Here is a 113,839-nt window from a genome sequence, read left to right on the forward strand (position 1 = left end):
CTGCTGACGGCGGGGACAACGAGCCTGGTAGCGGTTGTGGTCGGCGGCCCAATGCTGCCGGCCGCATTCGCGGCGACCTATCCGTCGTGGGAGGACGTGCAGGCTGCGAAGGCCAACCAGGCGACCAAGGCCGCCGAGGTGCAACGCATCCAGGGCCTCATCCAGAGCCTCACCGGGCAGGTGGCGAGCACCCGAGCCGCCGCAGAGCAGGCGGCCGACGCGTTCTACACCGCCCAGCAGGAGTACTTCGACGCGTCCATCCGCGCGGACGCGTTGCAGGCCCAGGCCGATGAACAAGCAGCGAATGCGACTGACGCGGCGAACGAAGCCGGACGGGTCGCCGCGCAGCTGTACCGCGATGGAGGCGACAAGACCACCCTCGAGCTGTTCTTCGCAGGGTCGGCGGATACAGCGGACGACCTGCTTTCCCGGCTGGGCGTGATGGACAAGCTCCTCGAACGGAACCAGGTGGTCTACGCTGCGGCACTCACTGCTCGCGATGCGGCGCAAAGCCTCACCGATCAAGCCGTGGTGGCCCGTGAGGAGCGCGACCGGCTGAAGCAGACCGCCGAGCAGAAGATGATCGAGTCGCAGCGAGCCGCCGAAGCGGCGCAGGCCGCGCTGGACGCTCAGACACTTCACCTTGACGAATTGCGAGCACAACTGGCTGCCCTCGAGGACACGACGGCGAAGACTATCGCCGATTATCAGGCCGGGGTGGAAGCCGCCCGTATCGCCGAGGAGCGGCGGCGAGCGGCACAGCGCGCCGAAGCGGAACGGCTCGCGGCATCGGGCGGAGGTGGAGGTGTGGTCGCTTCCGGATGGGCGCGGCCGACATCCGGGCGGCGCACGTCCGGGTTCGGGCCGCGCAGCTCGCAGTGCGGCAACGGGTACTGCTCAACCAGCTATCACTACGGCGTCGATCTGAGCGGCGGCTGCAACTCAGGGATCTACGCCGCCGCAGCGGGCACCGTCGTCTACGCCGGCTACAACGGCGGCTATGGAAACTACATCAAGATCGACCATGGTGGCGGAATCGGCACCGGATACGCGCACATTCGTAACGGCGGGTTCCACGTGCGATATGGCCAACGAGTGAACGCGGGCGACCTGATCGGCAGCGAAGGCAATACCGGCAACGCGTTCGGCTGCAACCTGCATTTTGAGGCCTACGTCAACAATGCGCCGGTCAACCCGGTGCACTTCCTCGCCGCCCGCGGCGTCTCCATCTGACCCCGAACCGAAGGAGGAATTAGTGACTGAACCGATTACCCAGCGAGACGGCGCCCAGGCTCCGACGCCCCCCACGCGCCGCAGCCTCCGCCGCGCCCGACACCTGCGACCCACCAGCATGACCACGGACCCCGTGCGCAGGGTGCCGGCGGAGGCGCTCGCCCGCCGCAAGAGCATCGTGCTACGGCCGGTCCGGTCCCTGGCCGCTCTCGCGGCGGTCGCAGGCCTGGTCACGGCCTTCGCGCTCCCCGGATATGCTGCCTGGCAGCCCGCGGACGTCGAGGTCTCGACGCTGCAGCAAGTCGCGTCCGATAACGCCCAATCCTTGGTCGTCGCCTCCGACTCAGTCGAGACACAACTCACACGGGAGAGTTACGCGGCCACGACTCAGGCGGAGATCGACCAGAAGAAGGCGGCAGAAGCAGCCGCAGAGCGTGCGCGGGCCTCTGCAATGGTCGCCTCGGTGCCGTTCGACTACAGCATTGTGCCGCCAGGCAACGGATCAGTGCGGTGGCCGGTGGGCGGCCCGTTCACAGTAACGGACAGGTTCGGTTCTCGAGGCGGCGCGCATATGGGCACCGACATGGTTGCCGCTGGCGGAACCCCCGTCTACGCGTCGCTCGACGGTGTCGTGCGGATCTCGCAGGACAGCTATGGCGGCTACGGAGTCACCGTTGTCCTGGAGTCCGTCCTGAACGGGCAGCGGGTGAGCACGGTCTACCCGCACATGCGGACCGGAAGCCGGCAGGTCGTACCTGGCCAGGTTGTCGCAGCCGGGCAGCTGGTTGGACTCGTCGGCAGCACCGGACGCTCCACCGCGAACCACCTGCACTTCGAGGTGTACATAGACGGCACCGCCGTCGACTCTCTCGCCTGGCTGGAAGCGAACGCGGGCTGACCATGTCGTGGACGAAATCGTCGCGCGATCACGCCGATTCCTTGAGCGCAACGACGAAGTGGATGACTTCCTATGACCGGAACTGACGTGCTCTCCCTCGACGGCATCTCGCTGCTGCTGGTGTGGACGGCGATCGCCACCTACCTGTTCGCATTCATCGCGTACGCCGTCGATCTTTCCCAACGATCGGTCCCTGCCAGCACCCCGCGGCGGGAGCCGGCTCTGGTCGGCGCCGCTGCAACGGCGAGCCCCCAGACCGAGGGCACACGGAGTGGTCAGGTGGATAGCGTTCGCATTCTGCCCGCGCAGCGACCGCGGCTGCTGTGGGCGCGGATCGGGACGTCACTGACGGTCCTCGCGTTCCTGTTCCACCTGGCCGGAACCATCTTGCGCGGCGTCGCAGCTGAGCGCGTGCCCTGGGCGAACATGTACGAGTTCGCCCTCACCGGCACCGTCCTGATCGTCGCCGTCTACCTGCTGGTGCTGCTCCGCTACGACCTCCGCTTCCTGGGCGCATTCCTGATCGGAATGATCGTGCTGCTGCTGGGCGGGGCTACCATCACGTTCTACGTCGACGTGGTCCCGCTGATGGACCCGCTCAAGAGCGTCTGGCTGGTAATCCACGTCTTCGTCGCCTCGCTAGCCACCGCCCTGTTCGCGATCGCCTGCGGCCTCGCGGTCACTCAGCTCATGCAAACCCGCCGGGAACGGCGCGACCACGCAACCTCGGCTCGTGCCCGTGCCCCCCGTTTCCTGGCGACGCTACCGGCCGCGGACACCCTCGAGGCCCTCGCGTACCGGTTCGTGATCGTGGGTTTCGTGTTCTGGACCTTCACCCTGATCGCCGGCGCGATCTGGGCCAACGACTCCTGGGGACGTTACTGGGGCTTCGACACCAAGGAAGTGTGGACCTTCGTCATCTGGGTGCTCTACGCGGGGTACATCCATGCCCGCGCGACCAGAGGCTGGCGCGGCACCCGCTCCGCTTGGCTGTGCATCATCGGCTTCCTCACCGTGCTGTTCAACTTCACCATCGTGAACATGTTCTTCAAGGGATTGCACGCATACTCCGGCCTCAACTGAGTCCTCCTCCCTAGTCCGCCCGACCCCCCGAACGAAAGCGCAAGCATGACCCCGAACGACTCGAATCCGGCCAACCGACCCCAGCAGGGCCAGCTGACCGTCAAGCAACAGCGCGAGCAGAAGCGCCAAGCGAAACTGGCCGAGTACCAGAAGCAGATCGCCAAACGCCGTCGCAGCAAGCTGGTTTGGTGGGTCGTCGGATCCACGTCAGCGGTTGTGATCATCGGCCTCGTTGTCGCCTCCGTTGTGCTCGCCCCGTCGCCGCCAAGACAGTACGAGGCGGGAAGCGAGGGGGCGACGATCGAAGGCGTCGAAACCTTCGAGAACACGGCTGAGCACGTCGAGGGTGTTGTCGAGTACGAGCAGAGCCCTCCGGCGGGCGGTCCACACAATGCTGTCTGGTTGAACTGCGGCATCTATGACCAACCGGTTCCGAACGAGAACGCTGTCCACTCCATGGAGCACAGCGCCGTGTGGGTGACCTACGACCCCGACGAGGTGGCGGGCGAGGAGCTCGCAGCGCTGAAGAGCCATCTGCCCTCCACCTATGTCGTGCTCTCCCCATATGAGGGGCTGGATGCGCCGGTAGTGCTGTCCAACTGGAACCAGCAGCTGAAGGTCGACTCGGCGGACGACGAGCGTATTGGCGCCTTCTTCGAAGAGTACTGGCGCAGCCAGAACGCCCCCGAGCCGAACGCCGCCTGCACCGGGGCGTACGACGCACCGGGAAAGCAATGAACCACATCGAAGACATCGACGCGTCCGCACCCCGGCGGTGGCGGCGGTGGGGAGTCGTCCTTCTCATCCTCATTGCGGTCGGCGCGCTGACCTTCGCTGTGGGACGCTTTTCGACCTTCGGATCGCAAGGCGCGGCCACGCCGGGTACCGACTCTCCCGAGGCGGGCTTCTCACGCGACATGCAGGTGCATCACGCGCAGGCCATAGAAATGGCCATGGAGATCTACCGCAAGACGACCGATGACGAACTGAGGATCCTCGCGTATGACGTCGCCACCGGGCAGGCTGGCCAGCGCGGCGAGATGTACGACTGGCTCGTGCAGTGGGGCCTGCCGCAGTCCGGTGGTCCGATGATGCAATGGATGGATGCCTCTCCAAGCGGCAGCGGCCACACGATGTCCGATGGTGCAGCCATGACGGAGGAACAGGCACGCATCGAAATGGGCATGGCGTCAGCTGACGAGATCGCCGCCCTCAAGGGTGCGACCGGGCCGCAAGCCGACTGTCTATTTCTCGAGCTGCTGATTCGTCACCACGAAGGCGCCATGCCGATGGCAGCGGCACTCTCCGAACTCGGCTCGGATCCGCGTGCCTTGGCTGTCGCAGAGAGCATCGAGAAGGGACAAACAGCCGAGATCAGCGCAATGAAGTCCATCCAGGCGCGAATGGGCTGCGAATAGCACCCGAGTCCACTCGCCTGCGGCTGGTGCAACGATCCGCGTGACCCCGTATGGCCCAGAACGGAAGAACAACCTTGACGACAACGCCGAAAGAGCATCGAAGACTCGTGGGTGGCGGGCAACCCGGTACACGCCGCGCCGACGTGATGCCGCGCAGCAATGAGGTGAATCACCGCACGCTGCGGGTTGCGGGGCCGATGATCCTCGTTGGAGCGGCACTCGTCTCCCTGGTCGGCGCACTAGCACTCGGTGGCGGCGCGGCGCCGCTTCCGCTCGGCGATGCCGGTCCGTTCGTGCGATGGGGGCTTCCGGTCGCGAAGCTGCTGGTGAACCTTGCCGCCGCCGGAATGGTCGGCGTTCTCGTGACGGCGCTGTTCGCACTCCGGTCCGGAGAGCGCGAGTTCGACGTCGCCCTCGATGCCGCTTCGATCTCCGCCGCCGTGTTCACCGTTGCGGCGGGCGCGACCGCGTTCCTCACGTTCCTCAGCGTGTTCAACCCTGCGATCGACGTCGGACCGCAGTTCGGTGCCCAACTCGGACAGTTCCTCGTGGAACTGGAAGTCGGCAGGACGTGGCTGATTACCACTGTCGCGGGCGCTGCACTCACTGTGCTGATCTTCGCGGTGCGGTCCTGGGTCGGAACGCTTCTGGTCGCCCTGCTGGCGGTGGCGTCGCTCGTGCCGATGGGGACGCAGGGGCACTCGGGTGATGACGCTCTTCATCACGAGGCGATGATGGCCCTGATCCTGCACATCATCGCTGCTGCGGTGTGGCTGGGCGGTCTGCTCCTGCTCGTCATCGTCCGTCCGGTCCTCGAGCGTCCCCGCGTTCCCGATGTGATCGCCCGATACTCGAGCATTGCCCTGGCAGCGTTCGTGCTCGTAGCCGTCTCCGGCACAGTACGCGCAGCCATCGGCCTGCAGGAGTGGTCGGACCTGCTGTCTCCCTACGGGGCGATCTTGACGGTCAAGGTCGTCGCGCTCATCGGGCTCGGGCTGTTCGGCGCGTGGTACCGCACGCGTTTAATCGTTGGCATGCGCCGCACTGACGCCGCATCTCGCCCGTTTTGGACTCTGGTCGTGTTCGAGCTCGCGTTGATGGGCGTCGCAAGCGGCGCCGCCGCGGCGCTAGCCCGCACCCCGCCGCCCAACCCGGCCGCGCCTCCCGAGGTCCCCTCGCCAGCCGAACGGCTCACCGGTGCGCCGCTGCCTCCGGAGTTGACGCCTGATCGCTGGCTCACCGCGTGGAACATCGACCTGCTGTGGGCCGTCGCCGCCGGGTTCGGCGTGTTCTTCTACCTCGTCGGCGTGTGGCGCCTGCGCCGCCGCGGCGACCGGTGGCCGATCTACCGCACGATCATGTGGGTCGCCGGCCTTCTGCTGCTCGTGTGGGTCACCGGCGGCGTGATCAACGTGTACCAGGACTACCTCTTCAGCATCCACATGGTCGGTCACATGCTGCTGACGATGGCGATCCCCGTGCTACTCGTGGCGGGCGCGCCCGTCACGCTCGCCGCACGCGCGATCCGCAAACGCGACGACGGCACGCGGGGCGGACGCGAATGGATCCTCTGGGCGGTGCACTCGCCGGTGGCGCGCGTGCTCACCAACCCCTTCGTCGCCGCAGGGCTGTTCATCGGGTCGCTGTGGGTCTTCTACTACACCGATCTCTTCCGCTGGTCGCTCTACGACCACCTGGGGCACGAGTTGATGGTGGCGCACTTCCTGTTCACCGGCTATCTCTTCGCGTTGACGCTGATCGGCGTCGACCCCATGCCCTACCGGCTGCCCTACCCGGGCCGCCTGTTGCTCCTCATCGGCATCATGGCCATGCACGCCTTCTTCGGCATCGCGCTCATGATGCAGTCCGGGCTCATGGTCGCGGAGTGGTTCGGCTCGATGGGGCGCACGTGGGGGCTGTCGCCGCTCGAGGACCAGTACCTCGGGGGTGGTGTCGCGTGGTCGATCGGCGAGATCCCGACCCTGATCCTCGCCATTACCGTCGCCATCCAGTGGAGCCGCACGGACGCGCGCGATCAGAAGCGGCGCGACCGCCACGCCGACCGGACGAACGACGCCGAGCTCGAGGCCTACAACGCCCACCTCGCTGAACTCGCGAATCGGGACGCTCCCGCTCGCGGCTGACCGTCCAAGGAGACCCCCCATGACGACGAAGAAGGAGCTCGACGAGCGCTACGGTCGTTCTCGGCGCCCCGTCCGCCGCCGCGTATTCTGGACCGTTGTCGCGGGCGCGGCGGTATTTTCCGTAATCGCTCTTTCGTGGCTGACCATTTCCAACTCACTCGACGAAGTCGGATTCGACGAGACGGGCTTCGAGGTGGTCGATGCACGGACCCTGACCGTGTCCTTTCAGGCCACCCCACCCGCCGGAGTTGCGTTCGCGTGCGCTGTCCAGGCGTTGGACGAGGACTTCGGCATCGTGGGCTGGCGGGTGGTTGAGTATCCGGCGTCGGAGGCGACCACGCGGGCCTTCGTTGAAACGATCCCGACCGTCGCAGCGGCGACGACCGGGACCGTTCATTCCTGCTGGGTCGTGTCCGCCGAAAGATAGCCGCTCAAGCGTTCGGCCTGTCCTCGTGGTCGATGCCATGGTGCTCCTTGTCCCGCTCGAAGTTGAGCAGGCGAAGTGCGTTGGCCACGACGATCAGGGTGGAGCCCTCGTGGATCAGCACGACGGCGCCGATGTTCAGTCCCAGGAAGGTGGCGAGGATGAGGAAGGCGACGATCGCGAGGCTGGCAATGAGGTTCTGCCGGATGATGCGGCTGGTCGCGCGGCTGAGTCGAAGGGCGAACGGGACGCGGCCGAGGTCGTCACTCATCAGGGCGATGTCGCAGGTTTCCAGTGCGACGGTCGAGCCCGCCGCACCCATCGCGATGCCTACGTCGGCGCGAGCCATGGCGGGGGCGTCGTTGACGCCGTCGCCGACCATCGCAATCGGTCGGTGGGATTCAGCAAGGCGGGTGATCTCGGCGACCTTGTCCTCAGGGAGGAGTTCGCCGATTGCCGTGTCGACGCCGACTTCCCGGCCGACCGCATCCGCGACGCGCTGGTTGTCTCCGGAGATCATCACGAGCTGCCCCACGTTCGCAGCCCGGAGTGCGCTGAGTACCTGAGCGGACTCGGCACGTGAGGCATCCATCACTCCTACGATGCCAAGGAATCGTTCACCTCGGCGGACGATCATCAGCGTCTGCCCGGAGTCCCGCGCCTCCGTGTACGCGTCGGCGAGACCGCCGGTAAGCGTGAGCTGTTGCTCGTCGAACATGCGCAGGTTGCCGACATCGACCCGCTCGCCGTCGATCGTCGCCGTAACGCCCCGGCCGACGACCGCGTTCAGGTCTGTCGCGGTGAGACGCTCGGCCGGGGGGACACGGGGCTCGAGGTCGCGGACGATCGCCTCGGCCAGCGGGTGATCGCTGAGCGCTTCGACGGCGACCAGAGTGCGGATCAGCTCCGTCTCTGGAACGTCGGTGGCAGGCGTGACGGACGTCACCCGGGGGGCACCCCAGGTCAGGGTGCCGGTCTTGTCGAACGCCATCGCCTTGACCCGTCCGAGCGTCTCGAGCGGCGCGCCGCCCTTGACGAGCACGCCGGCACGCGCAGCACGGGCTACACCCGCCAGCACCGCAGCCGGTGTCGCGATCGCGAGAGCGCAGGGGCTGGCGGCGACAAGCACCGTCATGGCGAGGTAGAACGCGTCGGGGAACGGTTGCGCGAACGCGAGCCAGGAGATCAGGAGCGTGACGGCGACCCCGAGGATCACGGCGGGCACGTACCAACGCTGGAACCGGTCGATGAACTGCTGTGTGGGGGAGGCGGCCTGGTCGGCGGAGCGGACGAGCTCGACGACCTTGCTGAGCGTCGAGTCCGCGGAGGTCGCGGTGACCTCGACCTCGAGCACGCCGGACCCGTTCACGGTGCCGGCGAACACGCGGTTGGCGGCGGGCAGGGTGTCGACGGTGCGCATCGCCCGCTCCGGGTCGGCGACCGGCTCCTTTTCCACCGGGATCGACTCCCCGGTGACCGCGGACTGATCCACCGCGGACACCCCGGAGATCACGAACCCGTCGGAGGGGATGCGGGAGTTCGGGCGGATGACGACGATGTCGCCGACGACGATCTCCTCCACCGGCACCTCTACCGGCTCGTCCCCGCCGCGGCGCACCAGGGCGCTGCGGGGGGCGAGCTCGGCGAGCGATTCGATGGACTTGCTGGCACGGCTGAGGGCGTACTCCTCGAGCGCGTGGCCGAGGCTGAACAGGAACAGCAGCACCGCCCCTTCCGCCCACCGGCCGATGAGCGCGGCGCCGATCGCGGCCACCAGCATGAGGAAGTCGACCTCGAACTTCCCTCGCATTGTCGAGGCGATCGCGGTGCGGAACGTGAAGAACCCACCGAAGAAGTAGGTGGCGAGGAAGAACACCAACGGCCACCCAACCATCGGCAGCCCCAACGCAAACTCGGCGATCATTCCGCCGGCGTAGGTCACGCCCGCGGCGATCGCGAACCACAGCTCCCATCGGGCCGAACCGTGGGAATGGTTGTGCGTCTCCGCAGCGGGCGCGGTAGTCGTCGGAGAGGAAGCAGTCATGTCAACAAGATACATCATAAGATCATGATATGTTGTACTTGTGAATGATTATCGTGATCGGAGGGCACAATGGTGAGCATGGCCGGTACTGAGACGCGTCGGGAAGCGAGCTCCTTGTCCGTGGCGGATGCTGAGCGTCTCGCCGAGATCATGCAGGCGCTGGCCTCGCCTGTGCGGCTGCGCATTCTGAGCGCGCTGAGTGTTCAGCCGAGTACCGTGACCGACCTCAGCGAACAGCTGCGCATCGGCCAGACGACCACATCGAACCATCTGCGGCTGCTGCGGCATCTGAGCCTGGTCATTGGCACGCGCGACGGCCGGCACATCCACTACTCGCTCTTCGACGACCACGTCTCCGAATTGCTCGAGGAAGCTATCGGGCACCTCGAGCATCTGCCCGGGGTGTGAAAAGTCCGCTCCCGCCTAGGACTTCCGTTCGCGGAGCGTGTTCGAACACTGCAGCCGTCTACTGCGGCGCATCATCGCGGAGTCGGAGTGCGATCCAGAGGCCGCATCGACGGCATACGAAGCCAGCGCCGCCATTCAGCGCATGCACCTTGCGTCGCGGCAGAACTCTTCCGCAACAGGAGCACTCGACGGTCGTGTCATCGTTCACGGGAGTCGATCGCATCAATGAGCTGTTCAGTTGTGGGCAGTCCCGCCGGGCCTGTTGGTGTGGCGTAGACCCGGCATGCAAGATTGGATGTTCTACCATTGCCAGGAAACAGATCCTCACCGTCTCGAAGGATCGTGGGTGACCCAGCGAACAGCACGCGCTCAGCATCCTCCGGACCATTGACCCGTCGGTAAACAATCTCAGTCTCGTGGAAGCCGCAGGCGCGCAAAGCGTCCTGCAAGCGTCTGCCGGCTTCGACCCAGCTGGGGCAGTCGTCGATGTGAAGGACAACGAGATGCACACTGCCATGATCCTCCGATGTGTGATCCTCCGCACCTCGTGTGGCCCAGTACAGGACTATACATCGGTGGATGTATAGTCATCGGATGCTGACTATTGCGGATCGTCTCGACGTGATGAATCGACTCGGGCGGGCGATGGCCGATCCGACTCGCTCTCGCATTCTCCTGGCGCTCCTGTCGGGACCGAGTTACCCTGCGGTGCTGTCCAGGGAGTTGGGGCTGTCGCGTTCGAATGTGTCCAATCATCTGACGTGTCTGCGTGGCTGCGGGATCGTGGTCGGCGAGCCCGAGGGCCGGCAGACCCGCTACGAGGTGGCTGACCCGCACTTGGCGCGCGCGTTGACGGCGCTGGTGGACGTGACTCTCGCTGTCGACGACAGTGTGCCGTGTCTGGATCCCGACTGCGGCGTCGAGGGATGCGTGGCAGGGGCGGCACGAGCATGAGCGCTGTCACGGGTTCACAGGTCGAGAACTCCGACCTTGATGACGACGATGATGACGATGACCGGCCGTGGTACCGGAGCCCGGGCGTTCTGATCCCGATCGCGTCCGGCGTCGCGTTCGCAGCTGGCCTGGTCTGCGAGTGGACCGGCGCGGAGACCGCGGGGCTGGTGCTGTTCTGGATCGGTCTGCTGCTGGGGGCGTACACCTTCGTACCCGGAGCGCTGCGCAAGCTCTTCACCAAGGGCAAGCTCGGCATCGGCCTTCTGATGACGATCAGCGCGACCGGGGCGGTGATCCTCGGCTTCGTCGAGGAGGCGGCCGCGTTGGCGTTCCTGTACTCCATCGCGGAGGCGCTAGAAGACAGGGCCATGGACCGCGCCCGTGCAGGGCTGCGGGCGCTGCTGAAGCTCGTGCCCGATACCGCACTCGTCAAGAGGGGTGACGTCACGACGGAGGTCGAGGCGAAGGAACTGCGCGTCGGCGACGTCCTCGTGGTCCGGCCGGGTGAACGGATCGCCACCGACGGAACCGTCCGCGTCGGACGGAGCAGCCTGGACACGTCCGCGATCACCGGCGAGTCCATCCCGGTCGAGGTCGACCCCGGCACCGACGTGTCGGCCGGGTCGATCAACACGACGGGCGTCCTCGAGGTCGAGGCCACCGCCGCCGGCACCGACAACTCGCTCACCACGATCGTCGAACTCGTCGAGAAGGCGCAGGCGGAAAAGGGCGACCGCGCCCGTTTGGCCGACCGGATTGCCCGTCCCCTCGTTCCCGGCGTGATGATCCTCGCCGTGCTGGTGGGCGTGCTCGGGTCGCTGCTGAGTGGCGACCCCGAACTCTGGATCACCCGCGCCCTAGTCGTGCTCGTCGCCGCCTCGCCGTGCGCTCTGGCAATCGCCGTGCCCGTCACGGTCGTGTCCGCAATCGGCGCGGCGTCGAAGTTCGGCGTGGTCGTGAAGTCCGGGGCCGCGTTCGAGAGGTTCGGCGGCATCCGTCACCTCGCCGTCGATAAGACGGGCACCCTCACCCGCAACGAGCCCACCGTCGCCCGCGTGGTCACCACCGGTGCGAGCGAGACCGAAATTCTCACGTGGGCGGCGAGCCTGGAAGCTCACAGCACCCATCCCCTCGCCGCAGCGATCACCAACGCGGTGCCCGCCGCCACCGTTGCGCAGAACGTCACCGAGTCGGCCGGGCACGGCATCACGGGCACACTGGACGGCGTTCGGGTCGCGGTCGGCAGCCCGCGCTGGCTGGACGCCGGGACGTTGGCCGAGCAGGTGCACGCGATGGAATCCGAAGGGATGACGGTGGTGATCGTCCACCGCGAAAACGCCCCGGCCGGCGCAATCGGGGTGCGGGATGAGCTACGTCCCGAGGTTCCCGAGTTCATCGCGACACTGACGCGCCGCGGAGTCGGGGTGACGATGCTCACGGGTGACAACGCGCGCACCGCTGCCGCGCTGGCTGCACAGGCCGGCATCAGTGACGTGCGCGCCGAGCTGCGCCCGGAGGACAAGGCCTCGGCCGTCGCCGAGCTCTCCAAGACGCAGCCCACCGCCATGATCGGCGACGGCATCAACGACGCCCCCGCTCTCGCGGCCGCCGACCTCGGGATCGCGATGGGCGTCAAGGGCGCGGATGCCGCGATCGAATCCGCAGACGTCGCGTTCACCGGCCACGATCTTCGCCTGATCCCGCAGGCCCTCGCTCACGCACGCCGCGGCCGCAGCATCATCAACCAGAACGTCGTGCTTTCGATCGCGATCATCGTGGTGCTGCTGCCGCTGGCGATCACCGGAATCCTCGGTCTTGCCGCCGTCGTCCTCGTGCACGAGGTCGCGGAGGTCATCGTCATCCTCAACGGGCTCCGCGCGGCGCGGCGCACGAACGTATGACCGCTCCGGCAAACGGCCCCGCTCTGACCCCGGGAAACGAAAACGCCGTCAAAATGAGGTCCCCCGGCCCAGCGGCCCAGCGCGGTCGGGCCCGGCTGCTCCTTCTCGCGTGTGCTGTCGCAGTTGCAGCAGTGCTGATCGACCAAGGCTCCAAAGCACTTGCACTCGCGCAGCTCACCGAACGAGAGCGCATCCCACTCCTGGGAGACTGGCTCGGCTTGCAGCTCGCGTTCAACCCCGGCACCGTGATGTCGCTCGGTTCCGGTTCGACCTGGCTGCTCACCGTCATCGCGACGGTCGCATCTGTGGTACTGCTCATCGCCGCGACGCGCGCGCGCACCGCACGATGGGCGGTCGTGATCGGGCTGCTCTGGGGCGGCGCGGTCGGCAACCTCCTGGACCGGCTGTTCGCCCCACCTGGATTCGGCCGCGGCCACGTCACCGACTTCCTCGCCTACGGCAACCTGTTCATCGGCAACATCGCCGACGTCATCCTCGGCGTCGGCGTAGCCCTCGGCCTCCTGCTCTACCTCCGAGGCTCCCAGCACACCGGCGACGGGGGATGATGGGTCTCGAGCACCAAGTTCGCACGAATGTCGCCGACGCATGGTGGTCTGACATGAGGTCCGCGGGATGCGGTTGCCCGGGGGTGGGCGCATGATTCTCTCGTCGATCCTTCAGGCAATCGGTCTGTTCATGGCGACGAACATCGATGACATCATCGTGCTCTCGCTCTTCTTCGCCCGCGGCGCCGGCCAGCGCGGGACCACAGCCCGCATCCTGTTCGGACAGTACCTCGGGTTCGCCGGCATCTTGGCTGCCTCCGTCCTGGTTGCACTCGGCGCCGGGGCGTTCCTGCCCCCAGGGGTCATCCCCTACTTCGGGCTCATTCCCCTGGGATTGGGTTTATGGGCGGCATGGCAGGCCTGGCGCGATCGGCATGATGACGACGATGACGACGCGAAGTTCGAGGGCAAGAAAGTCGCCGTGTGGTCCGTTGCCGGAGTGACCTTCGCCAACGGTGGCGACAACATCGGGGTCTACGTCCCCGTCTTTCTCAATGTGGGCACAGCCGCCACGATCGCGTACTGCATCGTGTTCCTGGCTTTGGTCGCCGTGCTGGTCGGCCTGGCCAAGTTCATCACGACCCGCAAGCCGATCGCGGAGCTCCTCGAACGCTGGGAACACATCCTGTTCCCCATCGTGCTGATCGGCCTGGGCGTCTTCATCCTCATCAGCGGCGGTGCCTTCGGACTCTGACGACAAACGCGGCTGCAGTGCCACGAAACGAGTCGGACGTAGCGGGCAGCGGGCGTCGTCCGGCGCTTGGGACGTCGTGACTGCCGTCGCGCAGTAATGCTCCTACTGCGCTGGGATGTGTTCCCACGAGACGCTGTACGCGCGATGTGACTCTTCGATGTCTCCGAAGAAATACCGGCCCTGGTCACGGCTTGGTGAAGATCCGCTTGTCCCGCCGCCCCCACTGTCCGTGATGGTCCGCACGACGCGATGTTTCAGGGTCGTCCCCGTATCCGCTGGTCGGCTGTCCCTCATGTTGTGAAGCTAACACTCCGCCTCACCAATCCAGACACACCTTTGCGGCCCCGGGCTTGTCGGCGATCAGCCCACACGTCTTGCAGATCGAGGGCGAGCCCGCTGTACGGGCCTGGCTCGACCACCTCTCTGACAGCAGAGGGGCGGTGACGGGTGTCGGTGTCGATGCGGGTGATGAGCGCGGGGAATGGATACAAGTACCTCCTCCGCACCGTGGCTGCGGCCGACGGCGAACGGCCGCTCTCCACACCGCTGACCCGCTACTACGCCGAGGCCGGCACGCCGCCCGGCCGCTGGCTCGGGAGCGGACTTCCGGCGCTGGCAGTCGGCAGAATCGGCGCGGGGTCGCGGGTGTCTGAAGCTCAGCTCGAGCTGCTCCTTGGAATGGGTCGCGATCCCGGCACGGGCGCCGCGCTCGGCCGGGCATATCCTGAGTACGCGGCATCCGAGGCCGGCGTCGAGCCTCCGAACGCACACACTTCACCGCCGACTCGCCGACGCGCGGTCGCCGGCTATGACTTCACCTTCTCGCTCCCCAAGTCAGCATCGGTCCTCTGGGCAGTCGCCGACGCCAACACCCAGGCCACAATCGCCGCCGCGCACCACAAGGCGATCGACGACGTTCTCGCCTTCATGAAGAGCAAACTCGCCGTGACCCGAGCCGGAGAAGCAGGCCGCGACGGTGCAGTGGCCCAGGTCGAGGTCGCTGGGCTCGTCGCTGCAGCCTTTGACCACTTCGACTCGCGCGTGGGCGATCCGCAGCTGCACACGCACGTCGTGGTGAGCAACAAGGTCCAAACAGTGTTCGACGGCAAGTGGCGCTCGCTCGACGGGCGCCCTCTGCACGCGGCGACGGTTGCGCTGTCCGAGCTGCACGCCGCTGTGTTTGCCGACCACCTGTCGCGTGCGCTCGGCGTCCGGTGGGAACACCGCGAGCGCGAAGCCGATCGCAACTCGGTCTGGGCGATCGCTACTGTTCCCGAGCACCTCGTCGCCGAGTTCTCGTCTCGCTCGCGTCACATCGACATCGAGAAGGACCGGCTCATCGACGAGTACATCGCGGCGCACGGTCGGGCGCCGTCGAAGGTGACGATCATTCGGCTTCGTCAGCAGGCAACGCTCGCGACCCGTCCCGAGAAGCAACTTCGATCGCTCGCCGATCTCACGCACGAGTGGCGCACGCGCGCGAGCCGACTGCTCGGCCGCGATGCGACCGCCTGGGCGCGCAAAGCGGTGAATCACGATGACACTCCACGGCCGTTGCGTGTCGAAGATATCGAGCGCGGCATCCTGAACCAGCTCGAACAGCGTGTCGTCGAAGCCGCGAGCGAGCGTCGCTCGACTTGGACGCGCTGGAACCTCTACGCGGAAGCCGCGCGTCAGACGATGGGGTGGCGCTTCGCTGCGACCGAGGACCGCGAGGCGATCGTGGGTATGATCACGGATGCTGCGGAGCAGCGCTCCACACGCCTCTCGCCACCTGAGTTCGCGGTCTCTCCCGCTGAGTTTCGGCGTGCTGATGAGACGAGCGTCTTCCGTCCGCGCAACTCCGCGCGCTACTCATCGATTGCGCTGCTCGACGCGGAGGAGCGACTGCTCGCCGCATCGCACGCGACCGATGCGCCGGTGGTCAGCGCTGCAACTCTCGAGCGCGCGGAGCGGGCGCGCCGCAATCGCGGGATCGTCCTCGGGGATGATCAGCGCACGGCCCTCCACTCGATCGCGACGTCAGCGCGCTCGCTCGACGTGCTGATCGGCCCAGCCGGTGCGGGCAAGACAACCGCGATGCACGCGCTCCGCCTTGCATGGGAGCACGAGCACGGCCGCGGCTCGGTCATCGGTCTCGCACCGTCGGCAGCTGCCGCGCGCGAACTCTCCGACGACCTCGGGATCACAACCGAGAACACCGCCAAGTGGTTGCACGAGCATAGCCATGGCCGCGTAGCGGCGCGCGCATCACAGCTCGTCATCATCGACGAGGCATCCCTTGCTGGCACCCTCACGCTCGATCGCATCAGCACGCTGGCGACGCGGGCGGGCGCGAAAGTGCTCCTGGTGGGTGACTGGGCGCAGCTGCAGTCGGTCGACGCCGGCGGTTCGTTCCGGATGCTCGTCGAAGCACGCCCAGATGCCCCTGAGCTCGCCGACGTGCACCGCTTCCGCAATGCGTGGGAGAAGGAGGCATCCCTCGACCTGCGCTACGGGCGACTGCAAGCCCTCGACACGTACGGCGCGCACGACCGGATCGTTGGTGGCGACGCCGACGCGATGGCCGACGCGGCCTACAGTTCTTGGCTCCACGACATGGTCGCCGGCACGTCGTCCGTGCTCGTCGCGGAAACCGGTGAAGCGGTCGCAACCCTCAACCGACGGGCGCGCGCCGAGCTGATCCTCGCCGGCGCTGTGGATGCCACGGCCGAAGCATCCCTGCGGGATGAGTCCGCAGCATCCGTCGGTGATGTTGTCATCACGCGCAAGAACGACCGTCGCCTGCGATCAGGCCCTGACTGGGTTCGCAACGGCGCACGATGGAAGGTCGTCGCGGTCCGTCGCGACGGCTCGCTACGCGTGCGAAACACCGACCGCGCCGGTGCTCGACCGATCAGCCTGCCGGTCGGATACGTCGCGGAGAACGTCGACCTCGGCTACGCCGTGACCGCCTACCGGGCGCAAGGGATCACGACCGACACCGCGCATGCCGTCATCGAGCCAGGAACGACACGTGAGAACCTGTACGTCGCGATGACGCGGGGGAGAGAGTCGAACACGGCGTACGTGGTTGTGACCCGCCCGGACGACAATCACTCCGCGCGGTATCCCGGTGAACGTCCCGATGCCACAGCCCGGGCCGTCCTCGCGGGCGTGCTCGGGCATGTCGGCGCCGAGCTATCGGCACACGAGACGATCGCCGTCGAGCAGGAGACCTGGGGATCGATCGCGCAGCTCGCGGCCGAGTACGACACGATCGCGGCGTCCGCCCAGCGGGCACGGTGGACGAGTCTCATTCGGGTGTGCGGACTGCCAGCTGAACTGGCCGAAGCGGCGATTACCTCGGACGCTTTCGGCGCCCTGACAGCGGGCCTTCGACGCGCGGAGGCGGTCGGTTACAGCGTTGGGACGCTGCTTCCGCGGATCGTCGCCGCGCGTGGATTCGAAGATGCTCAGGATGCCGCGGCCGTGCTCCACGAGCGCCTCGAGCGAGTCCTCGCTCAGCCATTGAGCGGCAGCTCGCGGGGGAGCGAGGGGCGGCTCATCGCCGGCCTCATCCCGGCGGCGATGGGAGAGATGGATGCCGAGATGCGGCGTGCCCTCGACGAACGGGCACATCTCATCGAGGAGCGCGCATCGGTGCTAGTCGAATCCGCGTTGACGTCGGGGGAGAGGTGGATCGCTTCGCTCGGGCGCGTCCCCGCCGGTCCGGCGCGAGCGGGTGCTTGGCGGCATCAGGTGCGCATCGTTGCCGCGTACCGTGACCGGTACGGCGTGTTCGAAGATGACGCGCTCGGTTCTCCCGCTACGTCGCCGAACCAGCGAATGGATGCCGCGGCCGCAGCCTTGGCGCGGGATCGCGCGATCTGGCTGTCGCGGACGGATGCTCCTGCACAGCGTGAGCGCGCCCAGTCGCAGCTGGGCTGTCCACACTCTGTAGCTCGTGGTCTACACCCGCGCGAGGGGCGGGCGTACCCTGAGCGCAATTGCATGCCCACCCCTGAAGGAGGGGCCTGGCCGATGTTTCAACTGCTGATGGCCTTCGTGAGCCGCGTCTACACGTTCCTCCAGCGGACCATGCCGACGAACATCCTCATCCGCGCCACCCACACCCGGCGCGGGCTCAAGTGGGGCGTGCCTGCGATGCTCCTCGCGGTCGTCTACATCGTGATCGCCGCTGCCCTCGCGCAGTGGGTCGCCGGCGGAGCGCCAGGATGGATCAACCTGCTTGTCCTGGTGTGCCTTTGGAACGCGCTGAAGTTCGTGGCGAACGGGCCGATGACCCTCGTTCGGCTGGTCCGCGTCCGGGCGCTCGAGCGTCGCTACCGCGGCGCGGGAGTGGCCTCGAACGAAACGATGACGGTCGGCTGAGACCGAACCGCGGACGCGACGACGTCAGCCGGCAGTCGCGGGTTCGAATGTCGCCCGCTCAAAGTTCATGTGTTTGCACGGGTCTTGCGGGTCAAATTATAGGGCGAAAGTCGCGAACCGGTAGGCGCATCGCATCCGCACTTGCGACGACCGGCTACCGCACCGTCCACGACGGGATGTTCGGCAAGTGGAAATCGCGCTCCCGTCGGTATGGTGGCGACGTGGATGACGACCGACGAAATGCGCTGGGTCGCCGCGAAATCCTCGCGGCGTACCTCGAGGTCCTGGATCGACTCGGAGAACTCGTTGCGATCTGCTCCACTATCGAGGGCGACGCCGGCGAGCTGCGAAATGCCGTACAGGGAGCATTCGGACTGAGTCCGATCGCAGCTGATGCGGTCCTGGCAATGCAAGTCAGACGCTTCACCCCGGAAGAGCGACACAAGATCCGCAGCGAGCTCGCGGCCGTCGATCGATGGCTTGGGGAGGCGAACGGAGCGTAGGCCGACCGGGCAACGTTCGGCTCTGCCTCGCCCGGGATAGCCTCAACGAGTGGTCGAGGAGGAGTTGGCGGGCGGGAACGCGAGCGGCGCGGTGGTGCGGGTGGGCGACACGGTGCGGAAGCCGTGGACGGCTTCGACGCCTAGCGTGCAGAGATTCGTGGATGCCCTTCGCGTTGCCGGCGTCGATGCAGCCGCTCCGCTCGGGCGGGATGATGAAGGACGCCAGGTTCTCGAGTTCGTTCCCGGCCGGTTGGCCATCGACGGCCGCCGCCTCTCGCGCGCTGAGCTCCAACGCGTCGGGTCGATGGTGCGACAGATCCACGACGCGAGCCAGAACTTCACTCCGGATCCAGACGACGTCTGGGACACCGCAATCGCCGCACCGGGCGACGACCTGGTCTGTCACAACGATCTCGCGCCGTGGAACCTCATTATCGGTGAACGCTGGGTGTTCATCGACTGGGATGCATCGGCTCCCAGCACTCGACTTTGGGACCTGGCCTATGCAGCGCAAGCCTTTGCTCTCAACGACACCACCCGGTCTGTGTGGGAATCGGCGCGCGACCTCCGGGCTTTCGTCGACGGGTATCGCGCGGGTCCGGCCCTCCGCGCTGACCTGCCGATGGCCATGACTCAGCGCACGGCGGCAATGTATGACTTGCTGCGCTCATCGCATGCCGCCGGGAACGAACCCTGGGCCTCCATGTTCACCGGCGGGCACGGCGAGCACTGGAGTGCCGCAGGGCGCTATGTGACCGCGCACCAGAAGGAGTGGTTGGCGGCCCTCACGCGGCCGGAACGCCGCTAAAGGCGTCGCCGTATCAGCAGGTCCGCATCAGGCCGCGCTGGCTTGTTCGCTCGCGCCCCTCGTCAGCGTCCGACGGGGGGCCCGCTGCCGGACGACTCCCTCGCGGCGGAGGGCTCGGCCGCTCAGCCGACGAATCGGTGCGCTGAAGGACCGGGTACCGTACAAACGTGAAAGGCGACATCAGCGCTGAGGACGGTCGAGAACGCGTTCGTCGACTGATGGGATTGGCTCCGAACCAGCGTGCGGTGCGGGTGCCTGGTGGTCCTGCCTGTGAACTACTCGCGGATCTGGCGAGCCTGCAACGGGACTTCGAGATGGCTCGTCAGTTTCTCCGTCACTTCGCGGAGCTCGCACAAGACGAAGTTGAACCGGATTCGCCCAACCAGTCGTTCTGGATCTCGGCGCTGACGATGTACGGTCGCGCGTTTGCGAAAGGCCGGCGTCACGCTGCCCGCGCGACCCCCGACATATACGACGACTCCGATCTCGAAGCACACCGGTTCTTGATCGACATTCGCAACAAGTTCATCGCACATTCGGCTAACGCTTTCGAGCAAGCCGCGATCTTCGCCATCATCGCCGACAGCTCTGACGGAGGATTCACGGTCCAGGGCGCCGGTTCGCAGCACTCGAGTTTCGCGCGGCTATCGCGCAAGCGTGCGTTGCAGGTGTCGAAGATGTGCGAGGTGCAGTTGGCAGACATCGATGCGCGGATGGCAACCGCACGGAATGCTGTGATGGCCGAAGTCAGAGACCTTGGCGAGGAGCGCATCTCACGTCTTCCGGAACTCGGGATGGTTCGGATAGACGAGTCGGCCGTTGGCCGAGACCGTCCTCAGTACCGCTGACCGGCCTAGATCGCGATCCGATCGAACTGCCTTCGCGCGCACGGGAACCGTCCACGGGCGGTGTCGGCGGGGCGTTTGCGTTTCCCGCGGACCACGCCGGCGATCCCCAGCTCCCGCATGCGGCGTTCGACCATGCAGCGGGCGATGTCGTGCCCGTCGCGACGCAACCTCAGCCAGAGCTTGCGGGCACCGAGGATCTTCCGCTGCTTCTGCGACGTGGCCAGGATGATCGGCTTCCACCGCTCATCCGACACCTCCCGCGCCGAGGGGAATTGCCGCGACGCGGCTGGCATCGACTGAGTACGACCGTGACCTCCTCCTGCTACGGGAGGAGGTCATTCGTGCTTAAGGGCGACTATGCTCATGCCGAAACGGGGGCGGCAGTGGCAGATAGCGGATGGGACAAGGTAAAGAGCGGCGTCGGCACGTTCTTCGGCGGCGTCCTGGTCATCGGATTCTTCCTCGGCGTCGGATGGTTCATCGGATTCCGCCCCATCGAGTGGGTGATGGACTTTGTCGCGATCACGCAGTCGCCGGACAAGTCCCCCCGTTCATTTGAGCCGGTCGCTCCTGCCGAGCCGGTCGAAGCACCGATTCCGGATTCCCCGCCCATGCCAGAGCGCTGGTCCTGCTACTGGGACCCGACCATGAACGAGGACTGGCACGACGACGTGCTGTGTACGCGCGGCTACGAGTACGACCGACCGATCCTGCTCGCTGACTGGGGCTTCGTTACGCAGGACGACATGATGGCGGCGGCCGCGGACTATGAGGCCTGGCTGAACAGCCAGCGCTGAGCCCGTTGCGCAGGTAGTCCTTCATGCCTTCACTCACCGCGACCTCCTCCCTGTCCGAACTCCACGTGGGCACCAGCCTGACCAGGCACGTCACCGACTCGCCACACGCAAAGGCGGCCCGCGCATCTTGAGATGCGTGGGAAGGGCCCCTCTCCCTCACCGTGCCCGCGTGAGGATCGCCCTTCACACCGCAGGCGACACGAAGAACCCGTTCGGACTCACGGGATTTGGTTGCCGCCCACTCAACTGTCGTGCTTTGCGAGACATCCCCTGCGCCTCACGGCTGGGAGGCCAACGTCGCTCCTGAGGCGCTCCGGACGGCACTGGGTTCGTGTCTGTCCCGAGGGTTGAGTGCTTGATCGAACCCGCGGTAGGCCCCGTCATTGTTCTGCGGCAAACTCCAGGTTTGTTGAGCATCTCGGCGAGGACGCGACGATGCGACAAGGGTTGTCCTGGATACCATAGGGGGGTATGGTACGTGCCATGAACGGCTACACGGCGAGCAAGGATGACCTGCTGAAGCGGCTGCGACGCGCGGAGGGTCAGGTTCGTGGGATCGCGCGGATGGTGGAGGAGGACAAGTACTGCATCGACGTCCTCACGCAGGTCTCCGCGGCGACGAAGGCACTCGAGTCTGTCGCGCTGTCACTGCTGGGTGACCATCTCTCACACTGCGTTGCCGAAGCAAGCGCCGAGGGTGGTGCCGTCGCGGAACAGAAGATCCGCGAAGCCAACGATGCAATCGCCCGTCTGGTCCGTTCCTAGCCCGCCTGCCCACGCACTATGAGGAGACGATGATGAACACTGAGAACCGCAACGACCTGGGCTTGAGGGACGCTGGCGCCGGCTGTGCGTGCTGCGCGATCGCATCGACGCCCGAGACCGTGGGTGAGGTCACGGCGGCGGTGACGTCCGAGGTGCTGGTGACGGGGATGACCTGCTCGCACTGCGTGTCGAGCGTCACCGAGGAGTTATCCGCGATCGACGGGGTAGAGGGTGTGTCGGTTGACTTGAACGCGGGCGGTGCGTCGCGGGTGACTATCCGCAGCTCGACGCCGATCCCTGCTACCGCTGTGGAGGCGGCGGTGGCGGAGGCTGGTTACGCCTTGGCCAGCAGCCCGTCATGAGCACCTTCGATGACGAGCTCGACCTCACCGGGATGACCCGCATCCGTCGAATGCGAACAGTGGAAGGACGCTCGTCATGAGCCAGCACGACCACGACGCACATCACCGCTCCACGCCGACCAGCGCAGGCGATGACGACGCCGCTCAGGGCGCCCGAGCGACGGTCGCAGAGTCCGAGACCGCTGGCGACCACCACGCACACCGCACATCCGCGCAGCACAGCACCGATGAGAGACACGGCGGCGTCCACGAGGGGATGCAGCACGGTGGCCATGGTGGGCACGCCGGGCATGGTGCGGACCATGTCGCACGCTTCCGTCGATTGTTTTGGATCAATCTGATTCTCGCCGTCCCGGTGGTGGCGTTCTCGGGCATGTTCTCGATGCTGCTCGGGTACCCGCTGCCCGACGGGGCATGGGTGGGCTGGATTTCACCGGTTCTCGGCACTGTCATGTACGTGTGGGGTGGTGCCCCGTTCCTGACCGGCGCGGTCAGCGAACTGCGTGCCCGTAAGCCCGGCATGATGCTGCTGATCGGGTTGGCGATCACCGTCGCGTTCGTGGCGTCTTGGGGCGCGAGCCTCGGGTTGCTGGATCACGAGCTGGACTTCTGGTGGGAGCTGGCGCTGCTGATCGTCATCATGCTCCTGGGGCACTGGATCGAGATGCGCTCGCTCGCGCAGACCACCTCCGCCCTGGATTCTCTTGCCGCTCTCCTCCCGGACGAGGCGGAGAAGGTGGACGGGGACACCACCGTCACGGTTGCGCCCGCGGATCTGCAGGTCGGCGACGTCGTTGTGGTGCGCCCGGGTGGACGAGTTCCGGCTGACGGTCGGGTGGTGCAGGGTTCGGCGAGCATGGACGAGTCGATGATCACCGGCGAGTCCAAGCCTGTCCGCCGAAGCGGCGGGAATGCGGTCGTGGCCGGCACCGTTGCCACCGACTCCGGCATCCGTGTCGAGATCAGCGCGGTCGGGGAGGACACCGCCCTCGCCGGCATCCAACGCCTGGTCACCGAGGCGCAGAACTCTTCGTCGAAGGCGCAGCGCCTCGCCGATCGTGCGGCCGGGTGGCTGTTCTGGTTCGCGCTGACCGCCGCAGCGATCACCGCCGTGGTGTGGACCCTGGTTGGGCTTCCTGATGACGCGGTGATCCGCACCATCACCGTGCTGGTGATCGCCTGCCCCCACGCTCTCGGCCTGGCAATCCCGCTGGTGGTGTCCATCGCCACCGAGCGGGCCGCCCGCGGCGGGGTGCTGATCAAGGACCGTCTGGCCTTGGAGAGCATGCGCACCGTGAACACGGTGCTGTTCGACAAGACCGGCACCCTCACCAAGGGCGCGCCCGCCGTCACCGCTATCGAATCGGTAGACGGGATCGACGCCGACCGGCTGATGGCCCTCGCGGCCGCCGCGGAGGCCGATTCCGAGCACCCGTTGGCCCGAGCCATCGTCGCCGCTGCGGGGGAGAAGAGTCTGTCCGTGCCGGGTTCGACGGATTTCGAGTCGTCACCCGCGGTTGGGGTGCGCGCGACGGTCGACGGCCAGGTGGTGCAGGTCGGTGGCCCGTACTTGCTCGAGCAGACCGACACGCAGGAGCTGCCCATCGCTGACACCTGGCGTGAGGAGGGGGCGATCATCCTGCATGTCCTCATCGACGGGAAGGTCGCCGGTGCGCTGCGGCTGGCCGATGAGATCCGCCCCGAGTCCCGGCAGGCTATCGACGCCCTGCACGCCGGTGACGTGCAGGTCGTGATGATCACCGGTGACGCCGATGCTGTCGCCGCATCGGTGGCTGCTGAACTGGGCATCGACCGGTTCTTCGCCGGTGTGAGGCCGGAGGATAAGGCGTCCAAGGTGAAGCAGCTGCAGGACGAGGGACGCAAGGTCGCGATGGTCGGCGATGGTGTGAACGACGCGCCCGCTCTCGCGCAGGCCGATGTCGGTATCGCCATCGGCGCCGGCACGGATGTCGCGATCGCCTCGGCGGGGGTGATCCTGGCCAGCGACGACCCCCGCTCGGTGCTGTCTGTGATCGAGTTGTCCCGCGCGAGCTACCGGAAGATGAAGCAGAACCTGTGGTGGGCTGCCGGGTACAACCTCATCTCGGTGCCCCTGGCCGCCGGCGTCCTCGCCCCGATCGGTTTCGTGCTGCCGATGTCGGTGGGCGCGATCCTCATGTCCCTGTCCACGATCGTCGTTGCCCTCAACGCCCAGCTGCTGCGCCGGCTGGATCTCAGCCCCGACGCGGTCATCCGACGCTGACGGGTGTGACGTACCGTGGAAGGGAGGGAGGTGACATGTCGCTGATCGCACTGACGGACCGGCTTCGCACCGGCCGGTCTGTGGCCCGCACGCTGCTGCTGCTCATCGCGGTCACCGGCGCGGTCATCGTGGGCCTGCTGGCCATGCACTCCCTCAACGCCCACACCGCGACAGAAGCGGGACACTCGACCACAGTCACCTCCGCCGCCCCAACCGATGCCACCGACCACCACACGGGGCATACGGCAACCGACGAGCCGTGCGCGGAGTGCGGCAGCGGACACTCCGACATGCTCGCGATGGCGTGCGTGCTGGCACTTCTGGCGACCGTGCTGTTGCTGATGCGGCCCGGCGCGGTCACGCGATGGTTGTCGATCCTCCCGCGACCGAAACCCTCGGTCCTGACGGCACTGTTCACCAGGCCGGCGCTCCGTCCACCTTCACTCACCGTTCTCTGCCTCAGCCGTACGTGATGCGCCCGAGCCGACCCCTCGTGTCCGGCTCCCGCACCCGCACGCCCGTCACCCTGACCGGCGCTGCTTTCACGTACCCCTGTATTGGAGAACCCTGATGAAGATCCGTACCACCGCAACCGCCGCACTCACCCTCGCCGCCGCACTCACCCTCGCCGGCTGCGCCGGCGGCACAGGCTCAGAGTCCATGCCCGGCATGGACCACGGCAACAGCTCCGCCCCGTCCCCCTCGTCCGCAGCCACAGCGGACTTCAACGACGCGGATGTGATGTTCGCGCAGATGATGATCCCGCACCACGAACAGGCCGTCGAGATGTCCGACATGATCCTGGACAAGGAAGGCATCGACCCGGCCGTTCTTGCCCTGGCGTCCGAGATCAAGGCCGCGCAGCAGCCCGAGATCGACCAGCTGAAAGAGTGGCTGGACGAATGGGGCGCCGACAGCGACACCGGCACCATGGAAGGCATGGACCACGGCGGCGGCATGATGAGTAACGACGACATGGCGGCCCTCGATGCGGCTACCGGCGCGGAGGCGTCGCGGCTGTTCCTCGAGCAGATGACGATGCACCACGAAGGCGCCATCGAGATGGCGCAGGACGAAGTCGACAACGGGAAGAACCCGGACGCGATCGCGATGGCGCAGACCATCATCGACACGCAGACCGCGGAAATCGCCACCATGCAGGAGCTGCTCGGGAGCCTCTGACCCGTTGCGCGCGGGTCGGTGCAGTTACAGTGCGCCGACCCGCAAGCGACCGACTCCGAAAGCAACGCCATATGCTTCTTCATCGCACTCTGACATCGACCCTGCGGCATCACCACGCGCGTCGCAGCATCCTCGCTGCGGGCGCGGTCGCCGCGCTCATCTTCATCGCCGGGTGCGCTGCCCAAACGCCCTCCACCGGCGACGACCACGCCACGTCCACGATCGAACACGCGCATAACGTCGTCGCCGACCCGTCCGGGTCGGGGTTCCTGATCGGTACGCACGACGGCATCTACACCGCAACCGAAGACGGCAAACTCGGCCCCCGAGTCGACGGCCCCCGCTTCGACGCCATGGGCCTCACCGCCGTCGGCGACATCCTGCTCGCCTCGGGACACCCCGGCCGCACCACCCCTCCCGAACTCGGCACCCCACACCTGGGCATCATCCGCAGCACCGACACCGGTCGTAGTTGGACTCCGGTCGCGTTCACGGGAGAAAAGGACTTCCACGTCCTCGCGACCGCCCCGGACGGCACGGTGTACGGGCTTGCCACCGACTCCTCGGATGTGTTGGTGAGCACCGACGAAGGAGACACCTGGACACCTACGGGCGGTTCCATATCGGCGTTCAACCTGGTCGCGGACGCCACCGGCAGAGTCATCGCGTCGACACCCGACGGGCTACAGGTCAGTACTGACGGCGCAGCATCGTTCGGCCCGTGGGCGGATACGCCGCTCATCGCGCTGCTGGGCGTGTCACCGGATCATCAACGCGTCGTGGGGGTAAGCAGCGGCGGAAAGATCTGGACGACTACCGCCGGAGCCCCCTCCTGGAGCGAAGCAGGAACCGTGCATGGTCAAGCCCAAGCGATCGCCATCACCAACACTGGCGACCTGCTCGTCGTCGACGACAGCGGCCTCACGCTGCTCCCGTCACCCCCTTCGCCCTAGCAGCCCCCGCCACCTACGATCCTTCGCCACCTCACGAAACAAGGAGAGATACAGATGTCCCACCACGATGAGCACTCCGGCACTCACCAGGAGAAGCAGCAGAAGAACGGGTCCGTCAGCATGTACATCCGCTTCGGCGCGATGATCCTCACCGCTGTCGTCATCATGTACTTCGTGATGTTCGCCGGCTCCTGGGAATGGAGCCACATCCGCCTCAGCGAAAGCCGCATCTTCATGGCGCTCACCATGGGAGGCACGATGGTCCTCATCATGCTCGGCTGGATGCTCAACATGTACAAGAACACCAAAGCGAACATCGCGATCATCATTGCCGGCGTGGTCCTCATCGGCGGAGGGATCGCCCTCGACCGCAGCCAGATCACGGTCGACGACACCGCCTTCATGCAGGGAATGATCCCGCACCACTCGCTCGCCATCACCCGCTCAGAGCGTGCACAGATCCAGGACTATCGCGTCTGCCAACTCGCGGTCAACATCAGCGAAGCGCAGAAGCGCGAGATCCACGAGATGGACTGGCTCATCAACGACATCGCAGAGAATGGCATTGCTGCGACGGCCGAGCAGGCCGCGGACCGCCCCGTACCCACCTACGACGACACGGCGGATCGCACCTGCCCGCCGGAATGACGCCGCTGCCCCAAACGCCTCGTTGAGACTCGACGAGGGGCGACGAGGCGAACGCACGCTGCCCTCCGCTCAGCGTGCATTGCCCGCAAGGGGATCCGCAACCGAAGGACCGTGACCAGCGGCAGAACTGTCACAGGAGCTTCCAAGGCCGATTCCTTCAGTCGACTGCGTGGATCACACTGGTTCCGGCGCACGGTCCTTGATAACGGGCGGTGACGCATCGGCAGATGCGGTCAGCGGGAGCACCGGTCTGAACGGGATGGATGTCGCGAGTCCGACCACGACGATGGAGCCGAGTGCGAGTGTTCCGGCCCAGGCGCCGCGCGGGTCGCTGAAGGAGATGCGCCCGTCGCTGATCAGCGGGGTGAAAGCAACGAGAGCGATCGCCGCCCCGGCCGAGATGGCGCCGACGATGACGCGGAGCCATGCGCGCCCCAGACCGCCGAAGGTGTAGCCGAGGCCGATGGCGATGAGCGCGACGGCCATCCCCGCGGTGCCGATGCCCTGCGCGAGTGCCGCGAGCGTCCCGGGCACGGTGAGGGGCAGCAGACCCAGGATAAGGGGCGAGAGTGCGAGCCACCGCCAGTGCGGCCGCCCGCCTGTGCGGCGAATGTGGTCGGCCCAGCCCATCAGTCCGCCGACGATGCCTGCGCCGCCGAGCACGACGCCGAAGGTCGCGTACCAGCCAAATACGGAATCGGGACCCGCGATCTCCGCCATGAAGGCCCGGAATCCGGCGGCCCAGGTAACCCCGAGGAGTGAGCCAATGAGGATGCTCAAGGTTGCTGTCCGCGCTCCGGGGCGGCCGTCGCCGGGGTCGAACCTCCTCGGTCGCGGAACACTAGGGTCAGGCGTTGCGGCCGATGCAAGGATGGCGGCGAGTCGGCCCTCGTCTTTGGACGTCTCGCGCACGAGCAACAGACGCAAGAACGGCTCGAGCACCCGCCATGCCCCACGGGCGCTGAACTGCATCGTGCTGATCAGCCGTGTGCCCCCCGTGACCGGCTCGACGAGGTACGCGGCGCGGCCGGACAGCCATGCTCCGGGCACCTCGAACTCCACCAGGTGCCCAGGTTCGAATCGTACGAATCGATTGCGACTGGTGAGAATTCGGCCAGCGAAGGTGCGAGTGAATTCGTGCTCTGTTCCAACGCCGATGGGTCCAGCCGTCAGCCGACGTACCTGCTTGAGCCCCGACTGCCAGCGCGGTGCGTTGGTCTGATCGGCGACGAACCGGAATACCGCGTCGGGCTCTGCGGCGATGATGCTCCGTGTCGTGACGGTGAACATGCCTGCCTCCCCGGGAGGTCTCACACTAGAGCGGTACTCTAGTGTTTGAGTGCAATATAGTTCCCCTCATGAGTGTTGTCAAAGGGCCAGCGCGGCGAGATCAATCACGGATGACGCGCCGGCGCATCCTGGATGCCGGCAAATCCGAGTTCATCTCGAAGGGCTACCACGGTGCGACGATCGCTGCGATCGCGCGGCGAGCCGAGGTCGCTCCGCAGACGGTGTATTTCGTGTTCCACAACAAGCCAGAGCTGATAAGCGCGGTCATCGACGACGCCGTTCTGGGCACCGACGCGACGCCCCCTGAGGCAAGCGCGTGGTGGGCGGAGATGCGCAGCGCAGCCACCGCGGCGGACGCTCTTACTGCCTTCGTGCGGGGCGCCGCACCCTTGCTGGAGCGCGCCGCCTTCGTCTCCGTGGTGCTGAAAGCGGCGGCCCTCGCCGACCCAGAGGTCCAGGCGATCCAGGACAAGCACGACCGGATGCAGGAAGCAGGATACCGACAGGTCATCGACACCGTCGCCGCGAAAGGGCCGCTCCGCGCTGACCTGACCCCAGCGACTGCCACCGATGCGCTGCTGATGCTGTGCGGCGACAGCACCTATGTGCAACTACGCCATGACCGGCAATGGACCCACGACCAGATCGTGGCCTTCCTCGACCGCATAGTCGTCGATTCCATCCTCCAAGATCAGAGCCACTGAGTCATGTGGTCCAAGCGACCACGACGACGTGCTCTCATTGAGACGATGCTCAACCGTGCCGTGACCCCTGCCCGCTAAGGGATCGTGCATGCGTGACTCCCGGTCCGGATCCGTTGTCTGTGAGGCTCACAGTCGGATCTCGTTGGGGCGGCGTGTACTCCGGTGTCTCTCGAATCCGAACTGCTCCGGTGGCGCCACGCACACGCTCCTGATCTCGACCACAGCATCGAAGTGGCGAAGGAGCGACACATACCCGAATTGATAGTTGTACATGAGCGCGTAACCGGAGACGTTGTCGTGGACAACGCGGTCGGTGGGACTCTCCGGGACTTCGTCGTACACGTATCCGTTGTCCAACGCGGCATCCCGCGTCTTGTCCCCGTAGTCCGATCGGGACAGATGGTGGATCGCAGCCTCCGGCCCGTTCCTGTCGATCATGTCAAGGACGGTGTCGGCTTCCTCGCCCTGCATGAAGACGACGGTCATCCAGCGTCGCCCGGCCGGTGGTGCGACCGACGACTTGGGCGAGGCGGCTGTCGCCTTCGTGGTGATGCTGTTCATCTCGAGCTCCCTTCTCTGCAGGGAAGGTGCGCGGACATTCACCGTGGTGCGACGGGGGAGTGGGGCCACCGTCTTGCCACCTCAATCACCCAGGGACGACCCGAGTTGACCGGATACAATCGGAGAATTCGAACCGTCCGGTTCCCTGTCAACACAAGGGAATGCGAGGGTTCTCAAGACATCCGGTGAGGTTCGGAAAACGCCCGAACTCTCCAAGGGGTCGCAGGTTCAAATCCTGTCATCCCGACCAGAAATGGCCCGGAATCTCGCAAGAGGTTCCGGGCCTTCTGCATGTTCACGAAACGCCAACCCCTCCGAAACCCCTCCGGCGGCAACGGGATGGGTCGGCGGGGGAAGGTAGCGTAGTCGGCATGACCTTGAGTGAAAGCGTGACGTACGAATCTGTATGGCGTCCGGATGGTGACGACCTCATCGTGGAGGCCGACAACCTGGAGTTCATCCGCACCCTGCCCGACGCGAGCTTCCGCGTTGTCTACATTGACCCGCCGTTCAACACTGGACGCACGCAGCGCTTGCAGTCGCTCAAGACCAGCCGGTCGGCAACTGGATCGCGTGTCGGATTCAAGGGTCAGACTTACGACACGGTCAAGGGGACCCTCCACTCGTACGATGATGCCTTCACGGACTACTGGGCATTCCTGGAACCGAGGCTGCTGGAAGCTTGGCGGCTACTCACACCAGACGGAACGCTGTACCTCCATCTCGACTACCGGGAGGTGCATTACGCGAAGGTTGTGCTCGACGCGATGTTCGGCCGAGAGAGCTTCCTGAACGAGATCATCTGGGCGTACGACTACGGAGCGCGCTCGAAGACGAAGTGGCCCACAAAGCACGACAACATTCTCGTCTACGTGAAGAACCCCGCCGACTACGTCTGGAACGGTCAGGACGTGGACCGTGAGCCGTACATGGCGCCCGGACTGGTCACCCCAGAGAAGGTCGCGCTCGGAAAGCTGCCGACTGACGTGTGGTGGCACACGATTGTTCCGCCAGCGAGCAAGGAGCGCACCGGCTATGCGACCCAGAAACCGGTCGGTATTATCCGCCGCATGATTCAGGCCAGCAGCCACGAGGGAGACTGGGTGCTGGACTTCTTCGGCGGCAGCGGAACCACTGGCGCGGCCGCACGCCAACTCGGAAGACGATTCGTGCTGGTAGACAGCAATCCCGATGCGATCGCGGTCATGGAGCGACGGCTTGATGACGGCGCATTGGACTCCAAGGTGACAGTCGTGCACAATCCGGAGAGTGCACCTAACTCCCGCTGAAGACCCTGACTTCGCTGTAATGGCCGCTAGCGCGGCTGACCTCGCTCGAAACTATGTCGCCGAGGACGACGATCCTTGGCGAGGGAGCCCGTTTGAGTGGATTCTGCGCGTGCCGTCGCGCACCAAGGGCGCTGTAGGCGAGTTGCTCGTGCAGGAGTGGGCCGTGGCAAAGGGTTTGGACGTTCGGCGTTCACCGTCCAGCAACGCAGACCGAATCATCAACGGGCATCGTGTGGAGATCAAGATGTCCACCCTGTGGAGCAACGGCGGCTTCAAGTTTCAGCAGATCCGCGACCAGGACTACGACCTCTGCCTTTGCCTTGCCCTAAGTCCATATGAGGTCAACGCCTGGCTCCTTCCGAAGGAGGTGCTGCTCGAGTACGTGATTGGACACATGGGTCAGCACACGGGAGCGAGCGGCAGCGACACGGCTTGGCTCGGGTTCCCCGCTAACAGTCCCTACAGCTGGATGCGTCCGTACGGAGATCGCTTGGGCGATGTGGAGCAGCTTCTGCGCGGCGAAGGCATCGGCAACTACTGACACCGCGCTATCCGCCAGGGCACCAACAGGCAGCCCTGGCGGACGGTCAGGCAGCCGCGATCTGGACCCAGAACGCGGCGCGTCGTGGTGCGCCACCCACGAGCCGTCGATAGTGTGCGATCACTCGGCCGTGGAGGATGGGACACCAGATGAGCGATGCCGCCGCTTCGAGCGACGACAATGCGGGTACGACGTCGAACAAGAAGACGCGAAAGCCAGCGGTTCGACAGGAGGACGTTCCGAGCGTCTCTCTAGAGGACGCGGTAAGAGTCGCCCAGACTCTTGCCGACAACAATGCATATAAGCCCACCCGCCCACTGTCAGTCGCAGATGGCATGGGCGTGACGCCCAGTTCGAGCAACTTCCGCGTGGTCACGGGAGCTGCGGTGGCATATGGTCTCACGACCGGCGCGTACAACGCCGCGGAGATCGGACTCACGCCGCTGGGCATGCGCGTTGTGAGGCCCACTAGCGAGGGCGACGACGTCGCCGCCAAGCGAGAAGCCCTGCTCAAACCACGCATCGTGGGGGAGTTTCTCCGCCACTACGATGGCGCGGCGTTTCCGGCGGACACCATCGCGCGGAATGTACTGGTGGAGAAGGGTGTGCCCGCCGAGCGCGCAGACGAGGTGCTGTCGCTCATCCTCCAGGGTGCCGACGGCGTCGGGTTCTTCCGAGAGATCGGTGGCAAGCGCTTCGTGGACCTCGCCGGTGCCGCTGCCTCGAAGGACGACGCAGATGCTGCCGACGGCAATCCCCCTGATGGCTCGACTCCTGTAGTCCGTCAGGCAGCCGTGACTGCACCCTTGGTGCCGACGCCGCTCGCCCCCGCGCCAACCGTGTCGGTGTCGTCGGGCGTGAACATCAACATCGAGATCCACATCGCCGCTGACGCGGACACTCAGACGATCGAAGACATCTTCCGGAGCATGCGCCGGTACGTCCTCAAGCCTGAGGACGACTCTGAGAATGACAGCTAGCGGGGGCGAACCGTCACCGGACTTCCTTCGGCGGTTGCGCGAGTTCCAGGCTCAGGCACGCCAGCTAGGCCGTCCCGCTCGGCGGGCAGAAGCTGCCGTCCCTGCACGCGCGGCGCTGTCGGCCCGTGATGTCGATGTCTTGGCGCGCCTCCGGGCGCTATCTCCATCGCTAGCGGACTCGCTCGATCAGGCTCTTCGCGACCTCAATGATCCGACGCGGACAAGCTACATGGGGCCAGCCGGAGAGGTACGTGAGGTGATGCGTGCCACTATTCAGAAGCTAGCTCCGGACTCCGAGGTCCGAGCGCAGGCTTGGTATAGAGGCATCCCTCAGGGGAACAAGACGAATCCATCGCAGGCAGAGCGCACCCGCTATGCGGTGCAGCAGCAGAGGGGCAGCGAGGAGCAAGCTCGGGAGCTCGACGGCCTCATCGATCAGACGATCGCGAAAATCACGCGCGAAACATACGCCTCAGGAAGCAGTGCCCTCCACGCGGGTGCGGCACAGAAGCAGGTCCGAAAGCTCACCGGATGGGTGTTCGCCGTGCTCGACGAGGTCCTTCCCGAGCTCTAGTTTCCTAGCGCCACGATGGGCGCGGGTGGACCGCCTCGGCCTCCCTGCTGGAGGCCGGTCGGCGAGGCGACCGGGAGCACCTGCGCGACTGCTGTAACGAGGCTTAAGAATCTCGGCTCGGCTAATGGGCGCCGGACGACTCCCGACTCGCGAATAGGGACGAAGCCGATGCACGTTCGTTGCTGATCGTGGCTCCACCTTATCCAGAGCCGCGGGAAGGCGCGTTCGGCATCGATCCGGTGATCCGCATCTAGGCCGTTCCCGCTGGAGAGAGTTGTGATCCGCGTCGGCGTCCCGAGCGTACCGAGCGGCCGGCCGCCGGGGTGGCGACGCAGTTCCCAGATCTCGACCCGGCCGTCGCGAACGACGACGCCCACCCACGACAGAGGCCCAGCGGTGGGAAACCGCATCTGCGTGAATAGTCCCCGATCCGAGAAGGTTCCCTCGCTGAGGAGACCGACCGCCGCAGAATCCGCCGACCCGTTCGCCGTGATCGCCGACCATAACCGAAGCCGCCCGCGGTGAGCGCGCATGATCAACGGCATCGCGATGAGGAATCCAATCAGAGCTCCGATAGCGAATGGAGTCAGCGCGGCAACGTCCAACGAATCGATCTCCCGCATCACCGGACGCAAGGCGCGGTCCGAGCGAGCCCAACCCTAGCCTGAATCCGGAATTCTCAAGGATCGCTGTCGACAGTCGGATCCTGAGCATGCGTGCGGTTGTCCACTTGTGCTGCCCGCCACCGTTGCGCGGAGAGCCACGCCGAACCCTCCTTTCGATCGACCCCAGAATCCGGCGCCCCAGACGGCATATGACCGCTGTCGAACGGAGGCCCCTCCCGCTGTGAACTCGCTCGGCATACTCCTCGTTAGGCGGCGGGGCGATTCAACGGTCGGAGCGGCGAAGCTCCGCCCGCGGTATGGACCCGGCTTGTTGCCGCATGAGGCGGCGGTGCCGCTCTCGTGCGAAGTCCTGTGCGCGCGGGCCCGAGCCGAGCGCGCGCTGCGACGCCGCAAGCACGAGGCGCGTGGCCGTCACAACGGGCAGCACCGTGCGACGCACACCCAGCAGCTGTCGGTACGGCCGAGGCAGGCTCGCGACAGCGGCGGCGAACAGGACGCGATAGGCGAGACGCATCGACCCGGTGAAGGGCACGTCACGCAAGAATCGCACGACCTCGTCCACGCGCTCGTCGCGGCGGAGCTCTCCGCCGTCGAGGAACCCCTGCAGCCTCTCGCGCAGATCTGCCTCGGTCTCGGGCGGGTTCTCGACACGCATGAGTCGCCCGGCGATCGCCCACTCCCGCACGTATGCGTCCGCGCCTCCGGGAATCGGACCGCCCCAACGCTCGTGCGCGCCGAGGAAAGCTTCGGTGAAGGCAAGGTGCACCCATTCCACGAGACGGGCATCAGACGCCGAATAGGCGTGGACCCCGGCATCCGTCGCGTAGGTTCCCGCGACGCGCTCGTGCAGCCGGCCGACGCGCGCCGTCTCCTGCTGGGCCTGCGCCGTCGAGCCGTAGGTCACGCAGATGATCCAGCGCACGGTCCCCGTGAGGCGGCCGATGGGATCCTCCCGGTAGCGCGAGAAGTCGTGCACGCCGGCCATCGCGCCGGGGTGGAGAGCTTGGATGAGCAGGGCACGGATGCCGGCGACAAAGGTCGCCGTACCCGCGTGGACCGTCCACACCGCGCCTCCGTCGGGGAAGTACCCGTCGTCGTCGCCCTCGGCGAGCTCGCGCACCCACCGGGGTGTGCCGTCCGGATCGCCCGCGAGCGCCGTGAGTAGCCGCGCGCGGAGTGGGGGCCGCTTCATGCCTCCAGCGTGCCACGCCCCAGGAAGGCCGGGGCCAGGCATGCATAACACGGTCTGATGAGGGCCCCTCTGCGCGCTCGATCGCGGATCTGCTCTAGCCTGACGAAGGTGACACCTGCGCCTACCGAATGGGACCTGCAGATCGAGCAGGCAGTGCGGGGAGCCTTGAATCTCGCGGGCAAGTCCGACCGGGTCGCTATCTCGTTCGAGTACGAGGCGGATTCCCTTATCTGGGTCACTGAGCTCATCCCGACTACCCCGGGCGCTGCTGCCGTGAGGGTGTTTGGCGACGAGCCCGGCGAACTCAATCTCACGATCGGTCGCACTTGGCTCGAAGTGTGGGCGGTCGATGACCCTCTCGACTGGTTGGCTGCCGTCATCGATGCCGTGGCAGCTGGCGACCTGCGTGAGGTTGGTGGGCGAGGCGTTCAATCGCTGACGCGTCTCCGGATGGTCACCAGGCGTGGGGTAGTCACTGGTGGCGATCTCTTCGTTTGGCCGTGGGTGCGCCGACACTACGACGCATATTGACTGGTGCGGAGACGAGCTGAGTTCCGTCGGACTCGCGCATTGCGTAGCGGGGGCACGCCGTTCGCAGAAGTCGGGTTCTCACTCCTCGTCCGTGAGCGGGACGGCCGCGCTCTCGGAAGAGGTGCGGGCGAATGCGTCCTTTGGTCGGGCACGGCTTTTCGCAGATGCGCTCGAGGACATGGCTGCGCCTCCGTCAGCGGGCTCCCCGGCAGCCTCTGCGGATCCCTTGGCGTTCGCAAGGCTTCAGACCCGGACTGCTGACCTCCTGAATTACTGCGGCTGACGATCGAGGGTCCGTGTTCGTGCGACTCATCTCGCTCTCGTCACCGTGCAGGTGTTTGAGGCAAAGTCGATCCCGAGTGGCAGGTCCTGCACGGCAGCCGGCTCCCCAAACACCCAGGTCAGTCGTAGGCCGAGCAGTCGACCGCTCCTTTCGCCGCCCGTATTGACAATGCTCACGATGACGCCCGTTGTGTCGGTCTCGCCGAACTTCATCGGGTTCTGTTGCGCACCATGGACGATGCGTTCGAACTCCCTGTCATCGAGTGTGGAAAGCGCCGGCAGCGATCGGACGACGCCGATCGCTTCCACTTCCCATCCAGAGGGCACCAGTGTGGCCGCGCTCCTCAGATCACCTTCCATCAGAGCTGTCGCGTCCGCGGCGAGATAGACCTTCGTGCCTTGCGTGTGCGTGCTGACACGGCAGTCGCGGGGAGAGGTCACCACGACCGGCGCTGGCTTGTTCGAGAACAGGAGGTGGGCCAGTGCGAAACCAAGAATCAACGCTCCGACCGTCACGACGATTGCGAGCGCGATGACCCAGCCGCGCAGGACACCGACGCTATGAGGGTGAAGATGCGGGTGCACCCACTGCGCTCGATCTTGTGGGACTGTCACCTAGCGCTCCTTCCTGGCGTGGAATGCCACATACTCGCGGGTCGGATTCAGTCGCACATCATGGTGGGGCGGATCGTCACGCAGTTGTGATGCGCGTCCATCGACCGGTTCCTCCTGGGGTTACCGCCGATTCGACCACTCCTGATTGACGACGGCGACGTCGACCGACCATTCAACATCCAGGGAGGTGGTGAGAAGGTCGACGAATCCGCCCTCGCCCTGCGGACGGATGTCGTCGTAGGCGCCGTCGTCGAGAACATGATTGCCGTCCGCGTCGAAGAGCTGTCGGCGAGGGAGTTCGAGGGTGTAGCCGACTATCGGTCCGCGGCCTGCCTGCTGCTCCCACACTGGATCGACGAGGACGTACTCTCCCTGTGCGGGCCCCTTGCCGATCCGTCCGACAATGCCCTCCGCTGGCCAGTCAGACACCGGGGGCACACGCGGGTCGGCCGGGATCCATTCCGGCGTTTCGGACCCATCTGCAAGCTCGGTAGCCGGAATAGCGGTGGCGGCGAAGCGATCGATGAGGTGCCGGGAGTCGGCGAGGAACGTTTCGATGATCGGTCTGGGGTTGAAGGGTTTGGCCACTCCGCTCTCGACCATATCGAGCTCATCGTCGAGCGCGACGATGTTGCGCGCGGCGGCGATGCCCTCGTAGCCGATGGCCGCGTAAGCCCAACTCGCCAGCTCGCGGACCGAGATCCAGCCGAGCAGGGCGTGCGTCGCCCGCGCCCGCAGGTTGATGAGGTCCGCTTCGTCGGCGCTGAGGTGAGCGACTCCCGCGTCGGTGAGTGCTTTCTGGAGGAGGTCACGCACATCCTCACTGCGCGCCGATCGCGACATGCCGGCCAACTCACGCAGCGCTGGCCCGTCCAAACCCACGACGAGCGCATTGACGGCGCCGTCAACGGCAAGGGCGACGAACCGCTCGCCAGCCATCTCGGCGGCTGATGCCACCGCGAGCTGCCAGATCGCACTGTCTCGGCCCATCGCACGCTCCTCTCCCTCGCAAGAGGCAAGTAGAACAGCGTACAGTCGCGCGCGCGGCGACGTTGCGCACCTCTACCGAGGCCCCGGACGCGGGTCTACAATCCGGGCGGGGGCCACGTTCGCGCGCCCGAATCGCCGATGCGCTGAGCTGGGCCGGCGCGGGGATGACAACGCCTCCGGACTGGAATCATCATGTTGGAGAATCTGATGGCGACGGCTGTCCTTCCGGCGGCGGACATCGATCGAGCGAAGGCCTGGTGGCACGACGTCCTCGGGCGCGACCCGGTCTACGCCGACAACGACGGCGGCATGCTGTTCTTCGATGTCGGCGGCACCATGGTCCTGGTCTACCGGACCCAGTTCGCCGGTACGGCCCAGAACACCGCGTTCAATCTGGTGACCGACGACATCGATCGTGACACGACGGCGCTTCGCACGCGCGGGGTCGTCTTCCACGACTACGACATGCCCGGCCTCAAAACCGTCGACGGGATCGCGGAGATCGGCGGCGAGCGCAGTGCGTGGTTCAGTGACAGCGAGGGCAACATCTTCGCGATCGGCCAGCCGACAGCCGAGATGCTCGAGATGGCGAGGAGGATGCGCGCCGGTACAGCGAGCTGAACCGCACGCGAGTTCACGCAGACCACAAACCGCAGAGGCCCGGAACCTCCGACGAGATCCCGGGCCTTTCGCATGCCCGCAGTCAGGCGGCGAAGGGTATGGAGCCGACCAGCACCCCGACGAGCAGCATCGTCAGCGACACGACGGTCGCGCGCCACAGCACCTTCTTGTGGTGATCGCCGAGGTTCACGCTCGCCAGGGAGACGAGGAGCAGGATGGCGGGCACCAGCGGGCTCTGCAGGTGAACCGGTTGCCCCGTGATCGAGGCGCGGGCCATCTCGACGGGCGCGATGCCGTACGTCGCGGCCGTCTCCGACAGGATCGGAAGGATGCCGAAGTAGAACGCGTCGTTGGACATGAAGAAGGTGAACGGGATCGACAGCACTCCGGTGATCACCGCCAGGTAGGGGCCGAGTGAGCTCGGGATCACCGTCGTGACCCAGTCGGCCATGGCGGTCACCATCCCGGTCCCGTTGAGGACGCCCACCAGCACGGCCGCGGCGAGCACCATCGAGACGACCCCGACGATGCTGGGTGCGTGGGCGACGATCTCGTCGGCCTGGCTCTTCAGCTTCGGGAAGTTGACGACGAGCGCGATGGCGGCGCCCACCATGAACACATAGGGGAGCGGGAACAGGTCGAGCACGAGGAGCACCATCACCGCGGCGGTCAGCGCGAGGTTGAACCAGATGAGCTTCGGGCGCAGCGTCGGGCGATACGGGTCGAGCATCGTGTCGGCCATGGCCGTGTCGGTCGCGTCGACGAGGCTCGCGGCCGCAACGGCGCCGCGTCCGCCACGGACGGTGACCAGGTTTCCGGTCCGAAGCGACGCCCGCGCTCCGGGCTTGGTCTCGGCGCCGCGCACGAGTCGGGGGGCACCCAGGATGCCGTCTCCGCCCGCACTGCTCCGGTCGAGGTCGATCGATCCGATGCGCCGGCGCTCGGCGAGACCGAGGAACCACGCGAACGTCAGTGCGACGACGAGGCCCGCGGCGAGCGAGGGGAGCATGGGCACGAAGACGTCGTTCGGCTGAAGCCCGAGGGCCGTCGCCGCCCGCACCGTCGGCCCGCCCCACGGCACGATGTTCAGCGTGCCGTTCATCAGGCCGGCGACGCAGGTCAGCACGACCGGGCTCATCCCGAGTCGCAGGTAGAGCGGCAGCATCGCCGACGTGGTGATGATGAAGGTCGTGGACCCGTCGCCGTCCAGCGAGACCGCCCCTGCCAGGAGGGCGGTGCCCAGCACCACCTTCGCGGGATCGTCGCCGAGCACGCGCGTGATGGCGCGGATGAGCGGATCGAAGAGGCCGACGTCGATCATGATGCCGAAGAACATGATCGCGAACATCAGCAGGCCGACGGTCGGCGCCATGTCGCGGACCGCGTCCATGATCATGTCGCCGAGCCCCAGGCCCGCGCCGGCGAACAGCCCGAAGACGGTGGGCACGAGGATGAGCGCGACCATCGGTGTCAGCCGGCGCATCATGATGAGCGCCATGAAAGTGAGCACCATCCCGAAGCCGAGGATGACGAGAACCCCGTCGGAAGGGATGAACGCTGTCGCGTAGCCTTCCTCCGCCTCCGCGACGACCCTGCCCAGCGTCTGAATCATGTCGACTCCTTCGTCTTCTCCGCCGCCGTGGCGGGAGTTCCAGCGACTGTAGGAGGAGTTGTCCACCGATCGCGCGCTTCGTCGCATTGGTTCCACTTGAGCGCGTAGCGTGGGTTGAGCGCATTCTGCTCACCGCGGGTGGGCGTCGACGATGAGAGAGGCGTGCATGCGTTTCGCGACCCGGGTGCTGCTGCTGCAGCTGGCGACCGTGGTGGCCGTCGTGGTCGTGTGCACGGCGGTCTTCGTGGCGATCGGCATCCAGCAGCTGAGGGCGGAGGCCGAGGCATCCGCTCTCAACATCGCCCGGACCGTGGCTGAAGACCCGGATGTGCGCCGGCTCGTGGCCACCTACTCGGCCGACCCCGGCACGCCCGATGGAGCGCGACTCCGCGAAGGCGCATTGCAGGCCATCGCCTCGGGCGTCAGCTCGCGCACGGACGCGCTGTTCGTCGTGATCGCCGATGACCACGGCATCCGGCTCGCACACCCCAATCCCGACCGGCTCGGCGAGCAGGTGAGCACCCCTTTCGAGGAGGTGCTCGCCGGTCGCGAAGTCGTGGATTGGGAGCGCGGGACGCTGGGGGAGTCCGCGCGCGCGAAGGTTCCCGTCTACCCGCCCGGTACGGCCGCGACGGAGCCGATCGGCGAGGTGAGTGTCGGTTTCGAGCCCGCCAGCGTCTTCGACGATCTGCCCGCCCTGCTCACCGGGATCGCGGTGGCCGCCGCGGCAGCCCTCGCGATCGGCGCCGCTGCGACGCTGCTGCTGCGGCGCCGGTGGGAGAAGCTCACGCTGGGTCTCCAACCCGAAGAACTGGTGTCGCTCGTGCAGAACCAGGCGGCCGTGCTCGACGGAGTCGGTGACGGCGTGATCGCGCTCGACACCGAGGGCCGGGTGCGCGTGTGCAATGATGCGGCGGCGCGGATGCTGTCGCTCGCGCACCCTCTCGGACGCAGCCTCGCCGAGGCCGGTGTGCCCGCCGATGTGCTGCGAAGCGCCCGCGATGGCTCCGCGCGCGGCGGAGCGGTGGTCGGCGATCGGGTCCTCTATCTCGACGCGCATCCCGTGGCACGGGACGGACGGACACTTGGCGAGGTCCTCATCGTGCGCGATCGAACCGACCTCGTCGCGCTCGCCGAGCGGCTGGAATCGGTGCGCGCGATGACCGGCGCGATGAGGGTGCAGCGGCATGAGTTCGCGAACCGGCTGCACGTCGCCCTCGGGCTGCTCGACGCGGATCGGGTCGCCGACGCGCGCGAGTTCCTCGCCGAGCAGCTCGGTCGAGGACCGGTCGCTTACCCCGTCGAGCGGCTCGGCCTCATCGGCGATCCCTTCTTGCAGTCCGTGCTCGGGGCGAAGGCTCTCGAGGCCGGCGAGCGCGGGGTCTCCGTGAGCGTCGCCGAGGACACCTTCCTGCACGGCACCCTCGCCGAGGTCGAAGACGTGGTCGCCGTGCTCGGCAATCTGCTCGACAACGCGGTGTCGGCGGCCGTCCGTGGCGAGGCGCCCCGTGCAGTGGAGATCGCCCTTCTGAGCGCTGGCGACGAGTTGGTGATGACGGTCTCCGACAGTGGGCCGGGCATCCCGCTCGGCACGGATGTCTTCCAACCCGCGCCGTCCGGCGGCGACGACGCCGATCGGATCCACGGCCTCGGTGTGGGTCTGCCCCTGTCCCGTGAACTGGCCCGGCGGCGTGGCGGCGACGTCTGGGTCGTGAGTCCGGGCGGTGGGCCGGGCAGTGGAGCCGTGTTCGGCGCGAGGCTCCCCGGGGTCATGGCCTGCCCCGTCAGCGGCGTCGATGAAGGAGACGATCGTCCATGAGCTCTGCCATCCGCGTCCTGGTGGTCGACGACGATTTCCGCGTCGCCGGGCTGCACCGCGACCTGGTGAATGACCGGCCGGGATTCGAAGTGGTCGACACCGCCGGTTCCGTGGGCGCGGCACGCGCAGCCCTCGCGAACCATCGGCCGCATCTCCTCCTGGTGGACGCGTACCTTCCCGACGGGGACGGCATCGAGTTCGTGCGATCCGTGGACGTCGACGCGTTCGTGCTGTCGGCCGCCGACGACGCACCGACGATCCGTCGCGCCCTGCACGCGGGTGCGCTCGGCTACTTCATCAAGCCGTTCGACCGGCGTGCGTTGTCGGACCGCCTCGACCGGTACGCGCGGTACCGGAACCTGCTGGGCGGCGACGCCAGGCTGGTGCAGGAGGACGTCGATCGCGCATCGGCGATCCTCCACGGCGGAGCGGAGGCTGTATCCGGTTCGCGGTCGGTGACCGAGCAGCTGGTGCTCGCCGCGATCGGAGACGGTGAGGCGTCGGCCGCAGAGGTCGGCGAACGCGCGGGCATCTCCCGGGCCACCGCACAGCGGCACCTCGCCGCCCTTGCCGCGCGCGACATCGTCGACGTCCGGCTGCGCTACGGGACGGGACGCCCCGAGCACCGGTATGCGCGACGGCGGACGTGAGCCGCGACGCTTCCCGCAGACTGTGAGCATGGGTTTCACGCGCGCCGAGCTGGAGGCATACCGTGACCGCGCGATTCCGGAGTTCATGCCCGAGCATCCGCGGCTCGTCTTCGTGGGCATCAACCCGGGATTGTGGACGGCGGCCACCGGAGTGCCCTTCGCCCACCCGGGCAACCGGTTCTATCCGGCTCTGGTCGCGGCGGGCGTCATCCCTCGCGTGCCGGCCATCACCGAGCGAGGGATGCTGCCGGCCGACGTCCGCATGATCCATGACGCGGGCATCGGGATCTCGAGCCTCGTGCACCGGGCGACAGCTCGCGCGGACGAGCTGAGCCGCGCCGAGCTGACCGCAGGCGCGGAGCGGCTCGCCGCTGACGTCGCGCGGTGGCGTCCTCGCGTCGTGGCGGTGGTCGGCCTCACCGCCTACCGACAGGGGTTCGCGAGGCCGAAGGCCGCGAGCGGCCGACAGCCCGAAGATGTGGCCGGCGCCGAGCTCTGGGTGGTGCCGAACCCGAGCGGACTCAACGCGCACGACACCGTCGCCAGTCTCGCAGCGGCATACGAGGGACCGGCCCGGGCCGCGGGAGTCATCCCGTGAGCGGGGCCGGGGTGCGGCATCCGTTCTCCCGCCCTGCCCTGCGCCGTCTCGTCGCCGCCGGATGCCTGGCGGCGACCATCGTCGGCGGACTTGCGGTGCACCAGCTGCTTCCCGACACGACGGGCACCGATATCGCCGGGGACGCGCTGTACGCCGTCGCCGCGTATCTCGCCGTCGTGATCCTGGCCCCCCGACTCACCCCGCTCGTCACCGGCTCGATCGCCGCCGCCTGGTGCGTCGCGGTGGAGCTCTTCCAGCTCACGGGCATCCCCGAGGACGTGGGCAGCGCGTTCGCTCCCGCGATGCTGATCCTCGGCACGGTCTTCGACGCGCGCGACCTTGTGATCTACGTCATCGCGGCTGCGGTCTGCGTCGTCGTGGACGCTGCATCCAGCGCCGCGATCGCCCGACGTCGAGCGCCGGCGCGGCGCGAATGACACCACCCGTTGCGGGACGCGGAGAACCTGCCGACCATGGAGCGATGGGGAAGGTCGCGCCCGGTGCGGCGAGCGGTGAGGACGGGCACTCGCGGGCTCCATCGCGTCGGGGCCGCCGCCTTCTTGTCGGTGTCCTGGCTCTTCTCGTGCTCACCGCCGTGGGGGCGTGGATGCTGCGCCCCGCTGCCGCCCCGACGTCGGCGTCTGTGCTGGTCGGCGCCTCGCCGACGGCGACGCCCCAGCCCGATCCGACGCCCACCCCACAACCGACGCCGACGCCGACCGGGTACCCGGCCGACACGGCGACGTACGACCTCCGCGGGCTGCCCGAGATCAGCGTGTTCTCGGTCATCCCCGCGCTCCCGGTCGATGACACGCCGTACGGGTCGGTCACGCCCGAATCCGTCCGGCCCCTGACGTCAGCGCCGGTGTGGGCCGACCCTCGCGCCGAACCGGTGGCGTTCCTCCCGCGCGACCTCGAATTCGACGGGACCACCGTCCCCGTGATCGAGCGGCAGGCCGACTGGGTGAAGGTGCTGCTCGTGGGGCGTCAGGCGACGCCCTCGCAGGGCGACCCGTCGCAGGTGACGGGGTGGATGCGCGTGCAGGACCTCGAGTTCACCTCGTCGGAGGCGGCGGTGAGGGTGAGTATCGGCCAGCGAACCGTCGACATCGTCCGCGGCGGTGCGACGACGCGCATCGCCGACGACTTCGCATGGGGTGCGGAGGCGACCCCGACGCCCCTCGGCCGGGCGTTCATCATGACGACCCGGGTCGTGCCCGAGTACTGGTACACCCGCGGACATCCGATCGTCTACCTGTCGGTGCAGTCGCCGACGCTCGACGGGTTCGGGGGAGCATCGGTCGCGGTCACCGCGTTCCACTACCACGACGAGCGGTCCGGCCCGATCTCGAACGGCTGCATCCGGCTCGGGCCGGATTCGCTCGCCGCGCTCGCCGCCCTCCCGTACGGCACGCCGGTCACCATCGCGCCGTAGCACGTCTGCCGCACGGCGCAAGGGGTTTCTGCTCGCCGAGCGACCCGCCCCCGGTCGTGTCATGCTGGATCCCGGCCGCCGACGACGGCAGCCGCAGGAAAGGAAACACGATGCAGCAGCGCGCTCTCGGCCGCACCTCTCGTTCGGTGTCCGCGATCGGCCTGGGAACCTGGCAGCTCGGTGCCGACTGGGGTGACGTCAGCGAGGCCGACGCCGAAGCGGTCCTCGCCGCCTCCGCCGACGCGGGCGTCACGCTCTTCGACACGGCGGACGTCTACGGCGACGGGCGCAGCGAGTCGATCATCGGCCGCTTCCTCGCGGCTCGCCCCGGGCACGAGATCACCGTCGCCACCAAGATGGGGCGCCGCGTGCCGCAGGAGCCCGAGAACTACACGCCAGAGAACTTCCGCGCCTGGACCGACAGGTCCCGCGCCAACCTCGGCGTCGACACGCTCGACCTCGTGCAGCTGCACTGCCCGCCGTCGGAGGTGATCGACGACGACGCCACCTACGACGCGCTCGACGCCCTCGTCGCGGCTGGCGCCATCGCCGCCTACGGAGTGTCAGTGGAAACGACGGCGCAGGCGCTGTCGGCCATCTCCCGGCCCAACGTGACCAACGTGCAGATCATCTTCAACCCGTTCCGCCTGAAGCCGCTCGACGAGGTGCTGCCGGCTGCCGCCGAGGCCGGTGTCGCCATCTTCGCCCGCGTGCCCCTGGCGTCGGGCCTGCTGTCGGGCAAGTACAGCGAGTCGACCACCTTCGCCGCTGACGACCACCGCAGCTACAACCGTCACGGCGAGGCGTTCGACCGCGGCGAGACGTTCTCGGGAGTGGATTACGAAGTGGGGCTGGCCGCGGCATCCGAGTTGGCCGCCGCTCTGCCCGACGGCGTCTCGCTGCCGGCTGCCACGCTCGCCTGGATCGCGTCGCAGCGTGGCGTGACGAGCGTCATCCCCGGTGCGCGCAATGTCCGCCAGGCCGAAGGAAACGCGGCAGCGGGGGATCTGCTCGACGGCGGCTTCGACGTCGCGGCGTTCGACGCGGTCGTCCGCGAGGTCTACGACCGCCGCCTGCGCGAGGCCATCCACCCCCTGTGGTGAGAGTCTGCTCATGACGGATGCCCCGGACCCGCGTGCACGCGTGGTCCGGGGCATCCGCGCTTTCGGCCCCTAGGGCGCCGGGTAGTCCACGAGGTACTGCGGCGTCCCGGTGTTGGTGTTGTCGGCCTGACCGCCGACGCCGTTCACGACGTGCTGGATCGTGCCGGCGCTGAGGTTCACCGTCATGATGTGGTGGAGCCGCACGCCTGGCGTCTCAGGCACGGAGAAGCCGTTCGCCGTGACGATCGAGGGGTTGTTCTGGTTGAACACGTACACCCCCGCGCCGTCCAGGCGGTGCGCCTTGACCTTGCGGTCCACGACATAGCCCGGGTACCCGAGCGTGTCGTCGGGCTGCGTCCAGTCGGCCTGCGTCGGCGGGTCGTACGGCAACTCGTTCTGGTACAGGATGACGCGGCCGTTCTCGCCGTTCCAGAGGGTGTTGTACTTCTGGAAGTGCTCGACGAACAGCCCCGTCGCCGTCACGTTGTCGCCGTTGATGATGGCGCCGTTCGTTCCGGTGTTCGTGTTCCATCGGTCGGTGTCGCCGTTCACGCCGTTCGTGAAGCCCTCGATGCCGTGGTCGGCCCGCCACACCCACGTGTGGTCGATGAGGACGTTGTCGGAGTTGACCTCGAGCGCGGTCGTCGTCTTTCCGATGTGCGGGCCTCCGACGCGGAAGTACACGTCGCTCAGCGTGATCGGGTTCGCAGTGCCCAGCGGCTTGCCGCCCTTCGCCTTGCCCACCCGCAGCAGCACGGGGGAGAGTTCGGTCCCCGCGTCGATCGTCACGCCCGCGATCACGATGCCCGCGGCGTCCTTCACCTCGAGCGGGATCGCCCCGCCGACAGCGGTGAGCGTCGCATGTCCCAGACCGAGCACGACCGTGTCGGCGCGCTTGACCTCGATGGTCCGGTCGATGTCGTACACGCCGGGAGTGAGGATCAGGTGCTGGCCGCGGGCAAGCGCGTTGTTGATGTCCTTCACCGAGTCGCCCGGTTGCGCGATGAAGAAGTCCGTGATCGGGATGCTGCGGCCGGCCGTCTCGCCGCCGCCCCACGTGATGCCGCTCGAGTCGCGCTGCACCGCCGGCACGCGGACGTTGTAGCGCCCCGAGTCGTCGACGTAGAGGTAAGGCTTCTCGCGGCTGACCGGCGTCTCATCGACCGTGGTGTACGGCGGGTTGGGGAATCCGGCGTCGTCGGGCGCGCCGACGACGCCCGAGAAGACCTGGTTCCACACGCCGTTCGACCAGCCCGCGACCTCGCTGTTGCGGATCAGCCACTGCTGCTGCGAGCCGTTGATGACGTTGGGCAGGCGCGAGTCGGCGATGAATCCGCCGCTGGCGTACTGGGGTCCGGCGGTGCAGTAGTCCATGAGCGACAGCTGGTTGCCCGAGATGTCGAGGCGGCGCATCGACACCGCCTGCGACACCGCCCAGAAGTTGGCGCTGGCGCGGCATCCGTCCTGGCCTGTCTTGTCGACGTCGATCGACAGATTCGACAGCGTGCGCCAGAAGTTCACGAGGGCCAGGCAGTTCCCCGTTCCGTTGTTCTCGAGGCAGCGGTTGTACACCTCGACGCCGCCGTGGACGGTCACGTCTTCGGGCGATGCCCCGAGACCCGCGATCTCGGTGTAGTAGCCAACCTTCACCTGCAGCGGGTCGGCGGCGGAACCGTACTCGCCGGGCAGGAAGTACACGGCCCGACGCACGCTGCTCATCTCGGCGTCGACCTGCTGCGCGTGCAGCGTGTCGAGGTCGTCGCGGATCGTGTCGAGCGGGGTGTCGGGTCCGTAGACGGTGACGTTCGGCCCGAAGTCGGGGTCGAAGGGGTCGACGGTCCGCGGCGGTGCGGCCGAGGCCGGCGCGGCCATCAGAGTACCGGCGACGACGGCCGCCGTGGCGAAGGCGGCGACGAGCGCTCTTCTCGAGCGGCGGGGGATGGGCGTGGTCATGCGATGGTCCTCTCATCGTCGAGGGATGTCGCGCGGCGGCTGCCGCTTGCTTACTGGACTGTAACCAAACGGTGGGAGCGGTTTCAAGGCTCAGGACGAAAAGCGAAGGGCGCCGTACCGTCTGGTTCGGTACGGCGCCCTCCGGCGTGCGAGCGGCGATCAGGCCTCCTGCAGCTCCTTGCCGTGCACGGTCAGCGCGTAGATGACGACCACGTCGAGGGCCAGGGCGATCACCGACCACCAGGGCTGCACGCTCAGCAGGCCGAGCTGCGCGATCGCGTTGAGCGCGACGAGGATGATGGCGATGACTCGGGCCCACGTGGCTCCGCGGAGCACGAAGATGCCGACGAGCACCAGCAGCAGACCCACGATGAGGTGCCACCAGCCCCACACCTCGACATCGAAGAGAATCGTGCCGGCATCCGCCGAGATGGCCCACTGATCCACAGGGCGCAGCAGTGCGCTGAACCCCTTGAGCGCGTCCCACGCGCCCGTGATGATGAGGACGATTCCGGCGAAGACGGCCCAGCCGACCCATCCGGTTCGCTGCGTGTCAGACATGAGAGACGTGTCCTTCCGAAGTGAGGTCGCGGCGAGGGTGCGACCTGTGGCGTGTCCATGGTTCTGCCGCTCTGCGGGACGCGGCGTCACCCGGAATGGGTGAACCGGATGCCTCGGCCCGAGCCGCCGCGCGCGAGGGTGACCTTCTCGGATCACGACGTCGGGAGCCTGCGATACCGTGGCCCGCATGTTCGAGATGACCGAGAGCGGGCTGGTGGCGGCATCCGTCGACACCGTGCGGGCCGACTTCACCGACGCGTCGCGACTGTCGGAGTGGATCTGGCCTCCCCGATTCGAGACCCACGCGGTAATCGAGGGAGGGGTCGGCGGCCGGTGGCAGATCGTCTCCCGCGTCGCCGAACTCGCCGTTCTCGGGCGCATTCTGGCCATCGAAGCCCCCCGAAAACTGCGTCTGGAGTGGCGGTGGGAGGGCGAAGACCACTCCACCGACGCTGAGATCACCCTTGCGGAGGCCGCCGATTCCTCCACAAGGGTGTCGATTCGCCACTCCGGATTCCTCTCTCTTGAGGAACGAGAGAGCCATATCGAGGGGTGGTCGAACTGCCTGCAGCGCCTCATCGACCGCCACGGCGGGGTCCCGTTCTCGGGGTGAAGAACGCCCGGGTCGAGAGGCCGGCGAGAGGGGTCGAGCAGGGTGATCGTGGAGTTCGAGGGCGACGTCTTCCGGTGGGAGGCGCGCGATGATTCGGCGTGGTTCTTCGTCGCCGTTCCGCCCGATTTGAGCGCGGAAATCCGCGAGATTCCGCGGCCCTACCGCGGATTCGGCTCGGCGCGGGTCCGCGCCCGGGTCGGTGGCTCGGAGTGGTCGACGTCCATCTTTCCCGACTCGGCGAGCGGCTCGTACGTGCTGCCCCTGAAGCGTGCGGTGCGGGATGCCGAAGCCCTGGTCGAGGGCGGTCCGGTGGTGGTCAGGCTCGAGGTTCTCGACGGCTGAGCGGCGGGGTCGGCGGCGCCCATAACGCCGATCACCCTCAGGAAAACCTCAGGAAACTGCTTGCCGAATCCTGGGCAAAAATGGATTTGACCCCGGATGAGATGACTCTAATGTGATCAGCGGGGAACGGAGAGCGCCGAGCGCAACTCCGAGAGTGGGAACACCTGAGCCGGCTGGCTGACTGGGCGAAAACGCGGTCCGATCAGGGATGTCTTCAGTATTGTCATCCGATCAGAAAGCGGTCGTACCATGCGTACCTTCATCAAGAACTACCTCGAGGCTGAGAAGGCCCGTCGCGAGGAGCACGGCGAGGCCGGCTTCTCACTCATCGAACTCATCGTCGTCGTCGTGATCCTCGGCATCCTCGCCGCGGTCGCGATCCCGGTCTTCCTCGGACTGCAGGCGCAGGCCGAGCAGACCGCGCAGGACGCCGTCGCCGGCAACGCGGCCAGCCAGGCCGCCTCCGAGCTGGCGCAGGACACCGCCCTCGCGGACGTCGACTTCGACAAGCTCGCGGGCGACGACTACACCATCGCACCGATCGGTGCGGGCACGAGCATCGACGACTTCTGCATTCAGGTCTCGGGCGGCGCGGACGTTGCGTCGACCGCTGGCCCTGGCTGCCCGTAAGCACCCAAGCTCCGGCCGGCCTTCGCCTGGGAAGGCCGGCCCGGACCCAACCCGAATCCAGGGAGAGCGGCAGCTCCGCGTCCCCAGCGCAATGGACTGCTCCTCTTACGGCCAGGGCGACCCTTCCCCAGAGAGTCGCCCTGGCCAAAACCCGCATGAGGGAGGTGGGGGAATGTCGAACGACACCGAGGGTTTCAGCCTGGTCGAGGTCATCATCGCGATGTTCCTCCTCATGGTCCTGGCGCTCGCGGTGCTGCCCCTGATGGTGGGCGCCACGCGCGTGAGTGTCGCGAACAGCGACCTCGTCGGGGCGAACACCTTCGCCAACGCACAGCTCGCGCCGATCAAGTCCGCCTTCCCGAACGACCCGGCGACACCGACGAGCTGCGCCACCTTGCGAAGCCGCGCAGCGACCGACGTTCCCGACCCCGCCGGCACCGGCCTGCTCGCCGACATCACGGTCGGCACCTGCCCAGCCAGCTACCCTGGCGTCGTCCTCGTCACCGTCACGGTCGACGACCCCGCCCGACCGGGGCAGACACTGGTCCGGCTCCCCACGCGCATCCTGGTTTCGGCGTCATGAACCGCGACGACTCCGGCCTCTCGCTCGTCGAGCTCATCGTCTACGCGGCGGTCTCGGCACTGTTCCTCGGGCTGCTGGCTTCGTTGTTCATCGGCGGGATCCAGGCGCAGGCCCAGGCGACCGACCGCGACAGTGCCACCGGCCGCGCGGGCGTGGTCAGCGACTCGATCCTGACGTCGATCCGCAACTCCAGCGCGTTCACCATCACAGGTGGGAACCGGGCGCTCATCGCGAAGGTGTCACTGCCCGGCGGCGCCTTCGAGTGCCGAGCTTGGGTGGTGACCACGGGCGGCGATGTTCGGTACCGCGAGTCGGCCTCTGCGATCTCCATCGCCAGCACTACCTCGTGGACGCGCCTCGTGCGCGGCGACACCTCCACCGGGAGTGGCGCCATCCCGTCTCTGTCGCGACGCGACGGCAGCAACGCCGACGGCTCACCCCGATTCACCCGCGTGGACGCGAACGGTGACGGTCTCACCGACGCGTTCTCCCGCACCGGGCAGACCCTGTCCATCGGCCTCGACATCTCCCTGGGCGACACCGTGGTCCCCCTCTCGAACGGAGTCACCGCGCAGGCCATCACCGACGGAACGAGTACAACCGCATGCTGGTGAAACTTCAGCGCCGACTGCGCCCCATCGACGACGGCGGCTCGGCCCTCGTCTCGGTCCTCGTCATCATGCTCGTGCTGAGCATCGGCGGGATGGCCCTCGCCGCCATCGTCACGAACACCACGATGACCCTCGTCGACAGCCGCAGCACCGCGCAGTCCCGGGCAGCCGCCGACGCCGGTCTGGCCGATGCGGTCGGCGCGATGCGCCGAAGCGGCGTCACGTGCGGGGGAGTGCAGCGCAATGTGCGCGTGGACTCCACCCGCGCATCGTCTCCCACCTACAGCTACCGGGTCGTGTGCGCCGGGGGCCTCGCGACCGTCACGGCGACGGGCGAGGCCAGCGACGGCATGACGACGACGCAGGCGGTCTACCGCTACACCGAGACGCCCAGCAGCGACGGCGACATGGTGTTCTTCGGAACGAACGACGTGACCTTCACCTACGAGGTGCGGACCTCCGCGCCCGGCCGGCTGCTGAAGATCGTCGTTCCGCAGGCGAAGTTCGTGTGTCAGGCCCTGATTCCCGGCAACATCACCGTCGGTGGCGACATCGACGCGAACGGCGGCTGCACCATCAAGGGCGACGTCACGTCGGGCGGCGTCGTGGACATGTGCTGCGGCAGCGACACGATCGAAGGGAACCTCTCGACGTCCGGAACCGGGTCGGGGACCGTCCGCGGCACCGTGGTCAAGAACCTGCACGCCAACGGTGCACTCACGTTCGGCTGGGAAGGCAAGCAGGTCGGCGGGTCGGTGACGACGAGCGGCAACGTCAAGCTCGGGAACGTCCGGATCGGGGGGACGCTCACGATGCCTTCGTCGAAGACGTACGACGCGCAGAGCGGCGTCATCACCGGTGGCGTGGTGCGACCCGCCACCGTCGCGGGTCCCACACCGCCCACGCTGCCGCCGTGGTTCGAGTACAAGTACGCGGCCGCCGACTTTCCCGGCTACAACGTGGTGACTCTCGTCAACTCGGGAAGCGGCCCGGGCACATGCAACTACTTCAACTCGTCGCCGGGAACCGGGTGGACGACCTCGCTCCCCGCCTACACGACCCCCACGGTCATCGACGCGCGGGCCTGCACGATCCTCAGCTCGCAGAACGGCTCACTGCCGAACATCGCCCTCAAGACGAACTTCGTCTTCCTGGCCAAGCAGTTCGATCTCGGCTCCATGCAGATGCGGGGCGCGACGGGCCTGGCGACGAAGCCGAAGGTCTGGTTCATCACGGACGACCTCACGCCGACCGACCACCAGCCGACCTGCCCTCGAGGCTACGGTCCGACTCTCATCAACGGCACCGTCACGGCGACGAGCATCACCGCGATGGCGTACACGCCCTGCGAGATCAAGGTGGCGGGCGGTGCCTCGGGCATCTCGGACAAGTGGAACGGCGCGTTCTACGGGGGCGGCTGGTCGTACGGCGGCGGCCTGGAGTTCACCGCGGATCCCATCGGCGTTCCCGGCATGTCGAGCTCGAGCAGCGGGTCGTCGACCGGGACGCTGGGCAGCCTCGTCTCCCAGCGCGACATCGCGCCGCAGAGGATCCCATGATGCTCAGTCCCGCTGCCACCGTCGTGATCCTCGCCTTCGCGGGCCTCTTCGGGCTCGTGATCGGCTCCTTCCTCAACGTCGTCGTCTATCGCGTCCCCGCGGGCGTGCCCCTCACGCGGGAGAGCCGGTGCCCTCAGTGCGGCGCGCCCGTGCGCCCCTGGCACAACGTGCCGGTGGCGTCCTGGCTCCTGCTGCGCGGCGGCTGCGCCGACTGCGGCGAGCGCATCTCGGCTCGCTACCCGCTGGTCGAGCTGGCGACGGGCGCCTTCTTCGTGCTGGTGACGTGGAGTGCGCTGCAGGCTGCCGTCCCGGCATCCGGCGCCGATGCGATCGTGCTGGTCGCCTACCTCTACTTCGCCGCCATCACGGTGGCGCTGACGCTGATCGATCTCGACACCCACCGGCTGCCGAACGCCATCGTCCTTCCGAGCTACGCGGTCGCCGGCATCCTCTTCGTGCTCGCTGCAGCGGTCGGCGGTCGGTGGTCGTCGCTCCTCACGGCGGCGGTCGGCGGGGCCGTGCTCTACGCCTTCTACTTCGTTCTCCGCGCCATCAAGCCCGGCGGAATGGGAGGCGGCGACGTCAAACTCGCCGGTGTCGTGGGAATCTACCTCGGCTGGCTCGGCTGGGGCGCGCTCATCGTGGGGGCATTCGCCGCCTTCCTGCTCGGCGGCGTTTTCGGCATCGCGCTGATCCTGGCGCGGCGCGCGGGCCGGAAGTCGGCGATCCCGTTCGGGCCGTGGATGCTCGCGGGCGCGTGGGTGGGCATCTTCGCCGGTCAGGCACTGGCCGACTGGTACATGGGACTTTTCGCGATCGCCTGAGCGACCGCCGGACACGAAGGGGAGAGGTCATGGCACAGACAACGATCGGCCTCGAGATCACCGAGGAGGGGGTGCGCGCCGCCGAGGTCACGGTGGGGCGCTCGCCCTCGCTCGTCGCGTGGGGCGCCGTGCCGCTCCCGCCCGGCGCCGCGAAGGATTCCGAGATCTTCGATGCCGACGCGGTCGTCCTGGCCCTACGGCAGCTCTGGTCGCGCGCCGGGTTCCGCAGCCGGCGTGTGGTTCTGGGAATCGGCAGCCGACGCATCCTGGTCCGCGAGTACACCACGCAGGCGCTGCGACCCGATCTGCTGCGTCAGGCGCTGCCGTTCCAGGTGCAGGATCTGCTGCCGGTTCCGGCGGATCAGGCCGTGCTCGATTTCTACCCCGCCTCGCAGCAGGGCGACCAGATCACGGGCCTCCTGGTGGCCGCCGTCGCCGAGACCGTCGAGCAGCTCATCGCCACGATCGCGAAGGCGAAGCTGACGGTCGACGTCGTCGATCTGGCGCCGTTCGGTCTGACCCGCGCGGCCAGCCGCCTCGCCGCACCGGGGGAGTCGATCGCCGCTCTGCACCTCGGAGATCACACCAGCTACGTCGTGGTGCTGCGCGACGGCATTCCCCGCTTCGTCCGCATCCTTCCGATCGAGATCGTGACCGAGGCGGTGCGCGAGCGGGAGCTGGCCGCGATCGAGGGCGGCGAGCAGCCCGTCCCCGTCGCCGAAGAGGTGCTCGAGACCGTTCCGCCCTCGTCGGAGTCGCCGGTGCGGCGGCTTCGCTCGGGGGGTCGCGCGGCGCGCCCGACCGGGATGTCGGAGTCCGCGCTCACCGACCTCGTCGGGCGGCTGCACAGCACGCTCGCGTTCTATGCGGGGCGCTCAGGCGACGAGCCGGTCACCCGCGTGCTCCTCTCCGGAGCGGGCGCTGCCGCACCCGGCGTCGCCGAGGCTCTCGCAGAGAGCCTGCCGATTCCGGTCTCGTACGCCGGGGCGGCCGAGGTGATCTCGAGCAAGAAGGGCGTACCGGCCGGAGACGTCGGCTTGAACCTGCTGACGACCGTCGGCCTCGCGCTGGGAGACGCCCGATGATGACCACTGTCGCCCCCGCCCTGATCCTCGGCGTGGCGCCCCGTGTCAACCTGATGCCGCGGGCCGAGACCGAGCGCCGCGCGCGGTCGAAACTCCTCCGGCGGTGGGTGCTCGCGCTCGTCGTCGCGCTTTCCGTGGTGATCGCGGTCATCGCGGGGGGCATGTGGCTGAACGTCACGGCGGCGGCGCGCCTGCTGGGCGAGAACGCCCGCACGCAGTCCCTCCTGTCGCAGCTCGACGGTCTCTCGGACGTACGGGCCAAGGTCGAGCTGCAGTCGGAGCTGACCGAGTTCCGTCAGAACGCCATGGCGACCGATCTCGCGTGGAGCGGCCTCCTGACCTCCGTGGCCGGGGTGCTCCCCGAGGGCGTCGTCGTCAGCGGCTTCAGCCTGGCGCCGGCCGGGATCCCGCAGGGCGACGTGCCCGAGGAGGAGATCGGAGCCGCCGGCATCGTCGAGATCACCAGCCAGTCGCCCCAGGACATCGTCGCGCTCTCGCGCGCCGTGCGCCCGCTGGCCGGCGTCATCGACGCCGACCCGTTGAGCGTCACCCTCGAAGAGGCCGCGTACGTGTACGAGCTGCGGATCGCGTTCGACCAGACCGTCTATACCGGTGACTTCGCGCAGGAGGAAGACGAATGAACATCCCGAAGCAGATGATCAACCTGCTCGGCGCCGTGGTGGTCATCGCGGTGCTGGTCGCGGGCGTGACGCTCGCGGGTCTTCCGCTGTACAGCAACGCACAGGCCACGGACGCGAGCACTCGCACGGTGGAGCAGACGAACGAGATCTATGAGATCCAAGTCGCCCAGCTCAGCGCCGAGAACGAGCGCATCGACGAGATCGACGCCGACCTCGCCTCTCTCGAGGAGGAGATTCCCGGGCTTCCGCGACTGGATGACGTCGTCGAGATCGTCGTCGCCGCGGCAGGCACCGTCGAGGGGACGATCCAGAGCATCGAGGCGGCCGACCTCGAAGTATGGACACCTCGCTCTGGACTCGACTCCGACGACGGCGACGACACCGCGCCCACCGACGGCGAGGCGACGGACGAGGCCGCGACAGGCGAGGAAGCCACCGCCGACGCCACGGACGCGGCAGCGCAAGACACCGCGACCGAAGCCCCGGCCGACGACGCCCCTGCCGCCGAGGACTCGCCCCAGAAGCAGATCCCGGTGACGATCGAGATCGCCGTTCCGGATGCCGCGGCCGCCGCGGCCTTCATGGACGAGCTGGGCCGCGGCCCGCGTCTCATCGCGCCCATCGACGGCACCCTCGAGGACGGTGTCCTCAGGGTCACCGCACTCGCCTTCCTCCGAACGGGAGACTGACATGTACCACGATGGTTCACTCGCCGAGATGCTCGCCGTCGCGGGCCGGGCCGGGGCATCCGATGTGCACCTGACAGCCAACCACCCGCCGCTCATGCGCGTGGACGGCGACCTGGAGCAGATCGTCGGCTTCACCGAGCCGACCGGCAGCAACTGGCTCGAGCAGGCGATCGGCTCGCTCATGACCTCCGATCAGATCGCCGAGTTCCGAAAGCACGGCGAGGTCGACCTCTCGTACTCGGTGCCGGACGTGGCGCGATTCCGCGTGAACGTGTTCCGTCAGCTGGGCGATGTCGCCGTGGCCATGCGGTTCATCCCCGACAAGGCGTTCAGCCTCGAACAGCTGGGCGTTCCGGCGGTCGCCAAGGATCTCGTGCTCAAGCCGCGCGGCCTGGTGCTCGTGACAGGCCCCACCGGATCGGGCAAGTCGACGACGCTGAGCGCGATGATCGACATCGTCAACCGCACCCTGCCCGCGCACATCGTGACGGTCGAGGACCCGGTCGAGTTCCAGCACACGAGCCGCAAGTCGCTCATCCACCAGCGCGAGATCGGCAGCGACACGGCGTCCTTCGCGGAGGCCCTGCGGCGCGTGCTGCGTCAGGACCCGGACGTCATTCTCATCGGCGAGCTCCGCGACCCGGCATCCATCTCCACGGCCCTGTCGGCCGCCGAAACCGGACACCTCGTGCTGTCGACCCTGCACACGCAGAGCGCCGCGAAGTCGATCAACCGCATCGTCGACGCCTTCCCGCCCGACCAGCAGACCCAGGTGCGCACGCAGCTGGGCGACACCCTGCAGGGGATCATCAGCCAGACGCTGCTGCCGATGGCGCAGAGCGACGGCCGGGTGATCGCGACCGAGGTGCTCATCAACACGCCCGCCATCGCGAACCTGATCCGCGAGGGGCAGGTGAGCCAGATCTACTCCATGCTGCAAGCGGGCGGCAGCCTCGGCATGCACACGCTCGACCAGGATCTGCGTCGTCACGTCGAGGAGGGCAGCATCGCGATGTCCGTGGCCAGGTCTTACGCGATGGATCCGTCCTCGCTCGATGATGCCCGCGTGCGCCCGAGAGACCTCGACGCCGAGGCGTGGTCGCAGCATTCGTCCGAACGCCAGCCCGCGGGATGGGGCTACTGATGGCGCTCGTCGAGGAGTACACGTACCGAGCGGTCGATTCCGCGGGCGGCGCGGTCGTCAAGGGCACGCTCGAGGCGGCCAGCGAGCACGCTGTCACGGCGAAGCTCCGCGCGCAGGGCCTGACGCCTCTCGAGGTCAGCCTGACGTCGAAGACGGGACTGAATCGGGATGTCTCGATCCCCGGATTCGAGAAGCGGGTCAAGGTCGGCACGCTCGCCGTGTTCGCGAAGCAGATGGCGGGGCTCATCAACGCCGGTCTGCCGCTGATGCGGACGCTGTCGATCCTGATCGAGCAGGCCGAGGACAAGAAGCTGCAGAGCGCGCTCGTCGGCGTACACGCCGCGGTCGAGTCCGGTCTGTCGTTCTCGCAGGCACTCGCGAACTACCCGGACGTCTTCCCGCCTCTCATGATCAGCATGATGCGCGTGGGAGAGGCCGGCGGTTTCCTCGGCCAGTCGCTCGCGACGGTGGCGGAGACGTATCAGGGCGAGGCCGAGCTGCAGGGCAAGATCAAGTCGGCGACCACCTACCCGATCATCGTCTTCGTCATCGCCATCCTCGGGGTCGTGGCGATGGTCACGTTCGTCGTGCCGATCTTCGAGGGCATGTTCAAGAACCTGGGCTCGGAGCTGCCCGTCCCCACCCAGATCCTCGTGACCCTGTCGAACAACATGGTCTGGATCCTCCCGGTCATGGTCGTGATCGGCATCATCGGGTGGCTCTGGTGGGTGCGCAACCGGCGCGAGGAGAGGGTGCGCAAGGTCGTCGACCCGATCAAGCTCAAGCTTCCGATCTTCGGTCCGCTCGCGACGAAGATCGCCGTCGCGCGATTCACCCGCAGCCTCTCGATGATGCTGAACGCCGGAGTGCCGCTCGTGCAGGCCCTCTCGATCGTCGGCACCGCGTCGAACAACTGGAAGATCGAGCAGGCGGTCCGCGAGATCCAGGAGTCGGTCAAACAGGGCCGATCGTTCTCGGCTCCGCTGGCGAAGGCGGCGGTGTTCCCGCCGATGGTCGCCCAGATGACCGCCGTCGGAGAGGAGTCGGGAACTCTCGCCGACATGCTGGCGAGCATCGCCGACTTCTACGAGAACGAGGTCGAGACGGCGACCGACCAGCTCACCGCGTCGATCGAGCCGATCCTCATTGTCGGCATCGGCATCATCATCGGCGGCATGGTGATCTCGCTCTACCTGCCGATCTTCTCCATCTACGGCGAGCTGGGGCAGCAGGGCACCCCGTAGCGCGAGGCCTGCTCCCGCTCAGCCGCGACGGCGGTCGGCAGCTCGATGGCGACCGCGCGATCACACCGCGACGCGAAGCACCTCGTCGATCGTCGTGATGCCCTGCGCGACCTTCGAGAAGCCGTCGTCGCGCAGCGACACCATGCCCTCCTCGAGGGCACGCTGACGCATCTCGGTGCCGGTCGCCCGCGAGACGGCCAGCTGCTCGAGACTCTCGCTGAGGGTCATCACCTCGTGCAGCGCGACCCGTCCGCGGAAGCCCGTGCCCGAGCACGCGCCGCAGCCGACCGCGCGGTAGAGCTGGGGCAGGTCGCTGGGGTCATGCGGGAATCCGACGGCCTCGAGCGTCTCACGGCTCTCGACGTGCGGCTCGCGGCACTTCAGGCACAGGCGGCGGGCGAGGCGCTGCGCCACCACGGCCGACAGCGCGGTGCCGACCAGGTAGGGCTCACAGCCGATCTCGATGAGACGCGTGAGGGCGCTCGGTGCGTCGTTGGTGTGCAGGGTGGACAGCACGAGGTGTCCGGTCAGCGCCGCCTCGATCGAGATCGTCGCGGTCTCCTGATCGCGGATCTCGCCGACGAGCACCACGTCGGGGTCGGAGCGGAGGATCGAGCGCAGCGCGGCCTGGAACGTCATGCCCGCGCGCTGGTTCACCTGCACCTGGTTGATGCCGGCGATCCGATACTCGACCGGGTCCTCGACCGTGATGACGTTGATGCGCGAGTTCGCCACCGTGTGCAGCGCCGTGTACAGCGTGGTCGACTTGCCCGATCCCGTAGGGCCGGTGACGAGGACCATGCCGTGGGGGCGCGTGATGGCCGTCCGGAAGCGCTGCTCGTTGATCGCGGAGAAGAGCAGGTCCGACATCTCCAGCGCCGTGCCGGAGTTGTCGAGGATGCGCATGACGATCTTCTCGCCCCACACCGTCGGGAGCGTCGCGAGACGCAGGTCGACCTGACGCCCGTCGTGCAGCACCGAGAGCCGGCCGTCCTGCGGGCGACGCCGCTCGGCGATGTCGATCGACGCCATGATCTTCAGACGCGAGATCACGCCGTCCTGGATCGAGCGGTCGGCCTTCTGCATCTCGTGCAGCACCCCGTCGATGCGGTACCGCACGGTGAGCTGACGCTCGCCCGGCTCGATGTGGATGTCGCTGGCACGGTCGTTGATGGCCTGCGTGATGAGGAGGTTCACGAACCGGACGATGGGGGCGTCGTCGACCTGCTCCTCGAGCGTCTCCGTGGTTCCCGCGCCGTCAGCCGCGGCGATCTCGCCGATCTGCTCGGACAGGTCGCTGAGCTCCTCGTCGGAGCGCAGGAAGCGACCGAATGCCGCGGTGAGGGCATCGGCGGCGACCACCACGGGAACGATGTTGAGGTCGGTCGCCGTCGCGACGTCGTCGAGCGCGATGAGGTCGGTCGGGTCGATCATCCCCACCGTGAGCTGCCGACGCCCCCGCGAGATGGGGATCAGATGGTACCGGCGGCAGAGATTCGGCGAGACGGCGGCGATCACCGCGGGGTCGAGGGTGACCGCCCCGAGGTCGACGAAACGGTAGCCGGTGTGTGCGGCGATGGCCTCGGCGATCTGGGTCTCGGTGGCCAGCTGGGCGGCCACCAGGCGCTGGCGCAGTTCGGCGTCGTCAGCGGCGTCGGCGAGCACGACGGAGATGTCATCGGCGTCGACGACGCCGGTGGTCACCAATGTCTGCGCCAGCCCCTTCACGCGCGTCCTTTCCCCATCATTTCGTCGTCATGACGCCCCGCTCGCCATGATATTGGTGTCTGGCCCTCGGCGGAACGCCCGTCAACCCTCGGAGCGGGCGGGTGCACCGCCGATAGCCTGGCGACATGACCGACAAGACGGCCCCGGCGTCGCGCTCGCCGATCGAGAAGGCGACGGCGTGGGCGCTGTCGCTGCGCCCGGTACGGGTGTGGCTGCACTATTCGGAGCGCCGTGGGCCGATGCTGTCCGACAGCGTCACCTACCGCGCGCTCTTCTCAGCGTTCGCGGGTGTTCTGCTCGGCTTCTCGTTCGCCGCGCTGTGGCTCAGCGGCAATCCGGCCGCATGGCAGGCGCTCATCGACGCCGTCGACGCGGCGGTGCCGGGGCTCGTCGGCGAGGACGGGCTCGTGGACGTGTCCTCGATCCAGGCGCCGGCGGGGCTCACGGTCGCGGGCGTGCTCTCCCTCATCGGTCTGGTCGGCGCGGCGATCGGCGCGATCGGCTCGTTGCGGGCAGCGCTGCGCACGCTGGCCGACGAGATCCACGACGACGTGTTCTGGGTCTGGGTGATCCTCCGCAATCTGCTGCTCGCCATCGCGATCGGGGGAGGCTTCGTGCTCGCCGCCGGCGCCACCTTCATCGGCACGTCGTTCATCGAGGCGGCCCAGGACTGGCTCGGAATCGGTGCGGATGCGGTGGCGGATGCCGCGACCTTCGGCTTCTCGATCCTCATCGTCTTCGTCCTCGACGCCGCCCTGATCGCGCTGGCCTTCGTCACGCTGAGCGGTGTGCGGGCGCGGCCGCGGACGCTGATCGCCGGCTCCCTCCTCGGAGCGGTCGGCTTGACCGTGCTGCAGCAGCTGTCGGGCCTGTTCGTCCGCGGCGCCGCGGGCAACCCGCTGCTGGCGTCCTTCGCCGCCCTCATCGCCCTGCTGCTGTGGTTCAACCTGTCGGCGCAGGTGATTCTCCTCGCGTCCACGTGGATCATCGTGGGGGTCGCCGAGGACGCCGACCGGGTGCGCGAGAAGTACGGCGCGCCCACGTTCGAGGCGCGGCGCGTGCAGCGGGCCGAAGACGCCGTCCGCGTCGCGACCGCCGAGCTGCACCTCGCGCACAAGGCCGCAGCCGAGGCGCGCAAGAGCAGGGCGAAGGCGGACACGTCGTCATGATCGCCGTGCCCGCCTACACCGCCGATCAGGTGAGGGCGGCCGAGCGGCCGCTCCTCGATGCGGGCGTGCCGCTCATGCGCCGGGCGGCATCGGCGCTCGCCGCGATCACGCGCGACCGCGTCGCGCGTTCGGCCAGGCCCGCTCTGCTCGTACTGGCCGGCAGCGGAGACAACGGAGGCGACGCCCTCTATGCCGCCGCCGAGCTGTCATCGGCTGCGGACGTCGAGGTGCTGCCCGTCGGTCGGCGCGTGCACGAGGCGGCGCTGGCCGAGGCGCTGTCGGCCGGCTGCCGGGCCGCGAGTCTCCGCGATGTGACGAGCAAGCCCACGGCCTATGACGTCGTCCTCGACGGCATCCTGGGCATCGGCGCGTCTGCCGGGTCGGGACTGCGAGGGGATGCCCGCGACGCGGTGGCCGCGCTCCTTCCCCGGGTCCAGAACGGTTCGCTCGCCGTGATTGCGGTCGATCTTCCGAGCGGGCTCGACCCCGGCTCCGGCACCGCCGTCGATCCGGTGCTCCCCGCCGGCACGACCGTCACGTTCGGCGCCGTCAAGGCCGGGATCGTGCGAGGGCGGGGACCGGAGCTGTGCGGAGACGTGGTGCTGGTCGACCTCGGGCTCGAGGCGCTGCACGTCGCGGATGCGGTGGCGGAGGCATCCGTCTCCCGTATCGTCTCCGCTCAGTCGCCGTAGCGCTCCACGAACGTCCTCAGCATGCGAGAAGGATGCGACACCGGGGTCCGGCGCACGGCGGCGAGCGTCAGGTCGAGTTCGTCGGTCTCGAAGTAGCCGTAGCCGGCATAGGCGTGGATGCGGGTGGTGATGCCCGCGAGATCCAGTTCGGGGTGGAACTGGGTGGCGTAGACGTTCCGCCCGACCCGGAACATCTGCACGGGGCAGTCGGGCGACGAGGCGAGCAGGGTCGCTGACGCGGGCAGCGTCGAGATCGCTTCTTTGTGCCCCACGAAAGCCGTGAACTCGTTCGGCAGGCCCGCGAGCAGGGGATCGGATGCCCCCTCCGCGGTCAGCGTCACGGGAACGACGCTGATCGGCTCGGCATACCGGCGGTCGATCTTCGCACCCTGATGGACGCCGAGGGTTCCGATGCCGTAGCAGGCGCCCAGGAAGGGGAAGTCGCGGGCGACCACTTCGTCGAGGAGGGTCTGGAACTCCGCCTCGACGCGGCGCTGCACCGCCGACTTGCGCTCGGGCGGGTCCGACGCGTTGAAAGGCCCACCCCCGACGAAGATGCCCGACAGCCGGTCGAGGTCCAGCGGAGGAATGGGGGAATCTTCGAGACGGATGCGCACGAGGTCGCGCTCGTCGAGTCCCGTGCCGCGAAGGAAGAGCGCGTACTCCTCATCCGCGGGTACGTCTTCGGCGCGGGTGGCGAGGAGGACGAACGGCTTCACGGGTCCACGATAGGCCAGCGCGAAGATCTCGATAGTGTCCTACAGGACAATAGCTGTGATAGTGTCCTGCAGGACGGTAGTTACCGGAACCGGTAACTCATCCCCACACCGAAGGACGTGCCATGACAGACACCCTCACCGTGTCGGCGCCGCCGTACACGCACCTCCGCGGCCGGGCGTTGGCGCTCCTCGCGGTGCTCTGCGGAGCTCTCTTCCTCGACGCCCTCGATGTGTCGATGCTCGCGGTCGCGATTCCGAGGGTCGGGGCAGAGCTGGGCATGACCACCACGCTTCCGTGGGTCATCGCGGGATACGTGCTCGGCTACGGAGGCTTCCTGCTCTTCGGGGGTCGCGCCGCCGACCTTCTCGGCCGACGGCGCGTGTTCCTGATCGCGCTGGCTGGATTCGTTCTCATGTCGGTGTGGGGCGGCTTCGCGTGGAACGGGGAGGTGTTGATCGCGACTCGGTTCCTCAAGGGCATCGCGGCTGCGTTCACCGCGCCGGCGGCGCTGTCGCTCGTCGCCACATCGTTCCGCGAAGGCCCGGCGCGAACTCGGGCCATGTCCTTCTACACCGCGACCGGGTCGGCAGGCTTCACGTTCGGGCTCATCTTCGGCGGGCTGCTGACCGAGTGGGATTGGCGCGCGGTGTTCTTCGGGCCTGCGATCGTCGGAGCAGTCCTTTTCGTCGCGGGCCTCCTGGTGATCCCCGCTCACCCGCGCAGCGAGCAGCGAGGCCGGCGGCTGGATGCGCCGGGTGCGGTGCTCATCACGCTCGCCATGATGGGGATCGTCTTCGGCTTGACTCTCGGTTCGGATCAAGGGTGGAGCAATGTGGCGACATGGGGACCGCTCCTGCTGAGCGTGATCGTCCTCGGGGTCTTCGTGGCTGTCGAACGTCGGCGGCCATACCCGCTCCTCCCCGCGCATGTGTTGACGTCGTGGCCGAGAATCAGGGCGACTCTCGGAGTCCTGGTCTTGGTGGGGTCGTGGAACGCGACGCAGTTCCTGCTGACCATTCACTTCCAGGACACCCTCCAGTGGTCGCCCGTGGTCACCGCGGCGGCGTTCTGGCCCGCCGGGGTGCTCGGGTTGCTCGTGGCACCCTTGATGGCCCGGCTGATCAAGAGGTTCACGTTGATCGGGGTGATGGCCTTCGGCCTGCTGCTCACGGTGGTGGCGTACGTGCTCCTGCGCTTCGTCTCCCTCGATTCGATGTACTGGATCGCGTACTTCCCGGCCTTCGCATTGGTCGGCGTCGCGTTCACGCTGATCTTCAGCACGGGCGCCATCGGAGCCACGAGCGGCCTGCCCGAAGACGAGCAAGGCGTCGCCGGAGGAGTTCTGCAGACTGCCGCGCAATTCGGAGTAGCGGTGATGCTGGCGATCACGACCGCGGTCTACCGCGGACACCTGCCGGCGGATGCCTCACGCGAGCAGGAGCTGACCGCCTATCAGGCAGGCTGGGTCGTCCCGCTCGTCGCCTCCGTGCTGGCCCTCATCGTGGTCGCCGTCGGCGCCCGCCGCATGAGAAGCGCCAGAGATTCCTCCTGACGTCGCGGGGATCGGTCAGCGCTGGGGTGGTAGCAGGCCCCGTTCGAGCATCCGAGTGGCCGAGTCGATGGCGTCTTTCACGAACCGCTCGGTGAGCGCGGTGTACCGGCCCACATCCGCCGGCGACCAATCCTGCAGTACCTCGGCGATCATCCGGTCGCCCAGCGCGTAGACGCCCCGGGCCGCCTCTTCGCCCTCGTCCGTGAGGCGGATGAGTGTGGCGCGACCGTCGGTCGGGTCGGTGGTGCGCTCGACGAGTCCGTCGCCCTCGAGCCGCCGCACGATCTTGCTGACGTGCGACGCGCCCGTGTCGAGCACCTCCGCCAGCGCGGTGGGCCGCATCGGGCCCCAGGCGAGCAGATGCCGGAGCGTCGCGTGGGATTGCTGGTCGATGCTCTCACCGCTCTTGGCCAGGATCTCGCCCTGCAGAGCCGGGGAGTCCCACAGCAGGATGAGGGCACTGAGATTCGCGAGCAGTGCCGACCGATAGGGGAAGTCGCTCCCCTGAAGGGCTCGACGGGCCGGGCTCTTCGTGCTGTCGTTCATGACGGGATTATAGTGTCCTCGGCGACAGTAATGGTGATAGTGTCCTGAGGGACACGAATCAGGAGGTCGGCATGGGAACCATGGACGAGCTCATCGACCCCGCCGTCGTGACGAGGCTTCGGAAGGCGCTGAAGGCTGTCGCCCCGCAGCTGGAGTTCGCGGCCCTCGCGGCGGCGGGGCGCGCCGTTGCCGGCAACCGACTGCGAGACCGAGTGGACATCGTGCGCGACGCCCTGCTCGCCGACGTGCCCGACGGGTTCCCCGTTGCCGCGAGCACCGTTCGCGACGTGCTCGACCAGCCCGGGTTCTCGGGCTGGATGATCTGGCCGACCACGGAGTTCGTCTCGGTAAGGGCTCTCGAGAGCGGGTCGACCGCTGACTTCGACGCCGGCATGGAGCTGCTGTCGCAGCTGACCATCGCCCTCAGCAGCGAGTTCGCCGTGCGAGACATGCTCAACGCGAGGCCGCAGCGCGCCGTCGACATCATGCGCGGCTGGACGGGGCATCCGGACCAGCACGTGCGGCGCCTCGCCTCCGAGGGGTCGCGTGCCTATCTGCCCTGGGCGAAGCGCGTGCCCTGGCTCATCGCCCACCCGGATGCGACGCGGGGAATCGTCGACTCGATCTATCGCGACCCGGAGGAATATGTACGCCGCTCGGTGGCGAACCACCTCAACGATCTGAGTCGTGTCGACCCGTCCATCGCCACCGAGATCGCGCAGGCCTGGCACAACGAGCCGGACACGAGCACACCGCGGCTGCTCCGGCACGGACTTCGCACGCTGATCAAGAAGGCCGACCCTGCGGCGCTCGCCCTGCTCGGGTTCACCGGCGACAGCCTTCGCGTCGACCGCCCTGAACTGTCGCACGACCGCGTTCCTTCGGGCGGCGCGGTGTCCTTCTCCGCGGTGGTCACGAACGACGGAGACGAGGAGGCCGCCGTGGCGATCGACTACTCGATCGGCTTCCAGCGCGCTGACGGATCGGTGAGGCCCAAGACCTTCAAGCTCGCCTCACGTCGCCTGGCTCCCGGTGAGAGCGTCGTCGTGAGGAAGACCCACTCCTTCCGCCCCATCACCACGAGGGCGTACTATCCGGGCGCGCACTTCGTGACCGTCCAGGCCAACGGCACCCTGTCGCCGCGGGCCGACTTCGTGCTCGCGGGGGACGGTCGGAGAAGAGAGAACCGATGAGCGATCTCAGCGGCGGGGGGCGGTTCAGGACGCGTAGGTGACGAGGCCGAGCTCGACCGGCGACACCAGCTGCGGATGCGCCGGGACGATCCGCACGGTGTACCCGAACGTGCCTGTCACCGTCAGCGGCAGGGTGCCGGTGAACGTGGTCACGCCGTCGACCGCCGGCCCGTTCGGCGAGAGGCGGTACACCGAGTGGTCGCCGGCCAGCGCGTCGTCCTCGTCGGTGCGGCCGTACGCCAGCTCGACCGCCACGTCCTCGGCCGACAGTCCGTCCAGGCGCACCGCGGCACTCACGTGCAGCGTGTCGCCCGCCTGCGCCTGGGACGGGATCCCCGACGAGTCGACGCCGGCGATCGAGATGCGCGGCCACGCGTCCCGCACCCGGCCGACGAAGGCGGCGAGCTCGCGGGCTTCGGAGAAGTCGTCCGCCCGGAGCGCGACGTCGTGGGCGGCGGCCGGAACGTAGAGGCGCTGGACGTAATCGCGCACCATGCGGTCGCTCGTCGCCTTGCGACCGAGGTCGGTCATCGTGTGCCGCACCATCGACAGCCACGCCAGGGGGATCCCGCCCTCCCGCTCGTAGAAGCGCGGCACCAGCTGGTGCTCGATGAGGTCGTAGAGCGCCGATGCCTCGGCGTCGTCACGCTCCTCGTCGGACGAGGCGGTGTCGGCGGTGGGGATGGCCCACCCGTTTCGCCCGTCGTACCACTCGTCCCACCAGCCGTCGAGGATCGACAGGTTCAGCGCGCCGTTGAGGGCCGCCTTCATCCCGCTCGTACCGCAGGCCTCGAGCGGGCGCAGCGGGTTGTTGAGCCACACGTCGCAGCCCGGGTAGAGGTCCTTCGCGAGGCTGATGTCGTAGTCGGGGAGGAAGACGATCCGGCCGCGCACCTTGGGATCGCGGCTGAAGCGCACGAGCTGCTGGATGAGGATCTTCCCCGAGTCGTCCGCCGGGTGCGACTTGCCGCCGATGACGATCTGCACCGGCCGCTCCGGGTCGGTCAGCAGCTTCGTCAGGCGCTCGGGATCGCGCAGCATGAGGGTGAGGCGCTTGTACGTGGGCACGCGTCGGGCGAAGCCGATCGTGAGCACGTCGGGATCGAGAAGGTCGTCGACCCAGGCGGGCGTCACCGTCGTGCCGTTGGCGAGGGATGCCGCGACCCGGCGCCGCGCCTCGGCGACCAGCTCGCCCTTCATCTGCTGGCGCACGCCCCACAGCTCCGCGTCGCTGACGGCCTCGCGGTCGTTCCAGTCGTGCGTGTCGGTGTGGGCGTCTCCCCACACGCGCTCACTGAGAGACTTCAGCGCGGGGTGGACCCAGGTCGGGGCGTGGACGCCGTTGGTGATCGAGGTGATCGGCACCTCGTCGGTGTCGATCCCCGGCCACAGCATGCCGAACATGCCGCGGCTCACTTCGCCGTGCAGGAGCGAGACGCCGTTGGCGTGCTGACCGAGGTGCAGGCCGAGGACGGCCATGTTGAACACGCCCTGATCGCCGCCGCTCCAGGTCTCGAGTCCGAGCGCGATCGCCCGGGCGGCGTCCAGTCCTTCGAAGAGGCCGCTGGCGAGGTAATCGGCGATCAGCTCCCGGGGGAACCGGTCGATGCCGGCGGGCACGGGCGTGTGGGTGGTGAACACCGTCCCGGCACGCACCTGGGTGAGTGCGGCGTCGAAGTCGAGACCGTCCTGGGTGATCAGCTCCGACATGCGCTCGAGGCCTTGGAACCCCGCGTGGCCTTCGTTCGTGTGGTACACGTCGGGGGTGGGGCGCCCGGTGAGCTCGGACCAGCGGCGGATCGCGCGGACGCCGCCGACGCCGAGGAGCAGCTCCTGGAGGAGCCGGTGCTCGCCCCCGCCGCCGTACAGCCGGTCGGTGACCCGGCGCAGTTCCTCCGAGTTCGAGGGCGTCTCCGAGTCGAGGAGCAGGAGCGGGACGCGCCCGATGTCGGCGATCCACACCCGCGCGTGCAGCACCCGGCCCCCCGTGAGGTCGAGTGCGATCTCCACCGGCGCGCCGTCCTCGTCGCGCAGCAGCGTCAGGCCCAGGCCGTACGGATCCAGCAGCGGATAGCTCTCCTGCTGCCAGCCGTCGTCGCCGATGGACTGGCGGAAGTAGCCGGCGCGGTAGAAGAGGCCGACGCCCGTGAGAGGAACGCCGAGGTCGGAGGCGCTCTTGAGGTGGTCGCCCGCGAGGATGCCGAGGCCGCCGGAGTACTGCGGCAGCGACCCGTCGACGCCGAACTCGGGCGAGAAGTAGGCGATGTGGACCGGCTTGTCGCCTTCGAGCTGCTGGAACCACCGGTCGCCCTCGAGGTAGGCCGTGAGGCGCTCGTCCTCTTCGCGCACCCGGTGGACGAAGCCATCGTCCCGTGCGAGCTCGTCGAGGCGATCCTGCCCGAGAGCGCCGAGCATGCGTGCGGGGTTCGCGCCGATCGTCTCCCACAGCTCGGGATCCATCGAGGCGAACAGCGCGTGGGTCGCGCGGCTCCACGACCATCGCCAGTTGGCGGCGAGCCGGTCGAGCGGGGCCAGGGACTCGGCGAGGACAGGACGGACCGTGAACGTTCGGATGGCCTTCACGCGATGATTCTAGGGGCATCGAATGGAAACGCTTGCATAATGGCCGGGAGCCACCCGGTGTCGGCCGTTAGGACGTGAACCCGTGTCGCGCAAGCCCGGTGCCATGGGGGAGGGCGGGTCTACTGTGGAGGCATGGCCATCGCACGACTGCACGGAGGCCCGCTCGACGGGCAGCTCCTTCCGCTCGAAGACCCGCAGCTCGACCGACTGATCGTCCCGTACAGCGAGACGCAGGTGGTGTACGAGCGCAAGGGCGACCTCGAGAAAACGGGGAGGGCGACGGCCCGACCGAGGCCGAATTCTGGTTCCTCGAGTCGCAAGACACCATCGACCCGAACGCCAGCCCCGCGAGTGAGCTCCGCTGAATCCGGCGCCGACGGCGCCCCGTCCCGCTCCGTCGAGGTCGAGCTGAAGTTCGACGTCGACGAGGGCACGCCGCTCCCCGACCTGTCGCCGCTGCCCGGCGTCGCGGGGGTGACCGCCGCCGAAGAGCGGTCGCTGGACGCGCTCTACCTCGACACGACCGATCGGACGCTGGCGCAGAACGGTTACGCCCTGCGCCGGCGAACCGGTGGCCCCGATGCCGGGTGGCACATCAAGGGGCCGCGTGGCGCGGACGGTGGTCGCGTCGAGCTCCATTGGCCCCTGGGCGAGGCGGACGCGGTCCCGGCGGCCGCTCTGGCCGAGCTGGGGCCGATCATCGGCGACGAGCTCCTCGCACCGCTGGCGCGCATCCGCAATCGGCGCGTGCCGTATCTGCTCCTCGACGCCGCCGGCGGAGTCCTCGCCGAGCTGGCCGACGACCACGTCGCGACGACCGATGAGCGCGAGGGCACCCTTCGGGAGTGGCGGGAGTGGGAGATCGAGCTCGCATCGGCCGCGCCCGCCGACCCGGCGTGGCGGTCCGAGTTCTTCGACGCCGTCGCGCGCGTGGTCCACGCGGCCGGAGGCCGGGCCGCGGCATCCGATTCGAAGCTCGCCCGCGCGCTCGGACACTGAGAGCGCCCCGCCCGCCGAGCCGACGGTTCTAGGGTGAGGTCATGACTGACAGCACCTCGCGCACCCGGACGTTCGAGTGGGCCGACCCGGGGCCGCCGCTCGCCGCCTCCCGGGAGCTCGATGGGCTCAGCTATCTGCGGGCGCTCATCGCCGGCGAGTTCCCGCCCCCGCCGATCGCGCGCCTGCTGGACTTCACGATGGTGGCAGCCGAGCCCGGCGAGGCGGTGTTCGAGTGCGAGCCGCGCGAGTTCCACTACAACGTGCTGGGCGTCGTCCACGGCGGCGTCGCGTGCACGCTTCTCGATACGGTCGTCGGCTGCGCCGCCCACACCACGCTTCCCGCGGGGGTGGGCTACACGTCGATCGACCTCTCGGTGTCGTACCTGCGGCCGATCCTCGCGACGAGCGGCCTGCTTCGCGCGCGTGGCCGCGTGGTGAAGGGCGGCTCCCGCGTGATCTTCGCGGAGGGAGTGATCGAGGATGCCTCGGGCACTCCTCTCGCCACCGCGACGAGCTCGCTCCTGGTCATCCGGCCCTGACGGCGAAACCCCCGCGCCGTTGCGGCCGCGGGGGTTTCGACGTCGACGGGGTCGTCAGAGGTTGATCATGTGGCCGGCCAGGCCGTGGAACGCCTCTTGCACGGCCTCGGACAGCGTGGGGTGGGTGTGCACGTTGCGGGCCGCTTCGAGCGCCGTCAGATCCCACTTCTGCGCGAGCGTGAGTTCGGGCAGCAGCTCGGACACGTCGGGGCCGACCATGTGCCCGCCGAGCAGCTCGAGGTGCTCGCCGTCGGCGATGAGCTTGACGAACCCGACCGCCTCGCCGAGACCGTTCGCCTTGCCGTTCGCGGAGAACGGGAATTTCGCGACCTTGACGTCGTAGCCGGCGTCGCGCGCCTGCTGCTCGGTCAGACCGAACGAGGCGACCTGCGGCGAGCAGAACGTCGCGCGGGGCATCATTCGGTAGTCGCCGAGCGTCATCGTCTCGGCCTTGCCGATCGTCTCGGCGGCGACGACCCCCTGCGCCTCCGCCACGTGGGCGAGCTGCAGCTTGGCGGTGACATCGCCGATGGCGTAGATGTGCGGCACGTTGGTGCGCATGTGATCGTCGATGTCGATGGCGCCGCGGTCGGTCAGCTTCACGCCGGTCGTCTCGAGGCCGAAGCCCTCGACGTTCGCGGCGAAGCCGATCGACATCATGACCTTGTCGGCGTCGATGGAGCCGGCCGTGCCGTCCTTCGCGGTGTAGGTGACGGTGACGCGGTCGCCGTGGTCGGTGACGGTCTCGACCTTCGTCGATGTGAGGATGTCGACGCCGTAGCCCTTGTACTGCTTCGCGATCTCTTTCGAGACGTCGGCGTCCTCGTTCGGCAGCGCGCGGTCGAGGAACTCGATGATCGTCACCTTGACGCCGTAGTTCGACATGACGAAGGCGAACTCCATGCCGATGGCGCCGGCGCCGACGATCACGATCGACGACGGGAGGTCGCGCGCGAGGATCTGCTCCTCGTACGTCACCACGTTTCCGCCGAGCGTCACGCCCGGAAGCAGCCGCACCTTCGAGCCGGTCGCGATGATCGCGTTGTCGAAGGTGACCTCTTCGGTGCCGCCGTCGGTCTTGGTCACCGTGATGGCGTTCGGGCCGGTGAACGACCCGCGGCCCTCGTACTCGGTGACCTTGTTCTTCTTCATCAGGTAGTGGATGCCCTTGACGTGGGTGTCGGCCACCTTGCGGCTGCGGTCCCAGGCGACGCCGAAGTCGAAGTGCACGTCCCCCGAGATGCCGAAGAGCTCGGCCTTGTGGTGGAACTGGTGCGCGAGGTCGGCGTTCTTGAGAAGCGCCTTGGAGGGGATGCAGCCCACGTTGAGGCAGACACCGCCCCAGTACTTCTCTTCGATGATCGCGACGGAGAGGCCGAGCTGAGCGCTGCGGACGGCCGCGACGTACCCGCCGGGGCCCGCGCCGAGGATGACGACGTCGTAGTGAGGCATGCTTCCAGCCTAGTGCTCGGCGGGGGGCTCGGAACCGGTGCCGGGAGCCGTGCCCGGCGCCCGCACGCGGTTCTCAGCGAGCTCCTTCTCGCGGCGGGCGCGCGAGGCCAGGAGGTAGAGGACGGCCCCGCCGACGGCCGCCACCAGCAGCCCCGCGAGGATCCAGGGCCACGCCTCGGCCACCGTGGCGTCTCCGGCGGGTACGGGGGTCGCGGTGGTCGTCGCGGACGCGGAGGGCGTGGGCGTCGGCTCGGGGGTGGCCGTCGCGGTCGGTGACGCCGTCGGCGAAGGCGAGGCGGCGGTCACCGTGAAGGAGAACTGGCCCGAGATCGGGTGCCCGTCGCTCGAAACCACCTTCCATAGCACCGTCACGATTCCGGATGCCTCGCCCCGCAGCGGCTGCGTCAGCACATTGTCCTGCGCCGTGGGGGAGCCGTCGATCAGCGACGCTCCCGAGGCATCCGTCACAGCCACCTCGGAGGCGCCCGGGTCGGTCGCGATGGCGCCGCTGAACGTCAGCGTCAGATCGTCCGGGACGGCGTCGACCGTCGAGTCCGGGGCCGGGGTCGATCCCAGGAACTCGTCGTGCGCCTCGGCCGACGCGGCGGGAAGCAGGGCGAGGACGAAGGCGGCGGCGAGCGCTGCGGCCAGCGCTCCGGCACGGCGGGCGAGGGGCATGTGAAATGTGTGTGACATCACTCGATCGAGCCTATCGACCCCTTCGATCCGAAGGCCGCCAGGTCTACCATGGCGCCAGGCGGGCGACCCTGCCCGCCGTCGAGGAGAGAGCGAGGTGGGCGATGGACTCCATGATGATGGACGCCATGTCGAAGGACATGATGTCGATGCCCGGGATGAGCACGATGGACATGTCCGTCCTGCAGGCGTGTATGGACGCCTGCTCGGCCTGCGAGCAGGCATGCACGGTGTGTTCCACCCAGATGATGTCGTGCGCTCCGGCGTGCATGAACTGCGCCGACATGTGCAACACGATGATGCGCGCCATGATGCGCATGCAGGGCATGACGCCGGCGTCGCTCATGGCGATGCTCGACGCCTGCATCGCCATGTGCCAGACCTGCATGGACGAGTGCATGGAGCACGCCGACCACAGCGAGGTCTGCAAGATGTGCGCTCAGTCGTGCCAGGCCTGTATGGACGCGTGCATGGCCGTCAAGGACATGATGATGAAGACGGCCTGACGGGAGCCCTCAGGGGCGGAGGACGTTGAAGCGCTCGCGGCCCACGGCGAGCACGTGGTAGCGCTGGTGCAGTGCGACCGGAAGGCCTGCCGAGAGCTGTGCGGCCGCGCCCGCACCGTTCCACAGGGCGATGCGCGCGTCGTCGCCCAGCGCTCGGACCAGGATCACGCCCGACCGCGGATCGGCGTGCTCGACGATCGCGTCCGCCCATTCCGCGGGGGTGGCCGAGGCCAGCCGCGACTGGATCAGGTGGAGCGCGTGACCGGGAGCGAACGACGAGCAGGTGTCGCCCGTGTCGCACATGCACGCCGCACGCTCACGCACCTCGAGGGGCGGGATGTGGCTGTGCTGACTCGACACGGTGGGGCTCCTTCTCATAGGTTCGTTCTTCACCCACGTTAGGTCGGACGCGGCACCCGAGCACGTCCGGCGACACGGGGCGAAACATTGCGACGCGCGCCGGTGCGCCCGGATCGGGCCCTTTCGTCCGACGGGCGATCGGATAGGCTTGCACGAAGAGGAGGACCACCGTGGAGGAACATCGCCGACCCGATGAGGGCGACATCCGACGGGCGTCCGGCGGAGGGTCCTATCACGGTGATTCCGACCGCGGTGCCGACACGACGCAGACGTTCGGGCACGACTCCGATCTGTCCTTCGTGCCGTTCGGCAGCGAACTCGCCGAGGCGGAGCTCGAGGCGATCGACGCTCTGCCGCACGGAGCCGCTCTTCTCCTCGTGCGCTCCGGTCCGACCGCGGGCGCCCGCTACCTCCTCGACACCGAGGTGACCACCGTGGGCCGCCACCCCGAGGCCGACATCTTCTTCGACGACGTGACGGTGTCCCGCCGCCACGCCGAGATCACGCGTTCCGGCTCGTCGTTCGAACTGGTCGACCAGCGCTCGTTGAACGGCACGTACGTCAACGGCGAACGTGTCGACCGGGCCACGCTGCGCAACGGCGCCGAGGTGCGGGTCGGCAAGTTCCGGCTGAACTTCTTCGTCTCGCCCGCAGACCTCGCTCAGACCGCGGACGGCTGATGCCGGCTGCATCCCCCCGCGAGCGCTCGTCGTCCGCGGGTCTTCTGAGCATCGGTCAGGTCCTCGCGCGGCTCTCTCCGGAGTTCCCGTCCCTCACCTCGAGCAAGCTGCGGTTCCTCGAGGTGCAGGGGATCGTCACTCCGCTGCGGACCGAGTCCGGCTATCGCAAGTTCTCGCCCGCCGACCTCGAGCGGCTGCGCCTGGCGCTGACGCTGCAGCGAGACCATTACCTCCCCCTCGTCGTCATCCGCGAGTACCTCGAAGACGTCGACGCCGGTCGCGCGCCGGCCACGCCGACGGCGGTCCCGCCGCCGTCGATCGTGCCCGCCCCGCGCCGCTACCGCCGCGACGAGCTCCTCGCCGCCGCGGGCGCCGCCCCGCAGCTCCTCAACGACGCCATCAGCACGGGCGTCATCGCCGGCTCTGACGCGTACACCGAGCAGTCGGTGGCGCTTCTCCGCGCGCTCGTCGCCCTCGATCGGCATGGCATCGAACCGCGGCACGTCCGGGCGCTGCGGCAGAACGCCGAGAGGGACGTCGCGCTCGTCGAGCAGGCGCTCACCCCGCTGCTGCGCCGCACCGATGCGGCCTCGCGTGGACGCGCCGGCGAGCTCGCGCCCGAACTGGCGAAGCGGCTGGACGAAGTGCGGGCGATCTTCGTCCGAGGAGCGCTCGACCGGCTGCTGTCCTGAGGGCCGCGTCGGCCGGATCGCGCGACACGCCGATCGCGAACGGCCGATGTCGTTGCCGGAGGTCACCGGCTCATCTAGCGTGGAACTATCCGATTCGTGAGGGGGACGAGCATGAAGGCTCGAGAAGCGGCCGAAGGCGAGGCCTTCGTCTCTGATCTCCTTTTCACCGACGGTCTTCCGGCCATGGACGACGAGGTCGGCTACCGCGGTGCGGTGGCTGCACGCGCCGCCGGCATCACCTACCGTCAGCTCGACTACTGGGCGCGCACCGAGCTCGTCGAGCCGACCGTGCGAGGCGCGAGCGGATCGGGCTCCCAGCGCCTCTACGGCTTCCGCGACATCCTGGTCCTGAAGCTCGTCAAGCGCCTGCTCGACACCGGGATCTCGCTCCAGCAGATCCGCACTGCCGTCGACCAGCTCCGCGCCGCGGGAATCCGCGACCTCGCCGGCACGACCCTCATGAGCGATGGCGCATCCGTCTACCTGTGCACGTCGAACGACGAGGTCATCGACCTCGTCAGTCGTGGGCAGGGCGTGTTCGGGATCGCCGTGGGCAAGGTCCTGCGCGAGGTCGAGTCCGAGCTGGTCGAATTCGACGCGCAGGCTCCCGACCCGATGGATGAGCTCGCTCTCCGCCGGGCCGCGCGCTCGGCCTGAGCTCGCGCTGACAGCCTCGCGGTCCACGACCGCGGCTGGTTCGTACGCCCGATGGCCGCTGCGGCGGGACTCGCCGGACGTCCTTCGTCAGGCGCGGGCTTCTCCGGGCACGGGGATGCGACCGGTGCGCATGACGCGGTCGAGCAGCGAGTCGAAATCGGCGGCCAGTTCCTGCGCCGAATCGCCCGGCCAGATGTGCAGCGGCTTCGCTGCGCCCTGCGCCTGCTGCAGCGACGTGCGCTCCGGCAGCTGCGGGGCGAGCACGAGCGGTCCGAACATGTCGCGCAGCTCTTTGATGCGGAACTGGTGCTCGATCGACTGCGGCCGGACCCGGTTCACGACGATACCGAGCGGCTGCAGCCGGGGCGAAAGCCCTCGGCGGATCTCCTCGATCGCGCGCAGTGCGCGGTCGGCCGCCGCGACGGAGAAGAGTCCGGGCTCGGTGACGACGATCACGCGGTCGCTCGCCGCCCAGGCGGTGCGGGTCAGGGCGTTCAGCGACGGGGCGCAGTCGATCAGCACGAGGTCGTAGTCGGCCTCGATCGTCGCGAGCGCCTCCTCGAGCTTCCACACATCGCGCACGCTCGGGTGCGGGCCGTCGAAGTTGATGGCCGACGGGCTGCCGATCATCACATCGATCGTGCCCGGGTGCACCTTCGCCCAGCCGCTCGAGGTGATCGCCTGTCGGACCGTCTTCTCTCGCGGATTCGCGAGGACATCGGCGACATTCAGGCGGCCGGCGACCTGGATGTCCATGCCCGTCGAAACGTCGGACTGGGGGTCGAGGTCGACGACGAGCGTGCGGACTCCGCGGGCGAAAGCCGCCGACGCGAGTCCGAGAGTCACGGTCGTCTTGCCGACGCCACCCTTGAGCGAGCTGACGGAAAGCACGTGCACAAGGCACCACGTTACCGTCCCCTAGGCTGAGAGCACACTCAGGCCCGCCCGCTTCGTAGCCACCGGAGGTCGAATGTTCCGCAAGATCCTCGTCGCGAACCGCGGTGAAATCGCCATTCGAGCCTTCCGGGCCGCGTACGAGCTCGGCGCGCGCACCGTCGCGGTCTTCCCCTTCGAAGACCGCGGGTCGCTGCATCGGCAGAAGGCGGACGAGTCCTACGAGATCGGTGAGAAGGGGCATCCGGTCAGGGCGTACCTCGACGTCGACGAGATCATCCGCGTCGCGAAGGAGTCCGGCGCGGATGCCATCTACCCCGGGTACGGGTTCCTCTCCGAGAATCCCGAGCTCGCAGAGAAGGCCGCCGCGAACGGCATCGTCTTCATCGGACCGCCGGCCTCGGTGCTCGAGATGGCGGGCAACAAGGTCACGGCCAAGCACCATGCGGTGGCCGCCGGGGTTCCCGTGCTGCGCTCCACCGAGGCATCCGACGATGTCGACTCGCTGGTCGCCCAAGCCGACGAGATCGGGTTCCCCATCTTCGTCAAGGCCGTGGCGGGTGGCGGAGGGCGCGGCATGCGCCGGGTCGAGCAGCGCGAAGAGCTGGCGCCGGCCCTCGCCGAGGCCATGCGCGAGGCCGCGAGCGCGTTCGGAGACCCCAGGGTGTTCCTCGAGCAGGCGGTGCGGCGCCCGCGCCACGTCGAAGTGCAGATCCTCGCCGACAAGACGGGGGAGACGGTCCACCTCTTCGAACGCGACTGCTCGGTGCAGCGGCGCCACCAGAAGGTCATCGAGATCGCGCCCGCGCCGAACCTCGATCCGGCCGTCCGCGACGCGCTGCACGCGTACGCTGTGGCCTTCGCGCGCTCGATCGGCTACGAGAACGCCGGCACGGTCGAGTTCCTGCTCGAGACCGCGGGCCCGCGGGCGGGCGAGGTCGTCTTCATCGAGATGAACCCGCGCATCCAGGTCGAGCACACCGTCACGGAGGAGGTCACCGACGTCGACCTCGTCCAGTCGCAGATGCGCATCGCCTCGGGACAGTCCCTCGCTGAACTGGGGCTGCGACAGGATCAGATCCAGCTGCGCGGCGCGGCGCTGCAGTGCCGCATCACGACCGAGGATCCGTCCCAGGGGTTCCGGCCCGACACCGGCCGCATCACGACCTACCGCTCGCCGGGCGGCGCCGGCATCCGACTCGACGGCGGCACCACCGCGGCGGGGTCGCAGATCAGCCCGCACTTCGACTCGATGCTCGCCAAGCTCACCTGTCGCGGCCGCGACTTCCCGGCCGCGGTCACGCGCGCCCGGCGCGCCCTCGCCGAGTTCCGCATCCGCGGGGTGGCGACCAACATCCCGTTCCTGCGCGCCGTGCTCGACGACGAGGCGTTCGTTGCGGGCGACGTGAGCACCTCCTTCATCGACGAGCGCCCGCAGCTGCTCACCAGCAACCCCTCGCGCGACCGCGCCACGAAGCTGCTCAACTGGCTCGCCGACGTCACCGTCAACCGGCCGTACGGCGAAAAGCCGCTGTCCGTCTCACCGGGGAGCAAGCTGCCCGCGATCGACCTGACGTCGGCTCCGCCGTCGGGAACGCTGGAGCGGCTGCGCGCCCTCGGACCCGAGGGATTCGCCCGCGCCCTTCGCGAGCAGACGGCGCTCGCGGTCACAGAGACCACTTTCCGCGACGCGCACCAGTCACTGCTGGCGACCCGCGTGCGCACCCGCGACCTGGTTCGCGTCGGCCCGCACGTCGCGCGCATGACGCCCGGGCTGCTGTCGGTCGAGGCGTGGGGTGGGGCCACGTACGATGTCGCGCTGCGCTTCCTCGCGGAGGACCCCTGGGAGCGGCTGGCCGCGTTGCGCACGGCGATGCCCAACATCCCCATCCAGATGCTTCTCCGAGGGCGCAACACGGTCGGCTACACGCCGCGTCCGGTCGAGGTGACCGACGCCTTCGTGAGCGAGGCCGCTGCGACCGGCGTCGACATCTTCCGCATCTTCGATGCGCTCAACGACGTGTCGCAGATGCGTCCCGCGATCGACGCCGTCCGGGCGACGGGGACGGCCGTGGCCGAGGTCGGGCTCTGCTACACCTCCGACCTGCTGGATCCCGCCGAGCGCCTCTACACCCTCGACTACTACCTGCGCCTCGCGGAGCAGATCGTGGACGCCGGCGCGCACGTCCTCGCGATCAAGGACATGGCGGGCCTGCTGCGTCCGGCGGCGGCGGCGAAGCTCGTCGCGGCGCTCCGCGAGCGGTTCGATCTGCCGGTCCACCTGCACACGCACGACACCGCGGGTGGTCAGCTGGCGACCCTGCTGGCCGCCAGTGCGGCGGGAGTGGATGCCGTGGACGCGGCGGCGGCGCCGATGTCGGGCACCACGAGCCAGCCGTCGCTCTCGGCATTGGTCGCCTCTCTCGCCCACACCGAGCGCGACACCGGCCTGGACCTGCAGGCGGTCTGCGACCTCGAGCCCTACTGGGAGGCGGTGCGGCAGCTGTACCGGCCCTTCGAGTCGGGTCTGCCGTCGCCGACGGGTCGCGTGTACCACCACGAGATCCCGGGCGGTCAGCTGTCGAACCTCCGGCAGCAGGCCATCGCACTCGGTCTGGCCGACGACTTCGAGCTGATCGAAGACATGTACGCGGCCGCCGACCGGCTCCTCGGTCGCATCCCGAAGGTGACCCCCTCGTCGAAGGTCGTGGGCGACCTCGCCCTCGCGCTCGTGGCCGTGCGCGCCGATCCGGCCGACTTCGAGCAGAACCCGCAGAACTACGACATCCCCGACTCGGTCGTGGGATTCATGGCGGGGGAGCTGGGCGACCTCCCCGGCGGATGGCCGGAGCCCTTCCGCTCGAAGGTCCTCGCAGGGCGATCGGTCTCGATCGAGGTTCCGCCGTTGACCGAGGACGAGAAGGCGGGGCTCGCCGGCGACAGCCTGGCGCGACGACGCACGCTCAACCGTCTGCTCTTCCCCGGCCCCGCGCGGGAGTTCGAGAAGAACCGCGCGACCTACGGAGACCTCACGGCCCTCGGCACGCCGGACTACCTGTACGGGCTCACGCCCGGTGAGGAGCACGTCGCCGAGATCGACCCGGGTGTGCAGCTCTATGTCGGACTCGAGGCCATCGGCGAGGCCGATGCCAAGGGCATCCGTACGGTGATGACCACCCTCAACGGACAGCTCCGCCCCGTCTTCGTCCGGGACCGCAGCATCAAGGTCGACGTCAAGCAGGCGGAGCGCGCAGACACCACGAAGCCGGGACAGGTGGCCGCGCCGTTCTCCGGCGTGGTGACCGTGAAGGCGTCCGTCGGCGACAGCGTCCGCGCCGGTCAGCCGGTGGCATCCATCGAGGCGATGAAGATGGAGGCGGCGATCACCGCGCCCGTCGACGGCGTCGTCGAGCGCATCGCGATCAGCCCGACGCAGCAGGTCGACGCCGGCGACCTTTTGGTCGTCATCCGCCCCGCGCAGTAGCCTGGAAGGGGGCAACCGCCCGAACCCTCCCCCCGAGCCTGTGTTGGAGAACGCCGCAGTGACGCCCGATCGACCCGACCACGCGCCCGACGACGCTGAGAACGGGGTGCTGTCCGAGAAGGGCAACCTCGACACCAGCGGCATCGGCCTGCTGGGTGGCGCCACCGCTCAGGTGAACGTCGAACTGCCCTCCGAGAGCGACGACGACCTCGTCGACGACGACGTGATCGGAGACGAGGTTCCGTTCGTCGTCGAGATCCCGGCCGAGACGGCCGAGGCCGAGATCGTCGAGCCCCTCGCAGAGGCCGACGACTGGACGACGGACGCCGCCGAGGACTGGGAGGCGGACCTCGTCGACGCGGACGAGATCGTCGACGAGCCGGTGAGCACTCCGCCTCGGGCAGCGGGCACGGATGCCGCGGCATCCGTCCCGGTCGACGCGGCCGTGGCCGCACCCGCCGCTTCCGCGGCGACCGCTCCGACGTCGGCGGCATCGACCGAGTTCGCCGAGCGGGCGCAGGCCGCCGTGGAGCGGGTCCAGTCGCGCCCCGAGGTGACGCTCACCTCCAAGCGCCTGGGCGAGTTCGAAGCCGACCGAGAGACCGCCGACCTGCTGACGGCCGAGCGCCTCCTCGACCCGCACCACGTGGTGAAGCCCGAGCCCGAGGGCTATTGGCAGCACCTCGTCTACTCGATCTCGGGTCGCCGGATCAATCTCGGCGACGGCAAGCGCGCGCGGGCTCGCAAAGAGCTGGATCGGCGCATCGCCGCCCCGCTGAACGGCGGCGCGCGGTTCGTGCCCGTGCTCTCGCGCAAGGGAGGTGTCGGCAAGACGACGGTGACCACGCTCCTCGGCATGGCGCTCGCCGACGCGCGCGACGATCGCGTGATCGCGGTCGACGCCAACCCCGACCGCGGCACGCTCGCCGAACGCATCGCCCGCACGAGTGGCAAGACCGTGCGCGACCTGGTGCGCGCGAGCGGCGACGTCGTGGGCTTCAACGACCTCTCCCACATCGTCGCGCGCGACGAGACGCGCCTCGACGTGGTGGCCTCCGACTCCGATCCCCGCGTGTCCGAGGCTTTCAGCGACGCCGATTACCGCGATGTCGCGAAGCTCGCAGCGCACTACTACTCGATCGTCCTCACTGACACCGGCACGGGCATCGTCCACTCGGTGATGGGAGCGACCCTCGAGCTCGCCGACCAGCTGGTCGTCGTCGCCGGTCTGAGCGTCGACGAGGCGCGTCTAGCCTCCGAGACCCTGACCTGGCTCGAGACCAACGGGCATGCCGACATGGTCCGCGGCGCGGTCGTGGTGATCAACAACGCTCGTCCCGGCAACCCGCTCGTCCAGCTGGACGAGCTCGAGGCGCACTTCCGCACGCGGGTGCGCGCGGTGGTGCGGATGCCGTACGACGCGCACATCGCCACGGGAAGCGCGATCGTGTTCCGCGACCTGCAGCCCGCCACGCGGCAGGCAGCCCGGGACCTCGCCGCCACGGTGGTCGAGGGTCTCCGCTCCTACGCTCCCGCGGCCTGACCCATGGCGGTTCGCACCATCCGGGTCTTCGGCGACCCCGTCCTCACCTCCGTCAGCGCACCTATCGAAGAGATCGACGACGGTGTGCGCGCGCTCGTACGCGACCTGCTCGACACGGTCGAGCTTCCGGGTCGCGCCGGCGTCGCGGCGCCGCAGATCGGCGTCGGCCTGCGCGCGTTCAGCTACAACGTCGACGGCGAGATCGGCTACATCCTCAACCCGGTGCTCGAGGTCGCCGGCGAGCCGGAGCCCGTAGGGGAGGGATGCCTCTCGGTGCCCGGACTGTGGCACGACGCGGTTCGCTATCCGTGGGCGCGCGTCGTCGGCATCGACCTCGACGGTCAGGAGCTCGTCCTCGAGGGGGAGGGCCTGATGGCCCAGGCCCTGCAGCACGAGACGGACCACCTCGACGGGACGCTGTACCTCAAGCGACTCACGGCCGACGAGCGCCGTGTCGCGATGCGCGAGATCCGCGAGTCCGACTGGTTCTGACGGGTCGAGGTCGAGTGCCGCCGACCGCGGTCTGTCGAGACCGCTGCTCACACGACGAAGCCCCGGCCCTCCGACGAGGACCGGGGCCGAGGCATCCGCTCGATTCTCAGGTCAGCGACACGTTCGACGTGTTCACGGGAACGCTGTAGAGCTCGTCGATCTGCCCGGCGAAGTCGTCCATGATGACGTTGCGCTTGATGCTCATCTTGGGCGTGAGGTGACCCGAGGCCTCCGTCCACTCCGTGTCGAGGATCGTGAACTTGCGGATCGACTCCGCCCGCGACACGGAGGTGTTCGCGTGGTCGATCGCCCGCTGCACCTCGGCGCGCACGGCGTCGTTCTTGGCCGCGTCGGCCAGGGACATGTCGCCCGGCAGGTTGTTGTTCGCCAGCCACGTCGGCAGCATCTCGGGGTCGAGGGTGATCAGCGCCGAGATGAAGGGCTTCTGGTCGCCGACGACGACGACCTGCCCGACGATCGGGTTGGCGCGGATGGGGTCTTCGAGCACGGCCGGGGCGACGTTCTTGCCGCCGGCGGTGACGATGATCTCTTTCTTGCGCCCGGTGATCGTGAGGAAGCCCTCGTCGTCGAACGACCCGATGTCGCCGGTCTTGAACCAGTCTCCGTCGAAGGCCGCCGCCGTCGCCTCGGGGTTGCGCCAGTACTCCTTGAAGACGTTGATGCCGCGCACCTGGATCTCGCCGTCGTCGGCCAACCGGATGCCGACGCCGGGAAGCACCGGTCCGACGGTCCCGATCTTCGATTTCGTGGCCAGGTTCACCGTCGCCGGGGCGGTCGTCTCGGTGAGCCCGTACCCCTCGAGGATCGTGACGCCGAGGCTGTGGAAGAAGTGCCCGAGCCGCGGACCCAGCGGAGCCGAACCCGACACCGCGTAGGTCACGTTGCCGCCCATCGCGGCGCGCAGCTTGCTGTAGACCAGGCGGTCGAACAGGCGGAACTTGACCTTCGTCAGGAACGGGACCTTCTTGCCCTGCTGCAACAGTGTCGAGTGCTCGACGGCGGTGTGGGCGGCGGCGCGGAAGATCTTGCCCTTGCCCCCGGCCTCGGCCTTCTGCTCGGCGGAGTTGTAGACCTTCTCGAAGACGCGGGGAACGGCGAGCAGGTACGTCGGCTTGAACGACCCGAGCGCGGGGAGCAGCTGCTTGGTGTCGGGCTGGTGCCCGGTCTTGACCCCCGCGTGGATGTTCAGCACCGAGATGAACCGGGCGAAGATGTGCGCGGTGGTGATGAACAGCAGCGTGGACGCGCCGGGTTTGGCGACGACCTCTTCGAGCGACTTCGCGGAGTTGCGGGTCAGCTCGACGAAGTTGCTGTGGGTGAGCACGCACCCCTTCGGCCGGCCCGTGGAGCCGGACGTGTAGATGAGCGTCGCGATGTCGGCGCCGTTCGCGAGGTTGCGGCGGCGTTCGATCTCATCGTCCGACACGTCCTTGCCGGCGGCGACCAGCTTGTCGAGGTCGCCACGGCGCATCTCCCAGGTCGAGCGCAGGAGCGGGATGTCGGCGCGCACCTCGTCGAGCCGCGCGGAGTGATCGGCGGACTCGGTGATGCAGGCGACGGCGCCCGAATCGGTGAGGATCCAGCTGATCTGCGCGGGCGAGCTGGTCTCGTAGACGGGCACCATCACCGCGCCGGCGAAGAACAGGGCGAAGTCGACGAGCGTCCACTCGTATGTCGTGCGGGCGATGAACGCGACCTTGTCGCCGGGCTCGATCCCGGCCGCGACGAATCCCTTCGCGAGTGCGACGACCTGCTTGTGGAAGTCGGAGGCGGTGATCTCACGCCATCCACTCCCGTCGGGAACGGCGAAGAGCGCCAGCTGCGGAGTCGACTTCACCCGCTCGACCAGCAGGTCGGTGACGTTCGCCTGAGGGTCGGCGGGGATGATCGCAGGGACTTCGAATTGGACCACGGCAGCTCCTTCGGTACCGGACGGATAATCTCGGGTCGATCTCATACGAGTCTAATCCGCGCGCAGATCAACCCCTAGCCGCGGGCGCTGGGCGGCGCGGATAGACTGCAAGGCGCCGTCGCGCGCGCGCCGGCCGGAGAGGAATGCGGTGCTCAAGGTCGGTATCGACATCGGCGGGACGAAGATCGCGGGAGGCGTCGTCGACTCCGACGGCCGCATCGTCGAGAAGCTCCGGGTCGACACCCCCGTCGACACGCGACAGCTCTCGGATGCCGTCATCGACATGGCCCGCCACTTCGCCGCCGGTCACGACATCGCCGCAGTGGGCGTTGCCGCCGCCGGATTCGTCGACCGCGATCGGGCCACCATCATCCACGCGCCGAACATCGCGTGGCGGAACGAGCCCCTGAAGGCCACCCTCGAGGCGGGAATCGACGTCCCCGTGTCGATCGAGAACGACGCGAACGCGGCCGGGTGGGCCGAGTTCCGCTTCGGCGCCGGCCGCGACGTCGACAACATGGTGATGCTCACGATGGGGACCGGCGTCGGGGGAGCGATCGTCCTGGACGGCGAGCTGTTCCGCGGCGGGCACGGTATCGCCGCCGAGCTCGGACACACGCGCTTCACCCGCGACGGGCTCCCGTGCGGGTGCGGGCAGAACGGATGCCTCGAGCAGTATGCATCCGGCCGTGCGCTGCAGCGCGAAGCCGGCGCCATCGCCGACGCGGGCGGCATCGGGGCGGCTCTCGCGGCGCTGCGCGCCGAGAAGGGCTCCATCAGCGGGCCGGCGGTGTCGCGTCTCGTGCTCGCCGGCGATCCGGGAGCCATCGAGGCGCTGCGGCGCGTGGCGACGGCCCTCGGCGAGGCGTGCGGCGGCTTCCAGGCCGTGCTCGACCCCGAGCTCTTCGTCATCGGCGGCGGTGTCGCGCAGCTCGGCGAGGACCTCCTGGCGCCGGTGCGGCTCGCGTACGAGACCTCCCTCCCGGGGTACGGGGACCGTCCGGTGGCGGAGTTCGCGATCGCGCAGCTCGTGAACGACGCCGGGCTCATCGGAGCGGCCGACCTGGCCGGGGTGCAGGAGTAGGCGCCATGTTCTACTGGCTGATGAAGTACGTCGTGATCGGGCCCCTCGTCAAGGCGATCTTCCGGCCGTGGATCGTCGGACGGCGGAACGTCCCCGTCGAGGGCGGTGCCATTCTGGCGAGCAACCACCTGTCGTTCGTCGACTCGATCATCCTTCCGCTCATGATCGATCGCCCCGTCGCCTTCCTGGCGAAGAGCGACTACTTCACGGGCAAGGGGCTCAAGGGCTGGTCCACGCGGATGTTCTTCAAGGGCACCGGCCAGATTCCGATCGACCGTTCGGGCGGTAAGGCGTCGGAGGCATCACTGAACACCGGATTGCAGGTGCTCGGCGGCGGCGAGCTTCTGGGGATCTACCCGGAGGGAACCCGCAGCCCTGACGGCAAGCTCTATCGCGGGCGCACGGGCATCGCGCGCATGGCGCTCGAGGCCCACGTCCCCGTCGTGCCGGTGGTCATGGTCGACACCGACACGATGATGCCCATCGGACAGCGGGTGCCCAATGTCGTGCGGGTGGGCGTCGTCATCGGCGAGCCGCTGGACTTCTCGCGCTTCGCCGGCATGGAAGGCGACCGCTACATCCTCCGCTCCATCACCGACGAGATCATGGTGGCGCTCCAGCGGCTGGGCGAGCAGGAGTACGAGGACGTCTACGCGTCGACGGTGAAGGACCGGCTGCGCACCGATCCTCGTGCCGCGAGGCGCGCGCGGGCCGCGGCCGGCGAGGGCGACGCCTGACCGTCACACGTGCCGGGGTGCCCCTCTGCCGCGGCTAGACTCGAGGGATGCTTCAGCAGCTCGACAGTCTCGACCACTGGCGTACCCTGCCCATCAAGCAGCAGCCGGCGTGGCCCGACGCCGATGCCGTGGCCGCAGCATCCGCCGAACTGGCCACACTGCCGCCGCTGGTGTTCGCGGGCGAGGTCGACAACCTGCGTGAGCGCCTGGGGCGCGCCGCCGCGGGCGAGGCCTTCCTGCTGCAGGGCGGCGACTGCGCCGAGACGTTCGCCGGGGCGACGGCCGAGCAGATCCGCAACCGCATCAAGACGGTCCTCCAGATGGCGGTCGTGCTGACGTACGGCGCCTCGATGCCCGTGGTGAAGATGGGCCGCATGGCGGGTCAGTTCGCCAAGCCCCGCTCGAGCGACACCGAGACGCGGGGCGACGTCACGCTCCCGGCATACCGCGGCGACATCGTCAACGGCTACGACTTCACCGAGGGCTCGCGGCAGGCCGACCCCCAGCGGCTCCTGAAGGGTTACCACACCGCCGCGTCGACGATCAATCTGATCCGCGCCTTCACGCAGGGCGGCTTCGCCGATCTCCGCGAGGTGCACTCGTGGAACAAGGGCTTCGCGCAGAACCCCGCCAATCAGCAGTACGAGCGGATGGCGAACGAGATCGATCGCGCGATCCGGTTCATGGAGGCCGCGGGAGCGGACTTCGACGAGCTCAAGCGTGTCGAGTTCTACACGGGCCACGAGGGCCTGCTCATGGACTACGAACGGCCGATGACCCGCATCGACTCGCGCACCAGCACGCCGTACAACACCTCCGCCCACTTCCTGTGGATCGGAGAGCGCACCCGCGAGCTGGACGGCGCCCACGTCGACTACTTCTCCAAGATCCGCAACCCGATCGGCGTGAAGCTCGGGCCGACCACGTCGCCCGAGACGGCCCTCGATCTGATCGACAAGCTCGATCCTCACCGCGAGCCGGGACGCCTGACGTTCATCACCCGCATGGGGGCCGGCAAGATCCGCGACGCGCTGCCACCGCTGCTCGAGGCGGTGAAGGACTCCGGTGCCACCCCGCTGTGGGTCACCGATCCCATGCACGGCAACGGCATCACGACTCCGACGGGGTACAAGACGCGTCGCTTCGACGATGTCGTCGACGAGGTGCGGGGCTTCTTCGAGGCGCACCGCGCCGTCGGCACGTTCCCCGGCGGGATCCACGTCGAGCTCACCGGTGACGACGTCACCGAGTGCCTGGGCGGTTCGGAGCACATCGACGAGGCGACCCTCGCGACTCGGTACGAGTCGCTCTGCGACCCCCGCCTCAACCACATGCAGTCGCTCGAGCTCGCCTTCCTCGTCGCCGAGGAGCTCGAGAAGCGCTGATTCCGGATGCCGGGGCCCGAGGCATCCGGAATCCACGTCGTCGCGGGAGTCAGCCGCTGACGGTGATCTCGATGTAGATGCGCGTGCCTTTGACGAGCATGGTGCCCGGCCCGGGGTCGGACGCCGTGACCTCGGTGATCTCGTCGGGGAACGGCGCCCACAGCGCCGAGTAGTCCACCTGGAACCCGGCGCCCTCGAGCTCGGCGATCGCCTCGTCCCGCGTCATGCCGGCCACATCGGGCACCGGGAACAGCGGCGGACCGGTCGACACGATGAGGGTGATCGCGTCGCCGGGACGCCACCACCCGCCGCCGTCGCGCTCGGTGGTGCCGATCACGAGCCCGGCGGGGATCTCGTCGCTCGCCTGCTCGATGACGGCCTCGGCGACGTCGAGGCCCGCGTCGGTCAACGTCGCCCGCGCTGGGTCGACCTCTTGGCCCCGAACGCTCGGCAGTGCGCCGAGCGACACCCACAGGGTCGCGGTGTCCCCCTCGCGCACGGTGCACCCTTCGAGGCACGCGACCTCTTCGCCGCCGTCGCGCGGGTGGATGACGACGCCGACCGTGGTGTCGACGGCCGCGTCCGTGTAGAAGGCGCGTTCGCCGTCGACCTGGATGCGATGCGAGTCGAGCACCGCGGTGGCGTCGGTCTTCGACATGCCCTTCATCGACTCCACCTGGGCCTCGGCCGGACCCAGCGAGATCAGCACGACGACTTCGGATTCCCTGTCGACCCTCGATCCGGCCGGTGGCGTCGTGCTGATCGCGCGGCCCGCCTCGACGTCGAGGCTCGCCTCGCCGCGCTCCACGGCGACGAGCGAGTCGTCGGCGAGCCGCTGCTCGGCCTGCGCGAAGGTCATCCCCGAGACGTCGGCCACCGGCACCATCGAGCCGGGACCCGAACCGAACCACCATCCGATTCCCGCCGCCAGGGCCGCGAGGATGAGGACCACGGCGACCAGCCAGGCGCCACGCACCTGCCGGTGCCTGGTCGCACGTCGGAGTCGCGTGGCGTTGTCGACCTCCTCGACGGGGAGAGTGGGTCCCGTGCCGGATGCGGGGAGCACCGCGGTGAGGTCGCCGGAGTCGGATCCGTCGACGGGGCGCGCGGCCATCGCGCCCGCGCGGGTCACGGCAGGCGTGATCCCGAGCTCGCGCTCGATCTCGCGGAGGCGATCGAGCATCTCCCTGGCGTCGGCCGGCCGGTCATCGGGGGAGCGCTCGGTGGACCACAGCACGAGTTCGTCGAGCGGCTCGGGCACACCGGGGTTCTTGACGCTGGGTCGGGGCACCGAGTCGGTCGCGTGCTGGAATGCGATCTGCATCGGCTGCTCGCCCTTGTACGGCTGCTCGCCCGTGAGCATCTCGTACAGCATGATCCCGAGCGCGTAGATGTCGCTGCGGGCGTCGGCCGTGCCGCGCGTGACGAGCTCGGGCGCCAGATAGGCGATGGTCCCGAGCAGCTGCGCCCCGGTCGCGGTGTTCGCGGTCGTCGCGCGAGCGAGCCCGAAGTCGCCGATCTTGATGCGCCCGTCCTCTGCGAGGAGGACGTTCTCGGGCTTGACGTCGCGGTGGACGATCCCCGCCCGGTGCGCGGCGGCGAGGCCCGACAGGATCGCGTCCAGGATCGACACGGCCTGGGGAATGGTCAGCCGGCGCTGTTCGCGCAGCAGTTCGCGCAGCGTGATCCCCGGCAGGTACTCCATCACCAGGTAGGCCATGTCGCCGTCCTGGCCCTGGTCGAACACGTTGACCACGTGAGGGTCGGCGAGCCGAGCGGCGGCGCGAGCCTCCTGGATGAAGCGGCTCTGGAAGACGGTGTCGTCGCTCAGATGACCGTGCATGACCTTGAGCGCGACACGTCGTTCCAGCCGGAGGTCGGTGGCGACGTACACGGTCGCCATGCCGCCTCGCGCGATGCGCGCACGGACGCGGTACCGTCCGTCGACCAGACGGCCGATCAGCGGGTCCGTCTGCTGGCTCGTGCTCACGGCAGAAGTCTACGGACGCGCGCCTGCGAGGCCGGGGAACGCCTCACCTCTGACGCGCGCGTCCGCCGTCAGCCGAGGGCGGCGAGCCAGGCGTACGCAGGCTTCTCCCACCGTGCGTAACGATCGGGATACGCCGAGATCTGCACCGCCTGCGCGGCTCCGGCGAAGGTCATGCTCTCCCATCCGGGGATGTCGAGCAGTCCGCGCGTGCGTGCGCCGTTGGGGTCGGCCGCGCCGCCGAAGAACGCCTTGATCGAGCGGACCCGGTCGCGCACTTCGTCCGGGGTTCCCCAGCCGGTGCTCGGGCGCTGCTGGAACAGTCCGAGCGAATCGCGGTCGCCCCAATCCAGGTTGCGGATCCAGGACTCCTGCATCGCGGTCCCGAGCGCGATCGCGATGCCGCGATCGGGCACGCCCAGTTCGCGGCCTACCTGGATGATGAGGCGCGCGTTGTCGGTCTGCTCGGCGTCCAGGCCGGGCACCGACGCTGCGGCACCGCCGCCGCGGCCGGGGAGGGCGAGCTTCTGTCCGGGATAGATGATCGAGGAGGAGCTCAGGCCGTTCGCCGCGAGCACTGCGGCCACGGTGACGCCGTGCTTCTGCGCGATGCCCGTGACGGTGTCACCCGCCACGACGACGTAGGAGGTCGGGACGGCCGGTGCCGCAGGGGCCGCGGGGGCGGCCGGTGCCGCGCCCTTCGGCGCGCCGGGCACGACGAGCTTCTGGCCCGGGTAGATGATCGACGACCAGCCCAGCCCGTTGGCGGCGAGGACCGCTTGCGTCGTCGTCCGGTACCGGGTGGCGATCGCGCTGACCGTCTCGCCCGCGGCCACGGTGTGCGTAGTCTCCACCGGGGCCGATGCGGCCGGCGCGGGGGCGGCGGCGGGTTCCGCGCCGGTCAGCCGCAGCACCTGGCCGGGGTGGATGACCGAGGACCACGTCAGGCCGTTGAGTGCCAGCACGTCCTCGGTCCGCAGTCCATGACGGGAGGCGATCGCGGTGACGGTGTCGCCCGGCTGCACCGTCTCTTCGGCCGGCGGGGCGGATGCCGTCCGCGCCACGGCCGCTCTGATGCTGCCGCTGCGAGCGCCCACCTCGACGCCGGAACCGGTCGCCGCGTCGTACGACAGGGAGCGCAGCATCCGTTCGTCCGCGGACCGCGGGTCGGCGTGGACGGGTCCGCCCGAGAGGGCGAGCGCGATGGAGCCCACCACCGCCACGGGGACGCCAGCGGACGCGCCGCGCGGCTGCGATGTCGTTCGGGTGAATGCGTCGAGTCGCAAGAGTTCCCCCCTCTGTCGAACTCATAGCACCGTGTCACGGATATATACCAGTGTCAACGGAAGTGAAATGAGAGATCGATGTGGTTTCTGTGACAGGAGAGGTCGATCTGCGACGTGCGCACCGCCCCGCGGGAATGCGATAGTGGCTGGGTGACCGCTGACGACGTTTCGCGTATCGACACCGAATGGCTCACCCTGCCCGAGCTCGTGGAGGCGCTGGGCGAGCCGCTCGGACGGGTGCGCCGCTTCCTCGACGAATCCCAGCTGATCGGCTCCCGGCGCGACGGCGCGCTCAAGGTCCCGGCCGTCTTCATCGTCGACGGCCACCCCCTCGCCTCTCTGCGCGGGACGGTGATCGTGCTGCACGACGCGGGCTTCTCGGATGACGAAGCCATCGACTGGCTCCTCACCGAGGAGGAATCCATCGGCATCCCTCCGATCGAGGCGCTGCGGGCCGGACGGAAGGCGGAGGTGCGCCGGGTGGCGCAGGCTCTCGCCTGAGGCCCTCAGCCCACCCTGACCGTCGCAGCCCGAGCGAGGTCGCGAAGCTCGCCCACCGCGGCGTGCCCGAGGCGAGCGCCCGACAGCGAGCGCTCCGCCTCGCGGGCGTAGTCGGCGATGAGGCGCTCGACGCGGTCGAGAGCGCCCGACTCGACGATCGTCCGCTGCAGCGACGCGATCTGCTCTGGCGAGAGGCGAGGGTCGCCGACCAACTCGTCGACGAGGCGCCGGGCGCCTGGTGCGAGGGACTCCCGCGCGTACGCGATGAGGACGGTGCGCTTGCCCTCGCGGAGATCGTCTCCCGACGGCTTGCCCGTCTCACGCTCGTCGCCGAACACGCCGAGCACGTCGTCCCGCAGCTGGAAGGCCATTCCGAGGGGGTGGCCGAAGGTCGACAATGCCGCCGCCTGTTCGCCGTCGGCTCCCGCGAGAGCCGCGCCGACCGCGAGGGGCTGCTGGATGCTGTACCGAGCGGACTTGAGCGAGGCGACGCGCAACGCCCTCTCCGCGTGCTGCTCGTCGGGCGCGGTGCGGTAGGCCGACTCTTCGGCGATGTCGAGGAATTGGCCGATGGTCACCTCGCGGCGCATCGTCGCGTACTCCGCGCGAGCCGCCGCCGCACGCGCCTGCGGAGCGTCGGCGAGGCCCTCTTCGAAGAGATCGTCGCTCCAGGCGACGAGGAGGTCGCCGAGCAGGATGGCCGCCGAACGACCGAAGGCCGCCGCGTCTCCGGCCCAGAGGGCGGCACGGTGGGATGCCTCGAGAGCGCGGTGCGCGGCCGGCCGACCGCGCCGGGTGTCGGAGTTGTCGATCACGTCGTCGTGCACCAGGGCGGCCGCGTGGAAGATCTCGAGGGACGCTGCCGCGGTCACGACCTGGGCGGGCGGCGTCGCGCTGCCCCCGGACGCCTCCTCCACCGCCCTCCACCCGGCGATGCAGAAGCGTCCCCGCAACCGCTTGCCGCCCTGCAGGGTCGCGGCCGCAGCGTCGACGAACAGGGCAGCTTCCGGGCCCAGGTCCTGCGCATGCCGACGTTGAGCGGAGACGAAGATGTCCAGACGCTGGGAAATGGCTTCGACAGGGTCCGCAGAGGGTGACACGGGCCTAGCCTAGTGATCTACGGCACGCGTAGAATCAACGCAATCGAGCTAAAGAGGGGGATGCATGCCACTCTCCGAACAGGAGCAGCGTCTGCTCGACGAGATGGAGCGTCATCTCATGCGCAACGACGCGGATGTCGTCAGCGCGCCGCGTGATGGACGCAGCCTCAGTTATCGCAACATCGTCTACGGCACCATCCTCGTGCTGCTGGGTCTGGGCGGACTCCTGGTGGGCGTCGCACTCCCGCTGATCGCCGTCGGCGTCCTCGGGTTCGTCGTGATGCTCGGCGGAGTCATCCTCGCCGTCACACCGACGCGGGGCAGCGCCGCCCGCGAGCGGGTGCAGACCGAGAAGCCGGCAGCCTCGCGGTCGAGTTCCTCTTTCATGGACCGTATGAACGATCGCTGGGACAGGCGGCAAGAGGGGCGCTGACGCGCGCGCACCGCTGAGAACGGCATAGGCACCGACCTTCGGGTCGGTGCCTTTTTCTTTGCCGTGATGTGCCGCTGTGGCGCGCCGGGGAAGGATTTCGCGCGCAATCCATAGCGAAGTGGAGGGAAGTGGAGTAAAGTGGTGGATATCCCGCGGGGGCCGGATGAAGGGGGAGTGATGAGCCGATGCTTCTGGGCACGCACACTCCCAAGCTCGACGACAAGGGCCGCGTCATCCTTCCGGCCAAGTTCCGCGACGACCTGGGCGGGGGCGTCGTCGTGACCCGCGGGCAGGACCGATGCCTGTACGTGTTCAGCACGCAGGAGTTCGAGCGGGTCCACGAGCGCATCCGCGAAGCGCCCCTCGCCAACAAGCAGGCGCGCGACTTCCTGCGCATGTTCCTGTCCGGAGCGAGCGCTGAGAAGCCCGACAGCCAGAACCGCATCACCATCCCCCCTCCGCTCCGGGCATACGCCGGCCTCGAACGAGACCTCGTCATCACCGGCGTCGGAGCGCATGCCGAGATCTGGAACGCCGACGCCTGGAACAGCTACGCCGAGGCGAACGAAGAGACCTACGCCGAACTCGAGCAGGAGGTGATCCCGGGCCTGTTCTGAGCCCTCGGTCCTGACTCCCAGCCGCCCTCCCTGACGCACTTCCCCGGCGCCAGGTCGGAGCGGATGGGGATCAGGACCGAGGGACCCCGCCCCGAGAAGCCATGAACCTGCGCGACATCCACACCCCGGTCCTGCTGGACCGCTGCGTCGAACTCCTCGCCCCGGCTCTCGGTCGCGACGGCGCCGTCTTCGTCGACGCGACGCTCGGCATGGGCGGGCACTCCGAGGCCTTCCTCGAGCGATTCCCCGGCCTCCGGCTGGTGGGGCTCGATCGCGACACCGATGCCCTGCGCATCGCCGGCGAGCGGCTCGCGCGCTTCGCAGACCGGGTCACGCTCGTCCACACGGTCTACGACGGCATCGCCGAAGCCGTCGCCGGCGCCGGGTTCGCGGCCGCCGACGGCATCCTGTTCGACCTCGGCGTGTCGTCTCTCCAGCTCGACGTGGCGGATCGGGGCTTCGCGTATGCGCAGGACGCTCCGCTCGACATGCGCATGGACCAATCCGCCGGCACGACGGCCGCCGACATCCTCGCCACCTACGGCGAGGGCGACCTGCGCCGCATCTTCGAGCGGTACGGCGAAGAGAAGCTGGCCGGCCGCTACGCGCGTGCCATCATCGCCGCCCGCCAGCAGGCGCCGATCGATCGCTCGAGCCGGCTCGTCGAGATCCTGCAGGCTGCCACTCCGGCCGCTGTGCAGCGCAGCGGGCATCCGGCCAAGCGCGTGTTCCAGGCGCTGCGCATCGAGGTCAATCGCGAGCTCTCGGTGCTCGAGCGTGCGATCCCCGCGGCACTCGGTGCGCTGCCCGTCGGCGGTCGCATCGTCGTCCTGTCGTACCAGTCGCTGGAGGACCGGCTCGTGAAGCGGGAGTTCGCGGATGCCTCCGCCTCGACCGCGCCTGCGGGGCTGCCGGTCGAGCTCTCGGAGCACGCCCCGCGGTTCCGTCTGCTGGTCAAGGGAGCGGAACTCGCCTCCGACGAGGAGCGCGCGGCCAACCCGCGGGCGACGCCGGTGCGCCTGCGCGCCGCTGAGCGAGTGAGGGACGCCTCGTGAGCATCGCATCGAACGCCCTGCCGACCCCGTCCGCGCTCCCGCTGCGTTCCGAGCCCCAGCGACGCCTCCGGGCCGTCGAGGCGCCGGTCCGGCGCCGGCGCCCCAAGCTGCTGTACGGCGTGGTCGCGGTGCTCGGCGCGTTCCTCATCGCGGGGTCGCAGATGGCGCTGTCGATCATGACGACCCAGGGGTCGTACGAGCTCTCCGCGCTCAAGCAGGAGCAGCGAGACCTCACCTATCAGAAGCAGATCCTGTACGACGACGTGGCGGGTCTCAGCTCGCCGCAGTACCTCGCCGCCAACGCCGCCGCGCTCGGCATGGTCATCGACGAGTCGCCCAGCTACCTTCGGCTGAGCGACGGGGCGCTCCTCGGCGCCCGCGAGGTGTCGCTCGGATCGTCGTCGGTCGACGCGATGGGGCGCGGCGCGGTGCCGAACGCCCTCATCTCCGACACGCCCCTCGTCACCGCGCCCGACGCGACGATCGAGGGCAAGCCGGCGGCCCCGGTCGAGCCGGTCGAGGACGGCGGAGTGGCCAACACACCGCCGCCGATCACCGACGGACTGCCGACCCCGAGCACACACTGACAGCATGACGACTCGCAGCACCCGAAGCCCGCGGCGTCGCACGGTCGTCGCCCTCGCCGTCGTCCTCGCCGTCCTGGGGGCGTTCATCGTCCGCCTCGTCGACATCCAGGTGGTCAACGCCGACGAGCACGTCGCCGACTCGATGGAGCGCGCGCTCGCTGGCGGGCAGGTGCTGCACGGCTCGCGCGGATCGATCGTGGATGCGTCGGGCCAGACGCTGGCCGGAAGCATCCTGCGCTACGACTGCCAGCTCGACCCGAAGGTGATCAGGCAGATCGACGAGGACATCGCCGCAGAGAAGTCGTCCGCCGATCCGTGGTCGACGGTGTCGGTGTCCATCGCGACGATCACCGGCCAGAAGGTCGACGACGTGCGGGCCATCGTGTCCGACAAACTGGCGGAGGACCCGAATTCGCAGTACGCCGAGCTGAAGAAGGGACTGAGTACCGCGCAGTACCGCGCGCTCATGGCGCTGGGCGTTCCCTACGTCGCCTGCCCGCCGAACCCGGCCCGCGCCTACCCCGACGGCGCCGTCGCGGGCAACCTCGTCGGATTCGTCGGGGTCGACGGCGACGCGCTCGAGGGTCTCGAGCGCTCGTACGACAGCTGCCTGCGGGCGACGGACGGCAAGCTGGTGTACCAGAAGGGGAAGGACGGCGTCGTCATCCCGGGCACCCAGCGCGAGCAGCCCGCGGTCGACGGCGGCACGCTGCAGCTGACGATCAACCGCGATCTGCAGTGGTACCTGCAGCAGTTGATCGGCGAGCAGGTGCAGGACATGCGCGCCGAGCGCGGCGCCATCCTGGTCGTCGAGACGTCGACCGGCAAGATCCGCGCGGCAGCCGAGTACCCGACCGTCGACCCGAACGCGCCCGGCGGGGAGGGTGAGAATGTCCGCGGCAGTCGCATCTTCGAGGGCACGTTCGAGCCGGGCTCGACCTTCAAGGCCCTCACCGCGGCCACCGTGATCGACGCGGGCGGCCAGACACCGGCATCCACCGTCATCGCCTCCAGTCTCGAGAACTTCCCCGGCGGTGCGCGCGTGCGCGACTCGTTCGCCCACCCCGCCTACCTCTACACGCTGACCGGCGTGCTCATCGACTCTTCGAACGCGGGTATCTCGAAGTTCAGCGAGACGGTGCCGGCGGGGACGCGCTACGACTACCTGGAGCGGTTCGGGATCGGCGCCGGCTCGTCCGTCGCATTCCCGGGCGAGGCCGCGGGCGACATCCACCCCGTGTCGGAGTGGGGCGCGCAGACGACCTACAACACCTCGTTCGGACAGGGCCTCACCACGACCATGCCGGAGCTCGCAGGCGCCTACACCGCGATCGCGAACGACGGGGTCCGGATGCCGCTGTCGCTGGTCGAATCGTGCACCAAGGCCGACGGGACCGTGGTCGAGCCCGACCTGCCGGAGCCCACACGGGTCGTGAGCGAGAGCACATCGGCTCAGATGAAGAAGATGCTCGAGAACGTCTTCCTCCAGGCGCCCTATGCGAGCGCCGTCGAGATCCCCGGGTACCGCCTGGCGGGCAAGACCGGAACGGGTGAGAAGAGCGACGGGAACGGCGGCTACAAGGCCGGCGTGTACTACACGACGATGGTGGGATTCGCCCCCGCGGACGACCCCCAGTACCTCGTCGTCGTCACGCTCGACGAGCCCAAAAAGGTAACATCGTCTGCGGCCAACGCGACCGCGTTCCAGAAGGCCATGACGCAGGTCCTCAAGACCTATCGCGTCATGCCCTCGACGACGGCGCCGGAGCTGTTGCCCAAGTTCGGGTGACATTCCCGAACCGGCCGGAGAACACATGATCCCCCTCACTCTCTCCCAGCTCGCCGATGCCGTCGGAGGCGAGCTGGTGCTCGCCGGCGTCGACTCCGCCGACTCCGTGGTGTCCGGTGCCGTCGACACGGACTCCCGTCTGATCGGTCCCGGAGGGATCTTCGTCGCGAAACCCGGCGCCGAGACCGACGGGCACCTGTTCGTCGATGCCGCGATCGACAACGGGGCGGCTGCGGCCATCGTCGAGCGCGTCGTGGTGACGCGGCGGCCCCTGACGCAGATCGTCGTGCCGGACGCCGTCCAGGCGCTGGCGGACCTGGCCCGCGACGTCGTCGCCCGCGTCCGCTCCGCGGGACGCCTGCGCATCGTGGGGATCACCGGCTCCAACGGCAAGACGACGACGAAGAACCTGCTGGCCCGCGTGCTCGAGGACGAGGGCGAGACCGTCGCGCCGAAGGCATCCTTCAACAACGAGGTCGGGGCGCCGCTGACGATGCTGCGGGTGACGCACACGACGCGGTTCCTGGTGAGCGAGTTCGGCGCCAGCGCACCCGGGGCGATCGAGCGCCTGGCCGGCCTCGTGAATCCCGACATCGGCGTCGTGCTGATGGTCGGTCTTGCGCACGCGGGCGGATTCGGCGGAATCGAGGCGACGTTCGCGGCCAAGTCCGAGCTCGTGCGGGCCGTCCGACCCGGTGGACTGGCCGTCTTGAACGCCGACGATGCGCGGGTGTCCGCGATGGCACCGATCGCCGCCGAGGGCGGCGTGTCGGTGCGGTGGTTCGGTCGCGGCGCGGGGGCCGAGGTGCGGGCCGATGACGTCGTCGTGAGCGCCCGGGGAACCAGCTGCGTCGTGACCGCCGACGGCGTGTCGGCGCCGTTGCGGTTGCGGGTCCTGGGGGAGCACCACGTGATGAACGCCCTCGCGGCGATCGCCGCGGCCACCGCTCTGGGCGTGTCGTTGGCGGACTGCGTGGCGCGTCTGGAGACCGTCGAGCTCGCGGAGCGGTGGCGCATGCAGCCGCTGGGCTCCGACCGCGTTCGGATCATCAACGACGCGTACAACGCGAGCCCCGACTCGATGGCGGCCGCGCTGCGCACGCTCGCCCAGATCACGGCACCCGACGAGCGCACCGTCGCCGTGCTCGGCGCGATGAGCGAACTCGGCGAGCAATCCGACGAAGAGCATGACCGGGTCGGGCTCCTCGCCGTTCGCCTGGGCATCAAGCGGATCGTCGTGGTGGGACCGGACGCGCGCCGGATGTATCTCGAGGCGGTCGCGCAGGGCTCGTGGGATGCCGAAGCGGTGTTCTTCGAGACGGCCGACGCGGCGTACGACTACCTCATGACCGAGCTTCGCGACGGCGACCGGGTGCTGGTGAAGTCGTCGAACTCGGCGGGCCTCCGGTTCCTCGGCGATCGTCTGGGAGAATCGTTCTCGTGAGATCCCTCCTGACCGCAGCGGCGATCTCGCTGGCCTTCACGCTGTTCCTCACCCCCGTCTTCCTCCGGCTCTTCCGCAAGTGGGGATGGGGTCAGGTGATCCGCACCCCCGAGAACATCCACAACCCCAGCCACGGCGCCAAGCGGGGCACGCCCACGATGGGCGGCACGATCTTCATCGCCGGCACGATCGTCGGCTACCTCGTCGGCGCGTTCACCGGCAACAACCCGCCCACCGTGTCGGGCCTGCTGGTGCTGTGGATGATGGTCGGGTTCGGCGTCGTCGGCTTCATCGACGACTACATGAAGGTGCGCAGTCAGCGCAGCCTCGGCCTGAGCGGGTGGCGCAAGATCGTGGGGCAGATCATCGTCGTCGTGCCGTTCTCGATCCTCGCGCTCAACTTCCCCAACACGTGGGAGGAGACGCCCGCGTCTCCCTATATCTCGATCTTCCGCGACGTGCCGGTGCTGTCGTTCATGGCGCTCGGCCCGATCCTCGGGTGGCTGCTGTATCTGGCGTGGACGGCGCTCATCGGCGTCGGGTACTCCAACGGCGTGAATCTCACAGACGGGCTCGACGGCCTCGCCGCCGGGGCGGGCATCTTCGTCACGGGTGCCTACAGCCTCATCGCGTTCTGGCAGTTCAACCAGGCCTGCTGGGGCGGCGAAGGGCTCTCTCCGAGCGCGATCTCCGCCTGCTACCCGACACCGAACCCGTTCGATCTGGCGATCGTGTCCGCCTCGTTCGTCGGGGCTCTCGTCGGCTTCCTGTGGTGGCAGGCGCCGAAGGCCGAGGTGTTCATGGGAGACGTCGGCTCGATGGCCATCGGCGGTGTCATCGCGGCGATGGCGATCCTCACCCGCACCGAGCTTCTCTCGCTCCTCGTCGCCGGCGTCTTCATCATCGCGCCCGGCTCGGTGATCCTGCAGCGCATGTACTTCAAGGCGACGCGCGGCAAGCGGCTCTTCCTCATGAGCCCCTTCCACCATCACCTCGAGATGCGCGGCTGGCCGGAGGTGAAGATCACGGTCCGCATGTGGATCATCGCCGGCCTGCTCGCCGTGTCGGGCATCGGGTTCTTCTACGTCGAATGGCTGTCGCAGACATGACGTCCGATCGCCTGGACTCCCTGACCAGCTGGCATGCCGATTGGAAGGGCCTGAGGGTCGCCGTGCTCGGGCTCTCCGTGACCGGCTTCTCCGTGGCCGACACCCTCGCCGAGCTCGGCGCCGATGTGCTCGTGGTGACCGAGAGCGCCGACGAGGAGTACGCGCGCCTGCTGCCGGTGATCGGGGCACGGCTGTGGACGGGTGCCCTCGAATCGGTGCCGGCGGACCTCGTCGACTTCTCGCCCGACGTCGTCATCGCCTCGCCGGGCTTCGCGCCGCAGCATCCGGTCGTCCGCTGGGCTCTCGAGCACGACATCGCGCTGTGGGGCGACGTCGAGCTCGCCTGGCGCGTGCGCGACAAGGTCGTGCGCCCGGACGGCACACCGGCCGACTGGCTGCTCATCACGGGGACGAACGGCAAGACCACGACCACCCGGCTCGCCGCGACGATGCTCGCGGCGGGGGGACTGCGCGCGGCCCCCGTCGGCAACATCGGCACACCGGTGCTCGACGCCGTCCGCGACCCCGGCGGATTCGACGCCCTCGTCGTCGAACTGTCCAGCCACCAGCTCTGGTACCTCGGCTTGCAGTCCGGACCCGATCCGGTGTCTCCCCACGCCGCGGTCTGCCTCAACCTGGCCGACGACCACCTCGAGTGGCACGGCTCCTTCCAGGCGTACCGCGACGCGAAGGCGCACGTCTACGACAACACGCGGGTGGCCTGCGTGTACAACAAAGCGGATGCCGCGACCCGCGCCATGGTCGAGGACGCCGACGTCGTCGAGGGCGCGCGTGCGGTCGGATTCGATCTGGGGGTTCCGGGCCCCAGCGACCTCGGCGTCGTCGACGGCATCCTCGTGGACCGGGCCTTCCTCGACGACCGGCGCACGAGTGCGCTGGAGCTGACGACCGTGGCCGAGCTCGCCGACCTCGGTCTGTCCGCCCCCCACATCGCCGCGAACATCCTCGCCGCCGCGGCGCTCGCCCGTTCGCTGGAGGTCGCACCCGCCGACATCCGCGAGGCGCTCCGGTCGTTCCGGCTCGACCCGCACCGCATCGAGGTCGTCGCACGTCACCGCGGCGTGACCTGGGTCGACGATTCGAAGGCGACGAACCCGCACGCGGCGGCGTCGTCGCTCACCGCGTATCCCGGTGCCGTCTGGGTCGTGGGCGGTCTGCTCAAGGGAGTCGACATCTCCGATCTCGTGGCCGACCGGGGATCGCGCGCGAAGGCCGCGATCGTGATCGGCCTCGACCGCGCGGAGGTCGTCGCGGCGTTCTCGCGACACGCGCCGGGGGTGCCCGTCTTCGAGGTGGACGCCGTTCAGACTGAGGACGTCATGGCACGCGTCGTCGAACTGGCGGCGGAGATCGCCCGTGACGGGGACGTGGTTCTGCTCGCCCCGGCTGCGGCGTCGTTCGATCAGTTCGCGTCGTACGCCGACCGCGGGCGGCGTTTCGCCGCCGCGGTGAGGGAACGGATCGGAACGGGGGCCGAGGGTGACGACGCTGCAGCCGCGGACCCGACCGAAGGCGACGACGCCGGCTGAACCGGCGCCGGCGCGCGGACTCGCCGCTCGCGTGTCGCTGGGGCGGGTGTTCGCTCCCGTGCCGAGCGAGTTCCTCCTCATCGCCTCGATGGCGCTGCTGCTCACGGTCTTCGGGCTCGTGATGATCCTTTCGGCGACCTCTGCCACGGCCACCGCACGCGGTGAGGCTCCCTGGGAGATCGTGCTCAAACAGGGCCTCTTCGCCGTCCTGGGCGTTCCGCTGATGTTCGTCGCCAGCCGGCTGCCGCTGACGTTCTGGAAGAAGATCGCCTGGCCGGCGCTCATCTTCGCGGTCGGATTCCAGCTCCTCGTCTTCACGCCGCTCGGCCACAGCGCCGACGGCAACCGGAACTGGATCACGATCGCCGGGTTCCAGGCGCAGCCGTCGGAGTTCCTGAAGCTGGCGCTGGCGCTCTGGGTCGCCCTCGTGCTCTTCCGCAAGCAGAACCTGCTGAGCAAATGGCAGCACGTGTTCATCCCCCTCGTGCCGGTGGCGGGCCTCGCCATCGCGACCGTCATGGCGGGCAAGGATCTCGGCACCGCCATGATCCTGGTGCTCGTCGTGCTCGGAGCGCTGTTCTTCTCGGGCGTGAAGCTGCGACTGTTCATCCTGCCGGCGATCGCCGCGGCGGGCGTGGTCGCCTTCTACGCCGTGACGAGCCCCGACCGCATGCGGCGCTTCATGAGCTTCCTCAACCCGAACTGCCTCGACGACTACTTCAACGACTGCTACCAGCCGCTGCACGGCATCTGGGGGCTGGCCAGCGGCGGCGTCTTCGGCCTGGGCCTGGGCAACTCCCGCGAGAAGTACGACTGGCTTCCCGCTGCCGCCAACGACTACATCTTCGCCATCGTCGGCGAAGAACTCGGTCTCATCGGGTGCGCGGTCGTGCTCGCGCTGTTCGCGCTGTTCGCCGTCGGAGCCTTCCACGTGATCCGCAAGACCGACGACCCTTTCGTGCGCATCGCCGCCGGTGGAATCACGATCTGGATCGTGGGCCAGGCGCTCGTGAACGTCGGAGTCGTGCTGCGGGTGTTCCCCGTGCTCGGTGTGCCGCTTCCGTTCATGTCGCAGGGCGGGACGTCGCTTCTGTCCGTCCTGGTCGCGTCGGGCGTGCTGCTGTCGTTCGCCCGCACGCTGCCCGAGGCCGTCGCCCGGCGGCAGGCGGCGATCGATCTGGCGGCCGCGCGGCGCCGGGCCGCGGCATCCCGCACCCGCTGACGGCGCCGAGTCGTCGGGCGAAGGAGAGGCTCACGCGGGCGGTGCGGATAGGCTCGGTGGGTGACGACGTACCTTCTCGCCGGCGGCGGCACCGCCGGTCACGTCAACCCGCTCCTGGCCGTCGCCGACGCGCTGCGCGGCCGCGAGCCGGGCGCCCAGGTGCTCGTGCTCGGTACGCGCGAGGGACTCGAGGCGAGATTGGTCCCCGAGCGGGGGTACGAGCTGCTGTTCGTCGACAAGGTGCCGTTCCCGCGACGGCCCAACCGTGCGGCGGCGGCGTTCCCCGCGAAGTTCTCACGGGCGATCGCCCAGGTGAGAGCCCACCTCGCCGAGCGCGGTGTGGACGTCGTCGTCGGTTTCGGAGGGTACGCGTCGGCGCCCGCGTACGTCGCGGCGCGGCGGGCTCGGGTTCCCTTCGTCGTGCACGAGGCGAACGCTCGGCCCGGGCTCGCGAACGTGCTCGGCGCGCGCACCGCGGCCAGGGTCGGCGTGGCGTTCGAGGGGACTCCGCTGAAGCGGTCGACTGTCGTCGGCATGCCCCTGCGACGCGAGATCGTCGATCTCGACCGGACGGCGCACCGCGCCGAGGCGGCGGCGCACTTCGGGCTCGACCCCGACCGTCCCGTCCTGCTCGTGTTCGGCGGATCTCTCGGTGCACAGCGACTCAACGAGGCGTTCGGCGACGGCCATGGCGCGGCGTGGCGAGACGTCCTCGCTGCCGGCTGGCAGCTGCTGCACGTGACGGGGGAGCGATCCGACCTGGCCGACCCGGGGCATCCGGGGTACGCGGTGCGGCGGTACGTCGATCGGATGGACCTGGCGTTCGCCCTCGCTGACCTCATCGTCTCGCGCGCCGGCGCGGCCACGGTGAGCGAGATCAGTGCGCTCGGCATCCCGGCGGTGTACGTGCCCTACGCGGTCGGCAACGGCGAGCAGGCGCTCAACGCGTCTTCGGCGGTGCGCGCCGGCGCCGCGATCCTCATCCCCGACGCCGACCTGACGGGGGAGCGGGTGCGGTCCGAGATCGTGCCGCTGCTGGCCGACGAAGCGCGACGCGCCCGGATGACGGATGCCGCGGCATCCGTCGGCACCCGGAACGGCACCGAGAACGTGCTGGCCCTCATCGACGAGGCGCGGGGGCGGTCACGGGAGACACCGTCCGGTTGACGATCCCCGCGGCCCGCCCGGATACGGGGATCCGCGCTTGCGAGCGCGCCGGAGCCCGCCGCGGAGTCCGCCAACTTAGGATTGACGGGTCATGATCAGACCCGACCTCACCCTCCCTATCCCCGAGCACATCGAGTCCGCCCACTTCATCGGCATCGGCGGCTCCGGCATGTCGGGGCTGGCGCGCATGTTCCTCGCGCGGGGGATCCGGGTGTCGGGTTCCGACCGCGCCGACAGCAAGGCGCTGCGCGAGCTGGCCGCGCTGGGAGCCACGGTGCATGTCGGCCACGACGCCGCGCACCTCGGCGACGACGTCGACACCGTCGTGCACACCGGCGCCATCTGGGCCGAGAACCCCGAGTTCGTCCTCGCCAAGGAGCGCGGGCTGCACGTCATCCACCGTTCTCAGGCCCTGCACTGGCTCATCGGCGGGCGGCGGCTGGTCTCCGTCGCGGGGGCGCACGGCAAGACCACGTCCACCGGGATGATCGTGACGGCGCTGCGCGACCTCGGCGCCGATCCGACGTTCGTCAACGGCGGGGTCATCGCCCAGCTCGGGGTCTCGAGCGGCACCGGCTCCGACGAGCTCTTCGTCATCGAGGCGGACGAGTCCGACGGCACGTTCCTGCTGTACGACACGGCTGTGGCCCTCATCACCAACGTCGACCCGGACCACCTCGACCACTGGGGCTCGCACGAGGCGTTCTACGACGCCTTCGCCCGCTTCGGCAACGACGCGAGCGAAGCCGTGGTCATCTCCTCCGACGATGAGGGCGCGCGCCGCGTCACGGCGAGTCTCACGCACCCGCGCGTGGTCACGTTCGGGCAGTCCCCCGACGCGACCGTCCGCGTCCACGACATCCGCACCGACGGTCCCGTCTCCTTCGCGATCACGCACGGCGACCAGACCGTCGATGCGCGGCTGCCCGTGCCGGGTGCGCACAACGCCGTCAACGCGGCGGGAGCGATCGCGGTGCTCCTCGTCCTCGGCTTCGAACTGAGCGCGGCCGTGCGTGCCGTCGAGGGCTTCGCGGGCACCGCGCGACGCTTCGAGCTGCACGGAACCGAGCGGGGCGTGAGCGTCTACGACGACTACGCCCACCATCCCACCGAGGTGGCGGCCGCTCTGTCGGCTGCACGCACGGTCGTGGGAGAGGGGCGCATCATCGCCCTGCATCAGCCGCACACCTACTCCCGGACGCAGCAGATGTTCCGCGAGTTCGCCGAGGTGCTCGAGACCCACGCCGACCACACGGTGGTGCTCGACGTCTACGGCGCCCGGGAAGACCCGGTGCCGGGTGTCACCGGTCAGCTGGTGAGCGAGGCCTTCGCCGATCCGGCGCACGTCCACTTCGTGGCGGACTGGCAAGCGGCGGCGGACTACACCGCTTCGGTGGCTCAGGACGGCGACTTCGTCATCACCCTCGGTTGCGGCAACGTGAACCTGATCATCCCGCAGGTCCTCGACGCGCTGCAGGGCCCGAGCGCGTCGCACGCGGGGGAGTGACAACCGGTGCGCCGGCCGTCGCCGCTGCCGCCGCCAGCGCGGGAGCAGTCGAAGCCCGCGACCGCGGGTCGTGCCGACCGGCGCGTTGTCGCAGAGGCCGATGCCGCGCGCGCTGACGACGGGGAGCCGGATGCCACCGCCCCCGTGATCCCGCTGGGCGCCGCAACCCCGACCGCCGGGGCAACCGGCGGCGCAGCAGGCGCTCGGCCGGTGGGCTGGCGCGACGTCTGGGCCGCGCGGCGCGCCCGGCGCAAGGCTCTCCGTGCAGAGGTCCGGCGCTTCACCGCCCGCCAGCGCCGCCGACGGGCGGTGCTCCTGGGCGCCGCCGGAGCGGTGCTGCTGCTGGCGCTCGGCACCCTGGGTGCCGCGTACAGCCCTCTCTTCGCCGTCGAGACCATCACGGTGGTCGGGGCGCAGCAGCTCGATGACGAGCAGGTCGCGTCGGCGCTTTCGGACCAGCTCGGCACGCCGATGCCGCTCGTGGACGAGAGTGCGGTGAAGGCGGCGCTGGTCGGGTTCCCGCTGGTGGAGTCCTACACCCTCGAGGCACGCCCGCCGCATGAGCTTGTGGTGCGCCTCGTCGAGCGCACGCCGATCGGCGTGATCGACACACGCGCGGGCTTCACCGTCGTCGACGCCGCGGGCGTGGCGCTCGCGACCGCGGCGGCCGCGCCGAGCGGCCTGCCGCTTCTCGACATCCGCGGCGGGGTCGAGTCCGATGCGTTCATCGCGGCCGGGCAGGTGATGCACTCGCTGCCGGACGACATCCGCACCCAGGTCACCGCGGTCTCGGCGACGACGGCGGACGACGTGACCCTCACTCTCGGCGCGACGGGCAGCCGGGTGGTGTGGGGGAGCGCGGAGCAGTCCGCGCAGAAGGCCATGACTCTCGAGATGGCGATGGTCGGCAACCCGCCGCAGTCAGTCTCGGTCTACGACGTGTCGTCCCCTTCCGCCGTCGTGGTGCGCTGACCGCGACGATCCACGGATCTGCGACACGATGTCGCGACACGCCCGCCTCCTTGCGGGCCGGGGTGCGGCATCCGCATACCTTCGATTCAGGAATTGCATACCGGGCAATTCTTTATACCTCTACTAGAGGTTGAAGGTTTAGACAGGTCCAGGGCTACGGAGGCCGGCATGAGCCAGAACCAGAACTACCTCGCCGTCATCAAGGTGGTCGGAGTCGGCGGAGGCGGCGTGAACGCCGTCAACCGGATGATCGAGCTCGGACTCCGCGGAGTCGAGTTCATCGCGGTGAACACCGACGCGCAAGCGCTGCTGATGAGCGATGCCGACGTCAAGCTCGACGTCGGCCGCGAACTCACCCGCGGCCTCGGCGCCGGCGCCGACCCCGAGGTCGGGCGTCGCGCGGCCGAAGACCACGCCGAGGAGATCGAGGAGGCGCTGCGCGGCGCCGACATGGTCTTCGTCACCGCCGGCGAGGGCGGCGGCACGGGCACCGGGGGCGCCCCCGTGGTCGCCAAGATCGCGAAGTCCATCGGAGCGCTCACGATCGGTGTCGTCACCAAGCCCTTCTCGTTCGAGGGGCGCCGCCGGCAGCAGCAGGCGGAGTCCGGCGTCGCACGACTGAAGGAAGAGGTCGACACCCTCATCGTCGTGCCCAACGACCGGCTGCTCGAGATCAGCGATCGCGGCATCTCGATGATCGAGGCGTTCGCCACCGCAGACCAGGTGCTGCTCGCCGGTGTGCAGGGCATCACCGACCTGATCACGACGCCCGGCCTCATCAACCTCGACTTCGCAGACGTCAAGTCCGTCATGCAGGGCGCAGGGTCCGCGCTCATGGGCATCGGCTCCGCGCGCGGCGCCGATCGCGCCATCAAGGCGGCCGAGCTCGCCGTCGAGTCGCCGCTGCTCGAGGCCTCCATCGAGGGCGCCCATGGCGTGCTGCTCTCGATCCAGGGCGGATCGAACCTCGGCATCTTCGAGATCAACGACGCGGCCCAGCTCGTCAAAGAAGCGGCCCACCCCGAGGCGAACATCATCTTCGGAACGGTCATCGACGACACGCTCGGCGACGAGGTGCGCGTCACCGTCATCGCGGCGGGCTTCGACGGCGGCGAGCCGCAGACCCGGATCGAGCCGATCACGGCGTCTCGCGTAGTCACCGCGCCCGCTGTTCCGGCGCTCTCCGCCGACGAAGCCGCGAAGGACCACGAGCCGGAGCCCGTCTCCGTCAGCGCCGCCCTCCCGGAGTCGTCCTTCGACTCCGCGTTCGGCGACGACGACCTCGACATCCCCGACTTCCTCAAGTAAGCCCGCCGCGGGGCTCAGGAGCGCACCTGTGTCAATGTCTGCTGAGCCCTCCGCGGCGCTGGCCGACCGCCTCGCCGAGGTGGACGGCAGAATCACGGATGCCGTGAGAGCCGCCGGCCGTCGTGGCGACGACGTCACTCGTATCGTCGTCACGAAGTTCCATCCCGCCGACCTGGTCGCCCAGCTTCACGCCCTCGGCGTGCGGGACGTCGGTGAGAATCGGCAGCAGGAATTCACGGCCAAGGTCGACGAGGTGGGTCCGCTGGACGGACTGCGCTGGCACTTCATCGGTCAGGCGCAGACGAACAAGGCACGAGCCATCCGCTCGGCGGCCTCCGCGGTCCACTCCGTCGACCGCGTACGGCTGGCCGAGGCGCTCCACGCCGCGGCTGACGAGGGCGCACCCGTCCTGGACGTGCTCCTCCAGGTGAACCTCACCGAGGATCCCGGGCGCGGCGGTGTGCAGCCCGGCGAACTGGAGGCGCTGGCGGCCCATGCCGCGGGCCTCGACTCGCTCCGCGTGCGGGGCATCATGGCGGTCGCGCCGCTGGACGTCCCGCCCGCGCGCGCCTTCGCGTCCCTGCCGTCCCTGTCGGCGACGGTGCGCGCCGTCGTGCCGGGCGCGACGTGGATCTCCGCCGGTATGACGGCGGACTTCGCCGAAGCCATCGCCGCAGGCGCGACACACCTGCGGATCGGGTCGGCAATCACGGGACCGCGGCCCGACCGCGGTTAACCTCGGAACAGACGAGCACTACGGAGGATGCGATGTCGAACCCGCTCAAGAAGACCATGGTTTACCTGGGCCTCGCCGACGAGGAAGAGGTCTACGAAGAGCCCGCGCCGCAGCCGCGCAGCCGCAAGCCGGAGGCCGTCGTCGAGAAGGCCGCGCCCGTGACGCCGATCCACCGGCCCGCCGTGGTCCGGCAGCCCGCCCCGACGGCGATCAACGAGATCGTCACCGTGCACCCGAAGCAGTACCGCGACGCGCAGGTCATCGCAGAGAACTTCCGCGACGGCATCCCCGTGATCATCAACCTGTCGCAGATGAGCGACGCCGACGCGCGCCGTCTCATCGACTTCGCGAGCGGACTCTCGCTGGGCCTCTACGGACGCATCGAGCGGGTGACGAGCAAGGTCTTCCTGCTGTCGCCCGAGAACGTCGCCGTCTCCGGTGACGGAGCCGTCGCACAGGCGGATCCGGAATCGGTTCCGTTCGCGCAGCCGTAGTCTGGATCCGTGGCCGTCGTCCAAATCATCGCGTCGATTCTCAATCTCGCGCTGCTCCTCTATGTCTTCGTGCTGCTCGCACGGCTGATCATCGACTGGATCCCGTTCTTCAACCGCGAGTGGCGGCCACGGGGAGCGGGGTTGGTCGCCGCCGAGATCGTCTACACCCTCACGGATCCGCCCATCAAGCTCTTCCGGCGCTTCATCCCACCGCTGCGGGTGGGCGCGATCGCCATCGACTTCGGCTTCGCGCTCACGATGCTGCTGTGCTTCATCCTGCTCAGCGTCACGCGCGCCATCGCGAGCTGACGCGGCCGCGTTCACACACCGGAAGAACTTCGACACTCGCTTGAACCCCCGACTATGCTGTCCTGATACGACCAGCCGCCAGCCGGTCGACCCCCGACATCGGCCAGCGACCTGAGCTCGAAAGAGGAATCACCATGGCATTGACCCCTGATGACGTCGTCACCAAGCAGTTCCAGCACGTCCGTTTCAAGGAGGGCTTCGACCCCGACGAGGTCGACGACTTCCTCGACGAGATCGTGGTCGAGTGGCGCAAGGCCCTCGCTGAGAACGAAGAGCTGAAGGCGAAGCTCGCGGCGTACGAGTCCGGCGCAGCGCCCGCCCCCGCCGCTGAGCCGGCGCCTGCGACCCCGGCTCCCGCTCCCGTCGCGGAGACTCCCGCTCCCGCCCCGGCAGAGGCTCCGGGCGCCGCCAGCGCCGGCATCATCGAGCTCGCTCAGCGTCTGCACGACGAGCACGTCGCCGAGGGCCGCGCCCAGCGCGACCAGCTCATCGCCGACGCCAAGGCTCAGGCCGCCTCGATCATCTCCGACGCCGAGACGCGCGGCCGCGAAGAGGTCGCCAAGCTCGAGCGCGAGCGCGCGCAGCTCGAGTCGCGCATCACCGAGCTCCGCAACTTCGAGCGCGACTACCGCTCGCAGCTGCGCAGCTACATCGAGGGTCAGCTCCGCGACCTCGACACGACGGCCACCTCGTCGGGCTCGACGCCGGTCTCGGCCATCGGCCTCTAGGCCGGTCTTTTGTCGGACCGACCTCCCCTTCGCAAGGCGGCGGCCGGCACCATCATCGCGGTTCTCGCGGTGGCGGTGCTGGCCGCCGACCAGTTCACGAAGTACCTCGCACTCCAGAACCTCCCCTACGAGCAGCCGGTCCCCGTGATCGGCGAGTTCCTGATCTTCTACCTCGTCCGCAACCCCGGGGCCGCGTTCTCCCTCGGCGAGGGCGTGACATGGATCTTCACCATCGCGCTGGCCGCCGTGGCGGTCGTGATCGTGTGGCTCGCCGCGACGCGTGTCCGCTCGCGGCTGTGGGCGGTGGCGCTGGGACTCCTCCTCGGCGGCGTCCTCGGCAACCTCACCGACCGCCTGCTGCGCGAACCGGGCTTCCCGGTGGGTCACGTCGTCGACTTCATCAACACGCCCTGGATGATGCCGGCCATCTACAACGTCGCCGACATCTTCATCGTGTCGATGATGATCGCTGTGGCTCTGCTGGTTCTCGTCGGGCTCGGCTTCGACGGCACACGCGAGCGGCGCGCTGCGAACGATGGGGCCGATGACACCGTCACCTCCCGCGAGCCGGGTGGAGATCCGGATGCCGCGACATCCGACTCCCCGAGGGGTTGACGTGGAAGTACGCAGCCTCCCGGTGCCCGACGGGCTCGACGGCGTTCGCGTCGACGCCGCCCTCGCCAAGATGCTCGGGTTCTCGCGCACCTTCGCGGCCGAGGTCGCCGACGCGGGCGGCGTCGCCCAGGACGGCCGGGTGCTCGGGAAGTCCGATCGATTGCGCGGCGGCGCGTGGCTCGAGGTCTCGTGGACGCCGAGGGAAGAGCCTCGCGTCGTTCCGGTCGAGGTTCCCGACCTGGGCATCGTGTACGACGACGACGATATCGTCGTGGTCGACAAGCCGGCCGGAGTCGCCGCCCATCCGTCGGTCGGCTGGAACGGTCCCACCGTGCTGGGCGCCCTGGCCGCCGGCGGATACCGGATCGCGACCACCGGAGCGGCCGAGCGCCAGGGCGTGGTGCACCGGCTCGATGTCGGCACGAGCGGACTGATGGTCGTCGCGAAGACCGAGCGCGCGTACACGGCGCTGAAGCGGGCGTTCAAGGAGCGCGAGGTCGAGAAGATCTACCACGCCGTCGTCCAGGGGCACCCCGATCCGCTCGCCGGCACGATCGACGCCCCGATCGGGCGGCATCCCACGCACTCGTGGAAGTTCGCGGTCACACCGGAGGGCAAGGACTCGGTGACCCACTACGAGACCCTCGAGGCGTTCCCGCGGGCATCCCTCCTCGAGATCCATCTCGAGACAGGACGGACGCACCAGATCCGCGTCCACATGGCCGCCCACCGGCACCCGTGCGTGGGCGACCCGCTGTACGGCTCCGATCCGACCCTCTCGGCCCGCCTCGGGCTGACGAGGCAGTGGCTGCACGCGCGCGAGCTCTCGTTCGCCCATCCGGCCACGGGCGATCAGGTAACCTTCACGTCGGAGTATCCCGACGACCTCGCACACGCGCTGGAGCTGCTCCGCGCCGACTGATCGACCGTCCACCACCTTCACCCTCTCGTTGAGGGTTACGCGAGGTCGGGCACTCGAGCCGCATCGAGCGGCGGGTGCGGGCGAGCGTGTCGATGGCGCTCCGTAGACTCGACTCGTGGCATCCGACTCCTTCGTTCACCTGCACGTGCACAGCGAGTATTCGATGCTCGACGGAGCCGCCCGCATCGGCCCGATGGTCCAGGAGGCGGTGCGTCAGGGCATGCCCGCCATCGCGGTCACCGACCACGGCAACACCTTCGCCGCGTTCGAGTTCTACAAGACCGCAAAAGACGCCGGCATCAAGCCGATCATCGGCATCGAGGCCTATGTCACGCCCGGCACGCACCGGTCCGATAAGGCCCGCGTCCGCTGGGGCAGCCCCGAGCAGAGCGACGACGACGTCTCGGGTGCGGGCGCCTACACGCACATGACGCTGCTCTCCCAGACGACCGAGGGCATGCACAATCTGTTCCGCCTCTCGTCCCTCGCGAGCATGGAGGGCTACTACTTCAAGCCCCGCATGGACCGCGAGCTGCTGCAGAAGTACAGCAAGGGGCTCATCGCGACCACCGGCTGTCCGTCCGGCGAAGTGCAGACCCGCCTTCGCCTCGGCCAGTACGACGCGGCACGGGCCGCGGCCGCAGAGTTCCAGGATCTCTTCGGCAGAGAGAACTACTTCGCCGAGATCATGGACCACGGTCTGCCGATCGAGCGACGCGTGATGGGCGATCTGCTGAAGATCGCGAAAGACCTCGGCATCCCGCTGCTCGCGACGAACGACCTCCACTACACGCACCAGCACGACGCCGGCTCCCACGCCGCTCTGCTGTGCGTCCAGTCCGGCTCCACCCTCGACGACCCCAAGCGGTTCAAGTTCGACGGCGACGGCTACTACGTCAAGACGCCCGCAGAGATGCGGCAGATCTTCCGCGATCATCCCGAGGCGTGCGACAACACGCTCCTCATCGCCGAGCGGTGCGACGTGGAGTTCAACACGAGCGCCAACTACATGCCGAGGTTCCCGGTTCCGGCCGGCGAGACCGAGGAGTCCTGGTTCATCAAAGAGGTCGAGAAGGGCCTGCACGAGCGGTATCCCGGCGGGATCCCCGACGACGTGCGCAAGCAGGCGGAGTACGAGACGGGTGTCATCGCCCAGATGGGATTCCCGGGCTACTTCCTCGTCGTCGCCGACTTCATCAACTGGGCCAAGCGCAACGGCATCCGGGTCGGCCCCGGACGCGGCTCGGGTGCCGGCTCGATGGCGGCGTACGCCATGCGCATCACCGACCTCGACCCGCTTCAGCACGGACTGATCTTCGAGCGATTCCTCAACCCCGACCGCGTCTCCATGCCCGACTTCGACGTCGACTTCGACGATCGGCGTCGCGCGGAGGTCATCCAGTACGTCACCGAGAAGTACGGCGACGAGCGCGTGGCCCAGATCGTCACCTACGGCACGATCAAGGCCAAGCAGGCTCTCAAGGATGCCGGGCGTGTGCTGGGCTTCCCGTTCAGCATGGGGGAGAAGCTCACCAAGGCCATGCCGCCCGCCGTCATGGGCAAGGACATGCCGCTCGAGGGCATGTTCGACAAGGAGCATCCCCGGTTCAAAGAGGCCTCGGAGTTCCGCGCCCTGATCGAGACCGACCCCGAGGCCAAGACGGTCTTCGACACCGCAGTGGGTCTCGAGAACCTGAAGCGTCAGTGGGGCGTGCACGCCGCCGGCGTCATCATGTCGAGCGAGCCGCTGATCGACATCATCCCGATCATGCGCCGCGAGCAGGACGGGCAGATCGTCACGCAGTTCGACTACCCCGCGTGCGAGTCCCTCGGCCTGATCAAGATGGACTTCCTGGGCCTCCGCAACCTGACGATCATCAACGATGCCCTCGACAACATCGAGGCCAACCGCGGTCATCCCCTCGTGCTCGAAGATCTGGGTCTCGATGACGCGGAGTCCTACGAGCTGCTTGCGCGGGGAGACACCCTCGGCGTCTTCCAGCTCGACGGCGGTCCCATGCGGTCGCTGCTGCGGCTGATGAAGCCCGACAACTTCGAAGACATCTCGGCCGTCATCGCGCTGTATCGCCCGGGTCCCATGGGCGCGAACTCCCACATCAACTACGCGCTGCGCAAGAACGGCCAGCAAGAGATCACGCCGATCCACGAGGAGTTCAAGGAGTCCCTCGCCGATATCCTCGACACCAGCTACGGCCTGATCATCTATCAGGAGCAGGTCATGGCGATCGCGCAAAGGGTGGCGGGCTTCAGCCTCGGACAGGCCGACATCCTTCGACGCGCCATGGGCAAGAAGAAGAAGTCCGAGCTCGACAAGCAGTTCGAGGGCTTCCAGGCGGGCATGCACGCGAACGGGTACTCCGACGACGCGGTGCAGAAACTGTGGGAGATCCTCCTCCCGTTCTCCGACTACGCCTTCAACAAGGCGCACTCCGCGGCGTACGGACTGGTGTCGTACTGGACCGCCTACTTGAAGGCGCACTACCCAGCCGAGTACATGGCGGCGCTCCTCACGAGCGTCGGCGACTCGAAAGACAAGATGGCGGTCTACCTCAACGAGTGCCGTCGCATGGGCATCAAGGTGCTGCCGCCCGATGTGGGCCAGTCGATCCGCTACTTCGCGGCCGTGGGTGAAGACATCCGCTTCGGTCTCGGGGCCGTGCGCAACGTCGGCGCGAACGTGGTCGACGGCATCGTCGCGTCGCGGTCCGAGGGCGGGTTCGCGAGCTTCCACGACTTCCTGGCGCGGGTGCCCGCGCACGTCGCGAACAAGCGCACGGTCGAGTCGCTCATCAAGGCCGGGGCGTTCGACTCGCTGGGCTCCACACGGCGCGCTCTCATGGAGATCCACGAAGACGCGACCGAGCAGGCCGTTCTCGACAAACGGCGCGAGGCGAACGGCGAGGTCGGGTTCGACTTCGACTCGTTGTGGGGCGACGACGAGCCGCAGCAGGCTCAGAAGGTGCCCGAGCGGCCGGAGTGGACCAAGAAAGACAAGCTCGCGTTCGAGCGCGAGATGCTCGGCCTCTACGTCTCAGATCACCCGCTGGCGGGTCTCGAGATCCCTTTGGCCAAGCATGCGTCGACCAGCATCCACGACCTGCTCTCGTCCGAAGACGTGAACGACGGCGACCAGGTCACCGTCGCCGGACTCGTGACGAGTGTCCAGCACCGCGTGGCGAAGGCGAGCGGCAACCCGTACGGCATGATCACTGTCGAGGACTTCAACGGCGAGGTCACCGTGATGTTCATGGGCAAGACCTACACCGAGTTCTCGTCCATGCTGGTCGCGGACTCCATCCTCGTGGTGCGCGGGCGAGTGTCGCGCCGCGACGACGGACTGAACCTCCACGCGCAGTCGGCGTTCGCTCCCGACCTCGGGACGACGGATGCCTCGGGCCCTCTGGTGCTCGTCATGCCGGAGCGACGGGCGAACGAGGCGGTGGTGGGGGAGCTCCTCCAGATGCTCCACCGCCACAAGGGCGACACCGAGGTGACGGTGAAGCTCCATGCCGGTTCGGTCGCCAAGGTCTTCGAGGTCCCGCACCCGGTCCGGCTGTCGGCCGACCTCTACGGCGAGCTGAAGGGACTGCTCGGACCGCAGTGCCTGGGATGAGGCCATCTCATTTCCGTCTCATGAGCCGTGAGTAGCATGAAAGACGATGTACACGCCGCCCTGCGCGGCCGGGAAGGAAGATCGTGACCGACGACCAGCTGGACCAGGATTTCGACGCGGAGAAGACCGACGCGCGCGCCGACCGGACCCCGCAGTACGGGGTCGGGCCGTTCTCGATCCGCGAGGTCGCCATCGTCGGCGTGTGGCTCGTCGCGTTCATCGTCTCGTTCTTCTCCATCAACGTGGGGCGCTTCGACTCCGTCTGGACCTCGGGAATCCTGTGGATCCTGACGATCTTCGTGCCGACGGTCGCCGTGTTCCTGCTCGTGCTCCGCCGCCTGTCACCCGAGGGCATCCGCCGGGTGGGCTCGCTGGGGATCGACCAGTTCGCGTCTGTCGCCTTCTCGGTCGCCTTCGTGGTCTGGCTGCAGTTGATCTGGGAGACCGTCGAGATCGCGGTCGAGAACGGGCCTTGGCTACGGACCTGGGTCATCTGGGTCGAGGCCGTCCTCATACTGGCCGGCGTCGTGCTCACCGTCTTCGCACCGCTGATCCCGGTGCTACGCGACGACTTCCGCGATCGCGCCGAGGTGCCGGCTCACCGCAGCGCTCGCCCGATCCGGCCGGTGTCGCCGCGCCCGGCGCGCCCCGCCCGCGCACCCCGGCCGCCCGCCGTCGGGGCCCCCGAG

Annotated in this window: 110 protein-coding genes (2 of these 110 only partly in view); 87 read left to right on the forward strand and 23 right to left on the reverse strand. The window is 68.5% G+C overall.

The genetic code is table 11. The features are described from left to right. From ACFUTX_RS05075 to ACFUTX_RS05105, 7 genes are all read left to right on the forward strand, one after another. Positions 1 to 1,233, forward strand: partial view of a M23 family metallopeptidase gene (locus tag ACFUTX_RS05075; RefSeq protein ID WP_378861125.1) — the 3' portion only. 171 nt of this gene lie to the left of the window's left edge; 1,233 of the gene's 1,404 nt are visible here — the last part of the coding sequence; its start codon lies beyond the left edge, outside the window; it ends in the stop codon at positions 1,231 to 1,233. A 22-nt stretch (positions 1,234 to 1,255) separates the two neighbouring features. Beyond that, positions 1,256 to 2,131 carry a M23 family metallopeptidase gene (locus tag ACFUTX_RS05080; protein ID WP_378861127.1) on the forward strand — a complete coding sequence of 292 codons (876 nt, stop codon included), beginning with the start codon at positions 1,256 to 1,258 and terminating at the stop codon, positions 2,129 to 2,131. 72 nt (positions 2,132 to 2,203) lie between these two features. Next, positions 2,204 to 3,214, forward strand: coding sequence for a c-type cytochrome biogenesis protein CcsB (ccsB, locus tag ACFUTX_RS05085; protein WP_375992672.1), 1,011 nt, complete (start codon positions 2,204 to 2,206; stop codon positions 3,212 to 3,214). Between the two features lie 45 nt (positions 3,215 to 3,259). Then, complete coding sequence (locus ACFUTX_RS05090; protein ID WP_375992669.1) at positions 3,260 to 3,952, forward strand: DUF3105 domain-containing protein; 693 nt, start codon at positions 3,260 to 3,262, stop codon at positions 3,950 to 3,952. Then, positions 3,949 to 4,632 (forward strand): DUF305 domain-containing protein, encoded by a 684-nt coding sequence (locus ACFUTX_RS05095; protein WP_375992666.1) that lies wholly within the window; start codon positions 3,949 to 3,951, stop codon positions 4,630 to 4,632. Before ACFUTX_RS05090 ends, ACFUTX_RS05095 begins: the two co-directional genes overlap by 4 nt. 146 nt (positions 4,633 to 4,778) lie before the next feature. Further along, positions 4,779 to 6,776, forward strand: coding sequence for a cytochrome c oxidase assembly protein (locus tag ACFUTX_RS05100; RefSeq protein WP_375992664.1), 1,998 nt, complete (start codon positions 4,779 to 4,781; stop codon positions 6,774 to 6,776). A gap of 19 nt (positions 6,777 to 6,795) precedes the next feature. After that, the gene (locus tag ACFUTX_RS05105) at positions 6,796 to 7,203 is read left to right on the forward strand and encodes a DUF4307 domain-containing protein (RefSeq protein ID WP_375992661.1); all 408 of its coding nucleotides are present in this window, start codon (positions 6,796 to 6,798) and stop codon (positions 7,201 to 7,203) included. A gap of 4 nt (positions 7,204 to 7,207) precedes the next feature. On the opposite strand, the gene ACFUTX_RS05110 is transcribed toward ACFUTX_RS05105, so the two are convergent. After that, on the reverse strand, positions 7,208 to 9,244 hold the full coding sequence (locus ACFUTX_RS05110; protein ID WP_375992659.1) for a heavy metal translocating P-type ATPase: 2,037 nt from the start codon (positions 9,242 to 9,244) through the stop codon (positions 7,208 to 7,210). 78 nt (positions 9,245 to 9,322) lie between these two features. Here ACFUTX_RS05110 and ACFUTX_RS05115 point away from each other — a divergent pair, with 78 nt between their 5' ends. The 9 genes from ACFUTX_RS05115 to ACFUTX_RS05155 all read left to right on the forward strand — a co-directional run bounded on the left by ACFUTX_RS05115 (position 9,323) and on the right by ACFUTX_RS05155 (position 20,300). Next, positions 9,323 to 9,652, forward strand: a complete 330-nt coding sequence (locus ACFUTX_RS05115; RefSeq protein ID WP_378861131.1) for an ArsR/SmtB family transcription factor — start codon at positions 9,323 to 9,325, stop codon at positions 9,650 to 9,652. A gap of 594 nt (positions 9,653 to 10,246) precedes the next feature. Next, positions 10,247 to 10,606, forward strand: coding sequence for an ArsR/SmtB family transcription factor (locus ACFUTX_RS05120; RefSeq protein ID WP_378861133.1), 360 nt, complete (start codon positions 10,247 to 10,249; stop codon positions 10,604 to 10,606). Beyond that, positions 10,603 to 12,507 (forward strand): heavy metal translocating P-type ATPase, encoded by a 1,905-nt coding sequence (locus ACFUTX_RS05125; RefSeq protein WP_378861135.1) that lies wholly within the window; start codon positions 10,603 to 10,605, stop codon positions 12,505 to 12,507. The genes ACFUTX_RS05120 and ACFUTX_RS05125 overlap by 4 nt, the downstream gene beginning before the upstream one ends. 131 nt (positions 12,508 to 12,638) lie before the next feature. Next, complete coding sequence (locus tag ACFUTX_RS05130) at positions 12,639 to 13,073, forward strand: signal peptidase II (protein ID WP_375992649.1); 435 nt, start codon at positions 12,639 to 12,641, stop codon at positions 13,071 to 13,073. Positions 13,074 to 13,164: 91 nt separating this feature from the next. After that, positions 13,165 to 13,767 carry a cadmium resistance transporter gene (locus tag ACFUTX_RS05135; RefSeq protein WP_375992647.1) on the forward strand — a complete coding sequence of 201 codons (603 nt, stop codon included), beginning with the start codon at positions 13,165 to 13,167 and terminating at the stop codon, positions 13,765 to 13,767. A gap of 468 nt (positions 13,768 to 14,235) precedes the next feature. After that, positions 14,236 to 18,141, forward strand: coding sequence for a MobF family relaxase (gene mobF / locus ACFUTX_RS05140; protein ID WP_378861138.1), 3,906 nt, complete (start codon positions 14,236 to 14,238; stop codon positions 18,139 to 18,141). A gap of 221 nt (positions 18,142 to 18,362) precedes the next feature. Beyond that, positions 18,363 to 18,644, forward strand: coding sequence for a hypothetical protein (locus ACFUTX_RS05145; RefSeq protein WP_121057221.1), 282 nt, complete (start codon positions 18,363 to 18,365; stop codon positions 18,642 to 18,644). Between the two features lie 49 nt (positions 18,645 to 18,693). Continuing rightward, on the forward strand, positions 18,694 to 19,452 hold the full coding sequence (locus ACFUTX_RS05150) for a phosphotransferase (protein ID WP_378861140.1): 759 nt from the start codon (positions 18,694 to 18,696) through the stop codon (positions 19,450 to 19,452). A 167-nt stretch (positions 19,453 to 19,619) separates the two neighbouring features. Then, the gene (locus ACFUTX_RS05155) at positions 19,620 to 20,300 is read left to right on the forward strand and encodes a hypothetical protein (protein WP_378861142.1); all 681 of its coding nucleotides are present in this window, start codon (positions 19,620 to 19,622) and stop codon (positions 20,298 to 20,300) included. Positions 20,301 to 20,305: 5 nt separating this feature from the next. On the opposite strand, the gene ACFUTX_RS05160 is transcribed toward ACFUTX_RS05155, so the two are convergent. Further along, positions 20,306 to 20,593: an IS3 family transposase gene (locus ACFUTX_RS05160; RefSeq protein ID WP_378861144.1), complete on the reverse strand. Its 288-nt coding sequence runs from the start codon at positions 20,591 to 20,593 to the stop codon at positions 20,306 to 20,308. A 48-nt stretch (positions 20,594 to 20,641) separates the two neighbouring features. Between ACFUTX_RS05160 and ACFUTX_RS05165 the strand changes: the two genes are divergently transcribed. From ACFUTX_RS05165 to ACFUTX_RS05200, 8 genes are all read left to right on the forward strand, one after another. After that, positions 20,642 to 21,097 carry a hypothetical protein gene (locus ACFUTX_RS05165; protein ID WP_378861146.1) on the forward strand — a complete coding sequence of 152 codons (456 nt, stop codon included), beginning with the start codon at positions 20,642 to 20,644 and terminating at the stop codon, positions 21,095 to 21,097. 483 nt (positions 21,098 to 21,580) lie between these two features. After that, a complete protein-coding gene (locus tag ACFUTX_RS05170; RefSeq protein WP_318353149.1) occupies positions 21,581 to 21,862 on the forward strand; it encodes a metal-sensitive transcriptional regulator in 282 nt (93 codons plus the stop codon). Between the two features lie 32 nt (positions 21,863 to 21,894). Further along, the gene (locus ACFUTX_RS05175) at positions 21,895 to 22,224 is read left to right on the forward strand and encodes a cation transporter (RefSeq protein WP_318353150.1); all 330 of its coding nucleotides are present in this window, start codon (positions 21,895 to 21,897) and stop codon (positions 22,222 to 22,224) included. A 76-nt stretch (positions 22,225 to 22,300) separates the two neighbouring features. Beyond that, on the forward strand, positions 22,301 to 24,487 hold the full coding sequence (locus tag ACFUTX_RS05180) for a heavy metal translocating P-type ATPase (protein ID WP_378722225.1): 2,187 nt from the start codon (positions 22,301 to 22,303) through the stop codon (positions 24,485 to 24,487). A 35-nt stretch (positions 24,488 to 24,522) separates the two neighbouring features. After that, positions 24,523 to 24,960, forward strand: coding sequence for a DUF6153 family protein (locus tag ACFUTX_RS05185; RefSeq protein ID WP_274646454.1), 438 nt, complete (start codon positions 24,523 to 24,525; stop codon positions 24,958 to 24,960). A gap of 97 nt (positions 24,961 to 25,057) precedes the next feature. After that, positions 25,058 to 25,669 carry a DUF305 domain-containing protein gene (locus ACFUTX_RS05190; RefSeq protein ID WP_274646455.1) on the forward strand — a complete coding sequence of 204 codons (612 nt, stop codon included), beginning with the start codon at positions 25,058 to 25,060 and terminating at the stop codon, positions 25,667 to 25,669. A gap of 71 nt (positions 25,670 to 25,740) precedes the next feature. Beyond that, on the forward strand, positions 25,741 to 26,622 hold the full coding sequence (locus ACFUTX_RS05195; RefSeq protein ID WP_378861148.1) for a F510_1955 family glycosylhydrolase: 882 nt from the start codon (positions 25,741 to 25,743) through the stop codon (positions 26,620 to 26,622). Between the two features lie 54 nt (positions 26,623 to 26,676). Beyond that, the gene (locus ACFUTX_RS05200) at positions 26,677 to 27,270 is read left to right on the forward strand and encodes a DUF305 domain-containing protein (protein WP_274646457.1); all 594 of its coding nucleotides are present in this window, start codon (positions 26,677 to 26,679) and stop codon (positions 27,268 to 27,270) included. Between the two features lie 174 nt (positions 27,271 to 27,444). On the opposite strand, the gene ACFUTX_RS05205 is transcribed toward ACFUTX_RS05200, so the two are convergent. After that, positions 27,445 to 28,560 (reverse strand): SRPBCC family protein, encoded by a 1,116-nt coding sequence (locus ACFUTX_RS05205; protein ID WP_375992632.1) that lies wholly within the window; start codon positions 28,558 to 28,560, stop codon positions 27,445 to 27,447. Positions 28,561 to 28,670: 110 nt separating this feature from the next. On the opposite strand from ACFUTX_RS05205, the gene ACFUTX_RS05210 reads away from it, so the two are divergent. Continuing rightward, complete coding sequence (locus tag ACFUTX_RS05210) at positions 28,671 to 29,264, forward strand: TetR/AcrR family transcriptional regulator (protein ID WP_375992629.1); 594 nt, start codon at positions 28,671 to 28,673, stop codon at positions 29,262 to 29,264. A 126-nt stretch (positions 29,265 to 29,390) separates the two neighbouring features. Here ACFUTX_RS05210 and ACFUTX_RS05215 read toward each other — a convergent pair whose 3' ends face one another. Further along, entirely contained in the window at positions 29,391 to 29,825 is a 435-nt protein-coding gene (locus ACFUTX_RS05215; protein ID WP_375992626.1) for a hypothetical protein, read from the reverse strand. A 371-nt stretch (positions 29,826 to 30,196) separates the two neighbouring features. Between ACFUTX_RS05215 and ACFUTX_RS05220 the strand changes: the two genes are divergently transcribed. The 4 genes from ACFUTX_RS05220 (at position 30,197) to ACFUTX_RS05235 (ending at position 33,209) form a co-directional block, all read left to right on the forward strand. After that, positions 30,197 to 31,114: a DNA-methyltransferase gene (locus tag ACFUTX_RS05220; protein ID WP_378861151.1), complete on the forward strand. Its 918-nt coding sequence runs from the start codon at positions 30,197 to 30,199 to the stop codon at positions 31,112 to 31,114. A 109-nt stretch (positions 31,115 to 31,223) separates the two neighbouring features. Continuing rightward, the gene (locus ACFUTX_RS05225) at positions 31,224 to 31,655 is read left to right on the forward strand and encodes a hypothetical protein (protein ID WP_378861153.1); all 432 of its coding nucleotides are present in this window, start codon (positions 31,224 to 31,226) and stop codon (positions 31,653 to 31,655) included. Between the two features lie 149 nt (positions 31,656 to 31,804). Further along, positions 31,805 to 32,635, forward strand: a complete 831-nt coding sequence (locus ACFUTX_RS05230) for a hypothetical protein (protein WP_378861155.1) — start codon at positions 31,805 to 31,807, stop codon at positions 32,633 to 32,635. Further along, on the forward strand, positions 32,625 to 33,209 hold the full coding sequence (locus ACFUTX_RS05235; protein WP_378861157.1) for a hypothetical protein: 585 nt from the start codon (positions 32,625 to 32,627) through the stop codon (positions 33,207 to 33,209). Before ACFUTX_RS05230 ends, ACFUTX_RS05235 begins: the two co-directional genes overlap by 11 nt. 888 nt (positions 33,210 to 34,097) lie before the next feature. Here the strand turns inward: ACFUTX_RS05235 and ACFUTX_RS05240 are convergent. Then, positions 34,098 to 35,027, reverse strand: a complete 930-nt coding sequence (locus ACFUTX_RS05240; RefSeq protein ID WP_378861159.1) for an oxygenase MpaB family protein — start codon at positions 35,025 to 35,027, stop codon at positions 34,098 to 34,100. Positions 35,028 to 35,135: 108 nt separating this feature from the next. On the opposite strand from ACFUTX_RS05240, the gene ACFUTX_RS05245 reads away from it, so the two are divergent. Then, positions 35,136 to 35,558, forward strand: coding sequence for a hypothetical protein (locus ACFUTX_RS05245; RefSeq protein WP_378861161.1), 423 nt, complete (start codon positions 35,136 to 35,138; stop codon positions 35,556 to 35,558). Between the two features lie 309 nt (positions 35,559 to 35,867). Here the strand turns inward: ACFUTX_RS05245 and ACFUTX_RS05250 are convergent, their stop codons facing one another. After that, positions 35,868 to 36,455, reverse strand: a complete 588-nt coding sequence (locus ACFUTX_RS05250; RefSeq protein WP_378861163.1) for a hypothetical protein — start codon at positions 36,453 to 36,455, stop codon at positions 35,868 to 35,870. Positions 36,456 to 36,575: 120 nt separating this feature from the next. Continuing rightward, positions 36,576 to 37,445 (reverse strand): hypothetical protein, encoded by an 870-nt coding sequence (locus ACFUTX_RS05255; RefSeq protein WP_378861165.1) that lies wholly within the window; start codon positions 37,443 to 37,445, stop codon positions 36,576 to 36,578. Positions 37,446 to 37,652: 207 nt separating this feature from the next. On the opposite strand from ACFUTX_RS05255, the gene ACFUTX_RS05260 reads away from it, so the two are divergent. Further along, positions 37,653 to 38,066 (forward strand): VOC family protein, encoded by a 414-nt coding sequence (locus ACFUTX_RS05260; RefSeq protein ID WP_378861167.1) that lies wholly within the window; start codon positions 37,653 to 37,655, stop codon positions 38,064 to 38,066. 82 nt (positions 38,067 to 38,148) lie between these two features. On the opposite strand, the gene ACFUTX_RS05265 is transcribed toward ACFUTX_RS05260, so the two are convergent. After that, the gene (locus tag ACFUTX_RS05265) at positions 38,149 to 39,678 is read right to left on the reverse strand and encodes a CitMHS family transporter (RefSeq protein ID WP_378861169.1); all 1,530 of its coding nucleotides are present in this window, start codon (positions 39,676 to 39,678) and stop codon (positions 38,149 to 38,151) included. 166 nt (positions 39,679 to 39,844) lie between these two features. Between ACFUTX_RS05265 and ACFUTX_RS05270 the strand changes: the two genes are divergently transcribed. The 6 genes from ACFUTX_RS05270 to ACFUTX_RS05295 all read left to right on the forward strand — a co-directional run bounded on the left by ACFUTX_RS05270 (position 39,845) and on the right by ACFUTX_RS05295 (position 45,283). Further along, positions 39,845 to 41,497 carry an ATP-binding protein gene (locus ACFUTX_RS05270; RefSeq protein ID WP_378861171.1) on the forward strand — a complete coding sequence of 551 codons (1,653 nt, stop codon included), beginning with the start codon at positions 39,845 to 39,847 and terminating at the stop codon, positions 41,495 to 41,497. Further along, positions 41,494 to 42,147 (forward strand): response regulator, encoded by a 654-nt coding sequence (locus ACFUTX_RS05275; protein WP_378861173.1) that lies wholly within the window; start codon positions 41,494 to 41,496, stop codon positions 42,145 to 42,147. Before ACFUTX_RS05270 ends, ACFUTX_RS05275 begins: the two co-directional genes overlap by 4 nt. Positions 42,148 to 42,175: 28 nt before the next feature. Continuing rightward, positions 42,176 to 42,745 (forward strand): mismatch-specific DNA-glycosylase, encoded by a 570-nt coding sequence (locus ACFUTX_RS05280; protein ID WP_378861175.1) that lies wholly within the window; start codon positions 42,176 to 42,178, stop codon positions 42,743 to 42,745. Continuing rightward, positions 42,742 to 43,182, forward strand: a complete 441-nt coding sequence (locus tag ACFUTX_RS05285) for a DUF2809 domain-containing protein (RefSeq protein WP_378861177.1) — start codon at positions 42,742 to 42,744, stop codon at positions 43,180 to 43,182. The genes ACFUTX_RS05280 and ACFUTX_RS05285 overlap by 4 nt, the downstream gene beginning before the upstream one ends. A gap of 44 nt (positions 43,183 to 43,226) precedes the next feature. Then, entirely contained in the window at positions 43,227 to 44,180 is a 954-nt protein-coding gene (locus ACFUTX_RS05290; RefSeq protein WP_378861179.1) for a L,D-transpeptidase, read from the forward strand. A gap of 110 nt (positions 44,181 to 44,290) precedes the next feature. Next, complete coding sequence (locus ACFUTX_RS05295) at positions 44,291 to 45,283, forward strand: aldo/keto reductase (RefSeq protein ID WP_378861181.1); 993 nt, start codon at positions 44,291 to 44,293, stop codon at positions 45,281 to 45,283. A gap of 69 nt (positions 45,284 to 45,352) precedes the next feature. Here the strand turns inward: ACFUTX_RS05295 and ACFUTX_RS05300 are convergent, their stop codons facing one another. After that, the gene (locus tag ACFUTX_RS05300; RefSeq protein WP_378861183.1) at positions 45,353 to 47,236 is read right to left on the reverse strand and encodes an adenylyl cyclase; all 1,884 of its coding nucleotides are present in this window, start codon (positions 47,234 to 47,236) and stop codon (positions 45,353 to 45,355) included. A gap of 159 nt (positions 47,237 to 47,395) precedes the next feature. Then, on the reverse strand, positions 47,396 to 47,797 hold the full coding sequence (locus ACFUTX_RS05305; RefSeq protein WP_378861185.1) for a hypothetical protein: 402 nt from the start codon (positions 47,795 to 47,797) through the stop codon (positions 47,396 to 47,398). Positions 47,798 to 47,984: 187 nt separating this feature from the next. Here ACFUTX_RS05305 and ACFUTX_RS05310 point away from each other — a divergent pair, with 187 nt between their 5' ends. The 12 genes from ACFUTX_RS05310 to ACFUTX_RS05365 all read left to right on the forward strand — a co-directional run bounded on the left by ACFUTX_RS05310 (position 47,985) and on the right by ACFUTX_RS05365 (position 57,762). Continuing rightward, positions 47,985 to 48,410: an SRPBCC domain-containing protein gene (locus ACFUTX_RS05310; protein WP_378861187.1), complete on the forward strand. Its 426-nt coding sequence runs from the start codon at positions 47,985 to 47,987 to the stop codon at positions 48,408 to 48,410. Positions 48,411 to 48,458: 48 nt separating this feature from the next. Then, entirely contained in the window at positions 48,459 to 48,752 is a 294-nt protein-coding gene (locus ACFUTX_RS05315) for a DUF1905 domain-containing protein (protein WP_378861188.1), read from the forward strand. Between the two features lie 249 nt (positions 48,753 to 49,001). Then, a complete protein-coding gene (locus ACFUTX_RS05320) occupies positions 49,002 to 49,382 on the forward strand; it encodes a type IV pilin protein (RefSeq protein WP_378861190.1) in 381 nt (126 codons plus the stop codon). A 172-nt stretch (positions 49,383 to 49,554) separates the two neighbouring features. Continuing rightward, positions 49,555 to 49,965 (forward strand): prepilin-type N-terminal cleavage/methylation domain-containing protein, encoded by a 411-nt coding sequence (locus ACFUTX_RS05325; RefSeq protein WP_378861192.1) that lies wholly within the window; start codon positions 49,555 to 49,557, stop codon positions 49,963 to 49,965. After that, positions 49,962 to 50,579 carry a hypothetical protein gene (locus ACFUTX_RS05330; protein ID WP_378861194.1) on the forward strand — a complete coding sequence of 206 codons (618 nt, stop codon included), beginning with the start codon at positions 49,962 to 49,964 and terminating at the stop codon, positions 50,577 to 50,579. Before ACFUTX_RS05325 ends, ACFUTX_RS05330 begins: the two co-directional genes overlap by 4 nt. Next, positions 50,570 to 52,135, forward strand: coding sequence for a hypothetical protein (locus tag ACFUTX_RS05335; RefSeq protein ID WP_378861196.1), 1,566 nt, complete (start codon positions 50,570 to 50,572; stop codon positions 52,133 to 52,135). The genes ACFUTX_RS05330 and ACFUTX_RS05335 overlap by 10 nt, the downstream gene beginning before the upstream one ends. Beyond that, complete coding sequence (locus tag ACFUTX_RS05340; RefSeq protein WP_378861198.1) at positions 52,132 to 52,959, forward strand: prepilin peptidase; 828 nt, start codon at positions 52,132 to 52,134, stop codon at positions 52,957 to 52,959. The genes ACFUTX_RS05335 and ACFUTX_RS05340 overlap by 4 nt, the downstream gene beginning before the upstream one ends. A 29-nt stretch (positions 52,960 to 52,988) precedes the next feature. After that, positions 52,989 to 54,044: a pilus assembly protein PilM gene (pilM, locus tag ACFUTX_RS05345; protein WP_378861200.1), complete on the forward strand. Its 1,056-nt coding sequence runs from the start codon at positions 52,989 to 52,991 to the stop codon at positions 54,042 to 54,044. After that, positions 54,041 to 54,685: a PilN domain-containing protein gene (locus ACFUTX_RS05350; RefSeq protein WP_378861202.1), complete on the forward strand. Its 645-nt coding sequence runs from the start codon at positions 54,041 to 54,043 to the stop codon at positions 54,683 to 54,685. The genes pilM and ACFUTX_RS05350 overlap by 4 nt, the downstream gene beginning before the upstream one ends. Next, a complete protein-coding gene (locus ACFUTX_RS05355; RefSeq protein WP_378861204.1) occupies positions 54,682 to 55,374 on the forward strand; it encodes a hypothetical protein in 693 nt (230 codons plus the stop codon). Before ACFUTX_RS05350 ends, ACFUTX_RS05355 begins: the two co-directional genes overlap by 4 nt. A gap of 1 nt (position 55,375) precedes the next feature. Then, positions 55,376 to 56,518 (forward strand): type IV pilus twitching motility protein PilT, encoded by a 1,143-nt coding sequence (locus tag ACFUTX_RS05360; protein ID WP_378861206.1) that lies wholly within the window; start codon positions 55,376 to 55,378, stop codon positions 56,516 to 56,518. Further along, positions 56,518 to 57,762: a type II secretion system F family protein gene (locus tag ACFUTX_RS05365; RefSeq protein WP_378861208.1), complete on the forward strand. Its 1,245-nt coding sequence runs from the start codon at positions 56,518 to 56,520 to the stop codon at positions 57,760 to 57,762. The genes ACFUTX_RS05360 and ACFUTX_RS05365 overlap by 1 nt, the downstream gene beginning before the upstream one ends. A gap of 60 nt (positions 57,763 to 57,822) precedes the next feature. On the opposite strand, the gene ACFUTX_RS05370 is transcribed toward ACFUTX_RS05365, so the two are convergent. Next, a complete protein-coding gene (locus tag ACFUTX_RS05370; protein WP_378861210.1) occupies positions 57,823 to 59,490 on the reverse strand; it encodes a GspE/PulE family protein in 1,668 nt (555 codons plus the stop codon). Between the two features lie 125 nt (positions 59,491 to 59,615). Here ACFUTX_RS05370 and ACFUTX_RS05375 point away from each other — a divergent pair, with 125 nt between their 5' ends. Beyond that, positions 59,616 to 60,659, forward strand: a complete 1,044-nt coding sequence (locus ACFUTX_RS05375) for a YihY/virulence factor BrkB family protein (RefSeq protein ID WP_378861211.1) — start codon at positions 59,616 to 59,618, stop codon at positions 60,657 to 60,659. Then, on the forward strand, positions 60,656 to 61,351 hold the full coding sequence (locus tag ACFUTX_RS05380) for an NAD(P)H-hydrate epimerase (RefSeq protein ID WP_378861213.1): 696 nt from the start codon (positions 60,656 to 60,658) through the stop codon (positions 61,349 to 61,351). Before ACFUTX_RS05375 ends, ACFUTX_RS05380 begins: the two co-directional genes overlap by 4 nt. On the opposite strand, the gene ACFUTX_RS05385 is transcribed toward ACFUTX_RS05380, so the two are convergent. After that, on the reverse strand, positions 61,339 to 62,070 hold the full coding sequence (locus ACFUTX_RS05385) for a glutamine amidotransferase (protein ID WP_378861215.1): 732 nt from the start codon (positions 62,068 to 62,070) through the stop codon (positions 61,339 to 61,341). The two genes, ACFUTX_RS05380 and ACFUTX_RS05385, sit on opposite strands and share 13 nt — an antisense overlap. 122 nt (positions 62,071 to 62,192) lie before the next feature. Here ACFUTX_RS05385 and ACFUTX_RS05390 point away from each other — a divergent pair, with 122 nt between their 5' ends. Further along, entirely contained in the window at positions 62,193 to 63,623 is a 1,431-nt protein-coding gene (locus ACFUTX_RS05390) for an MFS transporter (protein WP_378861217.1), read from the forward strand. A gap of 15 nt (positions 63,624 to 63,638) precedes the next feature. Here ACFUTX_RS05390 and ACFUTX_RS05395 read toward each other — a convergent pair whose 3' ends face one another. Further along, positions 63,639 to 64,169, reverse strand: coding sequence for a MarR family winged helix-turn-helix transcriptional regulator (locus tag ACFUTX_RS05395; protein ID WP_378861219.1), 531 nt, complete (start codon positions 64,167 to 64,169; stop codon positions 63,639 to 63,641). Positions 64,170 to 64,240: 71 nt separating this feature from the next. Between ACFUTX_RS05395 and ACFUTX_RS05400 the strand changes: the two genes are divergently transcribed. After that, positions 64,241 to 65,362: a hypothetical protein gene (locus tag ACFUTX_RS05400; RefSeq protein ID WP_378861221.1), complete on the forward strand. Its 1,122-nt coding sequence runs from the start codon at positions 64,241 to 64,243 to the stop codon at positions 65,360 to 65,362. Between the two features lie 24 nt (positions 65,363 to 65,386). Here the strand turns inward: ACFUTX_RS05400 and glgP are convergent, their stop codons facing one another. Further along, complete coding sequence (glgP, locus tag ACFUTX_RS05405; protein WP_378861223.1) at positions 65,387 to 67,945, reverse strand: alpha-glucan family phosphorylase; 2,559 nt, start codon at positions 67,943 to 67,945, stop codon at positions 65,387 to 65,389. Positions 67,946 to 68,077: 132 nt separating this feature from the next. On the opposite strand from glgP, the gene ACFUTX_RS05410 reads away from it, so the two are divergent. Next, positions 68,078 to 68,944 (forward strand): CYTH domain-containing protein, encoded by an 867-nt coding sequence (locus ACFUTX_RS05410; protein ID WP_378861225.1) that lies wholly within the window; start codon positions 68,078 to 68,080, stop codon positions 68,942 to 68,944. Positions 68,945 to 68,985: 41 nt separating this feature from the next. Continuing rightward, positions 68,986 to 69,483, forward strand: coding sequence for a PaaI family thioesterase (locus ACFUTX_RS05415; RefSeq protein ID WP_378861227.1), 498 nt, complete (start codon positions 68,986 to 68,988; stop codon positions 69,481 to 69,483). 54 nt (positions 69,484 to 69,537) lie between these two features. Here ACFUTX_RS05415 and lpdA read toward each other — a convergent pair whose 3' ends face one another. The 3 genes from lpdA to ACFUTX_RS05430 form a co-directional block, all read right to left on the reverse strand. Continuing rightward, positions 69,538 to 70,935 carry a dihydrolipoyl dehydrogenase gene (gene lpdA / locus ACFUTX_RS05420; RefSeq protein WP_378861229.1) on the reverse strand — a complete coding sequence of 466 codons (1,398 nt, stop codon included), beginning with the start codon at positions 70,933 to 70,935 and terminating at the stop codon, positions 69,538 to 69,540. Between the two features lie 9 nt (positions 70,936 to 70,944). After that, a complete protein-coding gene (locus ACFUTX_RS05425; RefSeq protein WP_378861231.1) occupies positions 70,945 to 71,613 on the reverse strand; it encodes a copper resistance protein CopC in 669 nt (222 codons plus the stop codon). Between the two features lie 64 nt (positions 71,614 to 71,677). Further along, the gene (locus ACFUTX_RS05430; protein WP_378861233.1) at positions 71,678 to 71,941 is read right to left on the reverse strand and encodes a hypothetical protein; all 264 of its coding nucleotides are present in this window, start codon (positions 71,939 to 71,941) and stop codon (positions 71,678 to 71,680) included. Between ACFUTX_RS05430 and ACFUTX_RS05435 the strand changes: the two genes are divergently transcribed. After that, on the forward strand, positions 71,940 to 72,137 hold the full coding sequence (locus tag ACFUTX_RS05435) for a hypothetical protein (protein WP_378861235.1): 198 nt from the start codon (positions 71,940 to 71,942) through the stop codon (positions 72,135 to 72,137). The genes ACFUTX_RS05430 and ACFUTX_RS05435 overlap by 2 nt on opposite strands. A gap of 9 nt (positions 72,138 to 72,146) precedes the next feature. Here ACFUTX_RS05435 and ACFUTX_RS05440 read toward each other — a convergent pair whose 3' ends face one another. Further along, a complete protein-coding gene (locus tag ACFUTX_RS05440) occupies positions 72,147 to 72,497 on the reverse strand; it encodes a hypothetical protein (protein WP_378861237.1) in 351 nt (116 codons plus the stop codon). A 170-nt stretch (positions 72,498 to 72,667) separates the two neighbouring features. On the opposite strand from ACFUTX_RS05440, the gene ACFUTX_RS05445 reads away from it, so the two are divergent. The 3 genes from ACFUTX_RS05445 (at position 72,668) to ACFUTX_RS05455 (ending at position 74,526) form a co-directional block, all read left to right on the forward strand. Continuing rightward, positions 72,668 to 73,177 (forward strand): FHA domain-containing protein, encoded by a 510-nt coding sequence (locus tag ACFUTX_RS05445; protein ID WP_378861239.1) that lies wholly within the window; start codon positions 72,668 to 72,670, stop codon positions 73,175 to 73,177. Continuing rightward, the gene (locus tag ACFUTX_RS05450; RefSeq protein ID WP_378861241.1) at positions 73,177 to 73,869 is read left to right on the forward strand and encodes a MerR family transcriptional regulator; all 693 of its coding nucleotides are present in this window, start codon (positions 73,177 to 73,179) and stop codon (positions 73,867 to 73,869) included. Before ACFUTX_RS05445 ends, ACFUTX_RS05450 begins: the two co-directional genes overlap by 1 nt. Positions 73,870 to 73,980: 111 nt before the next feature. After that, entirely contained in the window at positions 73,981 to 74,526 is a 546-nt protein-coding gene (locus ACFUTX_RS05455; protein ID WP_378861243.1) for a MerR family transcriptional regulator, read from the forward strand. An 87-nt stretch (positions 74,527 to 74,613) separates the two neighbouring features. On the opposite strand, the gene ACFUTX_RS05460 is transcribed toward ACFUTX_RS05455, so the two are convergent. Beyond that, positions 74,614 to 75,423, reverse strand: coding sequence for a ParA family protein (locus ACFUTX_RS05460; RefSeq protein ID WP_378861246.1), 810 nt, complete (start codon positions 75,421 to 75,423; stop codon positions 74,614 to 74,616). Positions 75,424 to 75,496: 73 nt separating this feature from the next. Here ACFUTX_RS05460 and ACFUTX_RS05465 point away from each other — a divergent pair, with 73 nt between their 5' ends. The 3 genes from ACFUTX_RS05465 to ACFUTX_RS05475 are packed head-to-tail and all read left to right on the forward strand — an operon-like array spanning position 75,497 to position 80,939. Then, positions 75,497 to 78,904 carry a pyruvate carboxylase gene (locus ACFUTX_RS05465; protein ID WP_378861248.1) on the forward strand — a complete coding sequence of 1,136 codons (3,408 nt, stop codon included), beginning with the start codon at positions 75,497 to 75,499 and terminating at the stop codon, positions 78,902 to 78,904. Between the two features lie 58 nt (positions 78,905 to 78,962). Then, positions 78,963 to 80,447 (forward strand): MinD/ParA family protein, encoded by a 1,485-nt coding sequence (locus tag ACFUTX_RS05470; RefSeq protein WP_378861250.1) that lies wholly within the window; start codon positions 78,963 to 78,965, stop codon positions 80,445 to 80,447. Positions 80,448 to 80,450: 3 nt separating this feature from the next. Continuing rightward, entirely contained in the window at positions 80,451 to 80,939 is a 489-nt protein-coding gene (locus tag ACFUTX_RS05475) for a peptide deformylase (protein ID WP_378861252.1), read from the forward strand. A gap of 106 nt (positions 80,940 to 81,045) precedes the next feature. Here ACFUTX_RS05475 and ACFUTX_RS05480 read toward each other — a convergent pair whose 3' ends face one another. Continuing rightward, entirely contained in the window at positions 81,046 to 82,872 is a 1,827-nt protein-coding gene (locus tag ACFUTX_RS05480; RefSeq protein WP_378861254.1) for an AMP-dependent synthetase/ligase, read from the reverse strand. A gap of 148 nt (positions 82,873 to 83,020) precedes the next feature. Here ACFUTX_RS05480 and ACFUTX_RS05485 point away from each other — a divergent pair, with 148 nt between their 5' ends. From ACFUTX_RS05485 to ACFUTX_RS05495, 3 genes are read left to right on the forward strand one after another with little or no spacing between them, the layout of a single operon-like run. Continuing rightward, complete coding sequence (locus ACFUTX_RS05485; protein ID WP_378861256.1) at positions 83,021 to 83,956, forward strand: ROK family glucokinase; 936 nt, start codon at positions 83,021 to 83,023, stop codon at positions 83,954 to 83,956. Positions 83,957 to 83,961: 5 nt separating this feature from the next. Beyond that, positions 83,962 to 84,693, forward strand: a complete 732-nt coding sequence (locus ACFUTX_RS05490; RefSeq protein WP_378861258.1) for a lysophospholipid acyltransferase family protein — start codon at positions 83,962 to 83,964, stop codon at positions 84,691 to 84,693. Positions 84,694 to 84,740: 47 nt separating this feature from the next. Continuing rightward, positions 84,741 to 86,078 carry a class II 3-deoxy-7-phosphoheptulonate synthase gene (locus tag ACFUTX_RS05495; RefSeq protein WP_378861260.1) on the forward strand — a complete coding sequence of 446 codons (1,338 nt, stop codon included), beginning with the start codon at positions 84,741 to 84,743 and terminating at the stop codon, positions 86,076 to 86,078. A gap of 49 nt (positions 86,079 to 86,127) precedes the next feature. On the opposite strand, the gene pknB is transcribed toward ACFUTX_RS05495, so the two are convergent. Beyond that, a complete protein-coding gene (pknB, locus tag ACFUTX_RS05500; protein WP_378861261.1) occupies positions 86,128 to 88,068 on the reverse strand; it encodes a Stk1 family PASTA domain-containing Ser/Thr kinase in 1,941 nt (646 codons plus the stop codon). Between the two features lie 68 nt (positions 88,069 to 88,136). After that, a complete protein-coding gene (locus ACFUTX_RS05505; protein WP_378861263.1) occupies positions 88,137 to 89,351 on the reverse strand; it encodes a LysM peptidoglycan-binding domain-containing protein in 1,215 nt (404 codons plus the stop codon). Positions 89,352 to 89,501: 150 nt separating this feature from the next. On the opposite strand from ACFUTX_RS05505, the gene ACFUTX_RS05510 reads away from it, so the two are divergent. After that, positions 89,502 to 89,852, forward strand: a complete 351-nt coding sequence (locus tag ACFUTX_RS05510; protein WP_378861265.1) for an Rv2175c family DNA-binding protein — start codon at positions 89,502 to 89,504, stop codon at positions 89,850 to 89,852. A gap of 5 nt (positions 89,853 to 89,857) precedes the next feature. Here the strand turns inward: ACFUTX_RS05510 and ACFUTX_RS05515 are convergent, their stop codons facing one another. Continuing rightward, the gene (locus ACFUTX_RS05515) at positions 89,858 to 90,952 is read right to left on the reverse strand and encodes a polyprenyl synthetase family protein (RefSeq protein WP_378861267.1); all 1,095 of its coding nucleotides are present in this window, start codon (positions 90,950 to 90,952) and stop codon (positions 89,858 to 89,860) included. Positions 90,953 to 91,016: 64 nt separating this feature from the next. Between ACFUTX_RS05515 and ACFUTX_RS05520 the strand changes: the two genes are divergently transcribed. From ACFUTX_RS05520 to ACFUTX_RS05620, 21 genes are all read left to right on the forward strand, one after another. Then, complete coding sequence (locus tag ACFUTX_RS05520; protein ID WP_378861269.1) at positions 91,017 to 91,385, forward strand: DUF3040 domain-containing protein; 369 nt, start codon at positions 91,017 to 91,019, stop codon at positions 91,383 to 91,385. 185 nt (positions 91,386 to 91,570) lie between these two features. Continuing rightward, complete coding sequence (gene mraZ / locus ACFUTX_RS05525; RefSeq protein WP_378861271.1) at positions 91,571 to 92,002, forward strand: division/cell wall cluster transcriptional repressor MraZ; 432 nt, start codon at positions 91,571 to 91,573, stop codon at positions 92,000 to 92,002. 101 nt (positions 92,003 to 92,103) lie between these two features. Next, positions 92,104 to 93,057: a 16S rRNA (cytosine(1402)-N(4))-methyltransferase RsmH gene (gene rsmH, locus ACFUTX_RS05530; RefSeq protein WP_378861273.1), complete on the forward strand. Its 954-nt coding sequence runs from the start codon at positions 92,104 to 92,106 to the stop codon at positions 93,055 to 93,057. Then, positions 93,054 to 93,644: a hypothetical protein gene (locus tag ACFUTX_RS05535; RefSeq protein ID WP_378861275.1), complete on the forward strand. Its 591-nt coding sequence runs from the start codon at positions 93,054 to 93,056 to the stop codon at positions 93,642 to 93,644. Before rsmH ends, ACFUTX_RS05535 begins: the two co-directional genes overlap by 4 nt. Positions 93,645 to 93,648: 4 nt before the next feature. Further along, positions 93,649 to 95,433, forward strand: a complete 1,785-nt coding sequence (locus ACFUTX_RS05540; RefSeq protein WP_378861277.1) for a peptidoglycan D,D-transpeptidase FtsI family protein — start codon at positions 93,649 to 93,651, stop codon at positions 95,431 to 95,433. A 25-nt stretch (positions 95,434 to 95,458) separates the two neighbouring features. After that, positions 95,459 to 96,877 (forward strand): UDP-N-acetylmuramoyl-tripeptide--D-alanyl-D-alanine ligase, encoded by a 1,419-nt coding sequence (gene murF, locus ACFUTX_RS05545; protein ID WP_378861279.1) that lies wholly within the window; start codon positions 95,459 to 95,461, stop codon positions 96,875 to 96,877. After that, on the forward strand, positions 96,874 to 97,986 hold the full coding sequence (gene mraY / locus ACFUTX_RS05550) for a phospho-N-acetylmuramoyl-pentapeptide-transferase (RefSeq protein WP_378861281.1): 1,113 nt from the start codon (positions 96,874 to 96,876) through the stop codon (positions 97,984 to 97,986). Before murF ends, mraY begins: the two co-directional genes overlap by 4 nt. Next, positions 97,983 to 99,536 (forward strand): UDP-N-acetylmuramoyl-L-alanine--D-glutamate ligase, encoded by a 1,554-nt coding sequence (murD, locus tag ACFUTX_RS05555; RefSeq protein WP_378861283.1) that lies wholly within the window; start codon positions 97,983 to 97,985, stop codon positions 99,534 to 99,536. The genes mraY and murD overlap by 4 nt, the downstream gene beginning before the upstream one ends. After that, positions 99,487 to 100,758: a putative lipid II flippase FtsW gene (gene ftsW, locus ACFUTX_RS05560; RefSeq protein ID WP_378861285.1), complete on the forward strand. Its 1,272-nt coding sequence runs from the start codon at positions 99,487 to 99,489 to the stop codon at positions 100,756 to 100,758. The genes murD and ftsW overlap by 50 nt, the downstream gene beginning before the upstream one ends. Positions 100,759 to 100,818: 60 nt before the next feature. Next, positions 100,819 to 101,925, forward strand: coding sequence for an undecaprenyldiphospho-muramoylpentapeptide beta-N-acetylglucosaminyltransferase (murG, locus tag ACFUTX_RS05565; protein WP_378861287.1), 1,107 nt, complete (start codon positions 100,819 to 100,821; stop codon positions 101,923 to 101,925). Between the two features lie 91 nt (positions 101,926 to 102,016). Next, positions 102,017 to 103,432, forward strand: coding sequence for a UDP-N-acetylmuramate--L-alanine ligase (gene murC, locus ACFUTX_RS05570; RefSeq protein WP_378861289.1), 1,416 nt, complete (start codon positions 102,017 to 102,019; stop codon positions 103,430 to 103,432). Between the two features lie 6 nt (positions 103,433 to 103,438). Beyond that, on the forward strand, positions 103,439 to 104,404 hold the full coding sequence (locus tag ACFUTX_RS05575) for an FtsQ-type POTRA domain-containing protein (protein ID WP_378861291.1): 966 nt from the start codon (positions 103,439 to 103,441) through the stop codon (positions 104,402 to 104,404). A 168-nt stretch (positions 104,405 to 104,572) separates the two neighbouring features. Beyond that, complete coding sequence (gene ftsZ / locus ACFUTX_RS05580) at positions 104,573 to 105,712, forward strand: cell division protein FtsZ (RefSeq protein ID WP_378861293.1); 1,140 nt, start codon at positions 104,573 to 104,575, stop codon at positions 105,710 to 105,712. Between the two features lie 34 nt (positions 105,713 to 105,746). After that, complete coding sequence (locus ACFUTX_RS05585) at positions 105,747 to 106,448, forward strand: YggS family pyridoxal phosphate-dependent enzyme (RefSeq protein WP_378861295.1); 702 nt, start codon at positions 105,747 to 105,749, stop codon at positions 106,446 to 106,448. Positions 106,449 to 106,480: 32 nt separating this feature from the next. Beyond that, the gene (locus tag ACFUTX_RS05590; protein ID WP_378861297.1) at positions 106,481 to 106,942 is read left to right on the forward strand and encodes a cell division protein SepF; all 462 of its coding nucleotides are present in this window, start codon (positions 106,481 to 106,483) and stop codon (positions 106,940 to 106,942) included. A 9-nt stretch (positions 106,943 to 106,951) separates the two neighbouring features. Then, on the forward strand, positions 106,952 to 107,251 hold the full coding sequence (locus ACFUTX_RS05595) for a YggT family protein (RefSeq protein WP_378861299.1): 300 nt from the start codon (positions 106,952 to 106,954) through the stop codon (positions 107,249 to 107,251). Positions 107,252 to 107,385: 134 nt separating this feature from the next. Next, positions 107,386 to 107,979, forward strand: coding sequence for a DivIVA domain-containing protein (locus ACFUTX_RS05600; protein ID WP_378861301.1), 594 nt, complete (start codon positions 107,386 to 107,388; stop codon positions 107,977 to 107,979). Positions 107,980 to 107,988: 9 nt separating this feature from the next. After that, a complete protein-coding gene (lspA, locus tag ACFUTX_RS05605) occupies positions 107,989 to 108,594 on the forward strand; it encodes a signal peptidase II (protein ID WP_378861303.1) in 606 nt (201 codons plus the stop codon). Between the two features lies 1 nt (position 108,595). Continuing rightward, complete coding sequence (locus ACFUTX_RS05610; protein ID WP_378861305.1) at positions 108,596 to 109,516, forward strand: RluA family pseudouridine synthase; 921 nt, start codon at positions 108,596 to 108,598, stop codon at positions 109,514 to 109,516. Between the two features lie 163 nt (positions 109,517 to 109,679). Beyond that, positions 109,680 to 113,150, forward strand: coding sequence for a DNA polymerase III subunit alpha (dnaE, locus tag ACFUTX_RS05615; RefSeq protein ID WP_378862841.1), 3,471 nt, complete (start codon positions 109,680 to 109,682; stop codon positions 113,148 to 113,150). Positions 113,151 to 113,233: 83 nt separating this feature from the next. After that, positions 113,234 to 113,839, forward strand: the 5' portion of a protein-coding gene (locus tag ACFUTX_RS05620) for a hypothetical protein (protein ID WP_378861307.1). The gene runs 363 nt beyond the window's last position; only the first 606 of its 969 coding nucleotides appear in the window; it begins with the start codon at positions 113,234 to 113,236; its stop codon lies off the right edge, out of view.

This window comes from Microbacterium sp. NPDC057407 (assembly GCF_042803895.1).
In the GTDB taxonomy this organism is placed as follows: Bacteria; Actinomycetota; Actinomycetes; order Actinomycetales; family Microbacteriaceae; genus Microbacterium.

Coding starts and splice junctions, on each gene's coding strand:
- ACFUTX_RS05590 (WP_378861297.1), top strand. CDS start 106,481: ATGTCGAACCCGCTCAAGAAGACCATGGTTTACCTGGGCCTCGCCGAC.
- pilM (WP_378861200.1), top strand. CDS start 52,989: ATGGCACAGACAACGATCGGCCTCGAGATCACCGAGGAGGGGGTGCGC.
- ACFUTX_RS05455 (WP_378861243.1), top strand. CDS start 73,981: ATGAAGGCTCGAGAAGCGGCCGAAGGCGAGGCCTTCGTCTCTGATCTC.
- ACFUTX_RS05430 (WP_378861233.1), bottom strand. CDS start 71,941: ATGGCGCGCATCATCGTGTTGCACATGTCGGCGCAGTTCATGCACGCC.
- ACFUTX_RS05600 (WP_378861301.1), top strand. CDS start 107,386: ATGGCATTGACCCCTGATGACGTCGTCACCAAGCAGTTCCAGCACGTC.
- ftsZ (WP_378861293.1), top strand. CDS start 104,573: ATGAGCCAGAACCAGAACTACCTCGCCGTCATCAAGGTGGTCGGAGTC.
- ACFUTX_RS05235 (WP_378861157.1), top strand. CDS start 32,625: ATGACAGCTAGCGGGGGCGAACCGTCACCGGACTTCCTTCGGCGGTTG.
- ACFUTX_RS05475 (WP_378861252.1), top strand. CDS start 80,451: ATGGCGGTTCGCACCATCCGGGTCTTCGGCGACCCCGTCCTCACCTCC.
- ACFUTX_RS05295 (WP_378861181.1), top strand. CDS start 44,291: ATGCAGCAGCGCGCTCTCGGCCGCACCTCTCGTTCGGTGTCCGCGATC.
- ACFUTX_RS05305 (WP_378861185.1), bottom strand. CDS start 47,797: ATGTCTGACACGCAGCGAACCGGATGGGTCGGCTGGGCCGTCTTCGCC.
- mobF (WP_378861138.1), top strand. CDS start 14,236: ATGAGCGCGGGGAATGGATACAAGTACCTCCTCCGCACCGTGGCTGCG.
- ACFUTX_RS05200 (WP_274646457.1), top strand. CDS start 26,677: ATGTCCCACCACGATGAGCACTCCGGCACTCACCAGGAGAAGCAGCAG.
- murC (WP_378861289.1), top strand. CDS start 102,017: ATGATCAGACCCGACCTCACCCTCCCTATCCCCGAGCACATCGAGTCC.
- ACFUTX_RS05240 (WP_378861159.1), bottom strand. CDS start 35,027: ATGAAGCGGCCCCCACTCCGCGCGCGGCTACTCACGGCGCTCGCGGGC.
- ACFUTX_RS05220 (WP_378861151.1), top strand. CDS start 30,197: ATGACCTTGAGTGAAAGCGTGACGTACGAATCTGTATGGCGTCCGGAT.
- ACFUTX_RS05110 (WP_375992659.1), bottom strand. CDS start 9,244: ATGACTGCTTCCTCTCCGACGACTACCGCGCCCGCTGCGGAGACGCAC.
- ACFUTX_RS05160 (WP_378861144.1), bottom strand. CDS start 20,593: ATGCCAGCCGCGTCGCGGCAATTCCCCTCGGCGCGGGAGGTGTCGGAT.
- ACFUTX_RS05255 (WP_378861165.1), bottom strand. CDS start 37,445: ATGGGCCGAGACAGTGCGATCTGGCAGCTCGCGGTGGCATCAGCCGCC.
- ACFUTX_RS05215 (WP_375992626.1), bottom strand. CDS start 29,825: ATGAACAGCATCACCACGAAGGCGACAGCCGCCTCGCCCAAGTCGTCG.
- murF (WP_378861279.1), top strand. CDS start 95,459: ATGATCCCCCTCACTCTCTCCCAGCTCGCCGATGCCGTCGGAGGCGAG.
- ACFUTX_RS05410 (WP_378861225.1), top strand. CDS start 68,078: ATGGCCATCGCACGACTGCACGGAGGCCCGCTCGACGGGCAGCTCCTT.
- ACFUTX_RS05450 (WP_378861241.1), top strand. CDS start 73,177: ATGCCGGCTGCATCCCCCCGCGAGCGCTCGTCGTCCGCGGGTCTTCTG.
- dnaE (WP_378862841.1), top strand. CDS start 109,680: ATGCTCGACGGAGCCGCCCGCATCGGCCCGATGGTCCAGGAGGCGGTG.
- ACFUTX_RS05350 (WP_378861202.1), top strand. CDS start 54,041: ATGATGACCACTGTCGCCCCCGCCCTGATCCTCGGCGTGGCGCCCCGT.
- ccsB (WP_375992672.1), top strand. CDS start 2,204: ATGACCGGAACTGACGTGCTCTCCCTCGACGGCATCTCGCTGCTGCTG.
- ACFUTX_RS05585 (WP_378861295.1), top strand. CDS start 105,747: ATGTCTGCTGAGCCCTCCGCGGCGCTGGCCGACCGCCTCGCCGAGGTG.
- ACFUTX_RS05395 (WP_378861219.1), bottom strand. CDS start 64,169: ATGAACGACAGCACGAAGAGCCCGGCCCGTCGAGCCCTTCAGGGGAGC.
- ACFUTX_RS05265 (WP_378861169.1), bottom strand. CDS start 39,678: ATGATTCAGACGCTGGGCAGGGTCGTCGCGGAGGCGGAGGAAGGCTAC.
- mraZ (WP_378861271.1), top strand. CDS start 91,571: ATGCTTCTGGGCACGCACACTCCCAAGCTCGACGACAAGGGCCGCGTC.
- ACFUTX_RS05435 (WP_378861235.1), top strand. CDS start 71,940: ATGATGCGCATGCAGGGCATGACGCCGGCGTCGCTCATGGCGATGCTC.
- ACFUTX_RS05360 (WP_378861206.1), top strand. CDS start 55,376: ATGTACCACGATGGTTCACTCGCCGAGATGCTCGCCGTCGCGGGCCGG.
- ACFUTX_RS05275 (WP_378861173.1), top strand. CDS start 41,494: ATGAGCTCTGCCATCCGCGTCCTGGTGGTCGACGACGATTTCCGCGTC.
- ACFUTX_RS05490 (WP_378861258.1), top strand. CDS start 83,962: ATGTTCTACTGGCTGATGAAGTACGTCGTGATCGGGCCCCTCGTCAAG.
- ACFUTX_RS05270 (WP_378861171.1), top strand. CDS start 39,845: ATGCGTTTCGCGACCCGGGTGCTGCTGCTGCAGCTGGCGACCGTGGTG.
- ACFUTX_RS05260 (WP_378861167.1), top strand. CDS start 37,653: ATGGCGACGGCTGTCCTTCCGGCGGCGGACATCGATCGAGCGAAGGCC.
- ACFUTX_RS05210 (WP_375992629.1), top strand. CDS start 28,671: ATGACGCGCCGGCGCATCCTGGATGCCGGCAAATCCGAGTTCATCTCG.
- ACFUTX_RS05365 (WP_378861208.1), top strand. CDS start 56,518: ATGGCGCTCGTCGAGGAGTACACGTACCGAGCGGTCGATTCCGCGGGC.
- ACFUTX_RS05355 (WP_378861204.1), top strand. CDS start 54,682: ATGAACATCCCGAAGCAGATGATCAACCTGCTCGGCGCCGTGGTGGTC.
- ACFUTX_RS05400 (WP_378861221.1), top strand. CDS start 64,241: ATGGGAACCATGGACGAGCTCATCGACCCCGCCGTCGTGACGAGGCTT.
- ACFUTX_RS05290 (WP_378861179.1), top strand. CDS start 43,227: ATGGGGAAGGTCGCGCCCGGTGCGGCGAGCGGTGAGGACGGGCACTCG.
- rsmH (WP_378861273.1), top strand. CDS start 92,104: ATGAACCTGCGCGACATCCACACCCCGGTCCTGCTGGACCGCTGCGTC.
- ACFUTX_RS05190 (WP_274646455.1), top strand. CDS start 25,058: ATGAAGATCCGTACCACCGCAACCGCCGCACTCACCCTCGCCGCCGCA.
- ACFUTX_RS05170 (WP_318353149.1), top strand. CDS start 21,581: ATGAACGGCTACACGGCGAGCAAGGATGACCTGCTGAAGCGGCTGCGA.
- ACFUTX_RS05090 (WP_375992669.1), top strand. CDS start 3,260: ATGACCCCGAACGACTCGAATCCGGCCAACCGACCCCAGCAGGGCCAG.
- ACFUTX_RS05205 (WP_375992632.1), bottom strand. CDS start 28,560: ATGTTCACCGTCACGACACGGAGCATCATCGCCGCAGAGCCCGACGCG.
- ACFUTX_RS05300 (WP_378861183.1), bottom strand. CDS start 47,236: ATGACCACGCCCATCCCCCGCCGCTCGAGAAGAGCGCTCGTCGCCGCC.
- ACFUTX_RS05125 (WP_378861135.1), top strand. CDS start 10,603: ATGAGCGCTGTCACGGGTTCACAGGTCGAGAACTCCGACCTTGATGAC.
- ACFUTX_RS05330 (WP_378861194.1), top strand. CDS start 49,962: ATGAACCGCGACGACTCCGGCCTCTCGCTCGTCGAGCTCATCGTCTAC.
- ACFUTX_RS05175 (WP_318353150.1), top strand. CDS start 21,895: ATGAACACTGAGAACCGCAACGACCTGGGCTTGAGGGACGCTGGCGCC.
- ACFUTX_RS05390 (WP_378861217.1), top strand. CDS start 62,193: ATGACAGACACCCTCACCGTGTCGGCGCCGCCGTACACGCACCTCCGC.
- murD (WP_378861283.1), top strand. CDS start 97,983: ATGACGTCCGATCGCCTGGACTCCCTGACCAGCTGGCATGCCGATTGG.
- ACFUTX_RS05230 (WP_378861155.1), top strand. CDS start 31,805: ATGAGCGATGCCGCCGCTTCGAGCGACGACAATGCGGGTACGACGTCG.
- ACFUTX_RS05415 (WP_378861227.1), top strand. CDS start 68,986: ATGACTGACAGCACCTCGCGCACCCGGACGTTCGAGTGGGCCGACCCG.
- ACFUTX_RS05095 (WP_375992666.1), top strand. CDS start 3,949: ATGAACCACATCGAAGACATCGACGCGTCCGCACCCCGGCGGTGGCGG.
- ACFUTX_RS05340 (WP_378861198.1), top strand. CDS start 52,132: ATGATGCTCAGTCCCGCTGCCACCGTCGTGATCCTCGCCTTCGCGGGC.
- ACFUTX_RS05120 (WP_378861133.1), top strand. CDS start 10,247: ATGCTGACTATTGCGGATCGTCTCGACGTGATGAATCGACTCGGGCGG.
- ACFUTX_RS05325 (WP_378861192.1), top strand. CDS start 49,555: ATGTCGAACGACACCGAGGGTTTCAGCCTGGTCGAGGTCATCATCGCG.
- ACFUTX_RS05100 (WP_375992664.1), top strand. CDS start 4,779: ATGCCGCGCAGCAATGAGGTGAATCACCGCACGCTGCGGGTTGCGGGG.
- ACFUTX_RS05495 (WP_378861260.1), top strand. CDS start 84,741: ATGCTTCAGCAGCTCGACAGTCTCGACCACTGGCGTACCCTGCCCATC.
- ACFUTX_RS05185 (WP_274646454.1), top strand. CDS start 24,523: ATGTCGCTGATCGCACTGACGGACCGGCTTCGCACCGGCCGGTCTGTG.
- ACFUTX_RS05335 (WP_378861196.1), top strand. CDS start 50,570: ATGCTGGTGAAACTTCAGCGCCGACTGCGCCCCATCGACGACGGCGGC.
- ACFUTX_RS05115 (WP_378861131.1), top strand. CDS start 9,323: ATGGCCGGTACTGAGACGCGTCGGGAAGCGAGCTCCTTGTCCGTGGCG.
- lpdA (WP_378861229.1), bottom strand. CDS start 70,935: ATGCCTCACTACGACGTCGTCATCCTCGGCGCGGGCCCCGGCGGGTAC.
- ACFUTX_RS05280 (WP_378861175.1), top strand. CDS start 42,176: ATGGGTTTCACGCGCGCCGAGCTGGAGGCATACCGTGACCGCGCGATT.
- ACFUTX_RS05520 (WP_378861269.1), top strand. CDS start 91,017: ATGCCACTCTCCGAACAGGAGCAGCGTCTGCTCGACGAGATGGAGCGT.
- ACFUTX_RS05465 (WP_378861248.1), top strand. CDS start 75,497: ATGTTCCGCAAGATCCTCGTCGCGAACCGCGGTGAAATCGCCATTCGA.
- ACFUTX_RS05540 (WP_378861277.1), top strand. CDS start 93,649: ATGACGACTCGCAGCACCCGAAGCCCGCGGCGTCGCACGGTCGTCGCC.
- ACFUTX_RS05320 (WP_378861190.1), top strand. CDS start 49,002: ATGCGTACCTTCATCAAGAACTACCTCGAGGCTGAGAAGGCCCGTCGC.
- ACFUTX_RS05425 (WP_378861231.1), bottom strand. CDS start 71,613: ATGCCCCTCGCCCGCCGTGCCGGAGCGCTGGCCGCAGCGCTCGCCGCC.
- ACFUTX_RS05375 (WP_378861211.1), top strand. CDS start 59,616: ATGACCGACAAGACGGCCCCGGCGTCGCGCTCGCCGATCGAGAAGGCG.
- ACFUTX_RS05195 (WP_378861148.1), top strand. CDS start 25,741: ATGCTTCTTCATCGCACTCTGACATCGACCCTGCGGCATCACCACGCG.
- ACFUTX_RS05105 (WP_375992661.1), top strand. CDS start 6,796: ATGACGACGAAGAAGGAGCTCGACGAGCGCTACGGTCGTTCTCGGCGC.
- ACFUTX_RS05135 (WP_375992647.1), top strand. CDS start 13,165: ATGATTCTCTCGTCGATCCTTCAGGCAATCGGTCTGTTCATGGCGACG.
- ACFUTX_RS05380 (WP_378861213.1), top strand. CDS start 60,656: ATGATCGCCGTGCCCGCCTACACCGCCGATCAGGTGAGGGCGGCCGAG.
- ACFUTX_RS05180 (WP_378722225.1), top strand. CDS start 22,301: ATGAGCCAGCACGACCACGACGCACATCACCGCTCCACGCCGACCAGC.
- ACFUTX_RS05310 (WP_378861187.1), top strand. CDS start 47,985: ATGTTCGAGATGACCGAGAGCGGGCTGGTGGCGGCATCCGTCGACACC.